The following is a 113,222-nucleotide window of genomic DNA, read 5'->3' as shown; positions in this document are numbered from 1 at the left end:
TCTTCTGCCGTTGAAATGTTCACCCCAGGCTTATTCAAAAGATTCAAACAGCTGTAGAGCGACACGGTTTTACCCGATCCAGTGGGGCCGGTTACTAAAATCATGCCGTAAGGGCGACTGATGGCGTTCAGAAGGCGCTCTTTTTCTTCTGGCTCATACCCTAAGGCATCAATCCCCATTTTTGCGCTGCTGGGGTCCAAAATACGAATAACGATTTTTTCGCCAAATAAAGTGGGCAGGGTAGAAACCCGAAAGTCAATGACTTTTTCCGGCCCCATTTTGAGCTTCATGCGCCCGTCTTGTGGAACCCGCTTTTCTGATATGTCTAGGCGTGAGATAACTTTGATGCGCGAAGCGAGCTTGTCTTTAATCGCAATGGGCGGAGAGGCAATTTCGCGCAACTCGCCATCAATGCGAAAGCGAACGCGGTAATTGTGCTCATAGGGTTCAAAGTGCAAGTCTGAAGCCCGCATATTGAAAGCATCAATCAGCATTTTGTGCAGAAATTTGACGACTGGCGCATCTTCAACGTCGGAGCCATCGGCTTCATTCTTATTTGATTCATCGACATCTTTGACCTCATCCAGATCAAAATCTGCCGCGCTATTGAAAGACTCCAGAGATTCGCTGGTCGTTTTGGTGATCTTATCGACCAAGGCAACTAGTTTGTCATGTTCGGCAATCAGCCAATCGACCCCTACCTGCGCGGTAAATTTTATTTTTTCAGCGGCTTCTTTATTGGTGGGGTCGGCGGTAGCGATTACCAAGCGGCTGCCGCGTTTGGCCAAGGGCAGCACTTTGTAGCTGGCGCACAGCTTGCTGTCGAGCAGGTCTTTCGGGATGCGGTTGGTATCCAGGGCTTGCACGTCCACCAAGGGGATGCCAAAAATCCCGGAAACATGGTGGGCCAGATCGGCCGCCGAAAGCACGCCGGATGCAACCAGTTGAGAGGCAAAACTGGTTTTGCTGGCCAAGGCTTTTTGGGAAAGTTCTTCGCCAGCGGCAGCCGAGAGCTTGCCCGCAGCAATCAAGGCACGGGCCAAGCCAGCGAGAGGGGGAGGTGTTGTCGTCGTTGTCATTGCGGTGCAGATGAGCCTGTGAAAAGCGCAGAACAGCTTTCTATCATCGGCAATAGCATAGCCTGAGTGTGGCCATTTTCAGGCGCAGGCCGACCGGGATGGGACGGCGAACCAACACTAAGCGGTGTTTTCAGCGCTTATGGGCTTTTCAGGGGCGGCAAAACAGTCGCGAAATGTAAACACGATCGAGGTGAACAGCATGGCGGCCAAGGCCATGGCCGCAGCGATCATGAGTGCCATGGCGATATGCCCTACGACCAACGAGAGCAGGCCGGTGACCAAGGTGAGCACCGCTGCCACCAGTAAAAACAGCGTCACCCACCCCACGCCAAACATGAAAAAAGCCCCGATATTGCGGGTGCAGGCCACGATGCTGAAAAACATGGCTTTGAACGCCGGCAGGTTGTGCCAGTGCACCAACGCCGGGGCGTGCCAAAAAAGAAAAGACAGGGGCAAGTAGAGCAAGCAGGCGGTCCACATGGCGGCTTGGAAGCTGGCGCTTTGCGCCAGCTCTTGGCTCAGTGGGGCCAGCCCCAAATACACCCGGGCGAACTCGCCGCCATCGACCAGGCTGGACAGGAACATCACCAGGCCAAACCCCACGGCGTAGCAAACGCCCAGCGTGGCCAAGGCGGCCAGGCGCTCTTTGCCTTGGCGCAGGATGTGCCAGATCAAGACCGGGGTGGGAACCCGGTTGCTCCACACTTCGGCAGCGGCCACCATCATGATGAGGGAGAAGGTGGGCAGCAAGGTCAGCGCCACAATGGTGCCGACAATGGGCAGGGCGCTGATGAGCGACATCCCAGCCATGCACAGAAAAAACAAAGCGGCCAAAGCGATGGGATGGCGCCAAAAAGTGCGCACACCCAATTTGACCCATTCCAGGCCCATGCGGGGTTTAACGAGTTGAAGTTGCATGCCGTGTTTTTACTTCAAGCGCAGCGGCTGCGTGATGCGCGCGCGCAGCACCCGCTCAAAATGGCGCGGATCGTGGGGGGTGAGCAGGGCCGCTTCGCGTGGCAGGTGGTAATCCCACAAGCGGGAAATCCAAAACCGCAGTGCCCCGGCCCGCAGCAAATCGGGCAGCAATTGCTGCTCCGCGTCGGTCAGTGGGCGCACGGCTTGGTAGGCATGCAACATCGCCTGGGCCAAATCAGCGTGGTGGCTGCCATCGGTGTGGTGGATGCACCAATCATTCAGTGCCACGCACAGGTCGAATAACCACGTATCCACCCCGGCAAAATAAAAATCAAAAAAACCGGTGAGGGCGGTCCCCTCAAACATGACGTTGTCGCGAAACAGATCGGCATGCACCGGGCCACGCGGCAGGGCGGCGTAAGCGGTGCTGCTCGCGATGGTGTTTTGGTGGGCCAGTTCTGCTTGCAGCAGGTGCGCGGCCTCGGTGGCCATAAAGGGCAGCACCTGGGGCACGGTGGCATTCCACCAGGGCAGGCCGCGCAAATTGGGCTGGTGCAGGCCAAAATCTTGCCCCGCCAAATGCATGCGCGCCAGCATGTCGCCGACGGCAGCGCAATGCGCGGCATCGGGCAGCAATTGGCTGGCCCCATGCAGTTTTTGCACCACGGCGGCAGGTTTGCCACAGACGCTGTGCAAGATGGCCCCGGTGTGGCGATCGGCTTGCGGATCGGGCACGGGAATGCCCTTGGCGGCCAGATGGCGCATCAGCTCCAAATAGAACGGCAGCTGCTCGGCGGTCAAGCGCTCAAACAGCGTCAGCACCCAATGGCCTTGGGTGGTGTCTAAAAAATAATTGGTGTTCTCAATGCCGCCTTGAATGCCACGCAGGCCGGTCAGTTGGCCGAGGTTGAGGCGCTCTAGCAGAGCGCGTGCTTGGTCTTCGCTAACTTGGGTAAAAACAGCCATGGGGGAGCAACGCAGGGGGCAATGGTCAAGAAAAGCCCCGCGCGTGCAGGGCTGAGGGGCCAGAGGGGTTAGGAGGGCAGGGGGCAGGCTTAAAACTGCAGCGCTTTCCAGGTGCGTCGGCCATTGGTGCCGTCTTGCGCAGCATCCTTGCCGGGCTTGGTGGGGGCCACTTCATACGCTGGAAAGTTACCGGTTTTGGGCTGTACGGTGATATTTTTGGTTTCACCACCCACGCGCAGCTCGTTGATGTGGTTGCCTTTGTCCTCGTGGTGAATGCGCTCAATGCGCTGGTTGTGGCGGTCGTTACCGCTGGGGGCAGCTTGTGCCGCCGGTGGCTCGGCGCTGTCCGTCTGGGCAGCAGGTGTTTGGGCACAGGCCAGGCCACTCAGGAGCAGGCTGGCAAGAAAAAATGAGGAGGAGGTGGCGGCACGCATCCGCGCATTGTAGATGCCTTGTTTCGATGCGGCTGGGTGGGCGCGGGCACAATTGCGGGCTATGACGCGCCTTATGACACATCCCCCTACCTTGCTGCTGGTCGATGGCTCCAGCTACCTGTACCGTGCCTACCACGCCATGCCCGACTTGCGGGCCGTGCCAGGCGACCCCAGCAGCCCGGCCACGGGGGCCATCCGTGGCATGGTGAATATGCTGCAGGCGCTGACCAAAGAGCCGCAAACGGCCCAGGCGGCCTATGCCGTGTGCGTGTTCGATGCCAGCGGCCCCACCTTTCGCGATGACTGGTACCCCGACTACAAAGCCAATCGCTCGCCCATGCCCGACGACTTGCGCAGCCAGATCGACCCCATCCACGAAGTGGTGCGGCTGCTGGGCTGGAAGGTGCTGAGCGTGCCCGGTGTCGAGGCCGACGACGTGATTGCCACCTTGGCCCATATCGCGGCGGCGCAAGGGGTGCAGACCATTGTCTCCAGCGGCGACAAGGACTTGAGCCAGCTGGTCAATGCGCACATCACCATCATCGACACCATGAGCGGCAAGCGCCGCGACGTGGCCGGGGTGGAGCAAGAATTTGGCGTACCGCCCGCGCTGATGGCCGATTACCAAGCCCTGGTGGGCGATGCGGTGGACAACGTGCCCGGTGTGGCCAAAGTGGGCCCGAAAACGGCGGTGAAGTGGTTGCAGGAGTTTGGCAGCCTGGACGGCCTGATTGCCCAGGCGGGCAGCATCAAGGGCGTGGCCGGCAGCAACCTGCGCGAAGCCATTGCCAGCGGCCAGCTGGCCCTGAGCCGCCAACTGGTGACGATGAAGACCGATTGCGACCTGAGCGCCTATGCCCCCAGCCTGCCGGATTTGACGGATCTAAAAAAACAAGAGCTGGATACGCTTAATCTGCGCCATTTTTACGATAAATATGGCTTTAAAGGCTTGGCAAGAGCGCTTGAAGCTCCTAAAAAAGAAGCTCCCAGCGCCAGCCGCGACGACCTGTTCAGCAGCTTTGACAGCGGCGATGCCGCCAGCACCGAAGTGGCCGTGGCCGCCCAGCAGCGCGAAGTGGCCTACCACTGCATTCAAACCCAGGCGCAGCTGGACGAATGGCTGGCCAAAATCCATGCCGCAGAGCTGACCGCCATCGATACCGAGACCGACAGCCTCAACGCCTTGCAGGCGCAACTGATCGGCATTTCTCTGAGCGTGCAGCCGGGCGAAGCGGCCTACATTCCGCTGGGCCACGAAGGTCTGGATGCCGTGCAGCAATTGCCGCTGGCCGACGTGCTGGCCCAGCTCCAACCCTGGCTGGAGGATGCCAGCAAGCCCAAGCTGGGCCAGCATGTCAAGTACGACCAGCACGTGCTGGCCAACCACGGCATCACCGTGCGCGGCTACCAGCACGACACCATGTTGCAAAGCTATGTGCTGGAAGTCCACCGCCCGCACGGCCTGGAAAGCCTGGCGCTGCGCCACACGGGCCGCACCGGCCTGAGCTACGAAGACCTGTGCGGCAAAGGCAAAAACCAAATCCCTTTTGCCCAGGTGCCGCTGGACAAGGCCTGCGCCTACGCCTGCGAAGATGCCGACCAGACCTTGGACGTGCACCGCGTGCTGTGGCCGCAAATTCAGGCGCAGCCGGGGCTGCTGCACATTTATGCCCTGGAGATGGCCACCAGCGAGGCGCTGCTGCGCATGGAGCGCAACGGCGTGGCCATTGACGCGCAAGAGCTGGCCCGCCAGAGCAACGACCTGGGCACGCGCATCGTCGCGCTGGAGCAAGCGGCGTATGAACTGGCCGGGCAGCCGTTCAACCTGTCCAGCCCCAAGCAGCTGGGCGAAATTTTCTTTGACAAGCTGGGCATGCGGTCGGTGAAAACAACCGCCACTGGCGGGCGCAGCACCGATGAAGAGGTACTGGAAAAACTGGCCGAAGACCACCCCCTGCCCGCCAAAATTCTGGAGCACCGCAGCCTGTCCAAGCTGAAAAACACCTACACCGACAAGCTGGCCCACATGGCCCTGCCGCGCACCGGGCGCGTGCACACCCACTACGCGCAGGCCGTGGCGGTGACCGGGCGGCTGTCCAGCAACGAGCCCAATTTGCAAAACATCCCCGTGCGCACGCCCGAGGGGCGGCGCATTCGCCAGGCCTTCATCGCCCCGCCGGGCCGGGTGATTGCCAGCGCCGACTACAGCCAGATTGAGCTGCGCATCATGGCCCACCTGAGCGGCGACGAGGCCCTGCTCAACGCCTTCCACCAGGGCCTGGACGTACACCGCGCCACGGCGGCCGAGGTGTTTGGCGTGGCGCTGGACCAGGTCAGCAGCGAGCAGCGGCGCTTTGCCAAGGTGATCAACTTTGGCCTGATTTACGGCATGAGCAGCTACGGGCTGGCGAAAAACTTAGGCATCGACAACCAGGCCGCGGCCGCCTACATCGACCGCTACTTTCAGCGCTACCCCGGTGTGAAACGCTATATGGACGACACCGTGGCCCTGGCCCACGCCCAGGGCTATGTGCAAACCGTGTTTGGCCGCCGCTTGTATTTGCCGGACATCAACGGCGGCAACGGCCCGCGCAAAAAAGCGGCCGAACGCGCCGCCATCAACGCCCCCATGCAGGGCACGGCGGCCGACTTGATCAAAAAAGCCATGGTCGCCGTGCAAAACCGGTTGGATGCCGCCCAGCCCGAGGTGCTGCTGATCATGCAGGTGCACGACGAACTGGTGTTTGAGCTGCCCGCCGACAAGGCCGACTGGCTGCGCCAGGAGGTGCCCGCGCTGATGGCGGGCGTGGCCCAGCTCAACGTGCCCCTGCTGGCCGAGGTGGGCGTAGGGGCCAATTGGGAGCAAGCGCATTGAAAGCGCATTAGGTCAGGGCCGTGCGGGCCGTCTGCAGGCCCGCGCTGGTGGGACAATTGCGGGTTTTCTGGGGCTTGACAGCGTGTGTAGTCTGGATGTGTGGCGACTGTGCGCTGCAATGGATGCGCTATTTTTGGCGCAATTTATCCCTGAAAACATTGAAATATAAGCGAAATTAGCAATGGTATTGATAGCAATTATTTTGGCCACCCTGGTCGCAGGAATCGGCAGCGTCTGGGTGGCCGACGCGCTGTTGCGCATCGGCTTTGGTCGCGCCAGTGCAGGGCGGGCGCAGCAAGGGCTGCTCAGCCTGGCGGCCGGGGCGCTGCTGGCCACGGCGTTTATGCATTTATTGCCCGAGGCGTTTGCCAGCGGGGCCAATCCCCAGCATTTATTCACCACGTTGTTGATTGGCATCGTGTTTTTCTTTTTGCTGACCAAGGCCGAGCTGTGGCACCACGGCCATGAGCACAGCCATGCCCCGCAGGTGCAAAACCTGCACCATGGGCACGACCACCCCGCGCATGCGCACGACCACGCGCACCACCACCCCACCTCCGGCTGGTCGCTGCTCACCGGCGACAGCGTGCATTGCTTTGGCGATGGGGTGTTGATTGCCTCGGCTTTTTTGGCCGATATGCGCCTGGGGCTGATTGCCGCCGTTTCGGTGTTGGCGCACGAGGTGCCACACCACATGGGCGATTTGATCGTCATGCGCCGGGGCAACCAGCGGGGGGTGGCGATGCTCAAAGTCTCTCTGGCTGGCTCGATTACCGCGCTGGGCGGGATTGCTGGCTACTTTTTGGTGGGCCAACTGCACGATTGGCTGCCGTTTTTCCTCACCGTGGCGTGCAGCAGCTTTATCTATGTGGCGCTGTCCGACTTGATTCCGCAATTGCAAAAACACCTCACGGCGCGGCAAACCCTGACCCAGGTGCTGTGGCTGGTGCTGGGCATTGCCCTGGTCACCACGGTCAGCAGCTTGGCCCACGACCTGGCCCACCAAGGCCACGACCACGACCATGACCACGCGGGTGGGGGCCATGCCCCGGCCCATTCCATTCATGCAGACGAACACTGAATCTTCCTCCCCCTTCACCGCTGCCAGCGCCGCACCCCCTGCCACCGCCGCCGCCACACCCCGCACCTCGCGCACCGCCATGGCCATGGCGCTGGCCGTGTGGCTGGGTTTGTGCGCCGGTGGGCTGGCTTTATGGCAGGCTACGCCGCACACCGCGCCCGTGCCTTTGCATTCTTTGCGGGTGGAGCGCGGCAGCGCCCCGCCCGCCCCATCCGAGCAGGCAGTGGCCGCCCCCGCAACCCCGCCCGCCCCGGTGCCCCATGCGGTGCTGCCCTTGCCAGATGACCCGGCCATTTCAGCCGCCATTTGCGCCCCGTGGCTGCAGCGCTGGGCGGCGCTGGCCCCCACGTTGTGCTTGGCGGCCCAGCTGGCCCCCAGTGGGGCGCAGTCGGTGCAGGGCCTGCCCCTGGCCTGGCGCGATGTGGCCCCGGCGCAGGCCGAGCACGCAGCTGCCGCGCAACGGGTGTTGGTGGTTGGGGCCATCCATGGTGATGAATTGACCGCCGCCGCCTTGGCCCTGCACTGGGTGGCCTTGGCCGAGCAGGTCAGTGCCCGCCAGGCGGTGCATTGGCGGTTTATTCCGGTGCTCAATCCCGATGGCTTTTTGGCCCGCCCCGCCACGCGCACCAATGCCTCGGGGGTGGATTTGAACCGCAACTTCCCTACGCCCAACTGGGCCGAAGAATCGGTTCAGTACTGGGAAAAACGCACCCGCCGCGATCCACGGCGCTGGCCGGGGCCGGCGGCGCTGTCGGAGCCGGAATCACAATTTCTGTACCGCCAAATGGCTGAATTTGCCCCGGATTTGGTGGTCAGCATCCACGCGCCCTATGGCGTGTTGGACTTTGATGGCCCACAAACGCCGCCTTCCAAGCTGGGCATGTTGCAGCTGAGCCAGCTGGGGGTGTTTCCCGGCTCCTTGGGCAATTACGGCGGTCTGCAACAAGGCGTGCCCGTGGTGACGATTGAGCTGCACCACGCGCTGCGCATGCCCCAGCAGCGCGAGGTGGAAGCCATGTGGCAAGACCTGCTGGGCTGGATGGGCAAGCATTTGCCGCACAAGGCCAGTAATCAATAAGAGTTAAATAAGAGCTAAATAAGAGCTGTTGCCGCTTTATTTATCAGCGTTTAACGATGAAATCATCTTTAAACCATTTAAATACAAGCGGTAACAGCTATTTTTTATCATTCTGGCAGCAAGTGGGTGCCAGCCGCCGGCCCGGGTGCGATGGGCTGCAACTGCCCATCGGCCAAGCCGACCAGCAGCACCCGCCCCTGGTCCAGCGCGCGAAACTCCCCAAACTGGGCCTGGGCCAGTGGCGCACCTTGCCCTTCCGGGAAGAAGAAGGCATCGGTCACCACCACCCACTGGCCTTTGAGCAACTGCAAGGGCAGCAGCACCTGGCCAGGGCCGGGCGTTTCGCCGGGCGCAGCCAGCCGGGTGATTTCCGCCACGCCATCCTGGCTGAGCTGGGCTACGGCCAAAGTGCGGCGCAGCCAGGGCGCGGTGGTTTGCTGCGCGCTCAGCGCCTCGTGGACGTGCGCCGGATAGGCAAAGCGCAACGCCATGTAATCGCCCTGCAGGAGCGAGCGCGGATCAACCGGCTGCAAGCGCATAAAGATTTTTTGGCCATCGGCCAGCACCGCCTCTTTGTGCTGCACATCCCACTGCGTGCTGGCCAATGCCAGCACCCCGGCCAGGGCCAGCACCGCTGTGGTCCACACCGGCGTGGCTTGTGCGGTAGAGGGGGCCGAGGCGGCCGCCGTGGGCCTGCGCAACCCCCACAGCACCAGGGCCATCACTATGCCGACACCGGCCAGCACGGCGGCCTTATCGACCAAGCGCCACTGCAAGTCGTAATAAAAACTGCCCATAGCCAACAACAGCGCTGCCAGGGCCAGTCCTAGCAAGCGCCAGCGCCCTGTGCCGGCGGCAAACGTGGCCACCAAGGTGATGGTGCCGATCGAGGGCAGCCATGCACAGCCCACCAGCGCTGCGCCATACACCAGCCAGAGCAAGGGGTGGCGCTGCCAACGCGCTTGCAGCCACAGCGCACTGACCACCACTGCGATGGCAGCAGTGATCTGCGGGGGGGACAACGCCCACCACGACTGCGGGGACAGCCCCAGATCTGCCGCTTGTACCGGAAGCTGGCTTTGCACGAAATACTTGCCCGCCAAAGCGGCGACCAAGGCCAGCAGCAGGCCCACGGCGGCGCTTTCCATGCCCTGGGCCAGTTTTTCGCCCCAGGGCTTGGTCAGAAAACGGCTTTCACAATGGGCCCATACCGCCCACAGCGCGGCCAGCCACAGGGTGTGGCGCGGCCACGTCAGCACCCAGTGCATGGCACTGTCGATAGCAAAACTTGGCTCCACCGTGTGCAGCAACGGGGGTAAAAAGAACAGCGTCCAACTGGCCTGGAAGGCCACAATCCGCACCAGCCAGCCGGTGGGCAACCCAGCGGCCAGGGCCAGTTGAAACACCAGCAAGCTGGCCGCAACCCACCCCCAATGGACGTTGGCAGACTCTTGCAAAAATGCCCACAGCCACAGCATTTGCGCGGCAAACAGCAGGTTCAGCGCCATTTGTTCCACAAACAAGGTGCGGCTGGACTTGGCCAGCCCGATCGCCCCGGCGGCAAACAGCACACTGCCCAGCAACGATCCGGTGACGGAATGCAGCAGGCTGGAAAACAGCGCCCCAAACAGGCCCAGCAAAGGCCACAGCACCAACTGCGCCCCAAAAAAGCCAAAGACCAGCACCACCCACGAAGGCGACGGCGCTGCGTGGGGCGGCTGAGCATCGGCGGGCACAAGGCCTTGGCGCTGGGCTTGGTGCCACCAGGCGGGTACATCTGGCTTCATACGGCCCCCTCTTTTTGCAAGCGGTACAGCCCATGGGCACTGGCCCCCACGCTGGCGGCGATGACCAGGGTCATCAACGAAAACGCCCCGGTCCCGGCCCAGTCCAGGGTGCTAAACAGGTAATGCCCCACAGCGACCAGCCACAGCGCATTGGCCGCCATCAGCCCCAGGCCCAGCACCAGAATATTGCGTTTGCGCCAGGCTGCGGCCACCACCGCCGCCACCAACACGCTGGCCAGCCCGAACACGGCCCAATCAGCATCGCGCTGCAGCACGGACATGACCCCAAAACCGGCCCAGGCCCCCAGCGCCATGCCGGCCCCCACAGCGCGGCTGATGCGGGGCTGTGCAATGGCGCACACCTTGAGGTGGGGCAAACCGCCAGGCAGCAGCCACAGCGGCAGCCACAGCAGCAATTGCGGCCACAGCCCAGCCAAGCCGGGGGAAAAAATGCCAAACAGATTCAGCTGCACGCTCGACCAAAAACCCAGCCCCGTTGCGGCAATCACCAGCCACAGCGCCCACAGCCCATCTTTGGCAGCGACAACCGTCCAGGGCAGGGCCAGCACGGCCCAGACGGCAAACAGTTGCCAGGCATCGGCCCCGGTTTGGTAGGTTTGGCCAATAAAAGCCAGCAAAGCCCCCAAGGCCAAGGTCGCCAATAACAAGCCCGCCGTGCGCAGGCTTGGCCGCCACATGGCCACGACCAAGGGAGCCAGTACGCTGGCTTGCAATACCTGCAATTTAAAACTGCGGGTTTGTTCCGGCCATTGCGCTGCTATCCAAAAAATAAGGCCACAGCCCAGCAGCAAGGCCGCTACCACCGCCAAGCTGCGCCAAAGCCTGTGCGGCCAGTCCGCATGCGGCGGGGTGTGGGTACAAGCGGCCAGTGCCTGCGCTTGGGATGGCGACAGCGCAAAGTGCTGCGCCAGGGTGTAAAGATTGGGGAGGGACATGCGCTTGCCCTTTCTGCAACAGTCAAGCGTGAAAAAAAGCCGATGAAGAAGGGTTTGCGGCGCTCAAGCCTGCGCCGGGCGCAACGCCACCGTGAAGGTGGCGCAGTGAGAAAGCATGTTTGCGTGCGCCATGGCGGCATTGTGCAATGCACCGTGCCGCCCTGCGTTCAGGCTTACCCGTTAAAACGTTTCCCAATCGTCCTCGTTGGTACTGGAGGCCGCTGGTGGTTTGGTTGCCGTAGGTTTGGCCGCAGGCAGTGTTGGCGTTGCGGCTGGCTTCATGGCGGGGGCCACGGGCTTGGGGGCGGCCGGTTTTGGGGCTGCCGATTTTGGTGCCACCGGCTGGTGGGTGGCCAATTTTTTGCTGGGGGCCGCACTGGCCTTGGTGCCAGTGGGTGTCGCCATTGGGCGGTGCGCAGCGGCGGGGGCAGGGCGCACCGCCTGGGTGCTGGCCCCGGTGCCCACATTAAAGGCAGCAACCACTTGCGCCAAGCGCCGTGCTTGTTCGCTCATAGCGCCAGCGGCGGCCGTGGCCTCTTCGACCAGGGCGGCGTTTTGCTGGGTCATTTGGTCCAGGTTGGCCACCGCTTGATTGACCTGGCCAATGCCGGTTTGTTCGGTGCGGGCCGATAAATCGTGGTTGCCCGTGGCAATTTGGTGGGCCGCCGAAGAGACTGACTCCACCCCCGAGCGCACCTCGCCCACCACTTCGCGCAGCTTTGCGCCCATGGCGTTCAGGCTGCGCAGCAAGTGGCCGAGTTCATCGCGGCGGTCGTCTTGAACGGTTACTGTCAAATCCCCGGCGGCAATGGCATCGGCCAAGTCCACGGCCCGCTCCAGGGGCTGGGTAATCGAGCGCACCAGCCAGGCCGACAAAAACAAAACCAGCACAATCAGCAGCGCAACCACTGCCGAACCGACTAGCAGGGCTTGTTGGGTAATGGCCGCTGACTCTTGCTTTAACTGATCGCGGTGTTTTTCTTGCAGTGCAGCGAAGTTTTGAATCTCTTGCACATAGGCATCAATTTGCGGGCGCAGGGTGGTTTTAACTATTGCACTGGCGTTTTCAATATCTTGTTGCTGACGAAAAGCGGCCGCTTTGGCCACGGTGCCCAGGGCCTGTTGCCGTGCTATAGCAATTTTTTCAAGCAATGCCTTGCCTTCGGGCGTATTGACCAAGGCCACAACCTGCTTTTGCACTTCAGTGATGGCAGCGGTGCCCATTTCTTGGTCCATCAGCTGGGACATGGCCTCGTCGGAGGTGCCCATTTGCACCACCAAGCGGGTGGCATCCAAGGACACCATGCCATGCCACTGTGTGGACAAGGTGGCGCGTTTCTGGTTTAGCTCCAGCTCTTGGCTGACGCTGGCGTTGAGGTTTTGTAAATAGACCAGCAAGCCGCCCAATACCACCACCAGGGCAATAATCAGCCCCAGTATCAAGGCCCACAATTTGCGCCTTACGTATCGGCATTCACACGCTTTGATTCAAAAAATAATTGTTAAATTGTGTCAAATAAAACAACTCCCGCAGCCACCCTGCCGCGTTATGGGCGTGCCGATTTGCACTGCCATTCGGTGTATTCGGATGGCGTTTTAACCCCGCACGCTTTGGCGCAACACGCCGCAGCCCAGGGCGTGGATTTATGGGCGCTGACCGACCATGACAGCGTGGCTGGGCAACAAGAAGCACGCGAAAGCGCCCAGGCGTTGGGCCTGGCCTGGGTCAGTGGGGTGGAGGTGTCGGTGGATTTTTTGGGGCAGACGATTCACATCGTGGGCTTGGGGGTGGATAGTGAGCACCCAGGGCTGCGGGCACTGCTGCAGCACCACCGCAACAGCCGCATTCCCCGTGCCCAAGCCATGGCCGCGGGCTTGGCGGCGGTGGGCATTGCCGATGCCTACGCGGGGGCGTTGCAGTACGCAGGCCAGCCTGAGCAGCTGTCACGCACCCACTTTGCGCGGCATTTGGTGGCAATCGGGCGCTGCGCCACGGTGGCCGAGGTGTTTCGCCACTATTTGGTGCCGGGCAAACCGGGCTACGCGCCCCATGGCTGGGCCGCGTTGCACGACGGCATTGCGCAGATTGTGGCGGCCGGTGGTGTGGCCGTGCTGGCGCACCCGGGGCGCTACAAGTTGGAGCGCTTGCCGATGCAAATTTTGCTCGACCGTTTTGCCCAATCGGGTGGGCAAGCCATTGAGGTGACCACCAGCGCCCACACCCCGGCACAAACCCACAGCTACGCGGCCTTGGCCCGTGCGCGCGGCTGGGCCGCCTCGTGTGGCAGTGACTTTCACAGCCCAGCCGAATCGCGCTGTGCTTTGGGCAGTTTGCCGCCGCTGCCCAGTGGTTTAACGCCGGTGTGGCAGCTGCTGGGGCCGCGCATTGTGGCGTGAGTTGCTTGCAATGGCTGCAAGCGTGCGCCAAGTCCACGACAATTGCCGGTTTGGCACGCTCTTGGCCGTTGTGCAAAGAGGCGGTGCCGCAAGGACAGCACCATGGCCCAATATTTTGAAATTCACCCGGACAACCCCCAGCCGCGCTTGCTCAAGCAGGCGGCCGCTTTGCTGCAAAAAGGCGGCGTGCTGGCCATTCCCACCGATTCCAGCTACGCCTTGGTGTGCCAACTCGATGACCGCGATGCGGTCGAGCGCCTGCGCCGCATTCGCGGGGTAAACGACAAGCACCACCTGACGCTGCTGTGCCGTGATCTGTCGGAGCTGGCCAGCTACGCCACCGTGGACAACCGCCAGTTTCGCCTGATGAAGCTGGCCACCCCCGGCCCCTACACCTTTATCTTGGATGCCACGCGCGAAGTGCCCCGGCGCGTGAGCCACCCTTCGCGCAAAACGATTGGTTTGCGTGTGCCCGGACACAAAGGCACGCAGCTGCTGCTGGAGTTGCTGGGCGCACCGCTGCTGGCCACCACCTTGATCCTGCCCGACGAGACCGAGCCGCTGAACGACCCCGACGACATCCGCGAGCAATTGCAGCACCTGGTCGATGGCATCGTCGATGCCGGAGCCTGCCCGCTGCAGCCCACCACGGTGCTGGATCTAACCGCCATGGCCAACAATGGGGCCCCGGTGGTGGTGCGTGAGGGGCAGGGCAGTTTGGCCGCCATTGGTTTGTAGCATGCATGAATCATGAAAATAGGTGCTGCCCCCGCTGGTTTGATCAGCATTTCTCTGAGCTTTCTCCTTGAAACGACCGTAAACAAAGCGGATCAAGCTCTTTTATTTATTTAATTACTTCTCTGTACCGCCTGTGGATATCGCACAAACGCTTCAAACCATTTTGATTTACGCCTTGCCGGTGCTGTTTTCCATCACCATCCACGAGGCCGCCCACGGCTATGCCGCCCGCCACTTTGGCGACCACACGGCCAGCATGCTGGGGCGCATCACGCTCAATCCGCTCAAACACATCGACCCGGTGGGCACCATCTTGGTGCCGGCGCTGCTGTATTTTTCGACCAGCGGGGCATTTTTGTTTGGTTACGCCAAGCCGGTGCCGGTCAATTTCAACAACCTGCGCAACCCCAAGCGCGACATGATCTGGGTGGCGCTGGCCGGGCCGGCCTCCAACCTGGTGCAGGCCTTGCTGTGGCTGGCGCTGTTCATCGTGCTGATCGGTGTGGGGGTGGAAGAGCGCTTTTTCCTGCAAATGGCCAAGGGCGGGGTGCTGGTCAATCTGGTCATGTGGGCGTTCAACCTGTTTCCGTTGCCCCCGCTGGATGGCGGGCGCATTCTGGTCGGGCTGCTGCCCTACCGCAGCGCGGCCACCCTGTCGCGGGTGGAGCCGTATGGCTTTTTTATCGTTCTGGCGCTGGTGCTTTCGGGCATTGTTGGCACCTACTGGCTGCGCCCGTTGATGGATGCCAGCAACCAGGTGCTGGTTTGGCTGCTGCAGCCCTTGATTCTTTTCTTTAGCTAGTTTTTTGATTTGTTATGAGCGCACAACCCACACGTTTTCTCACCGGCATCACTCCTTCGGGGACACCCCACCTGGGCAATTACGCGGGCATGATGCGCCCGGCCATTGCCGCCACCCGCACGACCGGGTGTGAAAATTTTTATTTTCTGGCTGATTACCACGCCCTCATCAAGACGCAAGACCCGGCCCGCATTCACCGCTGCACACTGGAGATTGCCGCCAGCTGGTTGGCCTGCGGCCTGGACCCAGAGAAAGTCACGTTCTACCGCCAATCGGACATTCCCGAGATCACCGAGCTGACCTGGTTTCTCACCTGCGTGACCGGCAAAGGCCTGCTCAACCGCGCCCACGCCTACAAAGCGGCGCAAGATAAAAACCAAGAAGCCGGGCGCGATCTGGACGATGGGGTCAATGCCGGGTTGTTCATGTACCCGGTGCTGATGGCGGCCGACATTTTGATTTTCAACGCGCACAAAGTGCCCGTGGGCCGCGACCAGATCCAGCACATCGAAATGGCGCGGGACATTGCCGCAAGCTTTAACCACCTGTATGGCGAGCACTTCACCCTGCCCGAAGCGCTGGTGGAAGAGCAGGTGGCCACCTTGGCCGGTTTGGATGGCCGCAAGATGAGCAAGAGCTATGACAACACCATCCCGCTGTTTGCCCCGTCGGCGCAACTCAAAAAGCTGATTGGCTCCATCGTTACCGACTCGCGTGCGCCGGGCGAGGCCAAAGCGGTGGAGGGCTCGGCCCTGTTCCAGCTCTACCAAGCCTTTGCCACGCCCGAGGAAGTGGCCGCCATGGCCCAAGCCTATGCCGATGGCATCGCCTGGGGCGAAGCCAAAGAGCGCCTGTTTGCCTGCATCGACCGCGAGATTGCCCCCATGCGTGCGCGTTACGAAGACTTGATGGCGCACCCGGAAAAGGTCGAAGCCATCTTGCAAGCCGGGGCGGAAAAAGCCCGCGCCTTGGCAGTGCCCTTGGTGCAGCGCCTGCGCCATGCGGTGGGCCTGCGCCGCCTGACCGAGCAAGCCGTCAGCACCGATAAAAGCAAAAGCGCCAAACTGGCCTTGCCCAGCTTTAAGCAGTACCGCGAAAAAGACGGCAAGTTTTATTTCAAGCTGGTCGATGCCCAGGGCAAACTGCTGTTGCAAAGCCTGGGCTTGGACTCCCCGCGCGATGCCGGCCACGCCATTGCCCAATTGCAGCAGCAAGGCGCTGCGGCTTTGGCGGCGTTGGCGCCCCAAATCGAAGCCTTGTCTGACGCGGCACGCGCTGAAGCGCTGCAGGCTCTGGCGCAATTACAAGCCTACGCGGCCAGCGAATAAGCGGTTATTGCTACAAAAAACATATCTATCACCTTCAGGAGAACGGCCCCATGCGCATCGCCATTTTGGAAGATGACCCCCAACAGCTGCACATGATGGAGCAAATGGTGCACAGCATGGGCCACACCTGTGTGGGCTACCCCACCGGGGCGCAGCTGATGAAAGAGCTGCGCCGCGCCTACCCCGCCAGCACCGAAGAGGTGCAGCAATTTGGCCCTTACCGCTGGACCGCACCATTTTGACGGTGTACTTTGGCCAAGAAGCCACCGTTCTGACCCACCGGCCCTGCCACTGGCCCCATCGCTGATTGGCTTTGCCAGCCGCCACCTGCTGTTTACCCGCTATGCCTACATTGATGTGCTGCAAGGCCGCATCCCCTCGGGCGCGTTTCGCAACAAGCATGTGCTGATTGGTAGCAACGCCACCGGCGTGGCCACCACCGCCGTTGGGGTTTTTTCAAGCCGAATTGCATGCCTTGCAACAGCAAAGCAGTACGTTGCTGCCTGGCATCCCCCGGCGGCGGGGCGATTTCTTGCATTGGCCTGGGGCTGGCGTATGTGCAGGCGGTCGTGGTGCAGCATGGTGGCCAGGTGCAGGCGGCCAACCGCCCGGAAGGGGGCGCGGTATTTACCATCACCCTGCCAGCAGCCTAGAGACAGGAGAGGCAGGCAGAGAAAGAGCCAAAACAATAGAAAAAGCCCTAGAGCGTTTGCTCTAGGGCTTTGATCTGGCGCGGCTGGCAGGAATCGAACCCACGACCCCTTGGTTCGTAGCCAAGTACTCTATCCAGCTGAGCTACAGCCGCGAAGCCTGCGATTATAGGCTGAAAATTACGAGGTATTTCAAAAAATTGGTTTTTATTAGCGCACGGGCTGCACCACCACGCCGGCATCACTGGCCGGAGCCGTTTGTAGATTCGTGTCCGTGTGCACGGGGGCAGTGGTTGTCGGCGTGGCCTGGGACTGGGCGGGGGTTTGGTAGCCAGCCAGTTCTTCCTCGGTAATCACCTCAAAGACGCGCACCACTTTGTGTACGTCGTTCACGCCACGGGCAATTTCAGCGGCGCGTTGTGCTTCGCGGGCGGTCAGCAGGCCCATCAGGTACACCACCTGCTGTTCGGTGATGACTTTGATGGTGTTGGCCTGCAAATCCTTGGCATCAATCAGGCTGGCTTTGACTTTGCTGGTGATAAAGGCATCTTTGGTGCGTTGGCTCAAGGCAGAGACCATGCTCACGATTTGCAGTTCATTGACCACGCTGCGCACATGTTCCACGCTTTGCAGCAGGGCTTGGGCCTGGGCTTTGTCGGCGGCGTTGCGCACCTCGCCGGTGAGCAACACGATGCGATTAAAGCTGGTGGCAATCAAGCGCCCCGCCTGGGGCATTTGTTCGCGCACCAAGGCGCTAAATTTTTGTTCGATGCGCTCGTCTTCCAGCTGCATGCCCGAAGTGCGCCGATCGGCCGCAACCAGCACAGCCCCGGTCGCCCCCCCGCCAATCAAGAGCGGGACGCAGCCGCTGGCCCCCAAAGTACCCACGGCCAGCACCGTGCCCAGCAGCGCCCGGCGGGTGGTTGGTGTTGCTTTCATCACAGCTCTTGCTCCCCTAGTAGTTGCACATCAATGCCGTCGCACAGGCAATGAATTAATAGCGTATGCGCCTCGCGCACCCGGGCGGGCCGCTCGTGGGGTACGCACACCAGCACGTCCATCTCGCGCATTTTGGCGGCCACCGCGCCGCCGGTGTGACCCGTCAGTGCTACGACGATCAAATCGCGCTCGTGGGCCGCTTCAATCGCGTCCAGCAAACTGGCCTCGTTGCCCGAGACCGTCATGAGCAACAGCACATCGCCCGCCTGGCCCAGGGCGTGTACTTGGCGGGCCAGGTAATGCACGCAAGCTTGCGGGGTGCTCCCAAAATAGCCAGCGTCGGCCGACAGTGCGACGGCGGCCAGCTCGGGGCGATCACGCTCAAAACCGGCCACGCACAGCGCGGCAAACATTTGGGCATGTGCTTGCGAGATGCCGCTGCCATAGGCCAGGATTTTTCCGCCGCCCACAATGCTGGCGGCCAAAGCATGCACGGCTGCGACCAAAGGGCCTTCCAAGCCTTGGGCGGATTGGTACTTTAAATCGGCACTGTCAATAAAGTGCTGCTGCATTCGTTGCTCAAGCATAGGGCGCAGATGATAGCAAGGCCTTTGCACGGCACGGGGTAAACGCCTGTTTCTTCTGGTGCCAAGGGGTTTCAGGCATCGGCATCAAATGCGGCGGGCAGCCACTGCACTTGCGGGCCCTGCACCGTCACCACATCAAACCGGCTGGGCCGGTTGCCGCCGTGCAGCCGCCACCAATGGCGGGCGGCAAAAACAATGCGCCGGCGTTTGGTGGCGCTGATGCTGGCCGCGGCCCCGCCAAAGGCGCTGGAGGTGCGGCTGCGCACTTCGACAAACACCACGGTGCCGTCGGGGGTCTGGCAAATCAGGTCAATCTCGCCGCCGCCGCGCCCGGGGGTTCGATAATTGCGCTGCAACAAACGCAGGCCTTGCGCTTGCAGATACGCCCAGGCGTGGTCTTCGGCCTGGCGGCCACGTTCGGTACTGGCCGGGGGCGGCCTCTTTTTTTCAAGGAATTGCATTGAGCACCTTTTCCGTTACTTTCGCTGCGGCCCTGAGCGCTGCCCAGGCCGTTGCCGGGCCGCAAACCTATCCCACAGGGGCCTTGTACGTCATTGCCACCCCGATTGGCAACCTGGCCGACATCAGCCTGCGGGCGCTGCATGTGCTGCAGCTGGTCGATGCCATCGCCTGCGAGGACACGCGCCACACGCAAGGGCTGCTGCGCAGTTATGGCTTAGAGCGCCCCAGCGCCCAGCTGCTGGCCGTACACCAACACAATGAGGCCCAGGCGGCGCAAGGCATCATCGCGCGCTTGCAGCAGGGCCAGCGCATTGCCTATGTGAGCGATGCCGGCACCCCCGGTGTCAGCGACCCCGGTGCCCGCCTGTGCGCCCAAGTGGCAGCGGCGGGGCTGCGCAGCATTCCGCTGCCGGGGGCCAGCAGCATTACCAGCGCCCTGAGTGTGGCTGGCTGTGTGCCGCCGCACGGCGAGAGCAGTGGCTTTGTGTTTTATGGCTTTTTGCCCACCAAGGCCAGCGAGCGGCACACCGCCATCGCCGCCCTGGCCCACGAGCCGCGCACTGTGGTGCTGCTGGAAGCACCGCACCGCATTCAAGATTTGGCCGCGCAACTAAAGGTTTTAGGAGCGCGTTCCGTAAGCTTGGCAAGGGAAATAACCAAGCAGTTTGAGCAAATCATTACTTTGCCTGCGCAAGAAGCTAGCGATTGGCTAGCGCAGGAGCCGCAGCGCAGCAAGGGGGAGTTTGTCGTCGTGCTCCACCCCTGCGCGCAAGAAGCCGGTGACAGCGGCGAGCACGATCGGGTGCTGCAATTGTTGCTGGCCGAGTTGCCCACCAAAACCGCCGTCAAGTTGTGCGCCGAGATCACCGGCGGCAGCCGCAATGCCTTGTACGAGCGGGCGTTGGAATTAAAAAACGCGGGCTAAACCCGCGTTGGCACCACTGATGGGGGGGCGCTACTTAGCCCAAGCGTGCCCGGTGGCGCTGCAACTGGCTGCGCACCTGCGCCGGGGCGGTGCCGCCCAGGGTGTTGCGGGCGTTGAGCGAGCCTTCCAGGCTGAGCACGGCAAACACATCGTCGGCCACGCTGGGGTTAAAGGCTTGCAGTTCTGCCAGGGACAGCTCGCTTAAATCCACACCTTTTTGCGCTGCCAGCTTCACGGCATGGGCCACGGTTTCGTGGGCATCGCGAAAGGGCAGGCCTTTTTTCACCAGGTAGTCGGCCAGGTCGGTGGCGGTGGCGTAGCCTTTTTGCGCCGCCGCCCGCATGGCAGCGGCATTCACGGTGATGCCACCTTCTTTGCAGCCCGTGTGGGGGTTGATTTGCCCGCCAACCATTTCAGCAAAAATGCGCAGCGTGTCTTTGAGGGTATCGACGGTGTCAAACAGCGGCTCTTTGTCCTCTTGGTTGTCTTTGTTGTAGGCCAGGGGCTGGCCCTTCATCAGGGTGATCAGGCCCATCAAATGGCCCACCACGCGGCCCGTTTTGCCCCGGGCCAGTTCGGGCACATCGGGGTTTTTCTTCTGCGGCATGATGCTGGAGCCCGTGGTGAAGCGGTCGGCAATTTTGATAAAGCCAAAGTTCTGGCTCATCCACACGATCAGCTCTTCGGACAGGCGCGAGATGTGCACCATCACCAGGCTGGCAGCGGCCGAAAACTCGATGGCAAAGTCGCGGTCCGAGACCCCGTCCAGGCTGTTTTGGCACACGCCCTCCATGCCCAGGGTGCGGGCCACGCGCTCGCGGTCTAAGGGGTAGGTGGTGCCGGCCAGGGCGGCGCTGCCCAGGGGCAGTACGTTTACGCGCTTGCGCACATCCAGCATGCGCTGGGCATCGCGCTCAAACATTTCGACATAGGCCAGCAGGTGGTGGGCAAAGCTGACGGGCTGGGCCACTTGCAGGTGGGTGAAGCCGGGCAGGATGACTTCGACATTGTTTTCGGCCACTTCCACCAGGGCCCGTTGCAGCGCCTGCAGCAGCTCGACGATGAGGTCGATCTCGCCACGCAGCCACAGGCGCACGTCGGTGGCCACCTGGTCGTTGCGGCTGCGGCCGGTGTGCAGGCGCTTGCCCGCGTCGCCCACCAAGGCGGTCAAGCGCGCTTCGATGTTCAAATGCACATCTTCCAGGTCGAGTTGCCAGTCGAACTGGCCCGCTTCGATCTCCTGCGTGATCTGCGCCATGCCTTTTTGGATGGCGGCGTAATCGGCGGGGGCAATGATGGCCTGGGCCGCCAGCATTTCGGCGTGGGCCAAGCTGCCTGCAATATCGGCCTGCCACAGGCGCTTGTCAAAAAACACGCTGGAGGTGTAGCGCTTGACCAGATCGCTCATGGGTTCAGAAAACAGGGCCGACCAAGCCTGGGCCTTGGTGGCCAGTTGGTTGGAAGAGGGTTCAGAGCGCGGCAGGTCAGACATGGGGCAATAATTTCTAGATCAAAAGACAGCACACAACATCGGCGTGACCCAATGCTTTATGCCAAAACCTGAAATTCTACCCAGAGCCCCCAGTGCTGCCCCGTTGTGGATTTTTGACACCTGCCAGCTCGGTGTGGTGCTGCGTGCCGTGCTGGCCGTGCAATTGCTGCTGTGCCTGGCCGCGGCCTACACCAGCCAGAGCGTGGAGCAGTGGCTGCTGCAGGCGGCGTGGCTGACCAGTGGCGGGCTGTTTGGCAGCCTGGCCTGGCTGCTGCTGACCTGCGCGGCCAAGCGCTGGCTGCAGCACCACGCGGTGGCCGTGCAACTGGGCCTGGGCATTGCCCTGGGGGCAGGGTGCAGCCTGGCGAGCAGCGCCATCTTGGCGTTCACCAGCGATCTGCCGCCACCGCACTGGTGGGCCAACATGCTCACGGGCGGCATTTTGGCCGCTGGCATCATGGGCTGGCTGCTGTTGCGCAGCCATGCACGCATGCCTGCAGCAGCAACCGCACAGCTGGCGCTGCTTCAAGCCAAAATTCGGCCGCATTTCCTTTTTAATTCATTGAACAGTGCTATTGCTTTAGTGGCCACCGAGCCGCATAAAGCCGAGCAACTGCTGCACGACTTGAGTGACCTGTTTCGCGCCACTTTGGCTGAGCCGCGCAGCACCATCCCCTTGCGCGAGGAGGTCGAGCTGGCCAAGCGCTATCTGGACATTGAGCAGCTGCGCTTTGGCCCGCGCATGCAGGTGCGCTGGAATATTGCCCCCGAGGTGCTCAGCCTGCCCGTGCCGCCCTTGGTGCTGCAGCCCTTGGTGGAAAACGCTGTGAAACATGGGGTGGAGCCCTCGGAAACGCCAGCGCACATCCGCATCAGCCTGCACCGCCACGGCAAAAATTACGCCACCCTCACCGTCACCAACACCCAGGCCGGCCCCAGCGCCCCAGGCTTGGGCATGGCCTTGGCCAATGTGCGCCACCGCCTGCAGTTGTTGTACGACATGGATTTTCAAATGGAGCAACGCCACAAAGCGCACGCCTTTCAGGTGCAACTGCGCTTGCCCTTCAACCGCACCCCCGCCGTGCCCACTGCCCATGCACATCCTGATCATTGACGACGAACCCCTGGCCCGCAGCCGCCTGCGCCACCTGCTGGGCGATTGCACCCCCCACGGCGAGCACTGGACGATGAGCGAAGCGGCCAGCGCCAGCCAAGCGCTGCCCCTGTTGTCCGGCCCGCTGCCGGTGGACATTGTGTTGCTGGACATTCAAATGCCCGGTGCCAATGGCATGAGCTTTGCTTTTACTTTGCAGCAATTGCCAGCGCCACCAGCGATTATTTTTGTCACCGCCCACAGCCACTATGCGGCCCAAGCTTTTGACGTGCAGGCTTGCGATTACCTGACCAAACCCGTGCGGTTGGAGCGCTTGCAGCAGGCGCTGGCCAAGGCCAAAAAACAGCTCCCCCCCAGCGACCCTGGCCCGCAGCTGGCCATTGCCCCCTGCGGCCCGCGCTGGCCTTGGGCGCAGGTGGTGTATATCAAGGCCGAGCTCAAAATGCTCACCGTCCACACCACGGCGGGCTGCCATGTGCTGGAAGGCAGCTTGGTCGATCTGGAGCAGCGTTACCCCGAACACGTGCTGCGCATTCACCGCAGTTGCTTGGTCAATCCGGCCTTTTTGCAACGCCTGGAATTTGCAGAGCCCGGGGGCTGGTATCTCCGTCTGCACGGTATTGCCCAACCCTTGCCAGTCTCACGGCGGCAGGTGGCGGTAGTGCGCAAAACCTTAACAATCTGTAAAAAATAAAAGGTAAAAGCCAGTGCCGCCCTTACTACAATCAGCCCGTTTTATTTGTCTGGTGCTCCTGCTATGAAAAAAATTTCCCAACCTTTGCATTTGCTGCGCCGCAGGGTGACCGCCACGGTGGCGACGGCATTGCTCGTGGGGGCCAGCACGGCCTACGCCAACAACGCCGATATCACCAGCTTGCTGCAAGGCAGCCAGCCCGAGCAGGCCTTGAAGTTGATTGACCAACGCCTCAGCGCCACGCCCAAAGACCCCCAGCTGCGCTTTTTGCAAGGGGTGGCTTTTGCCATGGCCAATAAAAACAAAGAAGCCATCGACACCTTCACCCAGCTGACCAAAGAATTCCCGGAGCTGCCCGAGCCGTACAACAACCTGGCCGTGCTCTACGCCAACCAGAACCAGCTGGACAAATCGCGCCAAGCACTGGAGCAGGCCATTCGCACCAATCCCAGCTATTCCACCGCCCATGAAAACCTGGGCGACATCTACGCCAAGCTGGCCAGCCAGGCCTACAGCAAAGCCTTGCAGCTCGATGGCAGCCACGCCCAATCGGTGCAACCCAAGCTGGCCTTGATCCACGACCTGTTCAGCACCGGCCAGGCCCAAGCCCAGGCGCAGGCGCTGGCCAAAGCACCCAGCGCACCGGCCCCTGTGACCGCCACGGCCACCCAAGCCGTCAGCAGCAGCACGACGGCCCCGGCGCAAGCCTCGGTGGTAGCGGCTGCAGCCACGGCGCAACCTGTGGCGAGCGCACAACCGGCGACGGCAACCCCGGTGACCGAAACCGCCAGCCCCCCCGCGACCGAGCCGAAAGCAGAGACAAAAACCATCGCCAAAGCAGAACCCAAAGCCGAAACCAAAGCAGAAACCAAAGCAGAAACCAAGGCGGTGGCGACAGCGGACGCTGGGCAGGCCGCCAAAGCAGACACGCCAACCGCAGCAAACGTGGCCGAGGTGGAAGCTGCCGTGCACGCCTGGGCCAAAGCCTGGGCAGCCAAAGACATGGCCAACTACCTGGCCGCCTACAGCCCCAACTTCCAAACCCCGGGCAAACAAAGCCGCAAAGCCTGGGAGGCAGAGCGCCGCGCCCGCATCGTCGGCAAGCGCAGCATCAGCGTAAACTTGGCCGACCTGACAATTACCACCCAGAACGACCGCGCCACGGCCCGGTTTCGCCAACAATACCGCGCAGACACTTTGAACGTGAGCAGCCGCAAAACCTTGCAGCTCGAACTGCGCAAAGGCCAATGGTTGATCGTGAGCGAAACCACTGGAAGCTAACAAGTTTCGCCCCTCCCTTTCTCTGCCGCGTTCGCTTTGGGCGCGGTTCTTTTTTTGAGTTGATTTTGTTGCGTTTGCTTTCTTTATTGCGCCGTTGTTGCTGGAGCGCCGTCTTGGCCCTGTGCCTTGTTCCCCTTTGGAGCCACAGTGCGGCCACGCCATTGCGTGACGGCCAGGCCGAACAGCGCTTAATGCAAGTGCTGGCCCTGACCAGCGCCGGCTTGACCCAGCAAGCCCTGCCACTGGCCGAAGACCTGGTGCGTGACTACCCTAACTTTCAGCTGGCCCAACTGGCCTTGGGCGATTTGCTATTGGCCCAAACCGGGCAATTGGCCACCCTGGGCAACACCACCGCCCCGACCAGCGAAGCGCGTGACACCTTGAATGCCCTGCGAGTCGAATCCCTGCGCCGTGTGGCCGCCCAGAAACAAGGCCTGATCCCCCCGCCGGGCACAGTGCCGGCGCAATTGCTGCAACTGCCCAAAAGCTACCGCCACGCCATCGCCATTGATGCGGCACTGTCGCGCTTGTACTTGCTGGAAAACGGCCCCCAAGGGCTGCGCATCGTGGCCGATTACTACGCCTCGGTCGGCAAAATGGGCCTCGACAAAACCACCGAAGGTGACCAGCGCACCCCCTTGGGTGTGTACTTCATCACCAGCAATCTCGACCCCAAAACCCTGGACAAGTTTTACGGCGCTGGTGCCTTGTCTTTGAACTACCCCAATCCTCTGGACGTGCGCCGGGGCAAAACCGGCCACGGCATTTGGCTGCATGGCACGCCGCCAGAGCAATTTTCCCGCGCACCGCAAGCCACCGATGGCTGTGTGGCCCTGGCCAATCCCGACTTAGAGCGCCTGCTGCGCACCGTGCAAACACGCACGACCGCGGTGGTGATTGCCCCCTCGCTGACCTGGGTGCCCGCCGACGACCTGGCCCCTTTGCGCGACAGCTTTGTGGCCACCTTGGCCGCCTGGCAAGAGGCCAAAAGCGGCAACGATTTATCGGCCTTGCTCAGCTTTTATACGGACGATTTTCAAGGCCTGAAAAAAATCACCCGGCAGGCATGGAGCCAGCAACTGGCCGCAGACATGGCCAAACAAAAAGGCCGACCGTTGGTACTCAAAGAATTGTCCTTGATGCACTGGCAAGACGAGGAAGACACCATGGTCGTCACCTTTGGCGCAGTGCCGCAAGGCGAGCGCAGCGGCAGCACCTTGCGCCAGTACTGGCGTTTTGCCAAAGGCCAAGGCTGGAAAATATTTTTTGAAGGCAATATTTAACCATAGCGCTTTGCGCTTTAAATAAAAGGGATTGAGTTGAAAATCAACGTCAATCCCTTTATTTTTATGCGGTAGTAGCTACTATTAAATTAGTAGGTGTAAACGCCCTGGCCCGTCTTGCGGCCCAGGCGGCCAGCGGCCACGTATTCTTTGAGCAGTGGGCAGGGGCGGTACTTGCTATCGCCAAACTGCTCCAGAAAGACGTTCATCACCGCCAGACACACATCCAGGCCCACCATGTCGGCCAGCGCCAGCGGGCCGATGGGGTGGTTGCAGCCCAGCTTCATGCCCGCGTCGATGTCTTCGGCCGTGGCCAAGCCCTCGGCCAGCACAAAAAAGGCTTCGTTGATCATGGGGATGAGCACGCGATTGACGACAAAGCCGGGGCCGTTTTTCACGGTGATGGGGGTCTTGCCCAGCTGCTGGGCCAAGGCCTGCACCGCCGCATGGGTGGCATCCGAGGTTTGCAGGCCGCGAATCACTTCCACCAGCGCCATCATGGGCACGGGGTTGAAGAAGTGCATGCCGATGAATTTGTCGGCACGGCCCGTCACGGCCGCCAGTTTGGTGATCGAGATGGACGAGGTGTTGGAGGCAATCAGCACCTCGGGGCCGACCAGGGCATCGACTTCTTGCAGGATCTTGATTTTCAGGGCTTCGTTTTCCGTGGCCGCCTCAATCACCAATTGGGCTGCCTTCAAAGCGCTGTAATCGGTGCTGACTTTGATTTTTGCCAGGGCGGCTTCTTTATCGGTGGCGCTGATTTTTTCTTTTTTAATCAGTCGATCCAGGCTGCCTGCCACGGTGGCTAAGCCTTTTTGCACAGCGGCTTCAGAAATATCGACCATCACCACGTTGATGCCCGAAGTGGCACACGCTTGGGCAATGCCGTTGCCCATGGTGCCCGCGCCAATAATGCCGACGGTTTGAATTTGCATAAGGAATTCCTGGAAGGTTGAGGGTTGTTGGTTGAGAAAAACAAACATCCTATTCAAATTTTTTGTTTTCCTCTATCCGCTAGGCGACTAAAACTTGAGTGCCCTGCTGGGGTTGTGTAAAAGGTTTGTCGAGACTAGGGTTTATCCTGAGAATGCGCTGTTCTGCTTCATTTTGTTAATGAAGTAACCTGCGCCCATTAATTTTTTAGACCTCTCTCTTTTTATCTGATCAAGGAATATTGATGACAAGCTCCGCTGCACCTCTTTTTAGTTTGGCTGGCAAGAAAGGCCTGATCCTGGGGGTCGCCAATGACCGCTCGATTGCCTGGGGCTGTACCAAGCTGTTTCGTGAGTTGGGGGCAGATGTTGTTGCTACGTGCCTGAATGAAAAGGCCCGCAAATATGTGCAGCCACTCACCGACGCGGTGGGCGTGGATTTGCTCAATTGCGATGTGGAAGAGCCCGGCCAGCTCGAAGCGGCTGTGGCCCATGCCGTGGACAAGTTTGGGCAGATTGATTTTCTGATTCACTCCATCGCCTGGGCACCGCTGGCAGACCTGCATGGCCAAGTGGTCGATAGCTCGCGCGATGGTTTTGCCCGCGCCATGAGCGTCTCGTGCCACAGCTTTGCCGAAGTGGCCAAGCTGTGCGCCCCGCACATGCCCGCTGGTGGCAGCATGCTGTCGATGACCTACCTGGGATCGGGTGAGGTGGTGCCCAACTACGGTGTCATGGGCCCGGTCAAAGCCGCGCTGGAGTCGCTGGTGCGCTACATGGCCATGGAGTTGGGCCCGCAAAACATCCGCGTGCATGCTGTCTCCCCCGGCCCCATCCTGACCCGCGCCGCTTCGGGCATTGCTGAGTTTGACCAGCTGCTGTCCATCAACCGCGATAAGGCCCCGCTCAAGCGCCTGGTTACCCTGGAAGAAATCGCGCAACTGAGCGCCTTTTTGTGCATGGATGCAGCCTGCGGCATGAGCGGCCAGACAATTTACGTGGACGGTGGTGTGCACGCCATGGATTAAGCCTGGTGCCTGAGCTCCACTCCTATTTCAGCGGGGCTGCGCTTGTGCGCCCCCTTTGTTCCCCTTAAGAAAGCTTTCTCATGACTATTGAAGCCACCACCACCGATGGCCTGTGGATGGAAAACATCACCTACGACGAACTGTCCGTGGGCCACAGTGCCCGTCTGGTGCGCACCGTGACCTTGCAGGACATCCAGGCGTTTGCTGCAGTCTCGGGCGATATCAACCCCGCCCACCTGAACCCAGAGTACGCCGATGCCACCATGTTCCACGGCGTGATTGCCCACGGCATGCTGGGTGCGGCGCTGATTTCGGCACTGTTTGGCACGCAATTTCCGGGCCCCGGCACGATTTATTTGGGCCAAGAGCTCAAATTCACCAAACCGGTGCGCATTGGTGACACGCTCACTGTGCTGGCCACCGTCTCGGAGAAAAACGACGAGAAAAAGCGCATCAAGATGGACTGCTTGGTGACCAACCAAAGCGGCGAGACGGTGCTCAAAGGCGAGGCCAACCTGATGCCGCCGACGAAAAAAGTGCGCGTGCAGCGCATTGATGCGCCGCAAATTCAGCTCTACGACCCCGAGGCCCGCTTCAGCACTCTGCTGGACCAGGTGCAGGGGCTGGACATTGTGCGCTGCGCGGTGGTGCACCCTTGCGATGCCGGCTCGCTGTCTGGCGCGATGGATGCGGCCAACCACGGCTTGATCAAGCCGGTGCTGATTGGCCCAGAGGGCCGCATTCGCCACGTGGCCGAAGAAGCGGGCATCAGCTTGCAAGGGGTGGAAATTATCTCGGTGGAGCACAGCCACGCAGCCGCTGAAATGGCCGCTGAAATGGCCGCCAACAAGGAGGTTGAGATTTTGATGAAGGGCAGCTTGCACACCGATGAGCTGCTCAAGGCCGTGCTCTCGCACAAAGCGCTGCGCACGGGCCGTCGCCTCTCGCACGTGTTTCGCTTCGATGTGCCGCTGTACCCCAAGCCATTGATCATCACCGACGCGGCCATCAACATCGAGCCCACGCTGCAAGAGAAGGTCGATATCGTGCAAAACGCCATCGACTTTGCCCGCGTGATGGGCATTGAAACGCCCAAAGTGGCGATTTTGTCTGCGGTGGAAACCGTCACTGCCTCGATTCCCTCGACGCTGGATGCGGCCGCCCTGTGCAAAATGGCCGACCGGGGGCAGATCACCGGTGGCCTGCTCGATGGCCCGCTGGCGTTTGACAACGCCGTCTCGCCCGATGCGGTGCAGATCAAAGGCATCGTTTCTGAAGTGGCCGGGCAGGCCGACATTTTGGCCGTGCCCGATCTGGAAAGCGGCAACATGATTGCCAAACAGCTTGAATACCTGGCCGGTGCCAGTGGCTCGGGCCTGGTGCTGGGAGCGCGTGTGCCCATCGCCCTGACCAGCCGTGCCGATGGCCCCATGGCCCGCGTCGCCTCGACCGTGCTGGCCGTACTGGCCGCGCACGACAACCGCCGTAAAAACCAGGCCAACGCCTGGAAGCAAGGTTAAGGAGCACAGCCATGGCCATTTTGGCGGTCAATGCAGGCTCGTCCTCGCTGAAGTTTTCCCTGCATCCCTATGAAGGCGGGCAGGTGTTGCCGCACACGGTGTCGGGCAATTTTGAAGGGCTGGAGCCGGGCGGGCAGCCCATTCTGGGATGGAAGCATCAAGGTAAAAAACACAAAGAAACCATTGTGGTGCCTGCCGATGGTGCTCCATTTCAAGTAGCGCTGGCCCGCTTGCGCAGCCTGGTGCAGGAGCTGACGCAGGCACAGGGCCTGGATGCCGTGGCCCACCGGGTGGTGCATGGTGGCGGGGTTTTTAGTGCCAGTGTGCGTGTGACCGATGCGGTGCTGGAGCAGCTGGCGCGCTTTAATTCGCTGGCACCGCTGCACCAGCCGCACAACTTGGAGGGCATTCGCCAGTTTCGCCAAGCCTTTGCGCAAGTGCCGCAAATCGCTTGCTTTGATACGGCCTTCCACGCCCAAATGCCGGAAGTGGATTACGCCTTTGCCTTGCCCAAAGCGCTGCAGGCCCAGGGTGTGCGCCGCTACGGTTTTCACGGCCTGTCCTACCAGTACATCATGTCCGTGCTGGAGCAGGAGACCATCCGAGGCCGGGGCCGGGTGGTGATGGCCCACCTGGGCAATGGGGCCAGCCTGTGCGCCGCTGTTGGTGGTGTCAGTGTGGCCACCACCATGGGCTTTTCTGCCCTTGATGGCCTGATGATGGGTACGCGCAGCGGTAGCCTGGATGCAGGGGTGCTGCTCTATTTGCTGGAGCAGGGCTGGGATGCCAAGCGCATTGAAAAGCTGCTTTACAAAGAGTCGGGCCTGTTGGGGGTGTCGGGCATTTCGGCCGATATGCGCACCCTGCGCGGCGAGGCGGCGCAGGGCAATGCCGATGCCACGCGGGCCATTGACCAGTTTACCCACCGGGTGATTCGTGAAACTGGGGCGCTCACGGCCTGCTTGGGTGGGCTGGATTTGATCGCCTTTAGCGGCGGCATTGGTGAAAACGATGCCGTCTTGCGCGAGCAAGTGTGCGAGCGCTTGGCGTGGACGGGGCTGCGCATTGACCCGCAGCGCAACCGCCAGGCCGATGGCAAGCACGCCTGGGCGGTGCATGCGCCGGACAGCCGCATCGAAATTTGGGTGATTCCCACCGACGAAGGCCGAGTGGCCGCCCGTGAAGCGGCTGCCTTGCTGCGCGAGGACTGCGCTGTGGCCGCGTAAGCTGCAACTTTGCTATCAAGCTTGATGGGGTGCCTTGGTGGGCACCCTTTTTTTGTTCCTTGGCAATGGCATGGACGTATTGCCCTGACCGCCTTATGCAAGCAAGGGCTGTGTGCCCCAGCGGTGCCACCAGCTGGGCACTTGGTGGGCTGGCAAAGGCCGGGACAAGCCAAAGCCCTGCACCAGATCGCAGCCCAAATGGGTGAGCAGTGCCTGCTGCTCGGCGGTTTCCACCCCTTCGGCCAAGACTTGGAGCTGCAAGCTGCGCCCCATTTGAATAATGGCGGTGACGATGGCCACGTCGTCCACGCTGTGGGGGGTGTCGGTGATAAACGAGCGGTCGATTTTTAGCTTGTCGATCGGGTAGCGTTTTAAGTACGCCAGCGAGGAATAGCCGGTACCAAAGTCATCAATGGCAATGCCGACCCCCAAGGCTTGCAAGGCCCGCAAGATATTGTGCTGCGCTGGGTTGGATTGCTGCATCAGCACCGATTCGGTAATTTCCACTTCCAGGTACTGGGCTGCCAAGCCGGTGGTGGCGAGGGCTTTTTGAATATCGGCCAAAACATCGCGCTGGCGCAACTCAAGGGGCGAGAGATTGACGGCCACGGGCACTTTGGGCAAACCGGCATCGTGCCAGGCTTTGAGCTGGCGGCAGGCCTCAAACAAAACCCAGCGGCCAATGCTGGCGATCAGGCCACGCTTTTCTGCAAAAGGAATGAACTGCAGCGGCCCCAAGATGCCGCGCTGCGGGTGCTGCCAGCGCACCAAGGCCTCAAACCCAGCCAAAGCCCCTGTTTTTAAACAAATTTGTGGCTGGTAGTGCAGCTGCAGTTGGTGGTTTTCCAAGGCCTCGCGCAGCTCCCGTTCCAGCAGCAGCTCTTCGTAGGGGGTGCTGCCCGTCATGAAGGGAGCATAAATTTGGTAATTAGCCCGGCCGTATTCTTTGGCGGCCGTCATGGCCTGGTTGGCGTGGCGCAGCAGCTCTTCGGCACGCAGGCCGTGGTTGGGGTAAAGGCTGATACCGATGGAGGGCGATAAAGAGATCGGCATGCCCGCCAGTGTGTGGGGGGCGGCAATCGTCAAAAGCAGTTTTTCGGCCACGGCTTTGACTTGGTTTTCGTCCTGAACGCTGCTGAGCAGAATGACAAATTCATCGCCGCTTAAACGGGCGACGAAATCCTCGGTTCGCATGCTGGCCTTGAGCCGTTGGGCCATGGTTTGCAACACTTCATCGCCCATGAAGTGGCCCAGCGAGTCGTTAATGGTTTTGAAGTGGTCCAGATTGATAAAAAACAGTGCCGTGCTGATTTTTTGGCTGGGCAGTTGTTGCAGCATTTTTTCGGCGTAGTGCAGCAAATGCTGGCGGTTGGGCAAGCCGGTGAGCAGGTCGTGCTGGGTCATAAAAACCGTTTGGGCTTGCGCTTGTTTGCGGCTGCTGATGTCACGGCCCACCACAATGCGTTGCACCGACCCATCGGGCTGGGGCAGGTTTTTGCCGGTGATTTCCAAATCAATGCAGCTGCCATCGCGGCGCAGAACCATGGCCTCGTAGGGTTCTTCATACAGTTGGCGCGACAGCCCGATGACCCGCACCCGATCCTGGGGGTGGACTAAATCAAAAATACTGCGCCCGCGCAAACTCTCAATGCTGTAGCCGGTAATGCGTTCGGCGGCCTGGTTGGCATCCAAAATCACGCCGCCTTGGTGAAAGATGATGACCTCTTGCGAAGCGTCATTGAATTTGCGCAGGCGCTGGGCGTGGTCCTGGGCCGCGTTTTCGGCGGCCCAGCGGTGCGTGGTGTCCAGTATCAGGGCCACCAGGCCCACCACGCTGCCCGCCACGCCACTGGCTGGGGTGTCGGCGGCGGTAGGCTGCTCGCAATGGGGCACCAAGTGCACCTCTAGGTGGCGGGTGTCGCCGCGCAGGCCTTCGGCGGTGCAGGTGTAGTGCTGTTCCTGCCCGGCCAAACATGCCTGCACTTGCGTGCTGTGGGTTTGCCAGGTGGTAGGCGACACAATGTCTTGCAAAGGCTGCCCCAGGATGGACTGCGGCGTGTGGCCACAGGCTTGGGCGTAGCGTTGATTGGCAAACAGGCAGCGCAAATCAGGGGCCGAGAAATACGCGATTTGACCCGGTGTGGCCGTGCCCAGTGCCTGCAGCAGCGACGCTTGTGCAGGCGTGAGGCCGGAAGAAGATTCAGAAGAGGGGGCTTGCCAGTCAGCGGGCCGATTTTGCATGGGGCGTTTTATAGCGGAAATTATTTGTCCAAACTTGATATGAAAACCCTAGTGTTTGCCTTGCTTGTGGTTACGAAGGAGTTGGAAGTTTATGTACGTCCTCTTGCAACGGGTGCGCAGCGCACGGGTTGAAGTGCATGGTGCCGTGGTTGGGCAGATTGCCCAAGGTCTTTTGGTTTTACTGTGTGCCGAGCAGGGGGATACCGAGCAGCAGGCCGATAAGTTGCTGGCTAAATTGTTAAAAATACGCATTTTTGCGGATGCTGAGGGCAAGATGAACCGCAGCGTGCAAGACGTGCAAGGGGGGCTGCTGCTGGTCAGTCAATTCACCTTGGCGGCCGATACCTCGGGCGGCAACCGGCCCAGCTTTACCCAGGCGGCCCCTGCCGCAGAAGGCCAGCGTTTGTACGACTATGTGGTCGAGCAGGCACAAAAAATGCATCCAAATGTTGCCACTGGGGTTTTTGCCGCTGATATGCAGGTGCACCTGATCAACGATGGGCCGGTGACCATTCCCCTGCGCATCGCACCCCCTGGCGCGGCCTCCAGTCCTTGAGTAGCGTCGGGGTTTTTGAGCGCTCGCATACAATTGCGGGCTTATCTTTTCGAGGAGCGTTGCAGCGCAGCCAAGCCAGGGTGCGTGAGGCTCGAAAAGACAACAGGGGCTGCTGGCCCGCTGCTTGTCTGGCAACGACGCTCACCCACGCTGCGGTGCGGTGAGGCCAGAACCCCATCTTTTGCCGTCAGTGTGGTTGTTATCCCAAACTTTGCTTGGAGCAACCATGAGCAACCATCCTGCCTTTAACGCCGCTGATAGCGCGATTGCCGATATTTCCCTGGCCGATTGGGGCCGCAAGGAAATCCGCATTGCCGAAACCGAAATGCCCGGTTTGATGGCGGTGCGCGAAGAATTTGCCGCGCAGCAGCCCCTGAAAGGTGCCCGCATCACCGGCAGCCTGCACATGACGATTCAGACGGCCGTTCTGATCGAAACCCTGCAAGCCCTGGGTGCCCAGGTGCGCTGGGCCTCGTGCAACATCTTCTCCACCCAAGACCATGCCGCCGCCGCGATTGCCGCCACGGGCACGCCGGTGTTTGCCATCAAGGGCGAATCGCTGAAAGACTACTGGGACTACACGCACCAGATTTTTGAGTTTGGCCCCAAGGGCAGTGACGGCGAAGGCCCGAACATGATCCTGGACGATGGCGGTGATGCCACCATGCTGATGCACTTGGGCAAACGCGCTGAAAAAGACCTGTCCGTGCTGGCCAATCCGGGCAGCGAAGAAGAAAAAATCGTCTTCGCCGCCATCCGCGCCAAGCTGGCTGAGGATGCCACCTGGTACAGCCGCAAGAGCGCCCAGATTTTGGGTGTGACCGAAGAGACCACCACCGGCGTACACCGCCTGAACGAAATGTCGGCCAAGGGCACGCTGCTGTTCCGCGCCATTAACGTGAACGATTCCGTCACCAAATCCAAGTTCGACAACCTGTACGGCTGCCGCGAATCGCTGGTGGACGGCATCAAGCGTGCCACCGACGTGATGATTGCCGGCAAGGTGGCCTGCGTGGCCGGCTATGGCGATGTGGGCAAGGGCTCGGCCCAGGCGCTGCGCGCCCTGTCGGCCCAGGTGTGGGTGACCGAAATTGACCCGATCAACGCCCTGCAGGCCGCGATGGAAGGCTACCGTGTTGTCACCATGGAATACGCCGCCGACAAGGCCGACATCTTCGTGACCACCACCGGCAACCGCGACGTGATCACCTTTGAGCACATGCAGGCCATGAAGGACGAGGCCATCGTCTGCAATATTGGCCACTTTGACAACGAAATTCAGGTGGCTGAGCTGGAAGAGCGTTGCCAGTGGGAGGAGATCAAGCCCCAGGTTGATCACGTGATCTTCCCCGACGGCAAGCGCATCATCCTGCTGGCCAAGGGCCGTTTGGTGAACCTGGGCTGCGCCACGGGCCACCCCAGCTTTGTGATGAGCAACTCGTTTGCCAACCAGACGCTGGCGCAGATTGAGCTGTTCACCCGCCCGGATGCCTACGAGGTCGGCAAGGTCTATGTGCTGCCGAAAATCCTGGACGAAAAAGTCGCGCGCCTGCACCTGAAAAAAGTCGGGGCGCAACTGACCGAGCTGACCGATGCCCAGGCCGACTACATTGGTGTGGCCAAAACCGGCCCGTTCAAGCCGGATACCTACCGTTATTAAAAAAATAGCTGTTTGCGCTGGTAAATAAACAAATATAGATATTTTTATATCAAATTGTATTTATTTGCCTGCGCAAGCAGCTATCAAAAAAATAACAATTTTTCTTCTTTTTCCTTCCCCCTTTATGCGTGCAGATGTTTTTCTGGTCGATCACGGCCATGCCAGTACCCGTTCCCAAGCACAGCGGCTGATTGCCTCGGGCGTGCAATGGCGCAATTCGCCCTTGCTGCCCTGGAAAAAAGTGCAGAAAAACGGCGACGACATCCCCGTCGGGGCCGAGCTGCAACTGCTGAACCTGGACGAGGCCAAATACATCTCGCGCGGCGGCTTGAAGCTGGAGGGCGCATTGGCCGCCACTGGCCTGCAGGTCGCCGGCCTGCGCTGCTTGGATGTGGGCCAGAGCACCGGCGGTTTTACCGACTGCCTGCTGCAAGCCGGTGCGGCGCAAGTCATTGGCGTGGATGTGGGCCAGGGCCAGCTGCACGAACGCCTGCGCAGCGATGCGCGGGTGGTGTGTGTGGAGGGCCTGAACGCCCGCCACATGAGCGCCCAAGACCTGCAGGATGCGTGCGAAGAAGTGCTCTCTGAACGCTGGGAGGAAGAAGAGGACAACGACACCCAGCCCCAGGCCCCCTACGCCTGGATGCGCAATGGTGGCGCAATCGACGAAGATTACGACGACAGCAACGATGCCAAAGAGACGGACATCGAAGCCTTCAAGGCCGAACGCGCAGCCCGCGCCAAGGCCCTGCAGGCCGGGGTGCTGCCCACGCAACTGCGCCGCAAGGCCGAGTTTGCCGATGTGGACATCACGCCGCAGTTTGACTTTGTCACCGGCGACTTGTCGTTTATCTCGCTCACCTTGGTGCTGCCGGCCGTGGTGCGCCTCTTGAAGCCCCATGGCCACCTGCTCATGCTGGTCAAACCCCAGTTTGAGCTGCAGCCTGGCCAAGTGGGCAAAGGCGGCATCGTGCGCGAGCCGGCGCTGTACGCCGAGATCGAGCAGCGCATTCGCCGCTGTTTGGGCGATTTGGGCCTAGAGGTCAAAGCGTGGCTGGATTCGCCCATCACCGGCGGCGACGGCAACCACGAGTTTTTTGTGCATGCCCAGCAAGGGGCGCAGGTGCAGCATCTGGATGTTGCGTTGCCAGAGCAGGCCCCGGCCACCAAGCCGGCCCGCGTCTCGCGCACCGTCTTGCGCGAGCAAAAGCGTGCCGATGTGATCAATGGCGACGAAGAGGGGTACTACAACGTCCCCGGCCCGGCCCGCCCCAAGCGCAAAAAGTAAGCTGCCTAAACCATCACCAATCACCATTACCACCCCGGTCACAGCGCTGGGGTGCCCAGGAGACGTTGCATGGCCCAGAACGCCAGTTTTCCCATCAGCTTTGAATTTTTCCCGACCAAAACCGCCGAAGGTGCGGCCAAGCATGTGCAGGTGCGCCAGGCGCTGTACGCACGCCAGCCCGAGTTTTGTTCGGTCACCTACGGCGCAGGCGGCTCGACCCAGTCGGGCACCTTTGCCATGGTGCAGGCCATCCAGCAAGAAGGCGTGGCCGCCGCCTCGCATTTTTCCTGCATTGGTGCCACGCGCCAATCCGTGCGCAGCCAGTTGCAGCAGCTTAAAGACATGGGCGTGCGCCGTCTGGTGGCCCTGCGTGGCGATCTGCCCAGCGGCTATGGCTTGGGTGGGGAGTTTCAGTACGCCAGCGATCTGGTGGCCTTTATCCGTGCTGAGTTTGGGGATTTTTTCCACATTGAAGTGGCCGCCTACCCCGAGGTGCATCCCCAGGCCCGCAGCCCCGAGGCCGACCTGCGCGCCCTTGCGGCCAAGGCCCAGGCCGGGGCCAACTCGGCCATCACCCAATACTTTTTTAATGCCGATGCCTATGCCCGCTTTGTGGACGATGCGCAACGGCTGGGGGTGGGTATTCCCGTAGTTCCGGGTATCATGCCGATCCTCAACGCAACCCAGCTTATGCGCTTTTCCGATGCGACCGGCGCAGAAATCCCCCGCTGGATACGCCTCAGGCTCCAGGCCTTTGGCGACGATACGGCCTCGATCCGCGCCTTCGGCCTGGATGTGGTCACTCGGTTGTGTGAACAGCTGCGCTCTTTAGGGGCCCCCGGTTTGCACTTCTACACGATGAACCAAAGTACAGCCACCTTGGCGCTGTGCGACCGCTTGGGCTTGTAAACAGCCCCTTTTTCCTCAGCGGTGGCCGCCAGGCTGTGCTGCCACCGTAAAGGAATCGTATGGATGGACACCAATCCACCCGCCCCATTGTGGGCGTGCCTGCAGTCCCCACCCGCCGCTGCATGCAGCGGTCACAACCCTGGCCATGGGCAGCCCTGGTCAGCATGGCCACAGCGGTTGTGCTTGTTGGCTGCGCGCCAGCGCCCCTCACCCCCGTGGACACGGGGGCGCATCTGCAAGCGCCCACGGCCCTGACCCCGCTGCAGCAGCTGCGCCGCATGGCCCCCGCGCCAGGCCTGCAGCTGCCCGACCCTTTGCGGGCCGCGCGCCAGGCACTGCGCGATGAAATGGTCGATGAGCAGGGCATTGCCTCCTGGTACGGGCCCGGCCTGCACGGGCGGCGCACGGCCAGCGGCGAGCGCTTTAATGCCTATGACTTCACGGCGGCCCATCCGCACTATGCGTTTGGAACGCGGCTGTGCGTCCTCAGCCGCGATGGCAAGGCCGTGGAGGTGCGGGTGAATGACCGTGGGCCGTATGCGAAAAACCGCATCATCGACCTCAGCCGCGCAGCGGCCGAGGCGCTGGACATGGTCGATAGCGGCGTGCGCCGCGTGCAATTGTGGAAACTCGATGCCGAGGAAACCTGCGACGACCGCCTGGATGTGCTGGCCGCAGCAGCCGAAGCGGGCTAATCAACAAGAGCTGCTAACAAAAAGAGCTGCTACCGCTGGTGTTTCAAGGGTTTTAGATAGCAATCTATCTGAAAGCCCATGAAATCAAGCGGTAGCAGCTCTTTTTTTAAGGTGTGAGCGCGGTTTTAGCGCCCCGTGCTCTCCAGGGTAAAACCGGCATTTTTATCTTGCCCCATCAGCGCCACCATCTGCGGCAAAGCTGCTTCAAGTGCTGCATGCAAGGTAAACGGCGGGTTGATGATGCACATGCCGCTGGCCGGCAGCCCCGGGCGTTTGACGCTGCCATCGGCCAGGGTTTGCAGCTTGCCCGATTTGACGGTGAGCGTGGCGTGCAGCCAGTTTTTGCCCGCCTTGGCGGCCAAGGACTTCAGGCGCTTGGGCAGGTCGTGCGCCTCTTGGCGGCCAATGATGGGGTACCACACGGCATAGCAGCCGGTGGCAAAGCGGCGCAGGCTGTCGTCGATGAAGGTCGCCACCTTGGCGTAATCGGTCTTCATTTCATAGCTGGGATCGCACAGCAGCAGGCCCCGGCGGTCGGGTGGAGGCAGAAATTTTTTGGCATTGGCAAAGCCGTCTTCCATCAAGACCTGGGCTTGCCGGCCCTCCAGCAGCTGCTCGGCATTGCCCAGCAAGGCGCGGGCATCTTGCGGCATCAGCTCAAACAAGCGCAGCTTGTCTTGCGGGCGCAGCACCTGCAGCAGCAGCGCCGGTGAGCCGGGGTAGGTGCGCAGGTGTGCGCCGGGGTTAAAGCTTTGCACCATGGCCAAATACGTCTGCAGTGCCGGGGCCAAGGTGGCGGGGTCGGCGCTCAGCATGCGGGCAATGCCCTCCATGGCTTCGCCACTGGTTTGGGCAAAGTCGCCATCCAGGCGGTATAGCCCGGCCCCGGCGTGGGTGTCGATGACGGACAGCGGCGTGTCCTTTTGCACCAAATACTGGGCAATGGCGATCAAGGTGGTGTGCTTGAGCACATCGGCATGGTTGCCGGCGTGAAAGGCGTGGCGGTAGCTAAACATAGAGCAATCGGTTATCTGTGCGGGTATCTGGCGCAAGCCAGTAGGTTTTTGTATAATTGCGGGCTTCGTAGCGATTTTATGAACCCCGCGACGAAGGCAGACCCCAAGGCGCGAATGCCCTTGGGTTTTGTTTTACTGCCTAAGAGGCTTCCACTATAGGACGTGCTTTGCGCAAGCCCTGTACCAGAAGAAGCACCGACCGCAGAAAAGGGTTCTTTTTCAACTTTTTTAAAAGAGAAAACCTCATGTCTACATTCAGCGCAAAACCCGCTGAGGTGCAACACGAGTGGTTTGTGATTGATGCCACCGATAAGGTGCTCGGCCGGGTCGCCAGCGAAGTGGCCCTGCGTCTGCGCGGCAAACACAAAGCCATTTACACGCCTCACGTCGATACCGGTGACTTCATTGTTGTGATCAACGCTGCCAAGCTCAAAGTCACTGGCACCAAGAACACCGACAAGATTTACTACCGCCACTCGGGCTACCCTGGCGGCATCACAGCCACCAACTTCCGCGATCTGCAAGCCAAATTCCCTGGCCGCGCTTTGGAAAAAGCTGTCAAAGGCATGCTGCCCAAAGGCCCCCTGGGTTACGCCATGGTCAAAAAACTCAAGGTCTACGGCGGTGCTGAGCATCCCCATAGCGCCCAACAGCCCAAAGTGCTGGATATCTAAGGAGTCTTGAGATGATTGGTGAATGGAACAACGGCACAGGCCGTCGCAAGTCCAGCGTCGCTCGCGTCTTCCTGAAAAAAGGCAGCGGCAAAATTACCGTGAACGGCAAAGACATTCAAGAATACTTTGGCCGTGAAACTTCGATCATGATCGCCAAGCAGCCCCTGGTGCTGACGAACAATGCCGAAGCTTTCGATATTCAAATCAACGTGCATGGTGGTGGTGAATCGGGTCAAGCCGGTGCTGCCCGCCACGGCATCACCCGCGCCCTGATCGACTATGACGCAGGCCTCAAGCCCGTGCTGAGCCAAGCTGGCTTTGTCACCCGCGATGCCCGTGAAGTGGAGCGTAAAAAGGTCGGTCTGCGTTCTGCACGCCGCGCCAAGCAGTTCTCCAAGCGTTAATCCTGCGGACCTGGTTCCTGGATTTTTCGCGCAGTTTCTGCTGCCCAAAGACCGTCTCCTTGCGAGGCGGTTTTTTTATGCCCACCCCCTGCAAACGGGGGCTGCGCTACCATTTGGGCCTGTTTGCATTCTTTCTTTTTTGGGAGCATCCCGTATGAGCACCGAGGCCACTCTGCCCGAGCCGATTATTTTTACCGACAGCGCTGCCGCCAAAGTGGCCGATTTGATTACCGAGGAAGGCAACCCTGATTTGAAGCTGCGCGTGTTCGTCCAAGGGGGCGGCTGCTCGGGCTTTCAGTATGGGTTTACTTTTGAAGAAGAAACCAACGAGGACGACACCGTAATGACCAAAAATGGTGTCTCCCTGCTCATCGACGCCATGAGCTACCAGTACCTGGTGGGCGCGGAGATTGATTACAAAGAAGACCTGCAAGGGGCGCAGTTTGTGATTCGCAACCCCAATGCCGAAACTTCGTGCGGCTGCGGCTCAAGCTTCTCGGTGTAAGAACGTGTTCACGTTCTAAGCGGTCGGCTAGGCTTTCTTGACTTAAGGAGCTGTTTGCGCTGTATTGATAAGGTTTTCAGAGTGTTTTACACCTGAAAACCTTTGAAAATAAGCGCAAACAGCTCCTTTTTTATGCCTGGTAAATGGCCCCAAGAATGCGCGGCCCTTGGGCTCCGGTGACGGCGGGCAAATTGCCCGCCTGGCCCAGCCAGCACTGGCGGGCCAGCCAGGCAAAGGCCGCGGCCTCGACCTGCAGGGGGGGCAAACCACGCGCAGCCGTGGAAACCACCTGCAGCTGCGGCAGGCGTTGCTGCAGCTGGGCCATCAAATACGCATTCAAGGCCCCGCCGCCGCACACCAGCAGGGTGTGCGCACCATCGCTGAACGGGCGCACGCTGTCGGCGCAGGCCTGGGCGGTAAAAGCGGTGAGGGTGGCCTGCACATCGGCCGCGGCCGCATCGCCAAAAGCACAGAGTTGCTGCTCCAGCCACGCCCAATGAAACAGATCGCGCCCCGTGCTTTTGGGTGGCGCTTGCTGCAAAAATGGCTCGCGCAGCAATTGCGCCAACAGCGCGGGCAGAACGTGGCCGCTGGCGGCCCAGCGCCCATCTTGGTCAAAGGGCTGGCCTGTATGGCGCTGGCACCAGGCATCCATCAAGGCATTGCCCGGGCCGCAATCCCAGCCGCGTACCGGCGCTGGCTGGTCGGGCGGGGGTAGCACACTGATATTGGCAATGCCGCCGATATTGAGCACTAGGCTCCAATCCCCCGCAGGTGGGGCAAAGACCTGCTGGTGAAAGGCCGGCACCAAGGGAGCCCCTTGCCCGCCGGCGGCCACATCGCGACTGCGCAGGTCGGCCACCACCGTGATGCCGGTGCGCTCGGCCAGCAGGGCCGGATTGAGCAATTGCAGGGTGTAACCCACGCCGTCATGCGCCCCCGGCTGGTGGCGCACCGTTTGGCCATGGGCCCCGATGGCGGTGATGGCGTGCGGCGCCAATCCTGTGGCCTGCAACAGCTGCTGCACCACCTGGGCATACAGCAGCGCCATGGCATTGCCCGCCAAAGCGGCGCGGTGCAGTTCGTCCTGGCCTTGGCGGCTGTTCAGGCGCAGCAGCTCATCGCGCACGTTGGGGGGCATGGGGCTACTGGCGTGGGCCAGAACCTGCAGCGCCCCGTCCTGGGAGAACTGCACCACCACCCCATCCACCCCGTCCAGGGAGGTGCCCGACATCAGGCCGATCAACAAAGCAGGGGCAGGGCGGGCAGTCAAAAGCACGTTTTAGAAGGCAGCACGAGCCTCCAAAGAGGCTCGTGCGCAGGCAGGTGAAGGAGAAGAAAGGGTTTATTGCGCCGTGGTGTTGTAAATCAGGTCGGCAGAGGCCAGTTGATCGCGCATCTGGTCTGCTTGCACCTTGAAGGCGGCTTTGACTTTTTCTGAAATCGGATTGTTCACGTTTTCAGCCACGATGCTTTGTGGGTCTTGGTGCACGCCATTGACGCGAAATTCAAAGTGCAGGTGCGGCCCGGTGGACCAGCCGGTGGAGCCGACAGCGCCAATGCCATCACCTTGCTCAACGCGTTGGCCTTTTTGCACGTCAATGCGGCTCAAGTGGCCATAGACGGTGACGTGGCTGGCATTGGTGTGCTTGATGTACACCACATTGCCAAAGCCGTTTTGCCAGCCGGCAAACTCCACCACGCCATCGCCCACGGTGCGCACCTTGGTGCCGGTGGGGGCTGCGTAGTCGGTGCCCAGGTGCTTGCGCCAGGTTTTCAAAATGGGGTGAAAGCGGTTGCTGAAGTTGCTGCTGATGCGGGTGAACTCCAGCGGGGCATTCAAATACGCGCGGCGCAGGCTGGAGCCATCCATGGCGTAGTAGGAGCCACGCTGGCCGGGCTCTTGGAACCACATGGCTTCGTAGGTTTTGCCGCGATTGACAAATTGCGCCGATAGCACGCGATTGGAGCGCAGCAGTTCGCCGTCTGCCTCCAGGGTTTCATAGACAAAAGTGAAACGGTCGCCTTTGAACAGGCGGCGAAAGTTGATCTCGGGGAAGATGTCGGCCACCTGGGTGGCAATGTGGTCGGGGATGCCAGCGGCATCGGTGGCGGCAAACAAGGTGCTTTGAATCGTGCCACCGGCCATGCGCGTGCGCACTTCCAGCGGGGCGCTGTCGATCACTACATCAAAAGACCCTGCCGCATTGCGCTGCAGGGTCAGTCGTTGGAAATCGGTGTTGTTGCCTTCTACCACCCAGCGCACGATGAGCTTTTCTAGTTGGTGGTCATTGCTGGCTTGCGCTGTCACCAGGCGGCCGGTGCGCCCCAGGATGTTTTCGCTGGCCTGGGGGTTGTTGCGCAGAAAGCTGACCGCTTGCGGATCGGCAATGCCCAGGCGCTGCAGCAGCGAGGCGGCCGTGTCCGTGTTGCGTGTGTATTCGCTGCGGTAGAGTGAAAAACGGGTGTCGCTGGTCAGCTGGGCCAGCGTGCTGCCCTGCACCAGGGAATCGACCGGGGTGATCACGGTGTGGATGGGCAGATTCTCAGTTTCCTGATCGAGCGAAGCCACGGCAAAAGCGCCACCGCCAGCCGTCAGTAACAGACTGGCGATGGCGGCCACGATGCGTTTGGGGTGGTGTTTGGCAGATTGCGCTAAGCGTGCGAGCAAAGAATGGCTGGCAGAAATAAAACGGGTATTCAAAACGGCTTCCAGTCGGTGGGGGAAAACAGGAAAAACGCGAAAGCGTTTGAAAGTCATTCGACTAAAGCATTGTGCAGATTGGGAAAACCTGCAGTTTGCACTGCGTCAAAAAAATGGCTGACTAAAATCAGCCCTGACGGTCGATAAAAAACCCGCTGATTATATCTTTCCCCTTACTGATTTCGCTAGAAAAAACCCTTATGAATCAAGTTGCTGTTACCAATTCTGACATCTCCATGACACCGGCGGTGCAAAGCGCCCTGGCCGTCACCTTGCGTGGGGTGGATGAGCTACTGCCCCAGGGCGAATGGGCCAAAAAACTGGCCCGCTCCGAGGCCACCGGAACGCCCTTGCGCATCAAACTGGGGTTGGACCCTACCGCCCCGGACATCCATTTGGGCCACACCGTGGTGCTCAACAAACTGCGCCAGTTGCAGGATTTGGGGCATACGGTCATTTTCTTGATTGGTGACTTCACCACGCTGATTGGCGACCCGTCGGGGCGCGACAGCACGCGCCCACCGCTGACAGCCGCGCAGATCCAGGCCAACGCCGAAACCTATTACACCCAGGCGGCCAAGGTGCTCGATCCGGCAAAAACCGAGGTGCGCTACAACAGCGAATGGTGCGACGCGCTGGGGGCCCGCGGCATGATTGAATTGGCGGCCAAGTACACCGTGGCCCGCATGATGGAGCGCAACGATTTTCATACGCGCTTTACCGAGGGCAACTCCATCAGCCTGCACGAGTTTTTGTATCCGTTGCTGCAGGGGTATGACTCGGTGGCCCTCAAGGCCGACCTGGAGTTGGGCGGTACCGACCAAAAATTCAACCTGATGATGGGTCGTCACTTGCAGCAAGAGTATGGGCAAGAGCCGCAGTGCGTGCTCACCATGCCGTTGCTGGTGGGTTTGGATGGCGTGCAAAAAATGTCCAAATCCAAGAACAACTACGTGGGCATTACGGACGAGGCCAACACCATGTTCGCCAAAATCCTCTCCATTTCTGACGACCTGATGTGGGACTGGTACACCTTGCTGTCGTTTCAAAGCCTGCAAGACATTGCTGCGTTGAAGGCCGAGATTGCTGCGGGCCGCAACCCCAAAGATGCCAAGGTGCTCTTGGCCAAGGAAATCACCACGCGCTTTCACAGTGCGGCAGCAGCGGATGCGGCGGAGCAAGATTTCATCAACCGCAGCAAGGGGGGCATCCCTGAGAGCATTCCCGAGATCACCCTCAGCGGTGCCCCGCTGGGCATTGGTGCTCTTCTCAAGCAAGCCAACTTGGCCCCCTCCACCAGCGAAGCAAACCGCCTGATTGACGGTGGCGGCGTGCGCATTGATGGCAGCGTGGTGAGTGACAAAGGCTTGAAGCTGGAGGCAGGCAGCTTTGTGCTGCAAGTGGGCAAGCGCAAGTTCGCCCGGGTGGTGCTGGGGTAAAACGGTTCAAGCGGCTAAAGCGCAGGGGGCTGGCGCTTGGCCTGCCCAAGCCCGCTCAAGCGGCCATGGCTTCTTTGGCCAGGGCCGCACGCATGAAGGGCAGGTAGGCCCGGTCTTCTTCGCAGATGTGGTGTACCAGCCAGTCTTTTAAAAAGTCCAGCACCTCTAAATTAACGTCTTCACCGTCTTCAAAACGGGTCAGCCAGCCCATCATTTTTCCGGTGAAGCCACTGTGCTCGGACAGGTGCTTGTCCGCATCGGGGTAACCGTGCTTTTGAAATAGCACTTCCTCAACAATAAAGTGGTTGTGCGTGTAGTCCAGCAGCCCTTCCAAAATATCGGCAATGGCATCGCGCGCACCGGCAGCGTCCGAGATGGCGGCATGCAGTGCGTTGATCAAGTCCACCAGGACCCGGTGCTGTTCATCAATGATGGGTACGCCCAGCTTCAGCGCTGCGGTCCAAGGGATAAAAGTCATGGCTAGCAACTCCTATGCAAAGCCATAAGCATAGAGATGAATTCCCTTGATAAATTTAAGGGTATTACCGTGTACCCATGGCTTTTTGATGCGGGTCAAGGTTGGCAGTCCGCACAGCAAGACCTCTGGTCGCATCGCCTGCGGCAGATAATGCAGGCCCCATGGCCGCCCAGGCAATCGCTGCAACCCGCACCGGGGCACAGGCGGTTGCGTTTACATATTTTTTTGAATTGGTATGACCACATTGCTCCCCCTGGATATCGTCATCATGGCCGCTGGCAAAGGCACGCGCATGAAAAGCCGCATCCCCAAAGTGCTGCAAAAACTGGCGGGCCGCCCGCTGCTGGGCCATGTGCTGGCCACGGCGGGGCAATTGCAGGCGCGTTCAGTGGTTGTGATTACGGGGCATGGTGCTCCTGAAGTAGAAGCTGCTAGCGCAAGCATGGCAAGTGTTTTAGGCCAATTTGACTTAAATTTTGCCCGGCAAGAACCCCAGTTGGGTACGGGCCATGCCGTGCAGCAAGCCTTGCCCGTGCTGGCCGATGATGGGGTGGTGGTGGTGCTCTCGGGCGATGTGCCATTGACCGAGGCGGCCACTTTGCAAGCCTTGGTCGCGGCCGCTGGCCATGACCAATTGGCTTTGCTTACGGTGCGTTTGCAGGACCCCACGGGCTATGGCCGCATAGTGCGCGGCAGCGATGGCCGGGTGCAGCGCATCGTCGAGCACAAAGATGCAACGCCAGCCCAGCGTGGTATTGACGAAATTTACAGCGGCATCATGGCCGTGCCTGCCCGCCTGCTGCGCCCTTGGCTGGCAGCGCTGACCAATCACAACGCCCAGGGCGAGTACTACCTCACGGACGTGGTCGCCATGGCCGTGGCCCAAGGCGTGGCGGTGGTGGGGCACTGCATTGCCGATGCGGTGCAGGTGGCCGGTGTGAACAGCCCCGTGCAACTGGCCGCGTTGGAGCGTGCCCACCAGCAGCGCCAAGCGCATGGGCTGATGGAGCAAGGCGTGCGTCTGGCCGATCCGGCCCGTTTTGATCTGCGTGACCATGCCCATGGCACGCCGGCGCACTTGGTGTGTGGGCAGGATGTCGAGATTGATGTGGGTTGCATCTTCACTGGCCAGGTGGAGATTGGCGCAGGCGCACGCATCGGGGCGCATTGCCACATTAGCAACGCCGTGATTGCGGCCGATGCGGTGATTCACCCCTTCACCCATATTGATGGGGAAGCCGCCGGTGCCAGCGTGGGCGCTGGGGCGTTGATTGGCCCCTTTGCCCGTTTGCGGCCGGGGGCGCAATTGGGGGCCCAGGTGCATATTGGCAATTTTGTCGAGGTGAAAAACTCCACCCTCGCGGCTGGGGCCAAGGCCAACCATTTGGCCTATCTGGGCGATGCCACGGTGGGCGAGCGCGTGAATTACGGCGCAGGCAGCATCACGGCCAACTACGACGGTGCGAACAAGCACCGCACGGTGATTGAGGCCGATGCGCACATTGGCAGCAACTGCGTGCTGGTGGCCCCGGTCACGATTGGTGCGGGCGCTACGGTGGGTGGCGGCTCCACCATTACCAAAAGCACGCCTGCCCAGGCCTTGGCGGTGGCCCGGGGCAAACAAATGGTCAAAGAAAACTGGCACCGCCCCGCCAAACAGTCCAAGGGCTAGCCCATGACGGCCCTGCCTCCGGAACAAGAGCTGCACTTGCTGCGCCAGCAGCACGAGGCTTTGCTGCGGGCCATTGCGCACGACCTGCCCGCGCCGCTGCGCCATATTCAATCCTTTGCCCCCTTGTTGGTCGAGGCCGTGCAGACCTTGGCCGCAGCCGCACCCCACGCCGCCGAGGCCGCCGCCGATGCCTTGGAATGTGCCCAATTCATGCAGCAAGGGGCCCAGCGCATGGGGCAGATGCTGCAGGCGCTGGCCGGGCTCTCGCGTGCGGCGCGGATGCCGCTGCATCTGCAAGCGGTGGATTTGGTGGCCACGTGCCAAGCCTTGCTGCCCGCGCTGCAGCAGCAGTACCCGCAAGCGCAGTTTTCGCTGCCCGCTGCGCCCGTGTGGCTGCAGGCCGATGCCCAGGCGCTCACGCAGGTGCTGCAGCAGCTCTTGGCCAATGCCTGCAAATTTGCGGCCCCCACGCCGCGGGTGCAGCTGCAGGCCGTGGCAGACGGTGCCACATGGCACTGCGCGGTGCGCGACAACGGCGTGGGGTTTGAGTCTGAGCAGGCTGCCCAGCTGTTTCAGCCTTTTGCCCGCTTGCACCGCGAAAGCCAATTTGCGGGCTTGGGCTGCGGCCTGGCCTTGGTGCAGACCCTGGCTGTGCGCCACGGGGCGCAGGCGCGTATTGCGGCCCAGCCGGGGCAGGGGTGTACGGTGCAATTGGCCTGGCCTGCAGCCCATCCGGCGGCACACCAGCCAAACCAGACTGGCCCAGTCTGACTTGCCAAGGCCGCCTGACTTAGGCGCTACAGTGTGCTTTGTTATTAGTTGCTCAAAACGCCGTATGGACAAGCATTACCTGACCCCCCTGTTCGCCCCGCAATCGATCATTGTTTTGGCCGGTGATCCTGAAACGCCGGATGCGCAAACCCCCTATGCCCAGGCCTTGCACGGCCTGCTCAAGGCCCAGCGGTTTACCGGCACCCTCACCTTTGTGAATACCAAGATGATGGGCACCTTGAGCGATCTGGCCCAGGTCAAGGCCGATCTGGTGGTCATTGCCCTGCCGCAAGAAGAGCAATTGGCCGCGCTGGAGTTGGTCGGGCGCATCCGCTGCGATACCGCCCTGATTTTGTCCAGCGGGGTCGATGCCGAGCACGCCCGTGCGCTGCGCGAATCTGCGCACGACAACCATATTCATCTGCTGGGGCCCAACTCCTTGGGCATCCAGCGCCCGCATTTGCAGCTCAACGCCGGGGTGATGGGGCCCCTGGCCAAAGAAGGGCCACTGGCCCTGGTCAGCCAGTCCGGCGCATTGACCGCGTCGATCCTGGACTGGGCCGCCAGCAATGGCGTGGGCTTTTCTTCAGTCATTTCGCTGGGGCCGCACACCAGCCTGGGCCTGCCCGAAGCATTGGACTTTCTGGCCAGCGATGGGCGCACGCAAAGCATCGTGGTGTACATGGAAGGTATCCAGGATGCTCGTAAATTTATGAGCGCTTTGCGCAGTGCTGCCATAGCAAAACCAGTCGTAGTGCTGAAATCTGGCCGCAAAGCTGCGGGCAGTGCTGCAGCTTTAACGCACAGCGCCGCCATTGTGGGCAGCGATGACGTGTTTGATGCGGTGCTGCGCCGCGCCGGTGCCGTGCGCGTGCATTCGTTTACCGAATTGTTCTCTGCCGCCAAATGCCTGGCGGCACGCTACCGCCCAGTGAGCAAGCGCCTGGCCATCATCGCCAACGGCGGTGGCCCCGGGGTGCTGGCGGCCGACTGGATCAATGAAATCCACCTGGAGCTGGGCCGCCTCAGTCCCGAGGTGGCGGCCCAGCTGGCCCCCCAATTGCCCCCGTTGGCGGCTTTGAGCGATTTGGTGGATGTCTCAGAATTTGCCCAGCCGGAGCATTTTCGGCTGGCCATTGAAGCGGCCTTGAACGATGCGCAGGTTGGCGGGGTGTTGGTCATCTTCTCGCCGCGCATTGGCATTGATAGCACCGCCGTGGCCGAGGCGGTGGCCGAAGCCAAACGCCGCGCCGCCAAACCGTTGCTGACCTGCTGGATGGGAGACACCACCGTTGGCGCGGCCCGCGAGGTGCTGCACAAGGCGCAAATCCCCACCTTCCGCACCCCTGAGGCGGCCGTCGGTGCGTTTGGCAATATCGCCAATTTCACCGAGAACCAGCAGCTGCTGCAGCAAACCCCGCCGCCTTTGAGCAATCTGGCCAAACCCGACATTGCCGGGGCCCGCTTGGTGATTGAAAGCGTGCTGGCCGAGCGGCGCAACGTGCTCACCGAGATGGAATCCAAAACGCTGCTGGCGGCCTTTCACATTCCGGTCACGCGCACCTTGCTGGCCCGCAATGCCCACGAGGCGATGATGATTGCCACCCAGCAAGGCTTTCCGGTGGCGCTGAAGATTGATTCGCCCGACATTACGCACAAGTCCGATGTGGGGGGCGTGGCGCTGAACTTGCACAACGGCGAAGCCGTGCGCAATGCCTTTAACGACATGATGCAGCGCGTCAAGCGCATCAAGCCCGAGGCCCGCATTAACGGCATCACGGTGCAAAACATGGCGCGTTCGCGCCGAGGGCGCGAGATTTGTATTGGCCTGGTCAGCGATGACCCCTTTGGCCCGGTCATTACCTTTGGCGCAGGCGGCACCATGATTGAGCTGATCGATGACCGCGCCATGGAGCTGCCGCCGCTCAATCAATTCTTGGCCCGCCGCCTTATGGAGCGCTCGCGCGTTTTTGAAACCCTGGGCGAATGGCGCGGTGCCACCCCGGTGAAGATCGAGGCGTTAGAGCAGGTGCTGCTGCGCATCTCAGAAATGGTGTGCGCCCTGCCCCAGTTGCGTGAGATGGACATCAACCCGCTGATCGTCGATGAAACCGGTGCGGTCGCCGTCGATGCCCGCATGGTGGTGGCCCAGCAAGGGCAGTCCCTGAGCATGGGCAAATACGGGCACTTGGCCATCCTGCCCTATCCGGCCAAGTACGAACAAATCTGGCCGCTGCGCGATGGGGGCGAGTACCTGGTGCGCCCCATCCGGCCGGACGATGCGCACATGCTGCAGCAGTTGGTCAAGGGCCTTTCGCCGCAAAGTCGCTACTTTCGCTTTGTCTCGCAGCTGGCGGAGTTGCCGCCTTCCATGTTGGCGAAATTTACCTTGATCGACTACGACCGCGAAATGGCCCTGGTGGCCGTCAAGCAAGAGCGCACCGTCGATGAGGAGGGCGAGGTGCAGGTCACCGAGCGCTTGCTGGGCGTTTCGCGCTACGTGACCAATCCCGACCGCACCACCTGCGAGTTCGCCTTGGTCGTGGCCGATGACATGGCCGGGCAGGGTTTGGGCGCACGCTTGATGCTCAGCATCATGGAAGTGGCGCGCGACAAGGGCTTAGAACACATCGAAGGGCTGGTGCTGACCAACAACCCCAATATGCTCAAACTCATGCGCCGCCTGGACTTTGAGATTCGCAGCTTCCCGGAAGACCCGGAATTTCGCTTGGTGGTGCACAAGCTGTAGTCGATGTAACCACGGCAGCACCCACAGGCCAATGGCAGCTGGCGATGGTCTGTTTTTTAATACTTTATGAAAAAGCTAAATGATTGCCCTTATACCCTTATGATTGGCCTGCTCCGCTTTGGGGTTGCGCAAGGGCAGACCAGCATCGCCTGCGCCGCCCTTTGTTTATGCTTTGTATGGACTGATTGAAGTATCTCTTATGGCACTTTCCACCGTTACCGTCAGCGCTGTCATGAAAGACAGCTTTCGCACTGAAATCCAGTGCTCCAACCCTTTCGTGATTGACCAGCCCGTTGGCGCTGGCGGTAAGAACGAGGGGCCCAATCCGTTGGAGGTGTTTATCTCCAGCCTGCCTGCCTGCATTTGCGCGATTGCACGCATTGTGGCCATGCAGCGCGGCATAGCCTTGCGCGGTGTGGAGGCCCACGCTGAGGCCGATATTGACAAGGACTTTTTGCTGGGTAAAACCACCGAAGGCCGTGCCGGCTTTGTGGCGATTCGCGTGAATGTGAAGATTGATGCGGACATGACCGAAGCCGAGAAAGTGGCCTTTTTGCATGAGGTGGAAAAGCGCTGCCCGATCGCCGACAACATGGCCGGCACCACCAGCATCACGGCGCACGTGGTGGCCTGACAAGGGCCGCTACAATCGCAGCCCTTGCCCTTTGTAGTTCAATGGATAGAACGGGCCCCTCCTAAGGGTCAAATGCAGGTTCGATTCCTGCCGAAGGGGCCAAGCGGCAGATTTTCTCACCCTCCACTTTCCACCCGCCACCTGCCATTACACAGGCTGGCAGCCCGCCGCCTGTGCTTTGTCTGCCTGCCAAACAGGCTCAATCTTTGCGGCGGGTATAGATCAAATCCATGCCGGTGTTTTCGCCGGTTTGGCCGCGCAGGGTCAGGCGCTTGCTCAGGTCGTAAAAGATAAACAGTGTGCCCATGGCACCGTTCAGGCTTTGCTCGTAGGCCAGGTACAGCTCTTGCGAGATGCGTTTGCCCAGGGTGAGGGCAGCGCCTTCGGCCCCGTTGGCACCCTTGAAGCCCAATTCATCCAGCCCGATGGTGCCGGCAATGTTGCCGCTGCTGTTGCTGCCACTGAGCAGGGCCAGCGCCGCTTGCTGCAGCAGGGCCGATTCGGCACCGCCTTCGGTGGGGTCGCGGCCCATGACGACCCAGGAGAGGGCTTCCCCATCGGGCATGACAGGATCGGAATACAGCTGCACCCGGGGCTGGGTGGCGCTGCCAGCGACTTTGACACCGGCTTTCACTGCGATGTTGGGGCGCAGGGCAATGATGTCCAGGCTGGGGTCGTTGTAGGGGCCGTTGAAGCGGATGGTGCCTTGCCCAATGTCCAACGACTGGCCCCAGGCGCGGTAGCGGCCTTGGTCGGTGTGAATTTCGCCAGTGATGCGCGGGCCGCCTTCAATGGTGAGTTGTCCATTCAGGCGCGTTGTCAGACCATAGCCCTGCAGGGCAAAGTCTGGGCCTAAGTCGAGGGTGAGGTGGATGTCGGGCTGGAGTGCGGCCCGAATGGAGCCTTCCGGGGCGGGGTCGCGGGCTGCTTTGCGGGCTGCTTTGGCCTGGCGTTCGGCCTCTTGCTGGCGCAGCGCGGCGGAGGTGATGTGTACATCCTCATCCAGGCTGGGGGCCGAGTCATCGGCCAGCAGCAAGGCGGCGCGATTGACTTTCAGCCCGCCGCGCAGGCGCAGTTGCTCTTGCTGGATGCTGGCGTGGATGGTGCCGCTTACGCCCATTTGCCGGTCGGCCCGGGTGAGTACTTGCAAGTCATCAAGCTGCAGCTGCACCTCCATGTGCAGGCCAGCGGCATTGCTGTGCGGGTCTTTGGGCGGGGCGTAAACGATGAACCCCCGGCCGCTCAAGTGCCCGCCGCTTTGCGGGGGGGCGGTGCGGTTGCCACTTTGGCCCAGGATGCGGGCCTGGCCGCTGCGACTGCCCTCCAAGGTGAGTTGCTCAATGTCCAGGCGGTTGCCGGCAAAGCGGGCTTTGAGTTGGCCATTTTTTAAGTTCACGCCCTCCAGCAGGGACGACAAGGCCAGGTCTTGGGCCTCGATGGAGCCTTCCCACTCGGGGGCGCTGCGGGTGCCGCTGATGGCCACTGCGCCGCTAAAACCGCCCTCTACCCGCCAGCCCGGCGGGGCAAACGAGGCCCAGACACCAATGTTGGGCAGCAGCAGCTGCACGGTGCCGGACAAGGGGGCGTTGTCTGGCCAACGCATGCCTTGGCGGGGATGGTGCTGCACGGGGCTTTGCAGGGTGGCCAAAATTGTGCCCGCGCGTTCGGAGGCCCAGAGCACTTGGCTGCGCAAGGTGCTGCCTTCGAGGTCGAGCGTGGCTTGCAGGGCTTGCAGCCGGATGGACTGGCCCCGGTTGGGTTGGCGCAGGCGGATGCTCGCTTCGTCGGTGCCCTGGCTGCGGATGATGGTGACCGGGGCGGCTTCTTCAATATTGGCGGCAATGCGCATGTCGCCATCGGCCCGCTCCAAGGTGGCGTGCAGCTTGGGCTGGGCGCTGCGGGTGTCGATGTCCCAGCGGCCTTGCAAGCGCAGGTCGCCACTGATGCCGGCGCGCTCCAAAATGGGGTCGTCCGGGGTGAAGTGGTTGGCCCAGGCCAGGGGCAGGCCGCTGAGTTCGCCCGTGCTCACCACGCCCCAGGTGGTGGTGTTCAGTGCCAGGGTGGCCCAGCGCACCTGGGCCTGCTCGGTTTGGTTTTTGGTGGCGGGGGGGGTCAGCTGCAAGGCCCCGGCGCTGGCCTGGATGTCTGGCCCGGTTTGCCCGATGGTGACGGGGGCGGCAAGGGCCAAGCGCCAATCGCCGCTTTTTGCGCTGGGGCGGGCCAGCAGCGTGAGGGTTTGCGCTTGCAGTTGCCAGCGGCTTGGGGTGTGCCATTGGGCTTGCCATTGGGTGTCGATGTGCGCTTGCTGGCTGCCTTGGTGGAGTTGGCCCTGCAAATGGGCGGTCAGCTTTTCTAAGGGGCCTTGGACCGCCAGGGTGAGGTCTTGTATTTTTGTAGCTTCTTGCGCTGGTAATTTATAAGAAATATTAGGTATTTTTGCTAATAACTTGATAGATAAAGCGGGGGGTGCTTCTGTTTTATCTGTTTTGTTTATTTTGTCTGTTTGTGCTTCTGCTTCTGCTGGTGGGCTGGTGGGCCGTAAACGCCCCCAGCCGCCTTGCCAGGCCAGGTCAAGCTGGGCTTGCCCGGTCAGGGGGGCGGTGAGGTCGGTCAGGCGGGTCAGATCGCCCACACCCGGCAAGCGGCCCAGCCACTGCACGGTGGCAGCGGCATCGCGCAGCTGGGTACGCAGCTGGCCTTGGCCGGTGTGCTCGGTCAGGGTGCCGGTGAGTTCGGCAGCCAGCCCCGGCACTTGCAGGCGGGTGGTTTGGGGGCTGCTGGCTTGGTGCAGCAGGCTGTCCCAGCTGAGGCTGGGGCTGGACAACTCGGCCCCCCAGGCGCGAATGGCGACTTCTTGCAGCGTCAGCACGCCCGCGGCCCAGCGGCCTTGGGCGCGGGCATGGGCCAAGCTGGTGGGGGGGGCTTGCGGGTCGGCGATGGCCACGCGAAAGTCGATGGCTGGGTCGGCTGGACTGGCAGCGGCGGTATCGGCGGTATCGGGGGGGGAGTCAGCGGGGGGCAGCGTTTCGGCGCTCGCACTGCCGCTGATGCGTTGGCTGGGCAGGCTGGTCAAGACATGGGCAGGGTTGATGCCTTGCAGCTGCACCTGGGCGTTCAAGGCCTGGGTGGCCACGGTCCATTGGCCTTGGGCTTGGAGCTGGCCGCCGGGGGTGCCTGGATCTGCTTGCGCTGTGCCGGGGGTCTTTTTTGTCTGCTTGGGTACTTTCGGGCCACGGGGCAGTTGCAGCTGGAGCTGGTCGAGCGTCCACACCTGGCCATCGAATTGCGCTTGGGCTTGCAGTTGCTGCAGGGGCAGGGCGGGGGCATCCCAGGGGCCGGCCTGGGGGTTGGCGAGGTCGGTGCGAAAGCGCCAAACGCCGTCGGTATCGGTGGTGATGTGCAGCTGCCCGGTGAGATCGCTGGGCGGCAGTTGCGGGGCAAAGAGGGCGAGATTGACGTGCTGCAACTCCAGCTGGGCCTGCGGCAGCGGCTGGGCTTGCCATGGGGTGACGGTGGCGTGCAGGCGGGCGGATAAAGGGGGCAGGGCGCTGTTTGCCCCAGTGGTGGGTGCATCGGCATCGGCATCGGTGGCCTGGGGCTGCACCTGGGCGGTCACTTGCAGTTGGGCCTGGGGGCCAAAGAGCTGGCCGCTGATGTCCACTTGCGCTTGCAGCGCCAAGGGCTGGGCCAGTTCCAACGCCGGGGTGGCGCTGGCCTGGGCCTGGGCCGTCAGCTGCAGTGGCGCTTGGCCGCCCAGTTGCACGCTGGCGCTGAGTTGGGCCTGCTGGGGGCCGTAGCGCAGGCTGCTTAGTTGCAGGCGGTGTTGATCGCGGTCGTAGCGGTAGGTGGCAGCCAGGTGTTCAAGCTGGGCGCTGGGGCCGTCGGCCCAGGTGAAGGTGTCGATCTGCACCGGCAGGTCAATGGCCAGGGGCAGCTGCAGGCTGCGCAGGGGCTGGCTGGGGGTGTCGTCCGGCGGGGCCTCGGGCTGGGCGCGGTAATCGACGCGGGCGGCGTGCAGGCGCTCAACGGCCAAGCGCCGCTGCAGCAGCTGGCCCAGGTTCCAGGCCAGCGTTAGATTTTTTATTTGTAGCGTAAACCGCTGGTTAGATATGCGTAAACGGTCAATTTCACCCCCAAAACGCAAGCTGCCTTGGGCGTTTTCTACCTCAAGCTGCATGCCCGCAGGCAGCCAGCGCTGTGCCACGGCCAGGGTTTGCGCCAGGGATTGTTCTCGCCCGCTCCACCACCACAGGCTGGCTAGGCCCGTGGCCAGCACCAGCAGCAAGGCCAGGCCCAGCCACCCCAGGCGGCGGCGCCTAGGGCGGTGTTTGGGGGCAGCAGGGGCAGCCGCTGGGGCCCCCGCCGGGGTGTCGAACACGGGGTCTTGGCGTTCAGGCATGGCAGGTTTAGAAGGTAAAGCCTAAGCGCAGGTGCAGGCGCAGTTGTTGGGTTTTAAAGCCATAGGCGATGTCGGCTTGCAAGGGGCCGACGGGGCTGTTCCAACGGATGCCGGAGCCAGCTCCAACAAAGATTTGCACGTTGTTGCCCGGTTCATCGGTGACGGAGCCGGCATCCAGAAACACCGTGTGCTCCCAGTCTTTGCGGTTACCGGCCAGCACGATGGGGCGCTGCCATTCGGCCGAAGCGGCCAGCATATAGCGCCCGCCAATCATGTCATCGCCATTGCGCCGGGTGCCAATGCTTTGGTAGCTGTAGCCGCGCACGGTGGTATCGCCGCCCGATAAGAAGAGCAGGGTCAGCGGGATATCCGTGCCTTTGCGAGCCACCACCGCGCCCAGTTGGCTGCGCAGCATCAGGCGGGCGCGGCGCTTGGTGGTCGCATCGCGCTCGCCCATGGGTTTGAAGTATTGCCAGCGGCCCAGCACGCGGGTGAAGGGGGTGCGCTCAGGGGTCAGCGTGCTGCCCAGGCCCAGCTCAAACGCCAGCCCATGGCCCCGGGTGGGGTTGCTGGCGTTGTTGAAGTAGCGCCCCGTCCAGCTGTAGTTGGCGCTGATGGCCGAGCTTTTGGGTGGGGCCTTGTCGCCTTGCGGGTTGGCCAGGTCGTAGCGCAGAAAGTACTGGCGGTCGATGCTGTCCTCATCCTTGCCGCGCCCGGCGGCCAGGGAGATGCTGTTGGTGTCGTAATCGGCCAGTTCGGCGCGTTCGGCGCTGGCGCTGGCAAACCAGTTCCAGCCGGTTGCATCGGGTAAGGAATACAGGCGGGTTGAGAGCAGCGGATTCTTGGCGTTGAGCTGCAGCTTGTTGTGCGCCTGCCAGCCCAGGCCCGGAATGCGGTGGTGGGTGTAATCCAGCGACAGGCGCGGCCCAATGTCGGTGCTCATGCCCGCGCCGTACACCCATTTGCGCAAGGGCGCTTCGCGCACCTGGGCCAGCACGGGCACCTGCACTTCGGTGGCATCAGGGGGGATGTTGTCTGTCTGCAGCGTTAAAAAGACCGAGTCGTACAAGCCCGTGGCCGCCATGCGCTGCTGCACATCAAGCAAGGTGGTTTGCCGGTATTCCGTCCCCACGGGCAGGCGGGCCGCGCGGGCCACCCCGGCGTTGTCGTAGCGCTCGCCGCCTTCAATGGTGAGCTCCCCAAAGCGCACCAGGGGGCCGGTAGCGTAATGCGCCTGCAGGTGGGCTTGGTGGGTGTCGGCATCAATCTCGGCCCGGCTGGTGGTCAGCGCTGCAGTGGGGTAGCGCCGCGCTTGCAGGCTGCGCAGCCCTTCGGCCTTGGCGCTGGCCCAGGCCGCTTGGGAAAACGGCTGTCCCACCTCCAGGGGCCAATTGCGGCCAATGCTTTGGCGTTGCCAGCTGCCGGCTTTTTCACCCTCTTGCGGGCTGGTGACCTGGATATCGGCCTGCGCCACCGTGGTTTGCACGCCCGCATCGACGGTAATGCGCACCGTGGGCAGCACCTCAGAGTCACGGGGCGGGGCCTCCAGGACCAGCTCCACCGTCGGGGCGAAATAGCCCAAGGTGCCCAAGAGTTTGCGAATGTCGGCATCGGCCACACTCACCAGGCGGGTCAGTTCTTGGCGGCGCAAACCTTCCAAGTGGCGGTAGCGGTTGAGTTCCAGGTGCGCTTGCAGCAAGTCTTGTGCGGCCTCGGGCTGGGCGCGAATCACCAGCTCAAAATTGGGCTTGCCTTTGGCGGTGCCCAGATTTTTGGCCTTGCCCAGCAGGCCGCAACCGGCCAGCAGCACGCTGGTCAGCAGGGCAAGGAGAAAGGAAGTCCAGCGCATAAGGCTTACTTAGACAACTGGCGCATGCATTGTTCCAGCCCCTGCACGGTCAGCGGGTACATCTTGCCGCCCATCAGCTGGTGGATGATGTCAATGCTCTGGCGGTACTGCCACACGCCTTGCGGCTCGGGGTTGATCCAGGCGTGCTGGGCAAAGGCCTCGGTCAGGCGCTGCAACCAGACCGCGCCGGGCTCTTCGTTCATGTATTCCACGCTGCCGCCGGGCTGCAAAATTTCGTAGGGGCTCATGGTGGCATCGCCCACAAAAATCAGTTTGTAGTCTTGGTTGTACTTGCGGATGATGTCCCAGGTGTCAAATTTTTCGGCAAAGCGGCGGTGGTTGTTCTTCCAGACAAAGTCGTACACGCAGTTGTGGAAGTAATAAAACTCCAGGTGCTTGAACTCGGCTTTGGCGGCCGAGAACAACTCTTCCACACGCTGGATGTGGTCGTCCATGGTGCCGCCCACGTCCATCAGCAGCAGCACTTTCACGTTGTTGTGCCGCTCGGGCACCATCTTGATGTCCAGCCAGCCGGCGTTGGCCGCCGTGCTGCGGATGGTGTCGGGCAAATCCAGCTCCAGCTCGCCACCCTGGCGGGCAAATTTGCGCAGGCGGCGCAGCGCCACCTTGATGTTGCGTGTGCCCAGCTCCTGCGTATCGTCGTAATCGCGGTAGGCGCGTTGCTCCCACACCTTCACCGCGCTGCGGTTTTTGCCCGCCCCGCCAATGCGGATGCCCGCCGGGTTGTAGCCGCCGTGCCCAAACGGGCTGGTGCCGCCGGTGCCAATCCATTTGTTGCCGCCCTGGTGGCGCTCTTTTTGCTCTTCGAGGCGTTTTTTCAGCGTCTCCATCAGCTCGTCCCAGCCCATGGCCTCGATGGCGGCTTTTTCTTCCGGGGACAGTTCCCGCTCCAGCAGCTTGCGCAGCCAGTCTTGCGGGATTTCTTGCGTCAGGTCGGTCAGCATCTCCACGCCCTTGAAGTACGCCGCAAAGGCGCGGTCGAACTTGTCGAAGTGCTTTTCGTCCTTCACCAAAATGGTGCGGGCCAGGTAGTAAAAATCGTCCAGGCTCCAGCCGTCCCCGCCCAGCTCGGATTTGGGGCCGACCACGCCCACCTGCAGGGCTTCGAGCAGGGCCAAAAATTCTTTGACCGAAACCGGCAGCTTGGCCGCCCGCAAGGTGTAGAAAAAATCAATCAGCATGAAAATTCCCTAACAAAAGGGCCACTGCGATACAGGGGACTACCCTGGCAAGGCCAACATGTTTTCGATGAGGCGAATCATCACCTCTTTGCTGCTGGGGGCAGACTCGGCCACCAAGAGCGCCAGCGCCGCCAAGCCCACATCGTTGATAACGGGTTCACCATTGCGAATCAATCGCCCATTACGCGCCAAAAAATCCACAAACAAAAACGCGCCACTGCGCTTGTTGCCGTCCGCAAAAGGATGGTTTTTGATGACGAAATACAGCAGGTGCGCGGCTTTGGCCTCGATCGTGGAATAGGCTGACTCGCCGAAAACCGTTTGCTCCAAATTGCCCAAGAGTGCCGCAAAACCATCGCTGCGCTCGCGGCCAAACAACTCGGTGGCCTCGCCCTTGGCGATTAGCTCGGCCTTCAATGTGGCGATGGCCGCGCGTGCCCCATCCAGTGTGGGCAGCTCGCCACCCGCACTGCCCGCCGGCGTACTCAGCAGCCCTTCGTCATAGCGTTGCAGCCACAAAAACGTCTGCGTGTAACGGGCGATCACATCCACCAGCCCCCGGCCTTGGTCGGTGGTCAGCGCCTCGCCCGCTGCCGCCTTGCGCACCAATGCCAGCGTGGCCTCCAGCTCGGCTGCGTTTTGCTCGAAACGCTGGCGGTTAAGGGTAAAGCCTTGAGTCAAGTGCTGGCGCAGCACGCTGGTTGCCCACTGACGAAAACGTGTTGCTTGCGCAGAACTGATGCGATAACCCACCGAGATGATGGCATCCAGGTTGTAGTGCCTGACCTGGCGCTGCACCTGCCGTTTGCCCTCTTGGCGAACTACCGAGAAATCCTCGGTAGTTGCCGCCTCCTGCAATTCCTGCTCCTTGTAGATGTTCTTCAAGTGCAGGCTGATGTTGTCGCTGGAGGTGCCGAACAGCTCCGCCATCTGTGCTTGCGACAGCCAAACGGTCTCGCCTTCCAGCCGCACCTGCACCTGCCCGTTGGCGAAGTCGAAAATAACGAGTTGGTTTTGTAAGCTCATAGCCAACACTTCTTGACAAAGGCTTCGGCACCAGGTGTGCGCAGGGTGTGAATAAATTTAAACAAAATAAGCCTTTAGCGCTTATGTAGCAAGCGGATGCAGCTCTAAAAGATGAAGCAAATGGGCACGCACTTCGGGCCATTCGCCCTGGTGCAGGCTGTACATCACCGTATCGCGAATCGTGCCATCGCGGCGCAGCGCGTGGCCGCGAATGACACCGTCTTTTTTGGCCCCCAGGCGTTCAATCGCCCGCTGGCTGGCGTGGTTGAAATTGTCCGTGCGCCAGCCCACCACGTTGCAGCCCAGCGCCTCGAAAGCATGCGCCAGCAGCAACAGCTTGCAGGTGGTATTGACGTGGCTGCGCTGCACGCTGCGGGCGTACCAGGTGTAGCCGATTTCCACGCGGCGCACGGCGGACAAAATGTCGTGGTAGCTGCTGGTGCCCAGCACGCGGCCCTTTGCCTCGTCGATGACGGCAAAGGCAAAGCGGCTGCCCTCTTGGCGCATGTGCAGCGCCGTCTCGATATAGGCGCGGGTGTTCTCGGGCTCGGGCACGCTGGTCACGCGCAGCTTCCACAGCTGCCCATCAGCGGCGGCGGCACGCAGGCCGTCCTCATGTTCCAACGCCAACGGCTCCAGGCGTACGCCATGGCGGCTCAGGACGACAGGCTGCACAAAAGCCATAGCAAATCCCCTTGTTTGGTTTGCGATGAAATAAAATAAATCATTTAAATCAATAACTTGTTGAAATTTATTGGATTCACTTTAGTTTGCACTGAAATGGTTTAGGCCCATATCGGGATGTACCTTGCATAGCGCCGGGAATCTGGCGCATTGGGGTCGTTTTTGACCAGCCTCTGCTCCATGGTTGCGGTGATGATCTGCGATACGGTGTTGCTGCTGCCCTCGGACAGGCCGAAGCGCTCGCGCAGCGATTGGTTGGTCATCTGCTTGCGCAGCACGTACTGCAGCACGCAGTGCTGGTAACAAGCCCGTACGCGGTCGCTTCCGTTCATCTCCCGAAACGCCCGTGGCCCATAAATGACCACGGTCGTGCGCTTGTGCCCAGTCAAAAACTCCGGCGCTGGTAACTGCATCAGTTCGGCGGACTCAATCACCCGATCAATGCCACTGCTTTTTTCCTCGCAGATTCCGAACCGACGCATCAAATCGGCAAGGCGTTCGTTGCGGGACTGATAGCCATCAATAAACCGCTCTACCGGAACGATGGGCTCACCCGGGTTAGAAATTTCCACACGATTGCTGAACACTTCGACGGTCGGCGATACGCCTCCCATCTCGAAGTCCTGATGGATCAGCGCGTTGGCCAGCAGCTCGCGAATCACCACCTCGGGCACCAGTTTGATCTCCTTGCGAATCGCGCCTTCGATCACCTCGTTTTGCGGCAGCTTGCCCATGACGTACTGCACCAGGCCCGTAAAGCCCACGGCATAGCCCTTTTCGCCCGTCAGATCAGAAAGCGTCTGCAGCTTGGACTCGCCCGCATAAACGATCACCCGCGCTGCTTTGCGGCCAATGCGGGGAAAACTGCGCAGATTCTTGGCCAGCAAGATCGCACCGATATTCAAGATGTGAAAGCCCGTTGCGCTGCGCGTGATCAGGCGTTCATCCAGCAACCGGGAGAGCACGCCTGCCTGATCGGTGGGATAGGGAAGATGCAGCAGGTCAAAAAAGGCTTGCGTGTCCAGCAACTGCACCACGTCTTGCGCTGACACATCTTGGAGTGCCGCAAACTCCAGCCAATCGGGCTGTCCTTCGGCAAAAATGCGGCGCAGCTGGTCTTCGCTCATTGGCACCAGTTCTTCACCGGAACGCATCAGATAGGCACCGTCGTAGTGGTAAGCCGTTCCTTTGGGTCGCCCTGGGATGATGCAAACCACTACTCGCCCATCAGGGTGTGCGACTGCTTCGACATCCACACGAAAGCCCAGCCGCTGGAACAGCTTTTCAGCCGTATCCTGCGTATCTGCAAAAGCGGCACTGCCCACAACAGGGCGCGGCAGCTTGTCGGCAACACCCAACACCAAGTGCCCACCGCCTTCATTGGCGATGGCTACGCAATAACGGCACAGTTTTGTCGTGTCGTATTGCTGCTTGGCTTCCTTGAATTCCAAATTTTGGGTTTCTGATGCGCTGCTGCGCCAAAGATCAATCTGATCGGCGGTGATGCTCATAGACGGCGTTTCTTGAGAAAGGCATCCATCACTGCATTAGCGGTTGCGCTGGTTCATGAACACCAGTTTTTCAAACAGCGAAATATCCTGCTCGTTCTTGAGCAGCGCCCCCACCAGCGGCGGCACGCTGATTTTGTTGTCGCCGCTGTGCAGTGCCTCGGCCGGGATTTCTTCGGCCAGCAGCAGTTTGAGCCAGTCGATCAGCTCGCTGGTCGAGGGCTTTTTCTTCAGCCCCGGCAGCTTGCGGATTTCGTAGAACACTTGCATCGCGGCGCTGAGCAGTTCGCCCTTGAGGCCAGGAAAGTGCACATCCACGATCTGGCGCATGGTGTCCGCCTCGGGGAACTTGATGTAGTGGAAAAAGCAGCGGCGCAAAAACGCATCCGGTAATTCTTTTTCATTGTTCGAGGTGATGAACACCAGCGGCCGGTGCTTGGCGCGGATGAGCTGGCGCGTTTCGTAGCAATAAAACTCCATGCGATCCAGCTCGCGCAGCAGGTCGTTGGGAAACTCGATGTCCGCCTTGTCGATTTCGTCGATGAGCAGCGCCACCGGCTGCTCGGAGGTGAACGCCTGCCACAGCACGCCTTGCACGATGTAGTTCTCGATCTCCTGGGCGCGGGCATCGCCCAGTTGGCTGTCGCGCAGGCGGTTTACCGCGTCGTATTCGTACAGCCCCTGCTGGGCCTTGGTGGTGGATTTGATGTGCCACTGCAAGAGTGGCAGGCCCAGCGCCTGGGCGGCCTCTTCGGCCAGCATGGTTTTGCCGGTGCCCGGTTCGCCCTTGACCAGCAAGGGGCGCTGCAACTGGATGGCGGCATTGACGGCCAGCATCAGATCGGGGGTGGCGACGTAATTCTCAGAACCTTGGAATTTCATAGTGCAAAAAGTCAAGAAAGGTGAAAAAACGCAATCGTCTCAATCTCGCGTGGCGCGGCGTTGCACGGCAGCGACATAGGTCGCGCCATCGGGCGGCAGGCCGCTGCGCTGGCTGTCGGCCAGCATCTGGCCCAGGCACTCCATCGCTGCGTGGTGGGCATCGTGCAGGCCACCATCGAGCCGCTTGGAAAGCAGCTCCACCGCCTGGCGAATACCGCGCGGCTGGTCGATGCTGCACTGCTCGCTGATGGACAGGTGCATGGACAGGTGCAAAAACGGATTGGTGCGCTCGGGCGTGAGGTCGTAGTTGCGGGCAATCGCCGCCTCGGCATCGGCCAGATCGGCAAAGTATTCGGGGTGCTCTTCAATCCACAGGCTGGCCAGCGTTTCGATGGCTTCCATCGGGGCCTGGGTGAGCATTTTGGAGCGCACGCCGCAGAAGAAGCGGCGCACATCGGCTTGGGAAGGTTGGAACATAGTTCGTCAGCGTAGCATGCAAAGCATCCTGACCGGGCCAAGGAGCTGCTTCTACGTGCCCCACAAACTCGACAGTGGCGCTGCCCAGATTCCGTTCCCCAGGGGCATCGTCTCGGTGCCGTCATACAGCAGCACGCCCATTTTTAATTGGCTGCCCGCCAGGCTGGCCAGCTTCTTCAGTCCGCGAAGATCGCCCTCTCTGACGGAGGCTGCCGCTTTCACCTCCACACCGACCAGTTGCCCGGCTGCATTCTCGAGCACGACATCGACCTCGAACTTGTCCGCGTCCCGGTAGTACATCAGGCGGTAGTCGCCATCCGCTGTGGTCGTGTGCTTGAGCAGCTCACCAAAGACAAACGTCTCCAGCACGTTGCCAAACCGCGTGCGGTCTTGCTGCACTTCTTCCATGTTCACATCCAGCAGCGCCGCCAACAGACCGGAGTCGATGAACTGCAATTTGGATGTCTTCACCACGCGGTTCAGGCGGTTGCGTGCCCAGACATCGATCCGCTTGAGCAGGTACATCTGCTCGAATACGCCAACGTAGCGTGCAGCGGTCTTACCATCCAGGCCGACCTGACCGCCAAGCTGGGTGTAATTGCACATCTGGCCTGCTGTCTGCGCCAAGGCGCGCAGAAATCGCGGCAACTGATCGAGCTTCTCGATGCCCGCCACCTCCCGCACATCCCGTTGAATGATTGCGTCGATGTACTGCCGCGCCCACGCGATACGCCGCCTGGCCGAGGGGCGCGCAATGGCTTCGGGGTAGCCGCCCCGCAGCACACGTTCGACCAGATCATTGCCCAGTGCGGGCTGATCCACCTTCAGTATTCGACCTGCGAAGGCGCTATCGATCCAGTTCGCCGCATGCGCTTCGATTTCGCTCTGCGCCAGAGGCAGCAACGACAGCGTTTCCATCCGCCCCGCCAGTGAGTCGGCCACCGTGGGCAGCGCCATCAAATTGGCGGAACCGGTCAGCAGAAAGCGGCCAGGGCGGCGGTCTTCGTCCACACTCTTTTTAATGGCCAGCAGCAGCTCAGGCGCACGTTGGATTTCATCCAGCACGGCGCGATCTAGGCTGCGCACCATCCCGACCGGGTCCTCCCGTGCCGACAGCAATGTCAGCCCATCGTCCATGGTCAGGTAGCGCAATCCTTGTTGTTCTGCAATTTGCCGCACCAGCGTTGTCTTGCCCGCTTGGCGCGGGCCAGCCAGCAACACCACGGGCGTGTCCAGCAGTGCTTCAGCAATGCGCGGTTCGATCCGGCGGGGGAAAAGGGATGCCATGTTCATGCAGAAATGGTATCGTAAATCTCGGAATTTAGCGCCGTAAATCTCGGAATGTAGTTCCGTAAATCTCGGAATTGATCAACGTAAATTCCGCAGAATTTAGGCCTGCTTTCTGCCCGCCTTCCCTTTGGTCTTCTCTTTACCTTTGCCCTTCACCGCAGGCAGCAAGCTGGTCAAGTGCTGGTAGCGCTCAAACAAAAACGCCACGCGCTCGGCATCGTTTTTCCAGGTTTTTTTGCCACCTACCAGGGCATACGCGGCATCGACTGCCGCGTCGAGCTTTTGGTGTGCCTTGAGCAGCGCGGGCGGCATGGTCAGCGGGTCGTACAGGTCGGCCAAGCTGCTGCCGGGGAACTGGGCGCGGGCATCGAGCACGGCTTGCGCGGCTTTTTCTATAGCTGTTTGCGCTTTATGGGTGGGCGTTTGAGGCTGATTTGGCTCTAATTTTTCCGGGAGATCGGGCCAGGGGAAGTTGTTGTAAACAATTTGTGCAGAGTATTGGTAATCACTTTTCATTCGTCCAGCAACAGCACGCATCCAGGCCATGTGCATCTTGGATTGCAAAACCCCCATTTCGTAATGCCCGCTATCGCTAATGGTCAATGCACTACCGTTGGCAATGACCTCGGACGGCATGAAACCGATGGGCATATAGGGTCGGTTTTCTGAAGATACTTTCGGGAGTAATAGGTAGCTTTTCAAAGGCTGTCGATCTTCCCCAAACAATGAAGGAGTCGCAGCCAAGTTCCGCGTAGCTTCCCGATTACTGCTTGCGCGGAATTTTCTAACAGCCTCTATTCGATGGCGTAATTCGTTTGATGAACGCATGAGTGATGGAGAGATGTCTTTCAGCCACAGACACCATCGTTCAGCGTTATTGAGAAACTCTTGTGCTCCCATGTAACGACGAATGTAAGGAGCAGTGGCTGGCTCGGCTGCGATGAGAGCGTTTCGTTGTTCTTTATCTAGAAGTAAATGCCCATCATCATTGGCCATGCTTCCATAGCTGATCGTGGGAACAAGGCAGATAGGCTGATTCCGCTTTTCAAGCACCAAATCTGGCGCGTCCACCAAATAGGGGTTGATGTTGCTGACGGGCACCGCCAGCGCCTCGCCCTTGATATCCGCATATTCAAAAATCGTCTTTTCCGCCACGTCCTGCAGGCCAAAACCCACAATCACGCAATGCACAGCGGCCTTGCCCTTGGCCTCGTTTGTCCATGAAAACGTGCGGTGGGCAAAGTGAATATGGACACCTTGCGCCAGCATCCAGCCCCACAGCACGCCCACTTGCTCCCCCTGGGTAATGCTGTTGGTCGAGACAAACGCCACCCGCAGGGGCGTGGCAGGCACAGGTTGGGCCGATTTGGGGGCCGCAGGCACCGTATGAGGCCCGGCCTGTGCCTGCCATGCCCCGGCCCCCTGCATATAGCGCGTAGCTTTCACATACCAGGCTGCGACAAAATCCAACACGCCAAAGCCTTTGATGTGGCCCATGACGCACTCGAAATCGGCTTTTTGTGCAGCGCTTTGTTCTTTTTTGCCCAGGAACGGCGGATTGCCCAGCACATAGCTGCAGCGCTGGGCGGGCAGCACCTCCTCCCAATCCAGCGTCAGCGCATTGCTGTGGACGATGTGCGGGCTGTTTTTCAAGGGAATGCGGGCAAAGTACAGGCCAAACTCTTCGCTCACACGCAAGTTCATCTGGTGATCGACCAGCCACAGGGCCACCTGGGCGATTTGCGCCGGGAACTCTTCAATCTCGATGCCGTAAAACTGATCGACGTTCAGGCTGATGAGCTGGTGGACATCCAGCGCTTGCTGGCCGCCTTGCCCTGAAAGTTTGTGGCTGGCCCGCAGCACCTCCAGCTCCAGCAGGCGCAGTTCGCGGTAGCTCATCACCAGGAAGTTGCCACAGCCGCAGGCTGGGTCAAAAAACGTCAGGTGGCGCAGCTTTTTATGAAAGTCGAACAGGCGGTTTTTGTTGTTTTTGACTTTGTGAAACTCGGCCCACAGCGCATCCAGAAACAGCGGGCGGATGAGCTTGAGGATGTTTTCCTCACTGGTGTAATGCGCCCCCAGATTGCGCCGGGCCTTCTCGTCCATGATGCTTTGGAACAGGCTGCCGAAGATGGCGGGCGAAATTGCCGACCAGTCCAGCGCACAGGCATCGAGCAGGGCGGTGCGCATGGTGGCGTTGAAGTCGGCCAGGGGCAGGGGCTCTTCAAACAGCTTGCCGTTGATGTAGGGAAAGGCGGCCAGTTGCTCATCGAGGTTTTTGCTGCGTTTGTCCTCGGGGGTGTTGAGCACTTGAAACAGCTGGGCCAGGCGCGGGCCCAGGTCGCTGCCGTCTTCGCTGGTGCGCTCTTCAATGAATTGGCGCAGCGCTTGCGCGGGCTGGAAGATGCCGGTGTCGTCCGCAAACAAGCAAAACAGCAGGCGCACTAGCAGCACTTGCAGCGGGTGGCCGTCGTAGCCGCTGGCGTGCAGGGCATCGTGCAGGCGGCCCATGCGCTCGGCAGCACGAATGTTTACCGGGTCTTGCGCCTGGATGGTTTGCACCTTGTACCCGGCGATAAAGCCAAACAGGCGCACGTGCTGGTGCAGGTCGGCCAGGGCAAATTCGGTGACCTGCCCACTGGCCAGGTCGTGTACGCGAAAGCGGGCAAAGTCGCACACAACGATGAGCTGGGGCAAGTCGCGCTCGGCAATGCCGGGGAAGTAGCCCAGGGCCTGGTCAAACGCCGCATCAAGGTTTTTGCCGCGCGACTTTTGCTCGACCAGCAACATGCCGGGCCAGAACAAATCGACAAAGCCTTGGCCGCCGCCGTGCTTCTTCACGTTGTGCTCGAAGCTGGCCACGCGCTTGTTGGTGATGCCGAAGATTTCAAAAAAGTCGATCCAAAAGGGTTTGGCCTGCGCATCTTCATTGGCGGCATCGGCCCAAGTGCGGGAAAAGGCCAGGGCGCGGGATTTGATTTCGTTCCAAGACAGGGGCATGGGGCAGCAAGCAAAGACAAAACGGCTAATGTAGCCAAAAGGCTGGGGCGCGCTTTGCCTTAGTCGGCTGGGTCAGTGCGATCAGCTTGATCGGTGCCCGCAAACACCAACATGGCCTGCAAGCCGCTGCTGCGCCCGGGCACCGGGCTGGTCAGGGTGAAGCATGGCTCCATGCTGGCGGGCAATGCTGCCCACGATGGACAGGCCCAGCCCGTTGCCCAGGTGCGCGGCGTCGGCCCGCACTACCAGCGCCCGCTGGATGCCATGGCGGCGTGCCGCGCCAGCTAAGCGCAGTGTTTATAAAAAACGGGCCAACCACCCGTTGGCCAGCACCACGCACACCCCGGTGCCGACAAACAGGCTAAGAACGTGTTCATGGTCTCGAATGAAGGTGTGGGGGATGCGGTTCGGGATGGGTTGCGAGGCGCAAACCACAGCAATAGCTTGGCTATTGCGAGGATTTGCAACGACGCAGACCGCCCGAAGCCGCGCCCACACACCCATGAGGAGATCGTGAACACGTTCTAAGGAACAGATTGCCCCGCCACAAATGCACGGCCACCGTGGCGGCGATGCCCGCCAGTTTGGCGCTGGCCAGGGAGGTGTCGTGCAGGTCAATCATGCGCAGGCAATAGACCACCAGGATGGCGGTCACGCCCAGCGGCATCCAGGCGTTGAGGTGGGCCAGCAGGGGCGAATCCTTGATGGCCTCGCGAATGGCAAAAGGCAGCGCCCGCAGGGCAAAGGTGATGACGGCGGCACAGCCAATGGCCAGTGCAATATAAGGAGCATTCAGCGCCATGTTTTAAGCCTTTTTATCGTTATTTTTATTGAATATCCTTTGTTTTAATGCGTGGCGTGCTAGGCAAAAGATAAGAAAAGCCCCCATTGCCACCAGCAGCATGGCATCACCGGCCAGCACAGCGGCGGTGCCACCGGCCCCCAGGGCGGCCAGGGCAATGGTTTTATCGGGCCGGGTGCGGTAGGCATCTATGGCCAGCACGATGAACAAGGCGGTTAAAACAAAATCCAGCCCGGCCACATCCTGCAGCCACGTTGCCCCAGCCCAGGCCCCGGCAACCGAGCCCGATACCCACGACAGGTTCAGCCCCGCTTGAATCCACACAATCTGGCGGCTGGTCTGCGCCGATGTGGGCAGGTTGGCAATCAGCACGTAGGCCTCATCCGTCAGCGCGTACATGCTGTACAGCTTGCGCCACCCGCTGCGTACTCGTTGCAGTGGAAATGAGAGTCCGTAAAAAATATGCCGCGCGTTCACCAGCAGCGTGGTCAAGGCAATGGCCGACAGCGGGGCTGCGGTGGTGATCATGCCCACCAGCAAAAACTCCACCGACCCGGCATACACCGCCCCTGAAAGAATCGGTGCCAGCCACCACGGCAAGCCGTTGCTGGTGACCAGCACCCCCAGGCCCAGCCCCAGCGCAAACATGCCCAACCACACTGGGCCGGTGCGGTGAACCGCCAGCCGCAGGCCGCGCTGGGCCGATTGGAGGGTGGGGGAGGAAAGGGGGGGAAGAAAACGGGACATGCGGGAGCGAATCAAAACGTACAAATTTAAAAAATAGAACAGGCTGGGGGTATTGGGAGCATTTTTATGCCGCTGGCGCAGAGCGCCCTATGCGCCACCGCTGGATGGCTTTTTCTAGCTCGGCGATGGCAAATACCGAGGCCCCAGCCAGCACCACGCGCAGCCATTCGGCGGCGCTGAGGTTGGTCGAGCCAAATACCGCTTGCAGCCAAGGGGTGTACACAAAGGCCAGTTGCAGCACGGCGCACAGGGCGATGGTGGCAGGGATTTTGGGGTTGCCCAGCAGGCCTTCGCGGGTGAGCACACTGTGCAGCACGTGGCGGCTGTTGTAGAGGTAGAACATTTCGGCCAGCACCACGGTGCTGACGGCCATGGTGCGGGCGGTTTCGAGGCTGGAGCCGTGGCCCAGCTCCCACAAAAACAGGCCCAGCGCGGCGCAGGCCATGAGCACCGAGACCATCACCACACGCCAGATGAACAGGCCCGACAGCAGCGATTGCCGTGGGTTGCGCGGGCGGCGGCGCATGACATCGCCCTCGGTCGGCTCAAAGGCCAGGGCCACGCCCAGGGTGCTGGAGGTGACCAGGTTGATCCACAGCACCTGCGCCGGGGTGAGCGGCAGCACCAGGCCAAAGGCGATGGCGCTGAAGACGATCAGCGACTCGCCGCCGTTGGTGGGCAGCATGAACAGGATGAACTTGCGCACGTTGTCGTAAATGCCCCGGCCCTCGCGCACGGCGTGGCCCAGGGTGGCGAAGTTGTCGTCGGCCAGCACCATGGCGGCGGCATCTTTGGCCGCTTCGGTGCCGTTTTTGCCCATGGCCACGCCCACGTCGGCGCGTTTCAGGGCCGGGGCATCGTTTACGCCGTCGCCGGTCATGGCGACCACTTCGCCGTTGGCTTGCAGGGCTTGCACCAGGCGCAGCTTGTGCTCGGGGCTGGCGCGGGCAAAGACATCGACATCGGTCACCACGTGGCGCAAGGCGGCATCGTCCAGCAGTTCGATTTCGGCCCCTGTCAGCGCCGGTTTGCCCAGGCCAATGCCCAGCTGGGCACCAATGGCGCGGGCGGTTTCGCCGTGGTCGCCGGTGATCATCTTCACGCGAATGCCCGCTGCGTGGCATTCGGCCACGGCCGCCATGGCTTCGGGGCGGGGTGGGTCCATACTGCCCAGCAGGCCAAGCAGGGTGAAGCCGCCTTGCATGTCAGAAAACTGCAGCGTTTGCTGCTGCGCAGGCACGGTTTTGACGGCAATGGCCAGGACGCGCAGGGCGCGGGCGGCGCAGTCGTTGGCGGCGCGGCGCCAGTAGTCGGTGTCCAGCGGTGCGGCTGGGTGGTGCCGATCGTGCTGGGCGTGGCACATGTCCAGCACGCACTCGGGCGCACCCTTGACAAACACCAGGGCCTGGCCCGTGTGCTCGTGGTGCAGCGTGGCCATGAAGCGGTGTGCGGACTCAAACGGAATCGCATCGGTGCGGGGCAGGCGGGCGTGTTCGGCGGGCGCATCCAGCCCGGCTTTCAGGGCCAGGGTGAGCAGTGCGCCCTCGGTAGGGTCGCCGGTCAGCACCCAGCTGCCGTCGCTTTCATGCAGCGCCGCATCGTTGCACAGCAAGGCGGCGCGGGCGATGCCGGGCAGGGCGGGGTGGTCGTCCAGCGCCACATTGTGTGTTGCGCTGTGGCCGCTGCGGTGCAGCCCGCCTTCGGGGCGGTAGCCGCTGCCGCTGACTTCGTACACCTGGTTGGCCGTGACCACGCGCTGCACCGTCATTTCGTTGCAGGTGAGGGTGCCGGTTTTGTCCGAGCAGATGACGGTGACCGAGCCCAGCGTCTCCACCGCCGAGAGCTGGCGAATGATGGCCTTGTGCTGCGCCATGCGCCGCACGCCCAGCGCCAGGGTGATGGTCATCAGGGCGGGCAGCCCCTCGGGGATGGCCGAGGCGGCCAGGGCCACGGCCATCATGAACATCTCGGCCAGGGGCTGGCCGCGCCACAGCACGCCAATGGCGAAGGTGAGCACAACAAAGCCGACGATGACCAGCGCCAGCCAGTGGCTAAAGCGGGCCATTTGGCGCAGCAGCGGCGTGGTGGTGGACTGCACCGTGGCCAGCAGGGCGCTGATGCGGCCCAGCTCCGTGGTGCTGCCCGTGGCCACGACCAGCCCCGTGGCCGTGCCCGAGGCCACCAGCGTGCCCGAGTACAGCATGCCGTGCCGGTCGCCCAGGGGGGCATCCTCGGCCACCGCGCCCGCGTGCTTGTCGCAGGGCAGGGATTCGCCGGTCAGCACCGCCTCATTGGCCCGCAGGCCCTTGGCGTGCAGGATGCGCAGATCGGCGGGCACCTTGTCGCCCGAGGCCAGCAGCACCACATCGCCCGGCACCAGGGTTTGGGCATCCACCACCGCCCGCACGCCGCCGCGCAGCACCGTGGCCTGCAGCGACAGCATGCGCCGGATGGCATCGAGCGAGGACTCGGCCTTGCCTTCTTGCAAAAAGCCAATCAGCGCATTGATGAGCACCGCCCCCAGCAGCACGCCCGTGTCCAGCCAGTGCCCCAGCGCGGCGGTGACCACGGCGGCCACCAGCATCACGTAAATCAAGACGTTGTGAAATTGCAGCAGCAACCGCAGCCACACCGGGCGTTTGCCCTGCTGCGCCAGGCGATTGGGGCCGTGCGTGGCCAGGCGCTGGGCGGCCTCAGCGGGAGTGAGTCCGTGGGTGGCGTGGCTGCCTTGCCGCTGCACAGCGGTGGCGCTGTCCAGGCTGTGCCAGGCAGTTCCGGTGTTGGCCGTGGGGCGAGAAGGGGGGGCGGAGGGTGGCAGCGTACTCATGGCGATGGGGGATGCGTGGAGCATGTGCGTGGGGCATTCGATGGCGACGGCAGCCATCACTTTGTTCGGCACCTTGCGCAGCGGACGGGCCATTATCTGCCTGGGGGCCGCCCTAAAATTCAGCCTTTTCCAACAAGGTGGTGGGTGCGATGGAGTTTCATGCTTGGGTGGCTTTTTTAATGGCCAGTATTTTTATTACCCTGTCGCCCGGTTCGGGGGCCGTGCTGTCCATGAGCCATGGCCTGGCCTATGGCGTGCGCCAGACGACGGCAACCATCTTTGGGCTGCAGCTGGGCTTGATTCTTATCTTATTGATAGCGGGTGGCGGTGTTGGTGCGGTGCTTATCGCATCAGAACTTGCTTTTACCGTAGTCAAAGTGCTCGGGGCCTGCTATTTAATTTATCTGGGCTGGTGCCAGTGGCGCAGCGCGGGCAATGCGCTGGATGTGGCCCATCTGCAGGGCCAGGCGCACCTGCCTTGGCAGCGGCGGGTGTTGATGGGATTTTTGACCAATGCCACCAACCCCAAAGGCATCATCTTCATGGTGGCCGTGCTGCCGCAATTCATTAGCCACAGCCACCCGCTGTGGGTGCAATTGGTGGTGATGGCCGCCACCATGATCGGCGTGGATGTGGTGGGCATGCACGGCTACGCCCTGGGGGCCAGCGCCTTGCGCCGCTGGATGCGCAGCGCCAGCGCCCAGCGTGGGCAGAACCGGGTGTTTGGCGGCCTGCTGATGCTGATTGGGGCCGGGCTGTTTTTTGTGCGCCGCCAGCCCGGTTAAAGACCGGTTAAAGACCGGCTAAAGGCCGCTTGCTCCGCCAAAGCCGTTTTGCCGCCAGGCTTCAAAGACGGTGACGGCCACCGCGTTCGATAAATTCAAACTGCGCTGCCCAGGGCACATGGGCAGGCGCAGGCGCTGCGCCGGTGGGAAAAAGCCCTCGCGAATCTCGACCGGCAAGCCCTTGGTTTCGCACCCAAAGATGAAGCAATCGCCCGGCTGAAACTGCAGCGCAAAAGCATTGCCGCTGCCGTGCGTGGTCAGGGCAAACATGCGCTGGGGATGGGGCTGCTCGCTGGCCAAAAATGCCGACCAATCGGCATGGCGGCGCACGCGGGCGTACTCGTGGTAATCCAGCCCAGCGCGGCGCATGTGGCGGTCTTCCATGGAAAAGCCCAGCGGCTCAATCAGATGCAGATGGCAGCCCGTATTGGCCGCCAGGCGGATGATGTTGCCCGTATTGGGCGGAATTTCGGGGTGAACCAGCACGATATGAAACATGGGGGGCGATTGTGCGCCTGTTCTTTACGGGTTTGGCACCGGCTCAACTGTTTGGCGTGCGCGCCACGGCCACAACCGCTACTTCTTGTACGCCCGCTGCTTGCAAAGCCAGGCACGCCGCCTGCAAGGTGGCCCCGGTGGTCAGCACATCATCGACCAGCAAAACGCGCTGGCCTTGCACGGCTGCTGGTGCGGGCACGTGAAACGCTTGGCGCAAATTGCGCTGCCGCTGCACCCGCGTCAGGCCGCGTTGGCTGGGGGCCTCTTGCTGGCGCTGCAAGGCCATGGGGTGGGATTTGGCCGGGGCCAGCAACGCGGTGAGTTGGGCCGCCTGGTTAAAACCGCGCTGGCGCAACCGCTGGCGCGACAGGGGGATGGGCACCAGCACATCGGCCTGGGCCACGGCGGCGGCAATGGCCGGGTCAGCGCCCAGCCAGTGGGCAATGGGCCGGGCCAGTGCGGGCTGCTGGTGCAGTTTCCAGCGCGTGAGCAGATTGGCCCAGGGGTAGGCGTAATCCACCCACACATGGCACGCCTGCCACGGCGGCGGTTGGCGCAGGCAGGCACCGCAGCGCGGGCCGCTGTACCCCTGGGGCAGGGCCAAGCCGCAGCCGGTGCAGCGCGGTGGGGCCGATGGGCCATGGGGCGCAAACGTGGCCCAACACGCCGCGCACAGCGGCCCGCCTTGGGCCCAGGTATGGCAGGCCAGGCATTGTTGGGGCAGGCGGGCAGATAGCCACAGGGCGGCGCTTGAAAGCATGGGGCCAATATACTGCGCGGCGCTTGAGCCTTGCCCTGACCATGTCTGACTTTCTTCCCCCCACCATCGACCCCATTGCCGCGCAACGCTGGCAGCAGGCGGCCCCCCCTGTGGCCCCCTGGCTGCACGAAGAAGTGGGGCGGCGCATGCAAGAGCGGCTGCAGTGGATGGCTGCGCCGCCCGCCGTCTGGTGCCATTGGCACGCCTTGCGCGGCGGGGTGCAGACCCACGATTTAATCGCCCAGCGCTACCCGCAAGCGCAGTGCTATGTGGTGGAAGAGACCGCCGCCGCCCAGCAAGCGGCCCAGGCCCGCTGGGCCAGCCCCTGGTGGCAGCCCTGGCGTGCGGGCAAGCTGCAGGTGGCCATGCCGCCGGAGTTGGGGGCCAACATGCTTTGGGCCAATATGCTGCTGCACACGCAGGCCAACCCTTTGGCGCTGCTGCGCCGCTGGCATGCGGCCGTGGCGGTGGATGGCTTTGTCATGTTCTCGTGCCTGGGGCCGCAGACGGTGCAGACCTTGCACCAGCTGTACGCCACCCTGGGCTGGCCCCCTGCAGGGCACAGCTTTACGGATATGCATGACTGGGGCGATATGCTGATCCAAACCGGCTTTGCCGAGCCGGTGATGGACATGGAAACCATCACCCTGAGCTTTGCCACCCCCGAGCGCCTGCTGCAAGAGCTGCGCGAGCTGGGGCGCAATCTGCACCCCCAGCGCTTTGCCGGCTTGCGGGGCCAACAATGGCGCGATCGGCTTTTGCACGCCGTGGACCAGCATTTGCGCCTGCCCGATGGGCAATTGGGAATCAGCTTTGAAATTGTGTATGGTCATGCCTTCAAGGCGGCACCACGCAGCGCCCGCCAATGGAAAAAAAATCGCGCCGATCTGCGTTAGTGCGCGAGGGAGTGAAAGAAAAAATGATGCACCGTCGCCAATGGGCCTTGAGCGCCGCCGCCATCGCCGGTTTGAGTTTGCTCGGTTGCGATAGCCAAAGCAGCCTGCCGGTTGAAGGCATGGATTTAACCGGGGCCGAGCATGGCAAAGACTTTGCGCTGTTCGATGCCCAAGGGCAGCAGCGCTCGGTCAAAGACTTTGCCGGCAGCGTTGTGGTGGTGTTTTTTGGCTATACCCAGTGCCCCGATGTCTGCCCGACCACGCTGCAAGAGCTGGTCGAAGCCAAAGCCCTGCTGGGCCCCCTGGGTGAGCGCTTGAAAGGCGTTTTCATCACCGTGGACCCTGAGCGCGATACGCCCGAAGTGTTGCAGGCCTACACCCAAGCCTTCTCCCCCGACTTTGTCGGGCTGAGCGGCACCCCCGACCAAATTGCCGAAGTGGCCCGCAGCTTTAAGGTGTTTTATAAAAAAGTGCCCGGCAGCACCCCCAACAGCTACACCATCGACCACTCTGCCGGCATGTACATGTACGACACCCAAGGCCAGCTGCGCGTGTACCACCGCTACGGCCAAGGGGCGCAGGCCCTGGCCACGGATGCCAAGCTGCTGTTGGGCTTGGCCGATAAATAAAAAAGCACTTTGCGCTTGAAAAGGCTTGTTTAAAAGATTATTTATCGTTTAAACGCCTGTATTTAAAGCGCAAGCAGCTATTGTTTTTAATTTTCTCGGCCAATGTCAGGCCAGCGCTGGTGCAGCACCATCCACGACACCAGCCCCACCAGCATCAACCCCAGTGAAGCGGTGGCCAAGGCAATGGCCGAGTGCATCACCAGCGGGGCCACCAAGCCAGCCACCAGCCCATTGGCCGTGGAGCCCACCACGGCCTGCAGCGACGAAGCCATGCCCCGGCGCTCGGGGAACAAGTCCAGCAGCTGCAAGGTCACCACCGGCACCATCAGCGCCCAGCCAAAGGAATAAATCGCAATCGGCAGCATGGCCCACAGCGCATGCGCGGGAAAGAGCAGGTTGGCCGTCAAGTTGATCAGAGAAATCACCAGCATGATCAGCAGGCCATGGCGCACTTGCTTTTTGGGCACCATCTTGCCGGCCAGGCGGCCACTGGCCCAGGCCCCGCCCATGATGCCGCCGATGTTCAGCACAAACAGCCAGAAGAACTGGGTGGGCTGCAGTTGCAGCAACTCCCCCAAAAATGCCGGGGCCGAGAGCACGTACAAAAACATGCCGTTAAACGGTATGCCACTGGCCAGGGCCAAGAGCAAAAAGCGCGGATCGGTACACAGCTGCCAATAGCCGCGCATCAGGTGGGGGATGCTGAATGGCTGGCGCTGGCTGGCGTGCAGTGACTCGGGCAGCATTTTGAAATTCACCGCCCACAGCGCTAAACCAATGGCGGTGAGCAGCCAAAAAATACTGTGCCAACCCAGGCTGACGAATAGCCAGCCGCCCATGATCGGTGCAATGGCCGGGGCCAGACCAAAGAAGATGGTGATTTGGCTCATCACCTTTTGCGCCTGGGTGGGGGGGAATATGTCACGCACAATCGCCCGTGAAACGACCACCCCGGCTCCGCACGACAGGCCTTGCATGGCGCGAAAAACGATCAGCTGGGTGACGTTTTGTGCCAGTGCGCAGCCCAGGCTGGCCAAGGTAAAAGCCATCAGGCCCCACAAAATCACGGGGCGGCGGCCAAAGCTGTCGGCCAGTGCCCCGTGAAACAAGTTCATAAAAGCAAAGCCGAATAAATACGCCGACAGCGTTTGCTGCATGTGCACGGGCGAAGCATTCAGCGAGCTGGCAATGCCCGAGAACGCGGGCAGGTAGGTGTCAATCGAGAAGGGCCCCAGCATGCCCAACACGGCCAGCAAAATAGCCAGTGTCCAGCGCGGGCCGCGCCACAGGGTTTCAGCGTGGGGGTGCATAAGACGGGTCAAGAACCAAGTAAAGCGCTTGATTATTGCCCTGCGGCAATAAAAGCGTGGATCTCAGTATTTTCCCTGGGTTGGTGCTGGTCTGGCTGGTCGCCCAGGGGCTGGCCAAATCCACTAGAGCCGCCCCGTAGAATCTGCGCCCATGCATATTCATATTTTGGGCATTTGCGGCACCTTTATGGGTGGCGTTGCTGCGCTGGCCCGCGAAGCAGGACATAAGGTGACGGGGTGTGATGCCGGGGTGTATCCACCCATGAGCGATCAATTGCGGGCCTTGGGGATTGAGTTGATCGAGGGCTATGGCGCTGGCCAAGTGCAGCTGCAGCCCGATATGTTTGTGGTGGGCAACGTAGTGAGCCGGGCTCGCTTGGCCGATGGCTCGCCCAAATTTCCGCTGATGGAGGCAATTCTTGACCAAGGCCTGCCGTACACCAGCGGCCCCCAGTGGCTGGCAGAGCATGTGCTGCAAGGCCGCCATGTGCTGGCGGTTGCGGGCACCCATGGCAAAACCACCACCACATCCATGCTGGCGTGGATTTTGGAGTCGGCAGGATTGACGCCAGGATTTTTAGTCGGCGGTGTGCCGCTTAATTTCGGTGTTTCCGCGCGGCTGGGGGATGTGGCACCCGGGCAGCAACGCCCCTTGTTTGTGATTGAGGCGGACGAGTACGACACCGCTTTTTTCGACAAACGCAGCAAGTTTGTGCACTACCGCCCCCGCACGGCGGTGCTGAACAACCTGGAGTTTGACCACGCCGACATCTTTCCCGATTTGGCGGCCATTGAGCGACAGTTTCAACACCTGCTGCGCACTGTGCCCGCCGCTGGGCGCGTGGTCAGCAACGGTCTGGAAGAGACCCTGGCCCGCGTCTTGCACCAAGGCTGTTGGAGCCAGGTGCGCAGCTTTGGCAGTGCCGTCAGCGACTTTACGGCCCAGGGCCCGCACCACGCTTTTGCCGTGTTGCATGCCGGCCAGGTGGTGGGGCAGGTGCAATGGGGCTTGAGTGGTGAGCACAACCAGCTCAATGCCCTGGCGGCCATTGCGGCGGCAGAGCATGTGGGCGTGCCTCCCGCCACAGCCTGTGCCGCCTTGGCGGACTTTCAAAATGTGCGCCGTCGGATGGAGTTGCGTGGCACGGTGGCCGGTATTGCGCTGTACGACGATTTTGCCCACCACCCCACCGCCATTCGGACAACCTTGGATGGGCTGCGCCAGCAAATTGGCCAGCAAAAGCGCATCTTGGCGGTCTTTGAGCCGCGCAGCAACACCATGAAGCTGGGCACCATGAAGGCCCAGCTGCCCTGGGCCTTGAAAGAGGCTGATCTGGCCTTTTGCCACACGGCAGGGCTGGATTGGGACGCGGCCCAGGCGCTGGAGCCTTTGGGGGCCGCTGGGCTGACGGCCGACAATATCGCCACCTTGGTGCAGCAAGTGATGGCGGCTGTGCAACCCAACGACACCATCGTGTGCATGAGCAATGGTGGTTTTGGTGGTGTGCATACGCAGTTGCTGGCTGCGTTGGCTGAAAAATTTTCAGCCCAGTAAATCCACATTGAGGGGAAAAGCACTTGCCACGTACCGTGCATAGTGCATACCCTCAACCCCTTGCCATGGTCCATGGCGCAAGCGGGCCAAGCATTTTGGGGAGTGATGGTGGGGATTAAAAAAATAAAACAAACAGCGGTGCAGACAACGGGGCTGTTGTGGGGATTGATTGGCGCTTGCCTGTTGATTGTTCTGGGCAGTTTTTGGCTTTACCACAGTGAGCAAAAAACTTTGGGTGCCAAACTGGATTACTTGTGGATTTTTCCGGTGTTTGGCTTGCTGCTCTTGTGTGTAGCGCTCTACTTAGTGTAGCGCAGCATGCGCCAAGGTCTGCGCCTAGCACTGAAAGACTTGACCGATCATTTGCCCGTGGTGGTGTACCGCTACCTATTTGTCGCTCGGTCATTGCCTTGGGCCGGAGCATGGGGTTGCGGGTCTTGGCCGAAGGGGTGGAGACCCAGGCCCATTGGCAGTTGCTGCGCGCGGATGGCTGTGAGGAAGCCCAAGGCTATTGGTTTGCCAAGCCTTTGCCGCTGCCGGAGTTGGAGCAGTGGCTGGCACAGCACGCGTTTTAAGCGGGCCGGGCGTGCCAGCCTCAATAAAAAAAACCGCCCATGGGGGCGGTGGCAGGCGGTGGGCAATGCTTGCGCCATTGCGCCTTGGGGCTTATTCGGTAGGCAAAAAGCCTGGTACGGACAAGTAGCGCTCGCCCGTGTCGTAGGCAAAGCCCAGCACCCGGCTGCCGGCTGGTAACTCTGGCAATTTTTGGGCAATGGCGGCCAGCGTGGCACCCGAGGAAATTCCGACCAACAACCCCTCTTGCGCGGCGGCGCGGCGGGCGTATTCGCGGGCGGCTTCGGCCTCCACTTGGATGGTGCCGTCCAGCAGGCTGGTGTCCAGGTTCTTGGGGATAAAGCCTGCGCCCAGACCTTGAATGGCATGGGGGCCTGGAGCACCGCCAGAAATCACCGCCGATTCTTTGGGCTCGACCGCAAACACTTTGAGCTGGGGAAACTTGGCCTTGAGCACGCGGGCCACGCCGGTCAGGTGCCCGCCTGTGCCCACACCGGTAATCAGCGCGTCCAGCCCATCGGGAAAATCGGCCAGCACTTCTTGTGCGGTGGTGCTGGCGTGGATGTCGGCGTTGGCCGGGTTGTCAAATTGCTGGGGAATCCAGGCATTGGGCACTTGTGCGGCCAATTCTTCAGCGCGGGCGATGGCACCTTTCATGCCTTTTTCTTTGGGGGTGAGGTCAAACGATGCCCCGTAGGCCAGCATCAGGCGGCGGCGTTCGATGCTCATGCTGTCGGGCATCACCAAAATCAGCTTGTAGCCTTTGACCGCAGCCACCAGGGCCAGGCCCACGCCGGTATTGCCACTGGTCGGCTCGATGATGGTGCCGCCGGGCTTGAGCACTCCGGATTTTTCTGCCGCCTCGACCATCGCCAAAGCGATCCGGTCTTTGATGGAGCCGCCAGGATTGCCGCGCTCGGACTTGATCCAGACCTGGGCATTGGCACCCAGGATGCGGTTGATGCGAATGGCGGGGGTGTTGCCAATGGTTTGCAGAATGTTGTCAGCTTTCATGGGGGCTCCAAAGAAGGGGGCAAAGTCAATGGTGCGCATTGTGGCGCAGTCATTCCTCTTGGCAACCATATGAATATGCTTTGCGTGGATAAAGCCAAGCGGTTTCCCAACGATAATCCCGCCTGTGAAGCCCACCAGACCGCCGCCGGTGCAAGTGCTGAAAAGCCGCACTGGAGGAACGTCCGGACTGCACAGGGCAGCGTAGCAGCTAACGGCTGTCCACCGTGAGGTGAGGATCAGAGCAACAGAGACGAGTTCGAGCGTAGAAGTGTCCATCATGGGTGTTCTGCGGTTCGCTGACGTAAGTCGGCGCGGCTGGCGCAAGCCAGACGGTGACGGGCGATCAGCCCGGCACGACGCAGCCACCTTGGGCGCTTCGCGCCCGAGGTGAAACGGGCAATCTCTACGCGCAGCAACACCAAGTAGGCACACGCTGACGGGGCCCCCGGAGTGTGCGGGTAGGTGGCATCGAGCCGGTGGGGCGACCCCCGGCCCAGAGTAATGGCGGTCACGTTTGGGCAACCAAGCGCACAGAATCCGGCTTATCGGTGGGCTTCACATTTTTACTGACGGCTGAAGCACAGGTGACTGCCCAGGCAGCTTTTGTGCCTGGGTTGGGCAAATAATCCTGCCATGCGAGCCCAATACGATATTTACCCTGCCCGCGCGCCAGCGCCTTTGCTGGATGCCGCCACCTTGCTTTTGGTGCGCAGCACCCCCTCCCAAGGATGGGAGCTGCTGATGACGCGCCGCTCTGCCCAAGCCAGCTTTGTGCCTGGCGGCTACGTGTTCCCCGGCGGTGGGCTGGATGCGCAGGATGCGCAAGAGGGCCTGCCCGTGCTGACCCGTCCGGCCATGCCTGCGGCCCAGCGCCAGGCGGCCATTGCCGCGGTGCGCGAAACGTTTGAAGAGATGGGCCTGCTGCTGGCCGTGCATGCCGATGGCCGCCCGGCCACCCAGGCCGATGTGGATGCGCTGGACCGCCGTGCTGCCCTGTGGCCCCAACTGCTGGCCCGGGGCCTGCAACTGGACTTGCGCGGGGTGTGGCTGCTGGCCCATTGGACGGCGGACCCGTGCGTGCCCAAACGCTTTGCGGTGCCCTTTTTTATCGCTCTGGCCCCGCAGGGGCAAATGGCCGTGGCCGATGAGAGCGAACAGTTCGAGCCGGTCTGGGTCGCGCCCCAGCAAGCGCTGCAGCAGCATGCGGATGGGCACATGCCCATGATTTATCCCACCTTGCGCACCTTGGAGCGCTTGGCGGCCTACCCCGAGACGGCAGCGCTGCTGGCGGCCGTGCAAACGGGCCCGCTGTGGCGCAGCATGCCGCGTTCGGGCCGTCTGGGGGGCAAGGAATACCGCTGCATGGAAAACGAAGCGGCCTATGGCGAGCTGGCCTTGCTCTGCCCCGATGGGCAAGCGCAGCCTGTGCTGGACTGGCAATCGACGCAGGTGGTGGCGCTGCGCCAAAACGTGCTGCGCCTGACTGCTCCGAATGAGGGCGTGATGACCGGCCCGGGCACCAACAGCTACCTGATCGGTGAAGCGACCACCGGTTTTATCGCCATTGATCCCGGGCCCAGCGATGCCCAGCACATTGAGCGGCTGTTGGTGGCCGCAGGCGCAGATATTCGCGCCATTGTGTGTACCCATTCGCACCCCGACCATGCCCCAGGGGCGTGGTTGCTGCAGGCCCTGTGCGAGGAGAAAACCGGGGTCAAACCCAGGGTGCATGGCCTGCCCAGCGGGCCGGGAGCCCCGGCGCACAGCCACTTCGTGCCCGATCAATCTTTGCAAAATAAAGAGCTGCTTACGCTTGCTGGTAAAGGCGAAAATGCCAAAATAACCCATACTTTACAAGCCTTGCACACCCCAGGCCATGCCAGCAACCATCTGTGCTTGCTGTTGGTTGAAGATGGCCTGCTTTTTACGGGGGATCACATCCTCAATGGCAGCACCACCATCATCAATCCGCCCGATGGCAATATGGCCCAGTACCTGCAAAGCCTGGCGTATTTGGATGCGGTGTGTACCGAGCACCAGGTGCAGTTCCTCCTGCCGGCCCATGGCTACGTGCTGGGCCAGGCGCGGCAGGTGATTGCCCAGCTTACGGCCCACCGTTTGGCCCGCGAGGCCAAAGTATTGGCCGCCATGCGCCAAGTGCCCCACGGCACGCCGACCGACTGGGTGGCGCTGGCCTATGCCGACACGCCCCAGGCCTTATGGCCGCTGGCACAAAGAAGCTTGCTGGCCCATGCAGAGCGCATCGAGGCACTGGGATTGCTTTAATCTTCGGCCATGACAGAAAAACCCTTCCCCGACAACACGCCCCCGGATGCGGGCGAACGCTTGGCCAAGCGCTTGGCCCGGCAACTCAATTGCTCACGCCGGGAGGCGGAGCTGTACATTGAAAACGGTGCCGTATTGGTCGATGGAGCCGTGGTCGAGGTGCTCTCAACGCGGGTACACCCTGGGCAGACGGTGGCGGTGGCGCCGGGGGCCCGGGCCGAGCCTGTGCCCCCCGTTACCTTGCTATTGCATAAACCGGCAGGGTTTACGGTTGGCGATGGGCAGCCCAGTGCCTGGGATTTGCTCACCCCCGAGCGTTGGCAGCAAGGCAATACCCCCGCGCCGCTGAAAATGTTGAGCAAGCATTTTCAAAATCAAGAGCCCCTGCTCACCATCCCGATTCCGGCCAGCGGGCTCACCGTGCTGACGCAAGATGGCCGCATTCGGCGCAAGCTGACGGAAGATGCCCTGTTCATGGAGCAAGAATGCATTGCCCAGGTGCAAGGGCGCATCGTGCAAGATGGTCTGCAGCGCCTGTGCGACGGCACCGCCATTGCCGGCAAGCGCTTGCCGCGCATCAAGGTCAGCTGGCAAAGCGAGGGGCATTTGCGCTTTGCCCTGCAAGGGATTTTTCCGCACGAAATCGAGGCCATGTGCGCCGGTGTGGGCTTGGAACTGGTGGGTTTAAAACGCCTGCGCATTGGGCGCATTGCTCTGGCTGGGCTGGCCGAGGGCCATTGGCGCTATTTGCAGCCCTGGGAACGGTTTTAAGTTCAGCCAAGTGGTGGATTGGCCATAATCACGCCGAATCCGTATTGCCTGGTATTGCCTTGTATCGCCCTTTCTCCCCTTTATTTTTTGCCCATGCACGCCAACGAATCCCCCGTTTTTGACGATCAACAGGTGGCCGACTACCTGCTGCGCCACCCCACTTTTTTTGAACACCATGCCGAGTTACTGACCCGCGTGCAATTGCGCAGCGCCCATGGCCCGCAAGCGGTCAGTTTGCAAGAGCGCCAGGCCGAGTTGCTGCGCGAAAAAATCCGCAACCTCGAAGGCCGGGTGGCCGAAATGGTGCGCCACAGCAGCGAAAACGCCAGCATCGCCCACAAAATCCACCGCTGGAGCTGCGCCCTGGCCGGGGTGCCCGATGCCCGCTCCTTGCCCCATGTGATCAGCGAAGGCTTGCAAAAAGAGTTTGACGTGCCCCAAGTGGCCGTGCGCATGTGGCAGGTGGCCGGGCCGTTTATGGGCCTGCCGTTTACCTTGGGGGTGAGTGACGATGCGAAAGCCTTTGCCTCCTCGCTGACCATGCCGTTTTGCGGGCCCAATTTGGGCTTTGAGCCCACCACCTGGCTGCCCCGGCCTGACGAGGTGCAATCCCTGGCACTGCTGACCTTGCGCGAAGGCCCCAACGACAGCCAAACCCCGGCCTTTGGCCTGCTGGTGCTGGGCTCGCCCGACCCGCTGCGCTTTGATGCCACCATGGGCACCGACTTTTTATCGCACATCGCCGAGCAGGCCAGCGCCGCCCTGGGTCGGCTGCGCGGTGGTGTCGGTGGCAACGCCTGACCTCCCTGCAGACTTGGCCACAGCGCCCGCATCGGCCCAGCCTGTGCAGGCGGCACCGGTAGCTTCTGCAGCGCCTGCAGATGCCGCCTTGGTTGCCGCCTACCTGCAGCATGTGGCGCTGGAAAAACGCCTCGCACCCCGCACCGTCGCCTTGTATGCCCACGGGCTGCAGCGCCTATTGGCCCTGGGGCAAGCGCTTGCCGTGCCGCTGTGTGCCTTGCAGCCGCAGCACATCCGCCGCAGCGTGGCCCAGTGGCACAGCCAAGGGGGCAGCAGCGCCAGCATCGCTTTGGGCCTGTCGTGCTGGCGGGGGTTTTTTCACTGGCTGGCGGGGCAGCACCGGGTGCAGCGCAACCCGGTGCAAGGCATTCGCCCGCCCAAGGCCGCGCAGCGCTTGCCCAAGGCCTTGCCGGTGGATGCGGCGGTGCAACTGGCGGCCTTCGCAGGCGAAACTTCCAGCACCCCCTGGCAAGAAGCGCGCGCCGCAGCGCTGACCGAGCTGCTCTACAGCAGCGGCTTGCGCGTGAGTGAACTGGTCGGGCTGGATGCCCAGCCCAGTGCCCAGGCCCTGGGCTGGGTGGATGAAGCCGCCGCCCTGGTGCATGTGCTGGGCAAAGGCGGCAAGCGCCGCAGCGTGCCGGTGGGCCCGCCCGCACTGGCAGCCCTGCGGCAGTGGCTGGCGCTGCGGGCGCAGCCCTTTGGGCCGCAGTGGCAGGAGCCAGCCTTGTTCGTGGGCGTGCGCGGGCGGCGCATCAGTGCGGCCCAGGTGTGGCATAGCGTGCGCCAGCGCAGCCAGCAGGCGGGGCTGGCGCAGCCGGTGCATCCGCACATGCTGCGCCACTCGTTTGCCAGCCATGTGCTGCAATCGAGCGGCGATTTGCGGGCCGTGCAAGAGCTGCTGGGCCACAGCAGCATCCGCACCACGCAAGTCTATACACGCCTGGATTTTCAGCATTTGGCCCAGGTGTACGATCAGGCCCACCCTCGGGCGCACCGGGTGTCACCGTTACCCGAAGGTGCTGATAAGTCCCCCCCAGAAACTAAGGAGTATTGATATGGCTGATACCTGGCTGCCTTCCCTGATCACCGCGAGCCCGCAAGAGGGCTTTGAGCTGGCCATTACCCTGAGCCGCCGTGGCGTGAAATACACCCAGCCCGATGCCCAGGTGCTGCACAAACTGCGTCCCGAATACGCCAACGACCACGCCGCGCTGACGGCGGCCTCGCAGGTGGTGGCCCTGAATTTTCAAACCGTGGCTGCGGCCAACAACTACTGGCGCAGTTAAGTCAGTATTTTTTAAATAGCTGGGAACGCTTTGATTTGAATGTTTTTCTGGAGTATTTCCATAAAATCATTGATTTTAAAGCGGTATTAGCTATCATTTTTCCGCTGTGCCATCGCAAGGACAGCGGTTTTATTTTTGGCAAGGTACTTTTATGGCTTTGATCCCCACCACCATCCTGACGGGCTTTTTGGGCGCAGGCAAAACCACGCTGCTCAAACGCATCCTGAGCGAAGCCCACGGCATGAAGATTGCTGTTATTGAAAATGAATTTGGCGAAGAAAACATCGACACCGATATTTTGCGCACCGAATCCAAAGAACAAATCCTGCAGATGAGCAACGGCTGCATCTGCTGCACCATCCGCGAAGACCTGCGCGAAACCCTGCAACTGCTGGCGGCCAAGCGGCGCAAAGGGCTGGTCGATTTTGAGCGCATCGTGATTGAAACCACCGGCCTGGCCGACCCCGGCCCGGTGGTGCAAACCTTTTTTATGGACGATGAGATTGCCGAGACCTACCTGGTCGATTCCATCCTCACCGTGGTCGATGCCAAACACGCCCCGCAGCAGCTCGATGAGCGCCAGGAAGCGCGTCGCCAGGTGGGTTTTGCCGACCAAATCTTTTTAAGCAAAACCGACTTGATCAGCGCCGAAGAAAAAGATGCGCTCATCCACCGCCTAAAGCACATGAATCCGCGTGCGCCCATTGAAGCGGTGCATTTTGGCCAAGTCGATTTAAAACAGGTGCTTGATCTGCGCGGCTTTAATCTGAACGCCAAACTCGAAGTCGATCCCGATTTTTTGCAGGACGACGACCACAGCCACTGCGACCATGACCACGGCCACTGTTCGCATGGCCATGACCACCACCACGACCATGAGCATGGCGAGCACTGCCACCACCCGCACCACCATCACCACGATGACGATGTGAAAAGCTTTGTGTACCGTGCCACCCGCCCATTCAATCCGGCCAAGCTGGAAGACTTTTTGGGGGCGATTGTGAACATCTACGGCCCGCGCATGCTGCGCTACAAGGGCGTGCTGGACATGCAAGGCACCAGCCGCAAAGTGATCTTTCAAGGCGTACACCAGCTGATGGGCAGCGATTTGGGCCCCGAATGGGCTGCCGATGAAAAGCGCGAAAGCCGCATGGTATTCATCGGTATTGACCTGCCGCAAGACATCCTGCGCCAAGGCCTGGACCAAAGCCTGAGCTAGCCCGGTGGGCCGACGCGGCACATGGTCACCCTAGGGTGATCCCTAGGAGATCAAGCCTTGCCCGTGTGCTGGCGTGCGATATAAAGCCAGCCTTGCAATAGAGGTCGATACAATCGCGCCCCGCAAGCGCTGGCCTAGCGCATAGGCCAAAGCACCTCTTTGCCGGCCCCGCCCGCCAAGAGTGTGTTTCCCCTCAACCCCGGCAGCTGCCAAGCTGCCATTGTTGCGATTCAGAACATCATGATTACGACCACTGCAGCGACCAAACGCGATCCCAAGCTGGCCAATAACTGGAAAAGCAAACCTGTTGAGGAATTGAGCGATGCCGAAATCATCGCCATGCCCGAGAGCGAATACATGAATGACACCCAGCTGGCGTACTTTCGCCTGAAGCTGGTCAAGCTCAAGCAAGATATGCACGCCAACGCCGGTGAAACCGCAGAAAACCTGCGCGAAGACACCGTGGTGGTGCCCGACCCGGCCGACCGCGCCACGATCGAAGAAGAGCACGCCCTGGAGCTGCGCACCCGCGACCGCGAGCGCAAGCTGCTGAAAAAAATTGAGCAATCGATTGCCAGCATCGACGCGGGTGAATATGGCTATTGCGATGAAACCGGCGAGCCCATTGGCGTGCCGCGTCTGCTGGCCCGTCCAACCGCAACTTTGTCGCTGGAAGCGCAGCAGCGACGCGAATTGAAACAGAAAATGTTTGGTGATTGAGCGTTAAGCAGGCTGGCAAGCGGCTAGGATGTTTGGCATGGTGACACAGGCAAACAAACCCACTGGACTGCTTTCAAAAGTGATCGGCTTGGTGCGCGGCAAGGACGATGCCAGCCCTGGCGAAAGCACCTTGTCCCCGGACAGCCGCCAAGAGCTGCGTGACCTTGTGGCGCGCAAGCGCCGCAACCTGGCGGTGCGCCACCAAGAGTTTGCCCAGCTGCGCCAGTTGCGCCAAGCCGGTGTGACGGCGGAAAACCTGCCCTCGCCCGTCTCCAGCCAGCTGTCTTCGCAAGCCTTGGGGCACGAGCAGGGGGCGCTGAAAAGCACGCAAACCTTGCGCAAGATTGATGTGATTGAGGCCCAAATGTCCCGCCAATGGTGGGGCGACAAAGCCGGTGCAAGCTCAAAAATCGCTGATTCTGTGCAGGAGGGCGCGTCTTTGCGGGCGGCGCAAGCGGCCGCTGGGGGCCCTCCAGGGACTGCGTCTGCGTCTGCTCCACCGATTCAGCCCGCACAGGAGCGTTGTGCAGTGGAGTTTGTGCCCCATGCCGATCTGGAAGAGCCCGCCATTTTGTTTGCCCACGGCGATGCGCAGGCCGCACGCACGCATCTGCTGGAGCAGCTCTCGCAAGCCTTAAGCAACCCTGCGGCCGAGCCTGACACGGTGGCCCGGCTGTGGCACGCCGTGTTGGATTTGTGCCGTGCGACGGGGGATGAAGAAACCTTCGAACCCTTGGCGATTGATTACGCCGCCCACTTTGGCAAATCGGCCCCCTTGTGGACTTCGCTGCCTGGGCAGCTGGGCTTGGCCCCTTTGCTGGATGGTGCCATGCACAGCGCCGCTGCCTCCCCTGCCGGGCGCAAGGGGCCGTGGCAAAGCCCGGCGGCGGTGACCACCAGCACGGTGGCCGCCTTGAACGCCACCGTCAGCCGCGCGCTGCCGCCGTGGTGCATGTCCTGGCAACGCCTGCACACGGTGGATGAAGCGGCCTTGCCCCATTTGACGGCCTTGCTGCAGGGCTGGGCCGATGCCCCTGGCGACTACGCCTGGTCGTACGCGGGGACATTGCTGCAATTGCTGCAGCGCCATACCGTGGTTGAAGACAAGCAGGCCAACCCCCAGTGGTGGATGCTGCGCCTGGCGGTGCTGCGCTTTTTGCACCGGATGGAGGAATACGATGAGGTGGCGCTGGAGTACTGCATCACCTACGAGGTTTCACCGCCGTCGTGGGTACCACCCTTGCACCAGTGCCTGGTCGAACTGGAGGGCGATTTAGACCCCAGCACCGTGCTCGACTCGCTGGAGCAGCAGACCCGGCAGCCGGGTTCCGCCACCACCACCACCACCGCGATGACTCCGGTGCAGGGCGAGGGCTTGTGGGGAATTTTGGATGGGGATATTGACGCGCAATTGAACGCGGTGAGCACCAAGCTGGTGCCCGGCCAGCCCTTGGAAGTCGATTGCAGCTTGCTGGTGCGGCTGGATTTTGTCGCCGCCGGCAGCTTGCTCAACTGGGCGGCCCAGGCCCAAAGCCAAGGGGTTGCCTTGCGTTTTACCCATTTGCACCACTTGGTGGCGGCCTTCATGACCGTGCTGGGGGTGCAAGAGCACGCCAAGCTGTACCTGAGTCCGGTATAAATTTTTGTTTTTCTCCAGACAAACCCCCTTGTAATTGGGGGCAGCGGTGCCACTTGTTGGCGCTATGGAACAATTTCACGGCACCACCATCATCAGCGTACGGCGGCAAACGCCGCAGGGCCTGGAAGTCGCCATCGGCGGCGACGGGCAAGTCACCCTGGGGCACATCGTTGTCAAAGGCAGCGCCCGCAAAGTGCGCAAGCTCTACCACGGCAAGGTTCTGGCCGGTTTTGCCGGCGCCACCGCCGATGCGTTTACCCTGTTTGAACGCTTTGAAGCCAAGCTGGAAAAGCACCAGGGCCACCTGATGCGCGCGGCCATCGAGCTGACCAAAGACTGGCGCACCGACCGCGTGCTGCGCAAACTGGAGGCCATGCTGGCCGTGGCCGATCACTCGGCCTCGCTCATCATCACCGGCAATGGCGATGTGCTGGAGCCCGAGCAGGGCATTGTCGCCATTGGCTCGGGCGGGGCGTATGCGCACTCAGCGGCCAAAGCGCTTTTGAACAATACCGAGCTGGGGGCCGAGGCCATCGTAAAAAAATCGCTCGAAATTGCCGGCGAGCTGTGCATTTACACCAACATGCACCACACCATTGAAACCCTGCCTGTCCAGGCGGATTCTTAAAAATAAGAGCTGTTTACGCTTGCTGCATAAGCGTAAATGGCCATTTGAATGGATAAAACATGTCGTCCATGACCCCCCAAGAAATTGTCAGTGAACTCGATCGCCACATCGTTGGGCAAACCGGTGCCAAGCGGGCTGTGGCCATTGCCCTGCGCAACCGCTGGCGCCGCCAGCAGGTCGATGAGGCGCTGCGCCCGGAGATCACGCCGAAAAATATTTTGATGATTGGCCCCACCGGCGTAGGCAAAACCGAAATTGCCCGCCGCCTGGCGCGGCTGGCCGATGCGCCCTTCATCAAAATTGAAGCCACCAAGTTCACCGAGGTGGGCTATGTGGGCAAGGATGTGGATGCCATCATCCGTGACCTGGCCGAAGTGGCGGTGAAGCAGGCCCGCGAAGCGGACATGAAAAAGCAGCGCATGCGCGCCGAAGACGCGGCCGAAGAGCGGGTGCTGGAGGTGCTGCTGCCCTCGGCCCGCACGCACGACGATACCCCGGCCACCGACAACGCCACGCGCCAAGTTTTTCGTAAAAAATTGCGCGAGGGGCAGCTCGATGACAAGGAAATCGAAATTGACCTGCTCGATGCCCGCCCCCAGGTAGAAATCATGGGCCCCCAAGGCATGGAGGAAATGGCCGAACAGCTGCGCGGCATGTTCAGTCACATGGGTGCAGAGCGGCGCAAAACCCGCAAACTCAAGATCAAAGAGGCGCTCAAGCTCTTGGTCGATGAAGAGGCGGCCAAGCTGGTGAACGAAGAAGAGCTCAGAGCCCGCGCCCTGCACAATTTGGAGCAAAACGGCATCGTCTTTTTGGACGAAATCGACAAAGTCGCCTCGCGCCAAGACAGCGGCGGGGCCGAAGTCTCCCGCCAGGGCGTGCAGCGCGATTTGCTGCCGCTGGTCGAGGGCACCACGGTGAATACCAAATACGGCATGGTGAAAACCGACCATATTTTGTTCATTGCCTCAGGGGCGTTTCACCTGTCCAAGCCCAGCGATTTGATTCCTGAGCTGCAAGGGCGTTTTCCGATTCGCGTGGAGCTCGACAGCCTGTCGGTGCAAGACTTTGAGGCCATCCTCACCCAAACCCACGCCAGCCTGACCAAGCAATACCAGGCCCTGTTGGCCACCGAAGGTGTCACGCTGGAGTTCACCCCCGAGGGCATCACCCGCCTGGCGCACACCGCGTTTACGGTGAACGAGCGCACCGAAAACATTGGCGCGCGCCGTTTATCGACGGTGATGGAGCGGCTGCTGGACGAGGTCAGCTTTGATGCGGTCAAGCACCAGGGCCAGACCATTGTGATTGATGCCGCTTACGTCGATGCCCGGCTGGAGCAGCTGAGCAAAGATGAAGATTTGTCACGCTACATCTTGTAAAGTCCCGCAGCGCGGTGGCCCTGGGCCGGTCGCTTAAAATCTTTCCCCTCTGGCGGCACTGGTCCCAGAGGGTTTTCTGTTTTTCTCTACCCGCTGAAGGCTGCTGCTTTGACCTCCACCTCGCCCGAACACATTACGGTTTTGCGCCAAGAAGCGGTACACGCTTTGCTGGCAGGACATGGCGAGCAGCCCGCTGGCACCTGGGTGGATGGCACCTTTGGGCGCGGCGGCCATGCGCGGCTGCTGCTTAGTCGGCTGGGGCCGCAGGGGCGCTTGATTGCCTTTGACAAAGACCCGCAAGCCATTGCCGAGGCGGCCACCATCCATGACCCGCGCTTTAGCATTCGCCACCAGGGCTTTTGCCATCTGGCCGAATTACCAATAGCTAGCACCGCAGGCGTACTCTTGGATTTAGGGGTCAGTTCCCCGCAAATCGACACGCCAGAGCGCGGTTTCAGCTTCCGTTTTGATGGCCCGCTGGACATGCGCATGGACACCACGCGCGGCATGAGCGTGGCCCAGTGGCTGGCCGAGGCCGAGGTGCAGCAGATCACCGATGTCATTCGCAACTATGGCGAAGAGCGCTTTGCCTTTCCGATTGCCAAGGCCATCGTCGCCCAGCGCGAGGCACAAGGGCCGCTGCAGACCACCGCTGAGCTGGCCAGCCTGGTGGCCCGCGTGGTCAAAACCCGCGAAGCGGGCCAGAACCCGGCCACGCGCACGTTTCAAGCGCTGCGCATTTTTATCAACGCCGAGCTGCAAGAGCTGGAGCAGGCCCTGGCCGCCAGCCTGCAGGTGCTGCAGCCGGGCGGCTGGCTGGTGGTGATTAGCTTTCACTCGCTGGAAGACCGCATCGTCAAGCAATTCATGGCCGAGCACTCCAAAGAGGTGTACGACCGGCGCATGCCGCTGGCCCCGCCCCAGCCCATGCGCCTGACGGCGGTGCAGCGCATCAAGCCCAGCGCCGCCGAGGTGGCGGCCAACCCGCGCGCGCGCAGTGCGGTGATGCGCGTTGCCCAGCGTACCGACGTGGTGTAAGCATGGAACGGGTGCTGCTGCGCATGCATATTTTGTTGCTGCTGGCCGTGATTGCCAGTGCGCTGTACTTGGTGCAAACCCAGTATGCAGCGCGGCGCTTGTTTACCGAGCTGGACCAGGCGATTGCCAAAAACCGGCAGCTGGAAGAAGAGCGCGAGCGCCTGCAGGTGGAGCAGCGGGCCCAATCGGCCCCGGTGCGCATTGAAAAATTGGCCCAAGAGCTGGGCATGGAAACGGCCACCCCAGCGCTGACCACCTATGTGCGCGATGACCGTGGGGTGGGGCAATAGGCATGCGCAGCGTTTCTTATGGCAGCAGCTCCTTGCTGGCGCACAAAACCCAGCTGTGGCGCAGCCGCTTGGTGATGATGTTGGTGGCCCTGGGCTTTTTGGGCCTGGCCGGGCGCGCGGCCTATGTGCAGTTGATTGGCAATGACTTTTTCCTGCGCCAGGGCGAGGTGCGCTTTGCCCGCACGATTGAGCTGGCGGCCAACCGGGGCCGCATTTTGGATCGCAACGGGCTGATTTTGGCCTCCAGCGTGCCCGCGGCCAGCATCTGGGCCATCCCGGAAGACGTGGATATGGCCGATCCGGCCGTGCTGGCCCAGCTGCCCGCGTTGGCCCAGCTGATGGATGTGCCCTTGGCGCAGCTCAAGCAAAAGCTGGACACGGACAAAACCTTTGTCTGGCTCAAGCGCCAGCTCGATTGGGATGTGGGCCAGCAAATCAAGGCGCTGGCCATCAAAGGCATCTACCAAACGCGCGAATACAAGCGCCAGTACCCGGAGGGTGAATCGGCGGCCCACATTGTTGGCTTTACCAATGTGGAGGACAAAGGCCAAGAGGGCATGGAGCTGGCCTTTGAAAAAGAGCTGGCTGGCCAACCGGGCTCGCGCCGGGTGATCAAAGACCGCCTGGGGCGGGTGGTGGAAGGCGTGGGCGAAGAAATCCCGCCGATTGATGGGCGCGAAATTACCCTGTCCATCGACAGCAAAATCCAGTTTTTTGCCTACCAAAAAATCAAAGAACAGGTGCTGGCCCACAAAGCCCTGGGCGGCTCGGTGGTGGTGATGGATGCGCGCACGGGGGAGCTGCTGGCCTTGGCCAACTACCCCAGTTTTGACCCGGGCAACCGCAAAAAACTCACGGGCGAGCAGCTGCGCAACCGTGCCATCACCGATGTGTTTGAGCCGGGCTCAACCGTCAAACCAATCACGGTGGCCATGGGCCTGGAGTCGGGCAAGTTCCGGCCCGATACCTTGATTGATACCTCGCCGGGGCGCTTGAACGTCACCGGCTCGACCATCTCCGATACGCGCAACCACGGGGTGCTCACGGTCGAAGGCGTGATTCAAAAGTCCAGCAATATTGGGGTGACCAAAATTGCCCAACAACTCACCGCCCAGGAAATGTGGGAAACCTTCTCGGCCGTGGGCTATGGGCAAAAGCCGCAAATTGCCTTCCCCGGTGTGGCCAGTGGGCGCTTGCGGCCCTTTAAAAGCTGGCGGCCCATTGAGCAGGCCACCATGTCCTACGGCTATGGCTTGTCGGCCAGTTTGCTGCAAATGGCGCGCTCGTACACCGTGTTTTCCAATGATGGGCGGGTGATTCCGGCCTCCATGCTCAAGCTCAAGCAGCCGCCCGTGGGCGTGCCGATCTTCTCCATCAAAACGGCCAATGCCGTGCGCCACATGCTTGCCCTGGCCACCGGCCCTGGGGGCACGGGGCAGCGGGCGCAAACGGTGGGCTACTCCGTGGGCGGCAAATCCGGCACGGCGCGCAAACAGGTGGGCAAGGGCTATGCCGCCGGCAAATACCGCGCGTGGTTTACCGGCCTGGCCCCGGTGGAAGAGCCGCGCATCATCGTCGCCGTCATGGTCGATGAGCCCAACAACGGCACCTATTACGGTGGCACCGTGGCCGCGCCGGTGTTCAGTGCCGTGGTGCAACAAAGTTTGCGCTTTATGGGCGTGCCGCCGGACATGGCCGTGCAGCCCCAAATCGTCGCCGATCCGGTCGAGGAATCTTTGTGAGTTCAGTTTTTTTGCATTTATCCGATCTGCCCAGCACCTTGGCCTGGCTGCGCGCGCGCGCCCCCCAGGGGCAGTTGCGCACCGACAGCCGCCACGTGCAGCCGGGCGATATTTTTATTGCTTGGCCGGGGGCCGCAGTCGATGGCCGCGCCTTTGTCGCCCAGGCCTTGGCGCACGGCGCTGCGGCCTGCTTGGTGGAGCACGACGGCAGCGCCGACTTTGCGTTTGCCGATGCCCGCATTGCCAGCTTTACCGGCCTGAAAACCATCACCGGCAGCCTGGCCGCGCAGTGGCTGGGCCACCCCGCGCAGGCGCTGCGCATTGTGGCGGTTACAGGCACCAATGGCAAAACCAGCACCGCCTGGTGGCTGGCCCACGCCCTGCCGCGCTGTGCCATGGTTGGCACCCTGGGGGTGGGCCTGCCGCCGCACTTCACCAGCACCGGCATGACCACACCCGACCCGGTGCTGCTGCAGACCGAGTTTGCAAAATTCATAGCTGCTGGCGCTGAATTTGCAGCCATTGAGGCCTCATCTATTGGAATAGTTGAGCATCGCCTTGCGGGCACTGCTATTGATACTGCCGTTTTTACCAACTTCACCCAAGACCACCTGGACTACCACGGCAGCATGGACGCTTACTGGCAGGCCAAGGCCCAGCTGTTCGATTGGCCCGGCCTGCGCGTGGCGGTGGTGAATGTGGACGATGCCCAAGGCCGGGCGCTGGCGCAAACGCTGGCCCCGCGTAGCGCGCTGGAGGTGTGGACGGTGGGTCTGCAGCACCCCGCGCGCTTGATGGCCGTCGATATTGCCCACACCGCCCAAGGCATGGCCTTTACCGTGGTAGAGGGCCAGCAGCGCCAGCCCATGCAAACGGCCCTGATTGGCCAGTACAACATCAGCAACCTGTTGGGCGTGCTGGCCACGCTGCGCGGCCAAGGCCACAGCCTGGCGCAGGCCGTGGCGGCGTGCGCCAGCTTGCAACCCGTGCCTGGGCGCATGCAGCAAATTGCCGTGGTGGGCCAGCCTTTGGTGGCCATTGACTACGCGCACACCCCCGATGCTCTGGTGCAAGCCCTGGCCGCTTTGCGCCCCTTGGCCCAGGCGCGGGGCGGGCGGCTGTGCTGCGTGTTTGGCTGTGGCGGCAACCGCGATGCCCGCAAGCGCCCGCTGATGGGGGCCGCCGCCGAGCAAGGGGCCGACCAGGTGCTGGTCACCAGCGACAACCCGCGCCTGGAAGACCCGCAGGCCATCGTGGCCGATATCTTGGCGGGCATGCGCCCCCAGACCCCTTATGAACTGGACCGCGCGGCCGCCATTGCCCAGGCCATTGCCCAGGCCGATGCCCGCGATGTGGTCTTGCTGGCCGGCAAAGGCCACGAAGATTACCAAGACGCGCAGGGCCACAAACGCCCATTTTCCGATTACCACGAGGCCGCACGCGCCGTGCAGGCCCGCCAAGAAAGAACCCAGCCATGATGACTTTGGCCCAGGCGGCTGCCTGGATGGCCCAGACCCTGCCCCAGGTGCAGTACGGCAGTGCCGCTGCTGCCGAAGGGGCCCAGCACCTTGCCCTGCAGCGCGTCCATACCGATAGCCGCAGCGTGCAGCCCGGCGATCTCTTCATCGCCCTGCGCGGCGAGCGCCTGGATGCGCACGACTTTTTGGCCCAGGCCCAAGCGGCCGGTGCCGCTGCCGCCGTGGTCGAGCTGGGGCGCAGCCTGCCCGGTTTGCCGTGCCTGGAGGTGAGCGATACCACCGCCGCCCTGGGGGCGCTGGCCGCCGGTTGGCGCAGCCAGTTTGGCCTGCCATTGGTGGCGGTGACCGGCAGCAATGGCAAAACCACCGTCACGCAAATGCTGGCCAGCATCCTGACCGCCGCAGCGGGCGAGGCCGCTTTTGCCACGCGCGGCAATTTCAACAACGCGATTGGCGTGCCGCTGACGCTGTTGCGCTTGACCGCGCAGCACCGCCTGGGCGTGGTCGAGCTGGGCATGAACCACCCCGGCGAGATTGCCGACCTGGCTTGTATTGCCCAGCCCACCATCGCCCTGGTGAACAACGCCCAGCGCGAGCATCAGGAATTCATGCACACCGTGCAGGCCGTGGCCGAAGAAAACGGCAGCGTGCTGGCCATGCTGCCGATTGATGGCACAGCCGTGTTCCCAGCAGACGATGCCTTTAGCCCCCTGTGGCAAGGCTTGGCCGCTGGGCGCACGGTACTCACCTTTGGCGCTGGCGTGGGCGATGTGCAAGCGTCGCACGCCGTGTGGCAGGGCGACCATTGGCAGGTGAGCATCACCACCCCGCACGGCCCGCTGCACACCGCCTTGCACATTGCCGGGCGGCACAACGTGCGCAATGCCTTGGCGGCCACTGCCTGCGCGGTGGCGGCTGGCGTGCCCTTGGCGGCGATTGCCCAGGGCCTGCAGGCCTTCACCCCGGTGACGGGGCGCAGCCGGGCGCTGGCCCTGCCCTGGCAGGGGCGCACGCTGACGCTGGTGGACGACACCTACAACGCCAACCCCGATTCCATGCAAGCGGCCATTGCCGTGCTGGCCGAGTTGCCCGCCCCGCGCCTGCTGGTGCTGGGCGACATGGGCGAGGTGGGCGACCAAGGCCCGGCCTTCCACGCCGAGGTAGGGCACAGTGCCCGTGCCGCTGGGATTGAGCAATTGATAGCACTGGGCCCGCAAAGCCAGGGCGCTGTGGCCGCATTTGGCCCCGCCGGGTGGCATGGCAGCGACATGGCCGCCGTGCAAGCGCAGGTGCTGGCCGCGGTGCAGGCCGGGGTGGCCAGCGTGGTGGTCAAGGGTTCGCGCAGCATGCGCATGGAACAGGTGGTGCAGGCGCTGCAAGCGGCCAGCGCCCAGCAGGGAGCAGGGGTATGTTGATTTGGTTGGCCCAGTGGTTGCAAAGCCTGCAGCCGGACTGGACGTTTTTGCGCGTGGTGCAGTACATCACCTTCCGCGCCGTGATGGCGGCCATGACCGCCTTGCTCATCGGTCTGTGGATTGGCCCCAAGGCGATTCGCATGCTCACGGCGCTGAAAGTGGGCCAGCCCATTCGCGGCTACGCCATGCAAACGCATTTGGTCAAAAGCGGCACGCCCACCATGGGCGGGGTGCTGATTTTGTTGTCGATTGCCATCTCCACCCTGCTGTGGTTTGAGCTGAGCAACCGCTTTGTCTGGACGACGCTGATCGTCACCCTCGGTTTTGGCGCGATTGGCTGGGTGGACGACTGGCGCAAGGTGGTGAATAAAGACCCCGAGGGCATGCGCTCGCGCGAGAAGTATTTCTGGCAATCGGTCATTGGCCTGCTGGCGGCGCTGGCGCTGGTGTTCAGCATTTCCGAGTCCAGCAATGCCCGGGCTTTTGAGCTGTTCATCACCTGGGTGCAATCGGGTTTTTCGATGGATTTGCCGCCGCAAACCGGGCTGATGCTGCCGTTTTTCAAACAGGTCAGCTACCCGTTGGGGGTGCTGGGCTTTGTCGTGCTGACGTATTTGGTGATTGTCGGCGCGAGCAATGCGGTGAATTTGACCGATGGTTTGGACGGTTTGGCCATCATGCCGGTGATTTTGGTGGCCGCCTCGCTGGGCATTTTTGCCTACGTGACGGGCAGCAGCACCTACGCCAAATACCTGCACCTGCCGCACATTCCGGGCACGGGTGAGCTGCTGGTGTTTTGCGGGGCGATGGCCGGGGCGGGGCTGGCCTTTTTGTGGTTCAACGCCCACCCAGCGCAAATTTTCATGGGCGATGTGGGGGCGCTGGCCCTGGGTGGTGCCCTGGGCACGATTGCCGTCATCGTGCGCCAGGAGATCGTGCTGGCCATCATGGGCGGCATTTTTGTGCTGGAGGCGTTGTCCGTCATGCTGCAGGTCGCCTATTTCAAGTACACCAAAAAGCGCTACGGCGAAGGGCGGCGCTTGCTCAAAATGGCCCCGCTGCACCACCATTTTGAAAAAAGCGGCTGGAAGGAAACCCAAGTTGTCATGCGCTTTTGGATCATCACCATGCTGCTGTGCCTGATTGGTTTGTCCACCCTGAAACTGCGGTAAACGCCATGGTGCAACAAAGTAAAAACCTAGCTCCTGCCGCTGATGAAATCAAGGTTTCAGAGGTAAATATGCCTGAAAGCATTGAAAAACAAGCGGGTACAGCTCCTGAAAACAAAGCGCTGACCGCCGCCAGCGACGCGGCGGCCTTTGTCGCGCAGATTTTTCAAGACGATCAAACCGCTGCGGCCACGGACGCGGCCGACGCGCAGGCCGACCTGCCGCTGGCCGCCGTGCAGTGGCCCCCGGTGCCTGCCCGCTGGCCGCAGGATGCCGCCCAGCACCTGCGCGGCCAGCGCGTGCTGGTGCTGGGCCTGGGCGCGTCTGGGCTGGCCATGGCCCGCTGGTGCGCCCGCGCCGGGGCGCAGGTGACGGTGGCCGATACGCGCAGTGCGCCGCCGCAGTTGGCGCTGCTGCAGGCCGAGTTGCCCAGCGTGCGTTTTATCGCCGGGCCGCTCAGCGCCGAGTTGGTGGCCGGGGAGGACGTGACCAGCGTGTACCGCTCGCCTGGGCTGGCCCCGCAGGAGATTGCGCCCGTGGTTGATGCTGCCCGCGCCATCGGTCTGCCGGTGGGCGGCGAGTTGGATTTGTTTGCCAAAGCCCTGGCCACCTTGGCCCAGCAGCACGGCTATGCGCCCAAAGTGCTGGCCATTACCGGCACCAATGGCAAAACCACGGTCACCGCGCTCACGGGCCAGTTGCTGGTGCATGCGGGTTGGTCGGTGGCGGTGGCGGGCAATATCGGCCCCAGCCTGCTCGATACCCTGGCGCACCACCTGGACGCTGAAAATTTGCCCCAGGCCTGGGTGCTGGAGCTGTCCAGCTTTCAGCTTGAGGGCGTGCAAGATTTCGCGCCCAGCGCGGCCGTGGTGCTCAACATTACGCAAGACCACCTGGACTGGCACGGCAGCATGGCCGCTTATGCCGCCGCCAAAGCGCGAATTTTTGGTGCCCAGGGCTGCATGGTGCTCAACCGCCAGGACGAGGCCGTCATGGCCATGCTGCCTGCGCCGGTGAAATTGAAGGGCGGCAAGCTGCAGCCGCGCTGGCACACCACCTTTGGCAGCAATCTGCCGCAGCAGCCGGGCGACTTTGGCCTGGAAGAAGTCAATGGCATGCGCTGGCTGGTGCGCGCGCACGACGAGGCCGGGCCCGATGGCAGCCTGTTTCTGCAGCGCCTGCTGCCGGCCGATGTGCTGCGCATTCGCGGCCTGCACAACGCCTGCAACGCCCTGGCCGCCTTGGCGCTGGCCCAGGCAGCGGGCTGCCCGCTGGCACCGCTCTTGTTTGGCCTGCGCGAATACCGGGGCGAGCCGCACCGGGTGCAGTCCCTGGGGCTGGTCGATGGCATAGAGTATTTCGACGATAGCAAGGGCACCAATGTGGGGGCCACCGTGGCCGCCTTGCACGGCTTGGGGCCGCAACAGCGCATCGTGCTAATTTTGGGTGGCCTGGGCAAAGGGCAAGACTTTGCTCCGCTGGCCGCGCCCGTGGCCCAGTATGTGCGCGCTGTGGTGTTGATCGGGCGCGATGCGCCCGCCATTCGCCAGGCCTTGGCCCCCACCGGGGTGGCGCTGCACGATGCCGCCGATCTGCCCAGCGCCGTGCGACTGGCCCGTGCCCAGGCGCAGCCGGGCGATGCCGTGTTGCTCTCGCCGGCCTGCGCCAGCATGGACATGTTCCGCGACTACGCCCACCGCGCCCAGGTGTTTACCGAGGCCGTGCAGGCCCTGGCCGAGGCCGCCGGGCAGGTGCTGGAGGTGGGCAGTTAATGGCCAAGCAAAAGACGGACCACACGCCCGAGCAGTCCGCTGCGCCCTCGGCGCACCGCTCTTGGCGCGCACGCCTGACCGGCTGGATGCGCGGCCCGCAGGACAAGCCCGTCGATGTCCTGCCCGTGCGTGTGGGCGATGCCCAGTACCGCAGCAAAGCCTTGCCGCCGACCACGCTGGGCCTGGACCAGGCGCTGATTTGGGTGGTGATTGGCCTGCTGGCCTGGGGGCTGGTGATGGTGTATTCGGCCTCGATTGCCATGGCGGACAACCCGCGCTTTGGCAAGATACTGCCCTACCACTTCGCCCTGCGCCACGCCATCTCGCTGGGCGTGGGCTTTGTGGCGGCCTTGCTGGCCTTTCAGATTCCGATGGAGCGCTGGGAGCAGTTGGCCCCGCGCATTTTCATGCTGGCGCTGGTGCTGCTGGTGATTGTGCTCATCCCCCACGTGGGCGTGTCCGTGAATGGCTCGCGGCGCTGGCTGTCGCTGGGGGTGATGAATTTTCAGCCCTCCGAATTGGCCAAATTCGCCGTGCTTTTGTACGCCGCCGACTACATGGTGCGGCGCATGGCGGTGAAAGAGCGCTTCTTTCGTGCCGTGCTGCCCATGGCGTTTGCCGTGCTGATTGTTGGCGTGCTGCTGCTGGCCGAGCCGGACATGGGCGCTTTTTTGGTGATCGTCATCATCGCCATGGGGATTTTGTTTTTGGGCGGGGTCAATGCCCGCATGTTTTTTGGCATGGGGGCGCTGGTGGTGTTGGCCTTTGTGGCCATGATCGCCACCTCGCCCTGGCGGCGCGAGCGCATTTTTGCCTACCTCAACCCCTGGGACATGGAGCACGCCCTGGGCAAGGGCTACCAGCTCACGCACGCGCTAATCGCCATCGGCCGTGGCGAGGTGACCGGCGTGGGCCTGGGCCGCAGCGTGGAAAAACTGCATTGGTTGCCCGAGGCGCACACCGACTTTTTGTTCTCGGTGATTGGCGAGGAGTTTGGCTTTGTCGGCCTGATGGTGTTGATTTTTGCCTTCTACTGGCTGATGCGGCGCATGACCGAAATTGGCCGCGAGGCGATTATTTTGGACCGCGTTTTTTCGGGCCTGGTGGCGCAAGGGGTGGCCATTTGGATGGGGTTTCAGGCCTTTATCAATATGGGCGTGAACCTGGGGGCGCTGCCCACCAAAGGGCTGACCTTGCCGCTGATGAGTTTTGGCGGTTCCGCCATTTTGTTTAATTTGATAGCTATTGCCGTGGTACTACGCGTGGATTACGAGAACAAAGCACTGCAAAGCCCCAGGAGAGCGTGATGAGTGCTACACAAAAAACCGCCTTGGTCATGGCGGGCGGCACCGGTGGGCACATCTTCCCCGGCCTGGCCGTGGCCCAGGCGCTGCGCGAGCAGGGCTGGAAAGTCCATTGGCTGGGGGCCCCTGGCAGCATGGAAGAGCGCCTGGTGCCGCCCCAGGGCTTTCCTTTAGAAACAATCGACTTCTCTGGCGTGCGCGGCAAAGGGCTGCTTACGCTGGCCTTGCTGCCGCTGCGCCTGCTCAGGGCCTTTGCCCAGGCCTGGGCCGTGGTGCGGCGCGTGCGTCCGGACGTGGTCATTGGCCTGGGCGGCTACATCAGCTTTCCCGGCGGCATGATGGCCACGCTGGCGGGCAAGCCGCTCATCCTGCACGAGCAAAATTCCGTGGCCGGCATGGCCAACAAAGTGCTGGCCAACGTTGCCAGCCGCGTGTTCTGCGCCTTTCCCAACGCCTTGCCGGGGGCGCAGTGGGTGGGCAACCCCTTGCGCCAGGCATTTTTGCAGCAGCCCCCACCGGCCGAGCGCTTTGCCGGACGCAGCGGGCCGTTGCGCATCTTGGTGGTGGGCGGCAGCCTGGGGGCCAAGGCGCTCAACGACACCGTGCCGCAGGCGCTGGCCCTGATTCCGCCTGAACAACGCCCGCAGGTGCGGCACCAAAGCGGTGCCAAGCAAATGCAGGCCCTGCAGGCCAGCTACGCCGCTGCCGGGGTGCAGGCCGAATTGACCCCGTTCATTGACGACACCGCCAGCGCGTACGCCCAGGCCGACCTCGTCATTTGCCGCGCCGGGGCCAGCACTGTGACCGAGCTGGCCGCCGTGGGCGCAGCCGCCATCTACGTGCCCTTTCCCCATGCGGTGGACGACCACCAAACCACCAACGCCCGCTTTGTGGTCGATGCCGGGGGCGGCTGGGTGGTGCAACAAACGGCATTAAGCCCGGAAAAACTGGCACACATGATTCAAAATATGCAGCGCTCAACGCTGCTAGAGACTGCGCAAAAGGCCAAAATGATGCAAAAAACCGAAGCCACCGCTGCCGTGGTGGCCGCCTGCCAGGAGCTGGCCCGATGAAACACGCCATTCAACACATTCACTTCGTCGGCATTGGCGGCTCGGGCATGAGCGGCATTGCCGAAGTGCTGCACAACCTGGGCTACACCATCTCGGGGTCGGACTTGGCCGACAGTGCCACCTTGCAGCACCTGCAGTCCTTGGGCATTGCCACCTTTATTGGCCACGCCGCAGAGCACATTGCCGGGGCGCAGGTCATCGTCACCTCGACCGCGGTGCGCGCTGACAATCCGGAAGTGGTGGCCGCGCGGGCGCAAAAAATCACCGTCGTGCCCCGCGCCCTGATGCTGGCCGAGTTGATGCGCTTTAAAACCGGCATCGCCATTGCCGGAGCGCATGGCAAAACCACCACCACCAGCCTGGTCGCCAGTGTGCTGGCCGAGGCCGGGCTGGATCCCACCTTTGTGATTGGCGGGCGGCTCAACAGCGCCGGGGCCAATGCCAAGCTGGGCCAGGGCGATTACATCGTGGTCGAGGCGGACGAATCTGATGCCTCGTTTCTGAACCTGCTGCCCGTCATGGCCGTGGTGACCAACATCGATGCCGACCACATGGAGACCTATGGCCACGATTTTGGGCGGTTGAAGCAGGCTTTTCTCGACTTTTTGCACCGCATGCCGTTTTATGGCCGGGCCATTGTCTGCACCGAAAGCCCCGCCATTCGCGACATCCTGCCCCAGCTGGCCCGCCCGGTCACCACCTATGGCCTGGCCGAAGGCGCGCAGGTGCGGGCGGTGGATGTTCGCGCCGAGCAGGGCCAAATGCGCTTTACCGTGCTGCGGCAAAACGGCAAGCCCTATCCGCCGCTGCACGTCACCCTGAACCTGCCGGGTGAGCACAACGTCTTGAACGCCCTGGCGGCCGTGGCCATTGCCATGGAGCTGGAAGTGGACGATGCCGCCGTGCTGCGGGCGCTGGAAAACTTCAAAGGCGTAGGTCGGCGCTTTCAGCGCTACGGCGAGCTGCCGTGCGCAGGCGGCCAGTTCACCGTGATTGATGACTACGGCCACCACCCGGTGGAAATGCAGGCCACCATTGCTGCGGCACGCGGGGCCTTTCCGGGGCGGCGCTTGGTGTTGGCCTTTCAGCCCCACCGCTACACCCGCACCCGCGATTGCTTTGAAGACTTTGTGCAGGTGCTCAGCCAGGCCGATGCCGTGTTGCTGGCCGAAGTCTATGCCGCCGGTGAAGAGCCGATCCAGGCCGCCGATGGCCGCGCCTTGGCTCGGGGACTGCGCGTGGCGGGCAAGGTGGAGCCTTTATTTGTAGCGGACATTGCCCAAATGCCCAGCACCATCGTGGACAATGCCCGCCCGGGCGATGTGGTGCTGACCATGGGGGCCGGATCGATTGGTGCGGTGCCAGCCAAAGTAGTACAGCTGCTCGCAAAAGACAAGCTAGAGACGCATATTGGACGTGGGTTATGACACAAAACAATGACAAATTAACACCTGCCGCTTTCGGTAAAGTGGCGGTGCTGCTGGGTGGACGCTCTTCGGAGCGCGAAGTCTCTCTGATGTCTGGGCAGGGCGTGCTGAACGCCCTGCGTGCGCAAGGGGTCGATGCCCATGCATTCGATCCAGCCGAAAAAGACCTGTGCGCGCTGAAAACCGAAGGCTTTGCCCGCTGCTTTATTGCCCTGCACGGTCGCCACGGCGAAGACGGCACGGTGCAAGGCGCGCTGGAGCTGCTGGGCATCCCCTACACCGGCTCGGGCGTGATGGCTTCGAGCATGGCCATGGACAAAATCATGACCAAGCGCATCTGGCGTTTTGAAGGCCTGCCCACCCCCGATTGGCGCATGGTGGCCAGTGTGGCCGATACGCAAGCGGCCTTTGCCGCCCTGGGCAGCCCCATGATTGTTAAACCGGCGCGCGAAGGCTCCACCATTGGCCTGACCAAAGTTACTAGCGCCGAGCAATGCGCCCAGGCTTATGCCCTGGCCGCCCGGTACGACCCCGAAGTGCTGTGCGAAGAATTTATTGCTGGTGACGAAACCACCTGCCCCGTGCTGGGCACCGGCGCGGCCGCCCAGGCGCTGCCCCTGATCCGCATCGTCGCGCCCGACGGTAATTACGATTACCAGAACAAATACTTCACCGACACCACCCAATACCACTGCCCCAGCGGCCTGCCGCCGCAGGAAGAGGAGGCCATCCAGCGCATGGTGGAAAAAGCCTACCGCACCCTGGGCTGCCGGGGCTGGGCGCGCGCCGATGTGATGATTCGCGCCAGCGACCGCAAGCCGTTCTTGCTGGAAATCAATACCTCGCCGGGCATGACGGGCCACTCCCTGGTGCCCATGGCTGCCCGGGCCCAATGCATCAGCTACGAGGCACTGTGCCTGCAGCTGCTGGCCACAGCCACTCTGGACAGCGCAGCTGCCACTTCCTAGCCACGGCAGTGACTGTGTATGCGCGAGCGGCCCACCCCCCTGGATATTCGTCTCATGAACGTGACGGCTTCGTTCATGTTTGGGGGCGGGTGCATTCTGGTGCTGGTGCTGGTTGTGGGCTGGGCGCTGCGCCATCCGGTGTTTTCGATTAACCGCATCGTGGTGGAAGGTGAATTGGTGCACAACAACGCGGTGACCTTGCGGGCCAATGTGGCCCCGCATTTGGCTGGTAATTTTTTCACCATTGATTTGCCCCAGGCGCAGACCGTATTCGAGCAGGTGCCCTGGGTGCGCAAAGCCGAAGTGCGCCGCGCGTACCCCAATAGTTTGCGTGTGCTCTTGCATGAGCATGTGGCCCAGGCGTACTGGGGCGCGGCTTCGGGTGCGGCCATGGTCAATACCTTTGGGGAAGTGTTTGAAGCCAACTTGGGCGAACTCGAACGCGAGGGCTTGCCCCGCCTGGACGGCCCCGAGGGCTCGGCCCCCCAGGTGTTGGCCATGTTTTATGCGCTGGAGCCATTGTTTCAAGCGCTGGACCTTTCGGTCGATGCCCTGAGCCTGCGTGACCGGGGCAGCTGGCTGCTGGTGCTGAGCAATGAAGCGCACCTTGAATTGGGCAGCGGCACCCCCGAACAAGTTTTGCAGCGCACCCAGCGCTGGCTGCGCACGGTGCGCACGGTGCTGGAACGCTACCAACGCACGGCAAATGCTATAGAGTACGCCGATTTGCGCTATACCGATGGTTATGCTTTGCGCTTGCGTGGCGTGAACACAATTTCACCCGCTGCGGCCAAGGCCTTGGCACAGCGCCAAGCAGCAGCAACAACAACAAATAGTCCAAAAAATCGACCTGCAGAGGGCAGACACTGAAATGGCAAGAGAGTACAAAGATGTGGTGGTAGGGCTGGATATCGGCACCTCCAAAGTCATGGCTGTGGTGGCCGAAGTGTTGCCCAATGGCGATTTAAAGCTGGCGGGCTTGGGGGTCGCCTCCAGCAACGGATTAAAGCGCGGGGTGGTGGTCAATATTGAAGCCACCGTGCAAAGCATTCAGCAGGCTTTAAAAGAAGCCGAGCTGATGGCCGATTGCAAAATTCAGCGCGTGCATACCGGCATCACCGGTAGCCATATTCGGGGCCTTAATCAAAGTGGCGTAGTGGCCATTAAAGACAAAGAAGTCACGCCCACGGATGTGGCCCGGGTGATTGAAACGGCCAAGGCGGTGAGTATTTCGTCCGATCAGCGCCTGCTGTTGGTCGAGCCGCAAGAATTTGTCATTGACGGACAAGACGTTAAAGAGCCCATCGGCATGAGCGGCATTCGTTTGGAAGCGAAAGTACACATCGTCACCGGGGCCCAAAGTGCGGCGGAAAACATCATTAAATGCGTGCGCCGTTGTGGCTTGGAAGTGGAGCAATTGCTGCTCAATCCCCTGGCCGCCAGCCAATCGGTGCTGACCGATGACGAGCGCGAATTGGGCGTGGTCTTGGTCGATATTGGTGCCGGCACCACCGATGTGGCGATCTTTACCGGTGGGGCCATTCGCCATACGGCGGTGATTCCGATTGCGGGCGATTTAATTACCAGCGATATCGCCATGGCCCTGCGCACGCCCACGAAAGATGCCGAAGACATCAAGGTCGAGAGCGGTTTTGCCAAGCAATCGCTGGCCGATCCGCAGGCCCAGGTGGAAGTGCCCGGCCTGGGCGACCGGGGGCCGCGCATGCTGGGCAAGCAGGCCTTGGCCGGGGTGATTGAGCCGCGGGTCGAAGAAATTTTTCATCTGGTGCACCAAGTCATTCGCGAATCGGGCTATGAAGAGGTGCTCTCCTCCGGGGTGGTGATCACGGGCGGCAGCTCGGTCATGCCGGGGATGGTGGAGCTGGGAGAGGATATTTTTCTCAAGCCGGTGCGCCGGGGGGTGCCCCAATATGCCAGCGCTTTGGCCGATATGGTGGCCCAACCACGCTCAGCAACGGTGATGGGATTATTGGAGGAAGCGCGCCTGGCGCGCTTGCGCGGTTTCAAGGTGGCACAAAAAAGTGGCTCGATGAAGACCGCTTTAGGCCGATTCAGAGACTTTATTGTGGGAAACTTCTAGGTATCGCTATCTGAAGCTTTCCAGATACATTTGCGCGATGGCAAATTGAATTTGCTTTCCAATAAAACACTAGCAGTGCATGATTGACAAGGTTTCCAGGAGTTCCCGCATGACGACTATCGAGATGATCGACGCCGAAAAATTTAACCAAGGTACTCAGATTAAAGTGATCGGGGTCGGTGGTGGTGGCGGCAACGCGGTTGAGCACATGATCGCCAACAGCGTCCAGGGTGTGGAGTTCGTGTGTGCCAACACCGATGCGCAGGCCTTGATTCGCAGCAACGCTAACCGCACCATCCAGCTGGGGCTAAGCGGCTTGGGCGCGGGCAGCAAACCCGACAAAGGCCGCGAAGCGGCCGAGGCTGCTGTGGAAGATATTCGTGCCGCTATTGATGGCTCGCACATGCTTTTTATTACCGCCGGTATGGGCGGTGGCACGGGCACGGGGGCCGCTCCCGTCATTGCCCGCGTGGCCAAGGAAATGGGGATTTTGACTGTTGGTGTGGTGACCAAACCCTTCGAGTGGGAGGGCAACCGCCGCATGAAAAACGCCGACGAGGGCCTGTCTGAACTGGAGGCCAACGTCGATTCCCTGATCGTCGTGCTCAATGAAAAATTGCTGGAAGTCTTGGGGGACGATGTCTCCCAGGAAGAGGCGTTTTCCCACGCCAACGATGTGCTGCGCAATGCGGTGGGCGGTATCGCTGAAATCATCAATGAATACGGGCATGTGAACGTTGACTTTGAAGACGTGCGCACCGTGATGGGCGAACCGGGCAAGGCCATGATGGGCACGGCCCGTGCCAGCGGCCCCGATCGCGCCCGCATTGCCGCCGAGCAAGCAGTGGCTTGCCCGCTGCTGGAAGGCATTGACCTTTCGGGTGCCAAAGGCGTGTTGGTGCTGGTCACGGCGGCCCGTGGCAGCTTGAAGCTGTCGGAGTCGCGCCAGGCCATGACCACCATCAAGGCCTATGCTTCGGAAGATGCCCACGTGATTTACGGGGCAGCGTATGACGACAGCCTGGGTGAAGATATTCGCGTGACGGTGGTGGCCACGGGCCTGTCCCGTCCAGGGGCACGTCGCCAGGCCATGTCGGTGGTACAGGGTGGTTTGCGCACTGGTACCGACAACATGACCCTGGTGGGCACCCCAACGGCCAGCATGAACGCGGCGTTGGCCGGCGGCAATCCGGTGGCTGCTGCTCCCGTGGGTGCCGCGGGTGCCTATGGCAGCGGCGATGCCTCGACCTCCAGCGTTTGGGGCTCTAACCGCACCAGCCGCACCCATGCTGCGGCCCGTGTGGATGCCTTGTCCTCTGGCGGCATGGACGATTTGGAAATTCCCGCTTTCTTGCGCAAGCAGGCCGATTAAGGGCACTGAGCCGTATTCTCTGCGGCCCACGCGCCCAGTCTGGTGGCGATTCCAGCTTCGGCTGGGCAGCCTTAGAAACCATCCATGGTGCTTATAGAAAAATCTATAAGTTTGCTTTGGATGGTTTTTGTTTTAGCTCTCTACAATCGCGCCATGCTAGAGCAAAGAACCATTAAAACACTCACCCGTGCCGTGGGCATGGGGCTTCACAGTGGCCAGCGGGTGGAGATGACGCTGCGGCCCGCGCCCCCGGATACCGGTATTGTTTTTCGCCGCGTTGATTTGCCGGAACCGGTGGATATTGCCATTTCTGCGCAAGCGGTGGTCGATACCCGCATGGCCTCGACGATTGGCGCAGCCGGGGCCAAGGTGCATACGGTGGAGCACTTGATGTCGGCTTTGTGCGGGCTGGGAATTGACAATATCGTGATTGATATTACGGCCGAGGAAGTGCCCATTTTGGATGGTTCTTCTTCTTCCTTTGTATTTCTATTGCAAAGTGCCGGTATTGAATTACAAAAAGTAGCAAAAAAATTTATTCGCGTGATAAAGCCTGTGGAGGTGCGCGAAGGTGCTGGTGCCCAATTGAAGTGGGCCCGGTTTGAGCCCTACCATGGTTTTAAATTGCGCTTTGAAATTGATTTTGCCCATCCGGCGGTGGATTCAACGGGGCAAAGCTTTGAGTTTGATTTTGGCCGGGGGGATTACGTGCGCGATATTGCACGGGCCCGCACTTTTGGCTTTACCCGCGATGTAGAAATGCTGCGCACCAATGGCTTGGCGCTGGGCGGTGGTCTGGACAATGCGATTGTGATGGACGACTACAAGGTGTTGAACAGCGATGGTTTGCGCTACGGGGATGAGTTTGTCAAACACAAAATTCTTGATGCGATTGGCGATTTGTACCTGATTGGCCGCCCGATCTTGGGCGCATACAGCGCGTTTCGCTCTGGCCATGCCATGAACAACCAGCTGCTGCGGGCCTTGCTGGCCCAGCCCGAGAGTTGGGAGGAGGTGACCTTTGCCCGCGATCGGGACGCGCCGGCCGGATTTAATGCTGTCGCTGCGGCCTGGTAAACACAGCACAACCCAGGAGCTGGCATGCTGATTTTTCGTTGGTTGGTGCTGTTTTTGTTGCTGGGGGCGGCGCTGTCGTTTGCGTTTTATCTGGGCACAGGCCGCGTTTATTTCAAACGCTGGGCGCTGTTGATTTTGAAGTGGAGTGTGATTGCGGGCATCAGCTTTTTTGCCGTGCTGATGCTGGGCCGCATTGTTTAGAACGTGTTCACGATCTCCTCATGGGTGTGCGGGCGCGGCTTCGGGCGGTCTGCGTCGTTGCAAATCCTCGCAATAGCCAAGCTATTGCTGTGGTTTGCGCCTCGCAACCCATCCCGAACCGCATCCCCCACACCTTCATTCGAGATCATGAACACGTTCTTAGCCAGGCGGTGCCTTGGCGGGTGATTCAGCGGGTGAGTCATTGCAGCCCATTGCGCCGGGCCAGTTCGGCAAACAGGCCGCTGTGGTCGAGCTGGTCAAAGCCATGTTCCACGGCGCTGGTGTAGAGCTGGGCGAAAAAATCGGTAATCGGCACCTCTAGCCCCACTTCTGCCGCAGTCGTTTGCGCATTGCGCAGGTCTTTGAGCTGCACGCCCATGCGGGCCCCAGGGGCAAAGTTGCGCTGCACCATGCGCTGGCCGTGCAGTTGCAGGATGCGACTGTCGGCAAAGCCGCCAGTAATGGCTTCGCGCACTTTGGCCGGGTCGGCCCCGCCTTGTTCGCACAGCAGCAGGGCTTCGGCCACAGCGCCGATGGTGATGCCCACAATCATTTGGTTGGCCAGCTTGGCCAGTTGCCCGCTGCCGTGGGGGCCCACATGCGTGGCACGGCCTAAAACATTAAAAATAGGAGCTGCTTGCGCTGCATCTTCAACATCTCCACCGACCATGATTGCCAAAGTGCCCGCCTCTGCACCGACAGTACCTCCTGAAACAGGAGCATCCAGGTGCCGCACGCCTTGCGCCTGCAGGCGTTGGGCGTGCGCACGGGCTTGGCGCGGCTGGATCGAGGCCATGTCGATGACCAGGCTGCCGCTGGCCAGGCCGTGGCAGGCACTGTCCGCGCCCAGGCCAAACAGCACCTGTTCGACCACATCGCCGTTTTCCAGCAGGCTGAGGGTGATGTCGGCCCCGCTGCAGGCTTGGCGCGGGGTGGCGCAAATGACGGCTCCATCTGCGGCCAAGACTTCGGCCTTGGCCTGGGTGCGGTTCCAGACACGCATTGGGTAACCGGCTTGGGCCAAGCGCCGGGCCATGGGCAGGCCCATGTTGCCGGTGCCCAGCAGGCACAGGGTCAGAGGGGAGGGGGGCAAGGTGGCGAGGGTGGGCATGGTGTGTAAGGTGTTGTGGGTGTGCAAGGTGGTTGTGGTTTAAGTGGACTGTTGTTGCAGGGCCCACATGCTGGCGTAGCGGCCATTCAGTGCCAGCAGTTGCTGGTGGTTACCGCGCTCGACAATCTGGCCGGCATCGAGCACCAGAATTTCGTGCGCATCGACCACGGTGGACAGGCGGTGGGCAATCACCAAGGTGGTTTTGCCCTGGGCAGCGGCCCGCAGCTCGGCCTGGATGGCGCGTTCGTTGGCCGAATCGAGGGCGCTGGTGGCTTCGTCAAAAATCAAAATGGGCGGGTCTTTGAGCAGGGTGCGGGCAATGGCTACGCGCTGCTTTTCGCCGCCGGAGAGCTTCAGGCCGCGCTCGCCCACCGTGGTGGCATAGCCCTGGGGCTGGGCAGCGATGAAGTTGTGAATGTGCGCGGCGCGGGCGGCCTGCTCAATCTCTTCTTGGCTGGCATCGGTGCGGCCGTAGGCGATGTTGAAAGCAATGCTGTCGTTGAACAGCACCGTATCCTGCGGCACGATGCCGATGGCGCGGCGCAGGCTGGCTTGCGTAACTTGGCGAATGTCTTGCCCGGCGATGGTGATGCGGCCATCCTGCACGTCGTAAAAACGGTAGAGCAGGCGGCTTAAGGTGGATTTGCCCGCGCCCGAGGGGCCGACCACCGCCACCGTTTTGCCTGCCGGAATCTCAAAACTCAGGCCGTGCAGGATGGGCCGCCCGGCTTCGTAGGCAAAACGCACGTTCTCAAAGCGCACGGTGGGCGTGGCCAGATCGGTCAGCGCGGTGGCATCGGGGCGGTCTTGCACCTCTTGCGGGCGGTCCATCAGGGTGAACATCTTGTCCAGATCGACCAGGTTTTGCTTGATTTCGCGGTAGATCACGCCCAGAAAATTGAGCGGGATGTAAATCTGAATCATGAAGGCATTCACCATGACCAGATCGCCCAGGCTCAAACGCCCATCTACCACCCCTTGCGTGGCCCGCCACAGCATGGCCACCAGCCCGATGGCAATGATCAGCTGCTGCCCGCCGTTGAGCAGCGACAGGCTGGTGCGGCTTTTGAGCTGGGCGCTGCGCAGTTGCTGCAAGCTGGTGTCGTAGCGTTGGGCCTCAAAGGCTTCGTTGTTGAAGTATTTGACCGTTTCGTAATTGAGCAGGGAATCGACCGCCTTGGTGTTGGCCGCCGAATCAAACTGGTTGGCCTGGCGGCGAAACTGAATGCGCCATTCGGTCACCGCCACGGTAAAAATCACATACACCACCAGCGCGGCCAGGGTGATCAGGGCAAAGCCGATGTCCAGCTTGTTGCCCAACACTGTGAGCACCAGCAGCACCTCGACCAAGGTGGCCACGATGTTGAAAAACGCAAACGACACCAGCGATTCAATGCCGCGCACGCCGCGCTCGATGTCGCGGGTCATGCCGCCAGTTTGCCGCTCCAGGTGAAAGCGCAGGCTCAAGCGGTGCAGGTGCTCAAACGTGGCCAGCGCAATCGAGCGGGCCGCGCCGTGGGTGGCTTTGGAGAAGACAAATTCCCGCAGTTCATTGAACAAAGAGTTGGCAAAGCGCAAGGCCCCATAGGCCACGAGCAGGCCCACGGGCACCACCAGCAGCGCCTGGGCGCTGCCAGCGGGCACGTCCATGGCATCAATCAACTGTTTCAGGAGCAGGGGCACGCCCACGTTGGCGCTTTTGGCGGCCACCATGCAGGCAATGGCAATGATGACGCGCCACTTGTACTCCCACAAATAGGGCAGCAGGCGGGCAATGGTGCGCCAGTCGCCGGGGCGGTGGCTGGCCGCACTGGAATCAAAGGATGGGGGCATAGGAGAGAATTGGGCGTTTTAAGATGAAGGAATTGTCCCCCATGAATCTGGATAAGTTCACCCTGCAAGCGCCGCCCGCTGACCGCGAGCTGGTATTGAAAGTGATTCCCATGCCTGCTGATTGCAACGCCAATGGCGATATTTTTGGCGGCTGGCTGATGTCGCAGGTCGATTTGGCCGGCTGCATCTTGCCCATGCGCTTGAGCCAGGGGCGCATGGCGACGGTGGCGGTGAAAGAGTTTTTATTCACCCAGCCGGTGCGCGTGGGCGATTTGCTCTCGTTCTACGCCAAGATTGAGCGCGTGGGCACGACCTCGGTCACGGTGGAAGTGCAGGTGCTGGCCCAGCGCCTGGCCACGCAAAACGCCTATGTGCAAGTGGCGCACGCCATCCTCACCTATGTGGCCATTGACGACGAAGGCCGCCCGCGCCCGGTGGCACCCGCGGCCGTGCATTGAGCCGACGGCGGGGGCAGCACGGGCGCTTTAACGCTGCTTAACGCTGCTCGTGCACCTGGGTGCCTTTCTCCGTACTAATGGTGTATTTGGCTGAAAACGCTTTTCTGACTTGCGCCTCCAGCTCTTGTTCCCATAGCACAAAGCCGGGCTGGCCATTCCATTCGGTGCTGGTGGCGTTGGGGCTAAAGCTGGACTGCACCCGAATGGCGGCGTTTTTGGCCACCGGGGCCGCTTCCAGCACTTGCAGCACGATGGGCTGGCGGTGGCGGTTTTCGACGCTGAAGCGGTGCTCGATGCTGCGTTCGCTGCGGCCCTGCATAAAGCCTGCGGTATCGGCCAGCTCTTTGACCGGTTCGGTGCGCACCACGATGCGATCGTCACGGCCAAAGGACAGGCCCAGGCGCTCGAAATCGCTCGATTGCGGGTCAAACCGGGTTTGGCCCACGTTGGCCTGGTCGCGCTCCAGGGCCATGGGGCCGGCGGGCCAATCGCCGGACAGTTTGGGCAATTGGGCCACCAGCCAGGCGTGGGGTTCGCGCATGGGGGTGGTGCGGGCCACCAGCACCGCAGGCACTTGTTCGGCACTGAGCGACAAGGTGACGCGCTCCCCGCCCGAGGGGATGCTCACCTTTTGCGGCAGGGCAAACTCGGTGGCGTAGCTGCCTTCGGTGCTGACGGCCTCAAAGCTGGGCAGGGGGGCGGCATCGGCGCTGCTGGCGGCTTTGCGCAGCGCTGGCGCTGGTGCTGGTGCCGACAGGGCCACCATGGGGGCGCTGGCCATGCTCATTTCGGCTTGCGCCGTGGGCGGTGGGGGCACATCCAGCGTCCAGGGGCGCGGCAGTGGCCCTTGGCTAGCGGCCAGGGGTTGGCCGGTGGACAGGGTTAGCGCCACACCGCGCCAATCTTCGCCGGTGGTTTGCGCCACCAGGGCCAGGCGCTCCAGCTCTACGGTGGCGGTCTCGGTATTGAGCCGGGCGC

101 protein-coding genes, 2 tRNA genes, 1 other RNA gene and 1 riboswitch (2 of these 105 cut by a window edge) are annotated in these 113,222 nt (G+C 61.6%); of the genes, 66 read left to right on the top strand and 38 right to left on the bottom strand.

Features of this window, described 5'->3' with window-relative positions:
• From pilB to ACFO24_RS10805, 4 genes are all read right to left on the bottom strand, one after another.
• Positions 1-1,079, bottom strand: the 5' portion of a protein-coding gene (gene pilB / locus ACFO24_RS10820) for a type IV-A pilus assembly ATPase PilB (protein ID WP_377738347.1). The gene continues 640 nt to the left of window position 1, outside the view; 1,079 of the gene's 1,719 nt are visible here — the first part of the coding sequence; its start codon is at positions 1,077-1,079; its stop codon lies off the left edge, out of view.
• Positions 1,080-1,196: 117 nt separating this feature from the next.
• Positions 1,197-1,997: a BPSS1780 family membrane protein gene (locus ACFO24_RS10815; protein ID WP_377738346.1), complete on the bottom strand. Its 801-nt coding sequence runs from the start codon at positions 1,995-1,997 to the stop codon at positions 1,197-1,199.
• A gap of 9 nt (positions 1,998-2,006) precedes the next feature.
• Positions 2,007-2,963 carry a homoserine kinase gene (locus tag ACFO24_RS10810; protein WP_377738345.1) on the bottom strand — a complete coding sequence of 319 codons (957 nt, stop codon included), beginning with the start codon at positions 2,961-2,963 and terminating at the stop codon, positions 2,007-2,009.
• Positions 2,964-3,052: 89 nt separating this feature from the next.
• Positions 3,053-3,397, bottom strand: a complete 345-nt coding sequence (locus ACFO24_RS10805) for a hypothetical protein (RefSeq protein ID WP_377738344.1) — start codon at positions 3,395-3,397, stop codon at positions 3,053-3,055.
• 73 nt (positions 3,398-3,470) lie between these two features.
• Between ACFO24_RS10805 and polA the strand changes: the two genes are divergently transcribed.
• From polA to ACFO24_RS10790, 3 genes are all read left to right on the top strand, one after another.
• On the top strand, positions 3,471-6,272 hold the full coding sequence (gene polA, locus ACFO24_RS10800) for a DNA polymerase I (protein WP_377738343.1): 2,802 nt from the start codon (positions 3,471-3,473) through the stop codon (positions 6,270-6,272).
• Positions 6,273-6,453: 181 nt separating this feature from the next.
• Complete coding sequence (locus tag ACFO24_RS10795) at positions 6,454-7,353, top strand: ZIP family metal transporter (RefSeq protein WP_207575651.1); 900 nt, start codon at positions 6,454-6,456, stop codon at positions 7,351-7,353.
• On the top strand, positions 7,295-8,431 hold the full coding sequence (locus tag ACFO24_RS10790) for a M14 family zinc carboxypeptidase (RefSeq protein ID WP_377738342.1): 1,137 nt from the start codon (positions 7,295-7,297) through the stop codon (positions 8,429-8,431). Before ACFO24_RS10795 ends, ACFO24_RS10790 begins: the two co-directional genes overlap by 59 nt.
• Positions 8,432-8,538: 107 nt before the next feature.
• Here ACFO24_RS10790 and ACFO24_RS10785 read toward each other — a convergent pair whose 3' ends face one another.
• From ACFO24_RS10785 to ACFO24_RS10775, 3 genes are all read right to left on the bottom strand, one after another.
• Positions 8,539-10,218, bottom strand: a complete 1,680-nt coding sequence (locus ACFO24_RS10785) for a GDYXXLXY domain-containing protein (protein WP_377738341.1) — start codon at positions 10,216-10,218, stop codon at positions 8,539-8,541.
• Positions 10,215-11,174 (bottom strand): DUF2157 domain-containing protein, encoded by a 960-nt coding sequence (locus tag ACFO24_RS10780; protein WP_377738340.1) that lies wholly within the window; start codon positions 11,172-11,174, stop codon positions 10,215-10,217. The genes ACFO24_RS10785 and ACFO24_RS10780 overlap by 4 nt, the downstream gene beginning before the upstream one ends.
• Before the next feature lie 180 nt (positions 11,175-11,354).
• The gene (locus tag ACFO24_RS10775) at positions 11,355-12,626 is read right to left on the bottom strand and encodes a methyl-accepting chemotaxis protein (RefSeq protein ID WP_377738338.1); all 1,272 of its coding nucleotides are present in this window, start codon (positions 12,624-12,626) and stop codon (positions 11,355-11,357) included.
• A 57-nt stretch (positions 12,627-12,683) separates the two neighbouring features.
• Between ACFO24_RS10775 and ACFO24_RS10770 the strand changes: the two genes are divergently transcribed.
• The 6 genes from ACFO24_RS10770 (at position 12,684) to ACFO24_RS10745 (ending at position 17,092) form a co-directional block, all read left to right on the top strand.
• The gene (locus tag ACFO24_RS10770; protein ID WP_377738337.1) at positions 12,684-13,571 is read left to right on the top strand and encodes a PHP domain-containing protein; all 888 of its coding nucleotides are present in this window, start codon (positions 12,684-12,686) and stop codon (positions 13,569-13,571) included.
• 102 nt (positions 13,572-13,673) lie between these two features.
• Positions 13,674-14,309 (top strand): L-threonylcarbamoyladenylate synthase, encoded by a 636-nt coding sequence (locus tag ACFO24_RS10765; protein ID WP_377738335.1) that lies wholly within the window; start codon positions 13,674-13,676, stop codon positions 14,307-14,309.
• A 133-nt stretch (positions 14,310-14,442) separates the two neighbouring features.
• The gene (locus ACFO24_RS10760) at positions 14,443-15,111 is read left to right on the top strand and encodes a site-2 protease family protein (protein ID WP_207575598.1); all 669 of its coding nucleotides are present in this window, start codon (positions 14,443-14,445) and stop codon (positions 15,109-15,111) included.
• A gap of 14 nt (positions 15,112-15,125) precedes the next feature.
• Positions 15,126-16,439 (top strand): tryptophan--tRNA ligase, encoded by a 1,314-nt coding sequence (locus ACFO24_RS10755; protein ID WP_377738334.1) that lies wholly within the window; start codon positions 15,126-15,128, stop codon positions 16,437-16,439.
• 50 nt (positions 16,440-16,489) lie between these two features.
• Positions 16,490-16,681: a hypothetical protein gene (locus ACFO24_RS10750; protein ID WP_377738333.1), complete on the top strand. Its 192-nt coding sequence runs from the start codon at positions 16,490-16,492 to the stop codon at positions 16,679-16,681.
• 228 nt (positions 16,682-16,909) lie between these two features.
• The gene (locus ACFO24_RS10745) at positions 16,910-17,092 is read left to right on the top strand and encodes an ATP-binding protein (protein WP_377738332.1); all 183 of its coding nucleotides are present in this window, start codon (positions 16,910-16,912) and stop codon (positions 17,090-17,092) included.
• 75 nt (positions 17,093-17,167) lie between these two features.
• Here the strand turns inward: ACFO24_RS10745 and ACFO24_RS10740 are convergent.
• The 4 genes from ACFO24_RS10740 to ACFO24_RS10725 all read right to left on the bottom strand — a co-directional run bounded on the left by ACFO24_RS10740 (position 17,168) and on the right by ACFO24_RS10725 (position 19,076).
• A tRNA-Arg gene (locus ACFO24_RS10740) sits at positions 17,168-17,244 on the bottom strand.
• Between the two features lie 55 nt (positions 17,245-17,299).
• Positions 17,300-18,028 carry a BON domain-containing protein gene (locus ACFO24_RS10735; RefSeq protein ID WP_377738331.1) on the bottom strand — a complete coding sequence of 243 codons (729 nt, stop codon included), beginning with the start codon at positions 18,026-18,028 and terminating at the stop codon, positions 17,300-17,302.
• Positions 18,028-18,615, bottom strand: a complete 588-nt coding sequence (locus ACFO24_RS10730) for an SIS domain-containing protein (protein ID WP_207575592.1) — start codon at positions 18,613-18,615, stop codon at positions 18,028-18,030. Before ACFO24_RS10730 ends, ACFO24_RS10735 begins: the two co-directional genes overlap by 1 nt.
• A gap of 71 nt (positions 18,616-18,686) precedes the next feature.
• Positions 18,687-19,076 (bottom strand): YraN family protein, encoded by a 390-nt coding sequence (locus tag ACFO24_RS10725; protein WP_207575591.1) that lies wholly within the window; start codon positions 19,074-19,076, stop codon positions 18,687-18,689.
• Between ACFO24_RS10725 and rsmI the strand changes: the two genes are divergently transcribed.
• Positions 19,076-20,002, top strand: a complete 927-nt coding sequence (gene rsmI / locus ACFO24_RS10720) for a 16S rRNA (cytidine(1402)-2'-O)-methyltransferase (RefSeq protein WP_377738329.1) — start codon at positions 19,076-19,078, stop codon at positions 20,000-20,002. The genes ACFO24_RS10725 and rsmI overlap by 1 nt on opposite strands.
• 34 nt (positions 20,003-20,036) lie before the next feature.
• On the opposite strand, the gene argH is transcribed toward rsmI, so the two are convergent.
• On the bottom strand, positions 20,037-21,494 hold the full coding sequence (gene argH / locus ACFO24_RS10715) for an argininosuccinate lyase (protein ID WP_377738328.1): 1,458 nt from the start codon (positions 21,492-21,494) through the stop codon (positions 20,037-20,039).
• 103 nt (positions 21,495-21,597) lie between these two features.
• On the opposite strand from argH, the gene ACFO24_RS10710 reads away from it, so the two are divergent.
• From ACFO24_RS10710 to ACFO24_RS10695, 4 genes are all read left to right on the top strand, one after another.
• The gene (locus tag ACFO24_RS10710; RefSeq protein WP_377738327.1) at positions 21,598-22,608 is read left to right on the top strand and encodes a sensor histidine kinase; all 1,011 of its coding nucleotides are present in this window, start codon (positions 21,598-21,600) and stop codon (positions 22,606-22,608) included.
• Positions 22,589-23,302: a LytR/AlgR family response regulator transcription factor gene (locus ACFO24_RS10705; protein WP_377738326.1), complete on the top strand. Its 714-nt coding sequence runs from the start codon at positions 22,589-22,591 to the stop codon at positions 23,300-23,302. Before ACFO24_RS10710 ends, ACFO24_RS10705 begins: the two co-directional genes overlap by 20 nt.
• A 63-nt stretch (positions 23,303-23,365) precedes the next feature.
• Positions 23,366-24,583: a tetratricopeptide repeat protein gene (locus tag ACFO24_RS10700; RefSeq protein WP_377738325.1), complete on the top strand. Its 1,218-nt coding sequence runs from the start codon at positions 23,366-23,368 to the stop codon at positions 24,581-24,583.
• A 113-nt stretch (positions 24,584-24,696) separates the two neighbouring features.
• Complete coding sequence (locus ACFO24_RS10695) at positions 24,697-25,866, top strand: L,D-transpeptidase family protein (protein ID WP_377738324.1); 1,170 nt, start codon at positions 24,697-24,699, stop codon at positions 25,864-25,866.
• 89 nt (positions 25,867-25,955) lie between these two features.
• On the opposite strand, the gene ACFO24_RS10690 is transcribed toward ACFO24_RS10695, so the two are convergent.
• Complete coding sequence (locus tag ACFO24_RS10690) at positions 25,956-26,804, bottom strand: 3-hydroxybutyryl-CoA dehydrogenase (protein WP_377738323.1); 849 nt, start codon at positions 26,802-26,804, stop codon at positions 25,956-25,958.
• Between the two features lie 242 nt (positions 26,805-27,046).
• On the opposite strand from ACFO24_RS10690, the gene fabI reads away from it, so the two are divergent.
• The 3 genes from fabI (at position 27,047) to ACFO24_RS10675 (ending at position 30,575) form a co-directional block, all read left to right on the top strand.
• Positions 27,047-27,829: an enoyl-ACP reductase FabI gene (gene fabI, locus ACFO24_RS10685; RefSeq protein ID WP_207575579.1), complete on the top strand. Its 783-nt coding sequence runs from the start codon at positions 27,047-27,049 to the stop codon at positions 27,827-27,829.
• An 80-nt stretch (positions 27,830-27,909) separates the two neighbouring features.
• The gene (locus ACFO24_RS10680) at positions 27,910-29,349 is read left to right on the top strand and encodes a bifunctional enoyl-CoA hydratase/phosphate acetyltransferase (RefSeq protein ID WP_377738322.1); all 1,440 of its coding nucleotides are present in this window, start codon (positions 27,910-27,912) and stop codon (positions 29,347-29,349) included.
• A gap of 11 nt (positions 29,350-29,360) precedes the next feature.
• Positions 29,361-30,575 carry an acetate/propionate family kinase gene (locus tag ACFO24_RS10675; protein ID WP_377738321.1) on the top strand — a complete coding sequence of 405 codons (1,215 nt, stop codon included), beginning with the start codon at positions 29,361-29,363 and terminating at the stop codon, positions 30,573-30,575.
• Positions 30,576-30,668: 93 nt separating this feature from the next.
• Here the strand turns inward: ACFO24_RS10675 and ACFO24_RS10670 are convergent, their stop codons facing one another.
• The gene (locus tag ACFO24_RS10670) at positions 30,669-32,816 is read right to left on the bottom strand and encodes a sensor domain-containing protein (RefSeq protein ID WP_377738320.1); all 2,148 of its coding nucleotides are present in this window, start codon (positions 32,814-32,816) and stop codon (positions 30,669-30,671) included.
• Positions 32,817-32,907: 91 nt separating this feature from the next.
• On the opposite strand from ACFO24_RS10670, the gene dtd reads away from it, so the two are divergent.
• From dtd to ACFO24_RS10645, 5 genes are all read left to right on the top strand, one after another.
• The gene (gene dtd / locus ACFO24_RS10665) at positions 32,908-33,372 is read left to right on the top strand and encodes a D-aminoacyl-tRNA deacylase (RefSeq protein ID WP_377738319.1); all 465 of its coding nucleotides are present in this window, start codon (positions 32,908-32,910) and stop codon (positions 33,370-33,372) included.
• A gap of 45 nt (positions 33,373-33,417) precedes the next feature.
• Positions 33,418-33,522: riboswitch (S-adenosyl-L-homocysteine riboswitch) on the top strand.
• Positions 33,523-33,598: 76 nt separating this feature from the next.
• Entirely contained in the window at positions 33,599-35,032 is a 1,434-nt protein-coding gene (gene ahcY, locus ACFO24_RS10660) for an adenosylhomocysteinase (RefSeq protein WP_377738318.1), read from the top strand.
• Between the two features lie 124 nt (positions 35,033-35,156).
• Positions 35,157-36,320: a TlyA family RNA methyltransferase gene (locus ACFO24_RS10655; RefSeq protein ID WP_207575572.1), complete on the top strand. Its 1,164-nt coding sequence runs from the start codon at positions 35,157-35,159 to the stop codon at positions 36,318-36,320.
• A gap of 69 nt (positions 36,321-36,389) precedes the next feature.
• On the top strand, positions 36,390-37,229 hold the full coding sequence (metF, locus tag ACFO24_RS10650; RefSeq protein ID WP_207575571.1) for a methylenetetrahydrofolate reductase [NAD(P)H]: 840 nt from the start codon (positions 36,390-36,392) through the stop codon (positions 37,227-37,229).
• A gap of 59 nt (positions 37,230-37,288) precedes the next feature.
• Complete coding sequence (locus ACFO24_RS10645) at positions 37,289-37,924, top strand: septal ring lytic transglycosylase RlpA family protein (RefSeq protein ID WP_377738317.1); 636 nt, start codon at positions 37,289-37,291, stop codon at positions 37,922-37,924.
• Between the two features lie 125 nt (positions 37,925-38,049).
• Here the strand turns inward: ACFO24_RS10645 and ACFO24_RS10640 are convergent, their stop codons facing one another.
• Entirely contained in the window at positions 38,050-38,940 is an 891-nt protein-coding gene (locus ACFO24_RS10640) for a 23S rRNA (adenine(2030)-N(6))-methyltransferase RlmJ (RefSeq protein WP_207575570.1), read from the bottom strand.
• A gap of 245 nt (positions 38,941-39,185) precedes the next feature.
• Between ACFO24_RS10640 and rplM the strand changes: the two genes are divergently transcribed.
• The 3 genes from rplM to erpA all read left to right on the top strand — a co-directional run bounded on the left by rplM (position 39,186) and on the right by erpA (position 40,523).
• Positions 39,186-39,614, top strand: a complete 429-nt coding sequence (rplM, locus tag ACFO24_RS10635; RefSeq protein WP_207575569.1) for a 50S ribosomal protein L13 — start codon at positions 39,186-39,188, stop codon at positions 39,612-39,614.
• Between the two features lie 11 nt (positions 39,615-39,625).
• Complete coding sequence (gene rpsI / locus ACFO24_RS10630) at positions 39,626-40,018, top strand: 30S ribosomal protein S9 (RefSeq protein WP_207575568.1); 393 nt, start codon at positions 39,626-39,628, stop codon at positions 40,016-40,018.
• Between the two features lie 154 nt (positions 40,019-40,172).
• Positions 40,173-40,523, top strand: a complete 351-nt coding sequence (gene erpA / locus ACFO24_RS10625) for an iron-sulfur cluster insertion protein ErpA (RefSeq protein WP_207575567.1) — start codon at positions 40,173-40,175, stop codon at positions 40,521-40,523.
• Between the two features lie 130 nt (positions 40,524-40,653).
• On the opposite strand, the gene ACFO24_RS10620 is transcribed toward erpA, so the two are convergent.
• Positions 40,654-41,796, bottom strand: a complete 1,143-nt coding sequence (locus tag ACFO24_RS10620; protein WP_377738316.1) for an anhydro-N-acetylmuramic acid kinase — start codon at positions 41,794-41,796, stop codon at positions 40,654-40,656.
• A 72-nt stretch (positions 41,797-41,868) separates the two neighbouring features.
• Positions 41,869-43,227 carry a M23 family metallopeptidase gene (locus tag ACFO24_RS10615; RefSeq protein ID WP_377738315.1) on the bottom strand — a complete coding sequence of 453 codons (1,359 nt, stop codon included), beginning with the start codon at positions 43,225-43,227 and terminating at the stop codon, positions 41,869-41,871.
• A 200-nt stretch (positions 43,228-43,427) separates the two neighbouring features.
• Between ACFO24_RS10615 and tyrS the strand changes: the two genes are divergently transcribed.
• A complete protein-coding gene (gene tyrS, locus ACFO24_RS10610; RefSeq protein WP_377738314.1) occupies positions 43,428-44,666 on the top strand; it encodes a tyrosine--tRNA ligase in 1,239 nt (412 codons plus the stop codon).
• 55 nt (positions 44,667-44,721) lie between these two features.
• Here the strand turns inward: tyrS and ACFO24_RS10605 are convergent, their stop codons facing one another.
• The gene (locus tag ACFO24_RS10605) at positions 44,722-45,144 is read right to left on the bottom strand and encodes a bacteriohemerythrin (protein ID WP_377738313.1); all 423 of its coding nucleotides are present in this window, start codon (positions 45,142-45,144) and stop codon (positions 44,722-44,724) included.
• 244 nt (positions 45,145-45,388) lie between these two features.
• Here ACFO24_RS10605 and glmU point away from each other — a divergent pair, with 244 nt between their 5' ends.
• The 5 genes from glmU (at position 45,389) to ACFO24_RS10580 (ending at position 51,072) form a co-directional block, all read left to right on the top strand.
• On the top strand, positions 45,389-46,816 hold the full coding sequence (glmU, locus tag ACFO24_RS10600; protein ID WP_377738386.1) for a bifunctional UDP-N-acetylglucosamine diphosphorylase/glucosamine-1-phosphate N-acetyltransferase GlmU: 1,428 nt from the start codon (positions 45,389-45,391) through the stop codon (positions 46,814-46,816).
• 3 nt (positions 46,817-46,819) lie between these two features.
• Positions 46,820-47,587 carry a sensor histidine kinase gene (locus ACFO24_RS10595; protein ID WP_377738312.1) on the top strand — a complete coding sequence of 256 codons (768 nt, stop codon included), beginning with the start codon at positions 46,820-46,822 and terminating at the stop codon, positions 47,585-47,587.
• A 64-nt stretch (positions 47,588-47,651) separates the two neighbouring features.
• Positions 47,652-50,336 carry a bifunctional acetate--CoA ligase family protein/GNAT family N-acetyltransferase gene (locus ACFO24_RS10590; protein WP_377738311.1) on the top strand — a complete coding sequence of 895 codons (2,685 nt, stop codon included), beginning with the start codon at positions 47,652-47,654 and terminating at the stop codon, positions 50,334-50,336.
• Between the two features lie 199 nt (positions 50,337-50,535).
• A complete protein-coding gene (locus ACFO24_RS10585; RefSeq protein ID WP_377738310.1) occupies positions 50,536-50,970 on the top strand; it encodes an OsmC family protein in 435 nt (144 codons plus the stop codon).
• A gap of 27 nt (positions 50,971-50,997) precedes the next feature.
• A tRNA-Arg gene (locus ACFO24_RS10580) sits at positions 50,998-51,072 on the top strand.
• Between the two features lie 97 nt (positions 51,073-51,169).
• Here ACFO24_RS10580 and ACFO24_RS10575 read toward each other — a convergent pair.
• From ACFO24_RS10575 to ACFO24_RS10530, 10 genes are all read right to left on the bottom strand, one after another.
• The gene (locus tag ACFO24_RS10575) at positions 51,170-55,369 is read right to left on the bottom strand and encodes a translocation/assembly module TamB domain-containing protein (RefSeq protein WP_377738309.1); all 4,200 of its coding nucleotides are present in this window, start codon (positions 55,367-55,369) and stop codon (positions 51,170-51,172) included.
• 7 nt (positions 55,370-55,376) lie between these two features.
• On the bottom strand, positions 55,377-57,218 hold the full coding sequence (locus ACFO24_RS10570; protein WP_377738308.1) for an autotransporter assembly complex protein TamA: 1,842 nt from the start codon (positions 57,216-57,218) through the stop codon (positions 55,377-55,379).
• A 5-nt stretch (positions 57,219-57,223) separates the two neighbouring features.
• Positions 57,224-58,420 carry a vWA domain-containing protein gene (locus tag ACFO24_RS10565; RefSeq protein ID WP_377738307.1) on the bottom strand — a complete coding sequence of 399 codons (1,197 nt, stop codon included), beginning with the start codon at positions 58,418-58,420 and terminating at the stop codon, positions 57,224-57,226.
• 39 nt (positions 58,421-58,459) lie between these two features.
• Entirely contained in the window at positions 58,460-59,446 is a 987-nt protein-coding gene (gene rhuM / locus ACFO24_RS10560) for a RhuM family protein (protein WP_377738306.1), read from the bottom strand.
• An 81-nt stretch (positions 59,447-59,527) separates the two neighbouring features.
• Entirely contained in the window at positions 59,528-60,130 is a 603-nt protein-coding gene (locus ACFO24_RS10555) for a GNAT family N-acetyltransferase (RefSeq protein ID WP_377738304.1), read from the bottom strand.
• Between the two features lie 101 nt (positions 60,131-60,231).
• The gene (locus tag ACFO24_RS10550; protein WP_377738303.1) at positions 60,232-61,641 is read right to left on the bottom strand and encodes an ATP-binding protein; all 1,410 of its coding nucleotides are present in this window, start codon (positions 61,639-61,641) and stop codon (positions 60,232-60,234) included.
• A 36-nt stretch (positions 61,642-61,677) separates the two neighbouring features.
• Positions 61,678-62,520, bottom strand: a complete 843-nt coding sequence (locus ACFO24_RS10545; RefSeq protein ID WP_377738302.1) for an AAA family ATPase — start codon at positions 62,518-62,520, stop codon at positions 61,678-61,680.
• Positions 62,521-62,559: 39 nt separating this feature from the next.
• Positions 62,560-62,997: a DUF1841 family protein gene (locus ACFO24_RS10540; RefSeq protein WP_207575322.1), complete on the bottom strand. Its 438-nt coding sequence runs from the start codon at positions 62,995-62,997 to the stop codon at positions 62,560-62,562.
• Between the two features lie 51 nt (positions 62,998-63,048).
• Positions 63,049-64,290, bottom strand: coding sequence for an ATP-binding protein (locus ACFO24_RS10535; RefSeq protein WP_377738301.1), 1,242 nt, complete (start codon positions 64,288-64,290; stop codon positions 63,049-63,051).
• A 96-nt stretch (positions 64,291-64,386) separates the two neighbouring features.
• Positions 64,387-67,287, bottom strand: coding sequence for a class I SAM-dependent DNA methyltransferase (locus ACFO24_RS10530; RefSeq protein ID WP_377738300.1), 2,901 nt, complete (start codon positions 67,285-67,287; stop codon positions 64,387-64,389).
• A gap of 93 nt (positions 67,288-67,380) precedes the next feature.
• Between ACFO24_RS10530 and ACFO24_RS10525 the strand changes: the two genes are divergently transcribed.
• Complete coding sequence (locus ACFO24_RS10525; protein WP_377738299.1) at positions 67,381-67,575, top strand: hypothetical protein; 195 nt, start codon at positions 67,381-67,383, stop codon at positions 67,573-67,575.
• A 160-nt stretch (positions 67,576-67,735) separates the two neighbouring features.
• Here ACFO24_RS10525 and ACFO24_RS10520 read toward each other — a convergent pair whose 3' ends face one another.
• The 3 genes from ACFO24_RS10520 to ACFO24_RS10510 all read right to left on the bottom strand — a co-directional run bounded on the left by ACFO24_RS10520 (position 67,736) and on the right by ACFO24_RS10510 (position 71,663).
• Positions 67,736-68,089: a branched-chain amino acid transporter permease gene (locus ACFO24_RS10520; RefSeq protein ID WP_377738298.1), complete on the bottom strand. Its 354-nt coding sequence runs from the start codon at positions 68,087-68,089 to the stop codon at positions 67,736-67,738.
• 3 nt (positions 68,090-68,092) lie between these two features.
• On the bottom strand, positions 68,093-68,836 hold the full coding sequence (locus ACFO24_RS10515) for an AzlC family ABC transporter permease (protein WP_377738296.1): 744 nt from the start codon (positions 68,834-68,836) through the stop codon (positions 68,093-68,095).
• 64 nt (positions 68,837-68,900) lie between these two features.
• Complete coding sequence (locus ACFO24_RS10510) at positions 68,901-71,663, bottom strand: cation-transporting P-type ATPase (RefSeq protein ID WP_377738385.1); 2,763 nt, start codon at positions 71,661-71,663, stop codon at positions 68,901-68,903.
• A 149-nt stretch (positions 71,664-71,812) separates the two neighbouring features.
• Between ACFO24_RS10510 and ACFO24_RS10505 the strand changes: the two genes are divergently transcribed.
• On the top strand, positions 71,813-72,448 hold the full coding sequence (locus ACFO24_RS10505; RefSeq protein WP_207575330.1) for a LysE family transporter: 636 nt from the start codon (positions 71,813-71,815) through the stop codon (positions 72,446-72,448).
• Between the two features lie 18 nt (positions 72,449-72,466).
• Here the strand turns inward: ACFO24_RS10505 and ACFO24_RS10500 are convergent, their stop codons facing one another.
• Positions 72,467-72,946, bottom strand: coding sequence for a tRNA (cytidine(34)-2'-O)-methyltransferase (locus ACFO24_RS10500; RefSeq protein WP_377738295.1), 480 nt, complete (start codon positions 72,944-72,946; stop codon positions 72,467-72,469).
• 43 nt (positions 72,947-72,989) lie between these two features.
• Positions 72,990-73,706: a ComF family protein gene (locus ACFO24_RS10495; RefSeq protein WP_377738294.1), complete on the bottom strand. Its 717-nt coding sequence runs from the start codon at positions 73,704-73,706 to the stop codon at positions 72,990-72,992.
• Positions 73,707-73,747: 41 nt separating this feature from the next.
• Between ACFO24_RS10495 and ACFO24_RS10490 the strand changes: the two genes are divergently transcribed.
• Complete coding sequence (locus tag ACFO24_RS10490; protein ID WP_377738293.1) at positions 73,748-74,602, top strand: biotin synthase; 855 nt, start codon at positions 73,748-73,750, stop codon at positions 74,600-74,602.
• A 23-nt stretch (positions 74,603-74,625) separates the two neighbouring features.
• Positions 74,626-75,231 carry an SCO family protein gene (locus tag ACFO24_RS10485; protein ID WP_377738292.1) on the top strand — a complete coding sequence of 202 codons (606 nt, stop codon included), beginning with the start codon at positions 74,626-74,628 and terminating at the stop codon, positions 75,229-75,231.
• An 86-nt stretch (positions 75,232-75,317) separates the two neighbouring features.
• Here the strand turns inward: ACFO24_RS10485 and ACFO24_RS10480 are convergent, their stop codons facing one another.
• Complete coding sequence (locus tag ACFO24_RS10480) at positions 75,318-76,541, bottom strand: multidrug effflux MFS transporter (RefSeq protein WP_377738291.1); 1,224 nt, start codon at positions 76,539-76,541, stop codon at positions 75,318-75,320.
• Positions 76,542-76,692: 151 nt separating this feature from the next.
• Here ACFO24_RS10480 and mpl point away from each other — a divergent pair, with 151 nt between their 5' ends.
• The 3 genes from mpl to ACFO24_RS10465 all read left to right on the top strand — a co-directional run bounded on the left by mpl (position 76,693) and on the right by ACFO24_RS10465 (position 78,671).
• The gene (mpl, locus tag ACFO24_RS10475) at positions 76,693-78,096 is read left to right on the top strand and encodes a UDP-N-acetylmuramate:L-alanyl-gamma-D-glutamyl-meso-diaminopimelate ligase (RefSeq protein ID WP_377738290.1); all 1,404 of its coding nucleotides are present in this window, start codon (positions 76,693-76,695) and stop codon (positions 78,094-78,096) included.
• 72 nt (positions 78,097-78,168) lie between these two features.
• Positions 78,169-78,408 (top strand): hypothetical protein, encoded by a 240-nt coding sequence (locus tag ACFO24_RS10470; RefSeq protein WP_377738389.1) that lies wholly within the window; start codon positions 78,169-78,171, stop codon positions 78,406-78,408.
• On the top strand, positions 78,351-78,671 hold the full coding sequence (locus ACFO24_RS10465; RefSeq protein ID WP_377738289.1) for an EAL domain-containing protein: 321 nt from the start codon (positions 78,351-78,353) through the stop codon (positions 78,669-78,671). The genes ACFO24_RS10470 and ACFO24_RS10465 overlap by 58 nt, the downstream gene beginning before the upstream one ends.
• A 91-nt stretch (positions 78,672-78,762) precedes the next feature.
• Here ACFO24_RS10465 and cysK read toward each other — a convergent pair whose 3' ends face one another.
• A complete protein-coding gene (gene cysK, locus ACFO24_RS10460) occupies positions 78,763-79,683 on the bottom strand; it encodes a cysteine synthase A (RefSeq protein WP_207575337.1) in 921 nt (306 codons plus the stop codon).
• 126 nt (positions 79,684-79,809) lie between these two features.
• Between cysK and rnpB the strand changes: the two genes are divergently transcribed.
• The 27 genes from rnpB (at position 79,810) to ACFO24_RS10325 (ending at position 108,842) form a co-directional block, all read left to right on the top strand.
• Positions 79,810-80,244, top strand: an RNA gene (gene rnpB / locus ACFO24_RS10455) — RNase P RNA component class A.
• Positions 80,245-80,316: 72 nt separating this feature from the next.
• A complete protein-coding gene (locus ACFO24_RS10450) occupies positions 80,317-81,969 on the top strand; it encodes an MBL fold metallo-hydrolase (RefSeq protein WP_377738288.1) in 1,653 nt (550 codons plus the stop codon).
• 9 nt (positions 81,970-81,978) lie between these two features.
• Positions 81,979-82,740: a pseudouridine synthase gene (locus ACFO24_RS10445; protein ID WP_377738287.1), complete on the top strand. Its 762-nt coding sequence runs from the start codon at positions 81,979-81,981 to the stop codon at positions 82,738-82,740.
• Between the two features lie 93 nt (positions 82,741-82,833).
• Positions 82,834-83,541, top strand: a complete 708-nt coding sequence (locus ACFO24_RS10440; RefSeq protein WP_207575340.1) for a DUF484 family protein — start codon at positions 82,834-82,836, stop codon at positions 83,539-83,541.
• 43 nt (positions 83,542-83,584) lie between these two features.
• Positions 83,585-84,595 (top strand): tyrosine recombinase XerC, encoded by a 1,011-nt coding sequence (locus ACFO24_RS10435; RefSeq protein ID WP_377738384.1) that lies wholly within the window; start codon positions 83,585-83,587, stop codon positions 84,593-84,595.
• 1 nt (position 84,596) lies between these two features.
• Positions 84,597-84,827, top strand: a complete 231-nt coding sequence (locus tag ACFO24_RS10430) for a hexameric tyrosine-coordinated heme protein (protein WP_377738286.1) — start codon at positions 84,597-84,599, stop codon at positions 84,825-84,827.
• A 151-nt stretch (positions 84,828-84,978) separates the two neighbouring features.
• Complete coding sequence (locus ACFO24_RS10425) at positions 84,979-86,046, top strand: CobW family GTP-binding protein (protein WP_377738285.1); 1,068 nt, start codon at positions 84,979-84,981, stop codon at positions 86,044-86,046.
• 240 nt (positions 86,047-86,286) lie between these two features.
• The gene (gene dksA / locus ACFO24_RS10420; RefSeq protein ID WP_207575343.1) at positions 86,287-86,766 is read left to right on the top strand and encodes an RNA polymerase-binding protein DksA; all 480 of its coding nucleotides are present in this window, start codon (positions 86,287-86,289) and stop codon (positions 86,764-86,766) included.
• Positions 86,767-86,803: 37 nt separating this feature from the next.
• Complete coding sequence (locus ACFO24_RS10415) at positions 86,804-88,405, top strand: STAS domain-containing protein (RefSeq protein WP_377738284.1); 1,602 nt, start codon at positions 86,804-86,806, stop codon at positions 88,403-88,405.
• 64 nt (positions 88,406-88,469) lie between these two features.
• The gene (gene hslV, locus ACFO24_RS10410) at positions 88,470-89,033 is read left to right on the top strand and encodes an ATP-dependent protease subunit HslV (protein ID WP_207575345.1); all 564 of its coding nucleotides are present in this window, start codon (positions 88,470-88,472) and stop codon (positions 89,031-89,033) included.
• Between the two features lie 59 nt (positions 89,034-89,092).
• Entirely contained in the window at positions 89,093-90,415 is a 1,323-nt protein-coding gene (gene hslU / locus ACFO24_RS10405) for an ATP-dependent protease ATPase subunit HslU (RefSeq protein ID WP_377738283.1), read from the top strand.
• A 108-nt stretch (positions 90,416-90,523) separates the two neighbouring features.
• Complete coding sequence (rsmH, locus tag ACFO24_RS10400; protein ID WP_207575347.1) at positions 90,524-91,453, top strand: 16S rRNA (cytosine(1402)-N(4))-methyltransferase RsmH; 930 nt, start codon at positions 90,524-90,526, stop codon at positions 91,451-91,453.
• A 2-nt stretch (positions 91,454-91,455) separates the two neighbouring features.
• Positions 91,456-91,743, top strand: a complete 288-nt coding sequence (gene ftsL / locus ACFO24_RS10395) for a cell division protein FtsL (RefSeq protein ID WP_341352950.1) — start codon at positions 91,456-91,458, stop codon at positions 91,741-91,743.
• 2 nt (positions 91,744-91,745) lie between these two features.
• On the top strand, positions 91,746-93,485 hold the full coding sequence (locus tag ACFO24_RS10390) for a peptidoglycan D,D-transpeptidase FtsI family protein (protein WP_377738282.1): 1,740 nt from the start codon (positions 91,746-91,748) through the stop codon (positions 93,483-93,485).
• Positions 93,482-94,963, top strand: coding sequence for a UDP-N-acetylmuramoyl-L-alanyl-D-glutamate--2,6-diaminopimelate ligase (locus ACFO24_RS10385; RefSeq protein ID WP_377738281.1), 1,482 nt, complete (start codon positions 93,482-93,484; stop codon positions 94,961-94,963). The genes ACFO24_RS10390 and ACFO24_RS10385 overlap by 4 nt, the downstream gene beginning before the upstream one ends.
• A complete protein-coding gene (locus ACFO24_RS10380) occupies positions 94,960-96,378 on the top strand; it encodes a UDP-N-acetylmuramoyl-tripeptide--D-alanyl-D-alanine ligase (RefSeq protein ID WP_377738280.1) in 1,419 nt (472 codons plus the stop codon). Before ACFO24_RS10385 ends, ACFO24_RS10380 begins: the two co-directional genes overlap by 4 nt.
• Positions 96,372-97,550, top strand: a complete 1,179-nt coding sequence (mraY, locus tag ACFO24_RS10375; protein WP_377738279.1) for a phospho-N-acetylmuramoyl-pentapeptide-transferase — start codon at positions 96,372-96,374, stop codon at positions 97,548-97,550. The genes ACFO24_RS10380 and mraY overlap by 7 nt, the downstream gene beginning before the upstream one ends.
• A 68-nt stretch (positions 97,551-97,618) precedes the next feature.
• Entirely contained in the window at positions 97,619-99,319 is a 1,701-nt protein-coding gene (murD, locus tag ACFO24_RS10370; RefSeq protein ID WP_377738278.1) for a UDP-N-acetylmuramoyl-L-alanine--D-glutamate ligase, read from the top strand.
• An 86-nt stretch (positions 99,320-99,405) separates the two neighbouring features.
• On the top strand, positions 99,406-100,626 hold the full coding sequence (gene ftsW, locus ACFO24_RS10365; RefSeq protein WP_377738383.1) for a putative lipid II flippase FtsW: 1,221 nt from the start codon (positions 99,406-99,408) through the stop codon (positions 100,624-100,626).
• Entirely contained in the window at positions 100,626-101,696 is a 1,071-nt protein-coding gene (gene murG / locus ACFO24_RS10360; RefSeq protein WP_377738276.1) for an undecaprenyldiphospho-muramoylpentapeptide beta-N-acetylglucosaminyltransferase, read from the top strand. The genes ftsW and murG overlap by 1 nt, the downstream gene beginning before the upstream one ends.
• On the top strand, positions 101,693-103,123 hold the full coding sequence (gene murC / locus ACFO24_RS10355; protein WP_377738275.1) for a UDP-N-acetylmuramate--L-alanine ligase: 1,431 nt from the start codon (positions 101,693-101,695) through the stop codon (positions 103,121-103,123). Before murG ends, murC begins: the two co-directional genes overlap by 4 nt.
• Positions 103,120-104,091: a D-alanine--D-alanine ligase gene (locus tag ACFO24_RS10350; RefSeq protein ID WP_377738274.1), complete on the top strand. Its 972-nt coding sequence runs from the start codon at positions 103,120-103,122 to the stop codon at positions 104,089-104,091. The genes murC and ACFO24_RS10350 overlap by 4 nt, the downstream gene beginning before the upstream one ends.
• Positions 104,092-104,109: 18 nt before the next feature.
• Complete coding sequence (locus ACFO24_RS10345; protein WP_377738273.1) at positions 104,110-104,961, top strand: cell division protein FtsQ/DivIB; 852 nt, start codon at positions 104,110-104,112, stop codon at positions 104,959-104,961.
• Between the two features lies 1 nt (position 104,962).
• The gene (ftsA, locus tag ACFO24_RS10340) at positions 104,963-106,192 is read left to right on the top strand and encodes a cell division protein FtsA (RefSeq protein ID WP_207575358.1); all 1,230 of its coding nucleotides are present in this window, start codon (positions 104,963-104,965) and stop codon (positions 106,190-106,192) included.
• 109 nt (positions 106,193-106,301) lie between these two features.
• Positions 106,302-107,564 carry a cell division protein FtsZ gene (ftsZ, locus tag ACFO24_RS10335; RefSeq protein WP_377738272.1) on the top strand — a complete coding sequence of 421 codons (1,263 nt, stop codon included), beginning with the start codon at positions 106,302-106,304 and terminating at the stop codon, positions 107,562-107,564.
• Positions 107,565-107,717: 153 nt separating this feature from the next.
• Positions 107,718-108,641: a UDP-3-O-acyl-N-acetylglucosamine deacetylase gene (gene lpxC, locus ACFO24_RS10330; protein WP_377738271.1), complete on the top strand. Its 924-nt coding sequence runs from the start codon at positions 107,718-107,720 to the stop codon at positions 108,639-108,641.
• Between the two features lie 24 nt (positions 108,642-108,665).
• The gene (locus tag ACFO24_RS10325) at positions 108,666-108,842 is read left to right on the top strand and encodes a hypothetical protein (RefSeq protein ID WP_207575361.1); all 177 of its coding nucleotides are present in this window, start codon (positions 108,666-108,668) and stop codon (positions 108,840-108,842) included.
• A 199-nt stretch (positions 108,843-109,041) separates the two neighbouring features.
• Here ACFO24_RS10325 and ACFO24_RS10320 read toward each other — a convergent pair whose 3' ends face one another.
• Together ACFO24_RS10320 and ACFO24_RS10315 are read right to left on the bottom strand one after the other, a co-directional pair.
• Positions 109,042-109,953 (bottom strand): NAD(P)-dependent oxidoreductase, encoded by a 912-nt coding sequence (locus ACFO24_RS10320; protein ID WP_377738270.1) that lies wholly within the window; start codon positions 109,951-109,953, stop codon positions 109,042-109,044.
• Positions 109,954-109,992: 39 nt separating this feature from the next.
• Positions 109,993-111,786 carry an ABCB family ABC transporter ATP-binding protein/permease gene (locus ACFO24_RS10315; protein ID WP_377738269.1) on the bottom strand — a complete coding sequence of 598 codons (1,794 nt, stop codon included), beginning with the start codon at positions 111,784-111,786 and terminating at the stop codon, positions 109,993-109,995.
• Positions 111,787-111,827: 41 nt separating this feature from the next.
• On the opposite strand from ACFO24_RS10315, the gene ACFO24_RS10310 reads away from it, so the two are divergent.
• Positions 111,828-112,244 carry an acyl-CoA thioesterase gene (locus ACFO24_RS10310; protein ID WP_207575364.1) on the top strand — a complete coding sequence of 139 codons (417 nt, stop codon included), beginning with the start codon at positions 111,828-111,830 and terminating at the stop codon, positions 112,242-112,244.
• Between the two features lie 37 nt (positions 112,245-112,281).
• Here ACFO24_RS10310 and ACFO24_RS10305 read toward each other — a convergent pair whose 3' ends face one another.
• Positions 112,282-113,222, bottom strand: the 3' portion of a protein-coding gene (locus ACFO24_RS10305) for a DUF4139 domain-containing protein (protein ID WP_377738268.1). 685 nt of this gene lie beyond the right edge of the window; 941 of the gene's 1,626 nt are visible here — the last part of the coding sequence; its start codon lies off the right edge, out of view; the stop codon is at positions 112,282-112,284.

Source organism: Comamonas denitrificans (assembly GCF_042654745.1).
In the GTDB taxonomy this organism is placed as follows: Bacteria; Pseudomonadota; Gammaproteobacteria; order Burkholderiales; family Burkholderiaceae_C; genus Comamonas; species Comamonas denitrificans.
Note: the sequence above shows the minus strand (reverse complement) of the source record. Positions and strands in the feature narration are given on the sequence as shown.

Excerpts from the sequence above, each read along its gene's own strand:
- polA (WP_377738343.1), top strand. The coding sequence starts at position 3,471 with ATGACACATCCCCCTACCTTGCTGCTGGTCGATGGCTCCAGCTACCTG.
- ACFO24_RS10670 (WP_377738320.1), bottom strand. The coding sequence starts at position 32,816 with ATGCAAAATCGGCCCGCTGACTGGCAAGCCCCCTCTTCTGAATCTTCT.
- ACFO24_RS10325 (WP_207575361.1), top strand. The coding sequence starts at position 108,666 with ATGCTGATTTTTCGTTGGTTGGTGCTGTTTTTGTTGCTGGGGGCGGCG.
- ACFO24_RS10495 (WP_377738294.1), bottom strand. The coding sequence starts at position 73,706 with ATGCTTTCAAGCGCCGCCCTGTGGCTATCTGCCCGCCTGCCCCAACAA.
- ACFO24_RS10680 (WP_377738322.1), top strand. The coding sequence starts at position 27,910 with ATGACTATTGAAGCCACCACCACCGATGGCCTGTGGATGGAAAACATC.
- ACFO24_RS10345 (WP_377738273.1), top strand. The coding sequence starts at position 104,110 with ATGCGCGAGCGGCCCACCCCCCTGGATATTCGTCTCATGAACGTGACG.
- ACFO24_RS10530 (WP_377738300.1), bottom strand. The coding sequence starts at position 67,287 with ATGCCCCTGTCTTGGAACGAAATCAAATCCCGCGCCCTGGCCTTTTCC.
- ACFO24_RS10645 (WP_377738317.1), top strand. The coding sequence starts at position 37,289 with ATGGATGGACACCAATCCACCCGCCCCATTGTGGGCGTGCCTGCAGTC.
- argH (WP_377738328.1), bottom strand. The coding sequence starts at position 21,494 with ATGTCTGACCTGCCGCGCTCTGAACCCTCTTCCAACCAACTGGCCACC.
- ACFO24_RS10310 (WP_207575364.1), top strand. The coding sequence starts at position 111,828 with ATGAATCTGGATAAGTTCACCCTGCAAGCGCCGCCCGCTGACCGCGAG.
- ACFO24_RS10780 (WP_377738340.1), bottom strand. The coding sequence starts at position 11,174 with ATGTCCCTCCCCAATCTTTACACCCTGGCGCAGCACTTTGCGCTGTCG.
- ACFO24_RS10480 (WP_377738291.1), bottom strand. The coding sequence starts at position 76,541 with ATGCACCCCCACGCTGAAACCCTGTGGCGCGGCCCGCGCTGGACACTG.
- ACFO24_RS10675 (WP_377738321.1), top strand. The coding sequence starts at position 29,361 with ATGGCCATTTTGGCGGTCAATGCAGGCTCGTCCTCGCTGAAGTTTTCC.
- ACFO24_RS10765 (WP_377738335.1), top strand. The coding sequence starts at position 13,674 with ATGGCCCAATATTTTGAAATTCACCCGGACAACCCCCAGCCGCGCTTG.
- ACFO24_RS10690 (WP_377738323.1), bottom strand. The coding sequence starts at position 26,804 with ATGCAAATTCAAACCGTCGGCATTATTGGCGCGGGCACCATGGGCAAC.
- ACFO24_RS10540 (WP_207575322.1), bottom strand. The coding sequence starts at position 62,997 with ATGTTCCAACCTTCCCAAGCCGATGTGCGCCGCTTCTTCTGCGGCGTG.
- ACFO24_RS10440 (WP_207575340.1), top strand. The coding sequence starts at position 82,834 with ATGCACGCCAACGAATCCCCCGTTTTTGACGATCAACAGGTGGCCGAC.
- ACFO24_RS10485 (WP_377738292.1), top strand. The coding sequence starts at position 74,626 with ATGATGCACCGTCGCCAATGGGCCTTGAGCGCCGCCGCCATCGCCGGT.
- ACFO24_RS10755 (WP_377738334.1), top strand. The coding sequence starts at position 15,126 with ATGAGCGCACAACCCACACGTTTTCTCACCGGCATCACTCCTTCGGGG.
- ACFO24_RS10730 (WP_207575592.1), bottom strand. The coding sequence starts at position 18,615 with ATGCTTGAGCAACGAATGCAGCAGCACTTTATTGACAGTGCCGATTTA.
- ACFO24_RS10535 (WP_377738301.1), bottom strand. The coding sequence starts at position 64,290 with ATGAACATGGCATCCCTTTTCCCCCGCCGGATCGAACCGCGCATTGCT.
- ACFO24_RS10705 (WP_377738326.1), top strand. The coding sequence starts at position 22,589 with ATGCACATCCTGATCATTGACGACGAACCCCTGGCCCGCAGCCGCCTG.
- ahcY (WP_377738318.1), top strand. The coding sequence starts at position 33,599 with ATGAGCAACCATCCTGCCTTTAACGCCGCTGATAGCGCGATTGCCGAT.
- ACFO24_RS10430 (WP_377738286.1), top strand. The coding sequence starts at position 84,597 with ATGGCTGATACCTGGCTGCCTTCCCTGATCACCGCGAGCCCGCAAGAG.
- ACFO24_RS10520 (WP_377738298.1), bottom strand. The coding sequence starts at position 68,089 with ATGGCGCTGAATGCTCCTTATATTGCACTGGCCATTGGCTGTGCCGCC.
- ACFO24_RS10450 (WP_377738288.1), top strand. The coding sequence starts at position 80,317 with ATGCGAGCCCAATACGATATTTACCCTGCCCGCGCGCCAGCGCCTTTG.
- ACFO24_RS10390 (WP_377738282.1), top strand. The coding sequence starts at position 91,746 with ATGCGCAGCGTTTCTTATGGCAGCAGCTCCTTGCTGGCGCACAAAACC.
- dtd (WP_377738319.1), top strand. The coding sequence starts at position 32,908 with ATGTACGTCCTCTTGCAACGGGTGCGCAGCGCACGGGTTGAAGTGCAT.
- ACFO24_RS10510 (WP_377738385.1), bottom strand. The coding sequence starts at position 71,663 with ATGAGTACGCTGCCACCCTCCGCCCCCCCTTCTCGCCCCACGGCCAAC.
- ACFO24_RS10380 (WP_377738280.1), top strand. The coding sequence starts at position 94,960 with ATGATGACTTTGGCCCAGGCGGCTGCCTGGATGGCCCAGACCCTGCCC.
- ACFO24_RS10605 (WP_377738313.1), bottom strand. The coding sequence starts at position 45,144 with ATGACTTTTATCCCTTGGACCGCAGCGCTGAAGCTGGGCGTACCCATC.
- rhuM (WP_377738306.1), bottom strand. The coding sequence starts at position 59,446 with ATGAGCTTACAAAACCAACTCGTTATTTTCGACTTCGCCAACGGGCAG.
- ACFO24_RS10745 (WP_377738332.1), top strand. The coding sequence starts at position 16,910 with ATGCCTTGCAACAGCAAAGCAGTACGTTGCTGCCTGGCATCCCCCGGC.
- ACFO24_RS10790 (WP_377738342.1), top strand. The coding sequence starts at position 7,295 with ATGACCACGCGGGTGGGGGCCATGCCCCGGCCCATTCCATTCATGCAG.
- ACFO24_RS10575 (WP_377738309.1), bottom strand. The coding sequence starts at position 55,369 with ATGCCTGAACGCCAAGACCCCGTGTTCGACACCCCGGCGGGGGCCCCA.
- ACFO24_RS10750 (WP_377738333.1), top strand. The coding sequence starts at position 16,490 with ATGCGCATCGCCATTTTGGAAGATGACCCCCAACAGCTGCACATGATG.
- murC (WP_377738275.1), top strand. The coding sequence starts at position 101,693 with ATGAAACACGCCATTCAACACATTCACTTCGTCGGCATTGGCGGCTCG.
- ACFO24_RS10640 (WP_207575570.1), bottom strand. The coding sequence starts at position 38,940 with ATGTTTAGCTACCGCCACGCCTTTCACGCCGGCAACCATGCCGATGTG.
- ACFO24_RS10515 (WP_377738296.1), bottom strand. The coding sequence starts at position 68,836 with ATGTCCCGTTTTCTTCCCCCCCTTTCCTCCCCCACCCTCCAATCGGCC.
- ACFO24_RS10785 (WP_377738341.1), bottom strand. The coding sequence starts at position 10,218 with ATGAAGCCAGATGTACCCGCCTGGTGGCACCAAGCCCAGCGCCAAGGC.
- murG (WP_377738276.1), top strand. The coding sequence starts at position 100,626 with ATGAGTGCTACACAAAAAACCGCCTTGGTCATGGCGGGCGGCACCGGT.
- erpA (WP_207575567.1), top strand. The coding sequence starts at position 40,173 with ATGAGCACCGAGGCCACTCTGCCCGAGCCGATTATTTTTACCGACAGC.
- ACFO24_RS10350 (WP_377738274.1), top strand. The coding sequence starts at position 103,120 with ATGACACAAAACAATGACAAATTAACACCTGCCGCTTTCGGTAAAGTG.
- ACFO24_RS10570 (WP_377738308.1), bottom strand. The coding sequence starts at position 57,218 with ATGCGCTGGACTTCCTTTCTCCTTGCCCTGCTGACCAGCGTGCTGCTG.
- ftsL (WP_341352950.1), top strand. The coding sequence starts at position 91,456 with ATGGAACGGGTGCTGCTGCGCATGCATATTTTGTTGCTGCTGGCCGTG.
- rplM (WP_207575569.1), top strand. The coding sequence starts at position 39,186 with ATGTCTACATTCAGCGCAAAACCCGCTGAGGTGCAACACGAGTGGTTT.
- ftsW (WP_377738383.1), top strand. The coding sequence starts at position 99,406 with ATGCGCGGCCCGCAGGACAAGCCCGTCGATGTCCTGCCCGTGCGTGTG.
- ACFO24_RS10585 (WP_377738310.1), top strand. The coding sequence starts at position 50,536 with ATGGCACTTTCCACCGTTACCGTCAGCGCTGTCATGAAAGACAGCTTT.
- ftsA (WP_207575358.1), top strand. The coding sequence starts at position 104,963 with ATGGCAAGAGAGTACAAAGATGTGGTGGTAGGGCTGGATATCGGCACC.
- ACFO24_RS10590 (WP_377738311.1), top strand. The coding sequence starts at position 47,652 with ATGGACAAGCATTACCTGACCCCCCTGTTCGCCCCGCAATCGATCATT.
- ACFO24_RS10425 (WP_377738285.1), top strand. The coding sequence starts at position 84,979 with ATGGCTTTGATCCCCACCACCATCCTGACGGGCTTTTTGGGCGCAGGC.
- ACFO24_RS10565 (WP_377738307.1), bottom strand. The coding sequence starts at position 58,420 with ATGCTGATTGATTTTTTCTACACCTTGCGGGCGGCCAAGCTGCCGGTT.
- ACFO24_RS10555 (WP_377738304.1), bottom strand. The coding sequence starts at position 60,130 with ATGGCTTTTGTGCAGCCTGTCGTCCTGAGCCGCCATGGCGTACGCCTG.
- ACFO24_RS10490 (WP_377738293.1), top strand. The coding sequence starts at position 73,748 with ATGTCTGACTTTCTTCCCCCCACCATCGACCCCATTGCCGCGCAACGC.
- mraY (WP_377738279.1), top strand. The coding sequence starts at position 96,372 with ATGTTGATTTGGTTGGCCCAGTGGTTGCAAAGCCTGCAGCCGGACTGG.
- ACFO24_RS10815 (WP_377738346.1), bottom strand. The coding sequence starts at position 1,997 with ATGCAACTTCAACTCGTTAAACCCCGCATGGGCCTGGAATGGGTCAAA.
- ACFO24_RS10505 (WP_207575330.1), top strand. The coding sequence starts at position 71,813 with ATGGAGTTTCATGCTTGGGTGGCTTTTTTAATGGCCAGTATTTTTATT.
- hslV (WP_207575345.1), top strand. The coding sequence starts at position 88,470 with ATGGAACAATTTCACGGCACCACCATCATCAGCGTACGGCGGCAAACG.
- ACFO24_RS10795 (WP_207575651.1), top strand. The coding sequence starts at position 6,454 with ATGGTATTGATAGCAATTATTTTGGCCACCCTGGTCGCAGGAATCGGC.
- ACFO24_RS10315 (WP_377738269.1), bottom strand. The coding sequence starts at position 111,786 with ATGCCCCCATCCTTTGATTCCAGTGCGGCCAGCCACCGCCCCGGCGAC.
- ACFO24_RS10445 (WP_377738287.1), top strand. The coding sequence starts at position 81,979 with ATGACAGAAAAACCCTTCCCCGACAACACGCCCCCGGATGCGGGCGAA.
- rpsI (WP_207575568.1), top strand. The coding sequence starts at position 39,626 with ATGATTGGTGAATGGAACAACGGCACAGGCCGTCGCAAGTCCAGCGTC.
- ACFO24_RS10415 (WP_377738284.1), top strand. The coding sequence starts at position 86,804 with ATGGTGACACAGGCAAACAAACCCACTGGACTGCTTTCAAAAGTGATC.
- ACFO24_RS10500 (WP_377738295.1), bottom strand. The coding sequence starts at position 72,946 with ATGTTTCATATCGTGCTGGTTCACCCCGAAATTCCGCCCAATACGGGC.
- ACFO24_RS10545 (WP_377738302.1), bottom strand. The coding sequence starts at position 62,520 with ATGAAATTCCAAGGTTCTGAGAATTACGTCGCCACCCCCGATCTGATG.
- fabI (WP_207575579.1), top strand. The coding sequence starts at position 27,047 with ATGACAAGCTCCGCTGCACCTCTTTTTAGTTTGGCTGGCAAGAAAGGC.
- ACFO24_RS10725 (WP_207575591.1), bottom strand. The coding sequence starts at position 19,076 with ATGCAATTCCTTGAAAAAAAGAGGCCGCCCCCGGCCAGTACCGAACGT.
- metF (WP_207575571.1), top strand. The coding sequence starts at position 36,390 with ATGGCCCAGAACGCCAGTTTTCCCATCAGCTTTGAATTTTTCCCGACC.
- ACFO24_RS10595 (WP_377738312.1), top strand. The coding sequence starts at position 46,820 with ATGACGGCCCTGCCTCCGGAACAAGAGCTGCACTTGCTGCGCCAGCAG.
- mpl (WP_377738290.1), top strand. The coding sequence starts at position 76,693 with ATGCATATTCATATTTTGGGCATTTGCGGCACCTTTATGGGTGGCGTT.
- ACFO24_RS10655 (WP_207575572.1), top strand. The coding sequence starts at position 35,157 with ATGCGTGCAGATGTTTTTCTGGTCGATCACGGCCATGCCAGTACCCGT.
- tyrS (WP_377738314.1), top strand. The coding sequence starts at position 43,428 with ATGAATCAAGTTGCTGTTACCAATTCTGACATCTCCATGACACCGGCG.
- ACFO24_RS10320 (WP_377738270.1), bottom strand. The coding sequence starts at position 109,953 with ATGCCCACCCTCGCCACCTTGCCCCCCTCCCCTCTGACCCTGTGCCTG.
- lpxC (WP_377738271.1), top strand. The coding sequence starts at position 107,718 with ATGCTAGAGCAAAGAACCATTAAAACACTCACCCGTGCCGTGGGCATG.
- ACFO24_RS10470 (WP_377738389.1), top strand. The coding sequence starts at position 78,169 with ATGGCGCAAGCGGGCCAAGCATTTTGGGGAGTGATGGTGGGGATTAAA.
- ACFO24_RS10550 (WP_377738303.1), bottom strand. The coding sequence starts at position 61,641 with ATGAGCATCACCGCCGATCAGATTGATCTTTGGCGCAGCAGCGCATCA.
- dksA (WP_207575343.1), top strand. The coding sequence starts at position 86,287 with ATGATTACGACCACTGCAGCGACCAAACGCGATCCCAAGCTGGCCAAT.
- cysK (WP_207575337.1), bottom strand. The coding sequence starts at position 79,683 with ATGAAAGCTGACAACATTCTGCAAACCATTGGCAACACCCCCGCCATT.
- ACFO24_RS10805 (WP_377738344.1), bottom strand. The coding sequence starts at position 3,397 with ATGCGTGCCGCCACCTCCTCCTCATTTTTTCTTGCCAGCCTGCTCCTG.
- hslU (WP_377738283.1), top strand. The coding sequence starts at position 89,093 with ATGTCGTCCATGACCCCCCAAGAAATTGTCAGTGAACTCGATCGCCAC.
- ACFO24_RS10700 (WP_377738325.1), top strand. The coding sequence starts at position 23,366 with ATGAAAAAAATTTCCCAACCTTTGCATTTGCTGCGCCGCAGGGTGACC.
- ftsZ (WP_377738272.1), top strand. The coding sequence starts at position 106,302 with ATGACGACTATCGAGATGATCGACGCCGAAAAATTTAACCAAGGTACT.
- ACFO24_RS10810 (WP_377738345.1), bottom strand. The coding sequence starts at position 2,963 with ATGGCTGTTTTTACCCAAGTTAGCGAAGACCAAGCACGCGCTCTGCTA.
- murD (WP_377738278.1), top strand. The coding sequence starts at position 97,619 with ATGCCTGAAAGCATTGAAAAACAAGCGGGTACAGCTCCTGAAAACAAA.
- ACFO24_RS10735 (WP_377738331.1), bottom strand. The coding sequence starts at position 18,028 with ATGAAAGCAACACCAACCACCCGCCGGGCGCTGCTGGGCACGGTGCTG.